Annotated in this window: 86 protein-coding genes and 1 pseudogene (2 of these 87 cut by a window edge); 28 read left to right on the forward strand and 59 right to left on the reverse strand. The window is 60.3% G+C overall.

Going from position 1 to position 115,343, the window contains the following annotated elements:
* The 7 genes and pseudogenes from DLM86_RS02405 to DLM86_RS31965 all read right to left on the reverse strand — a co-directional run.
* Positions 1-673 carry the beginning of a response regulator gene (locus tag DLM86_RS02405; RefSeq protein ID WP_110838352.1) on the reverse strand. The gene continues 965 nt to the left of window position 1, outside the view, so 673 of the gene's 1,638 nt are visible here — the first part of the coding sequence; its start codon is at positions 671-673; its stop codon lies beyond the left edge, outside the window.
* On the reverse strand, positions 648-2,477 hold the full coding sequence (locus DLM86_RS02410) for a cache domain-containing sensor histidine kinase (protein WP_158289285.1): 1,830 nt from the start codon (positions 2,475-2,477) through the stop codon (positions 648-650). Before DLM86_RS02410 ends, DLM86_RS02405 begins: the two co-directional genes overlap by 26 nt.
* 90 nt (positions 2,478-2,567) lie before the next feature.
* Positions 2,568-3,455, reverse strand: a complete 888-nt coding sequence (locus DLM86_RS02415) for a carbohydrate ABC transporter permease (RefSeq protein ID WP_110838354.1) — start codon at positions 3,453-3,455, stop codon at positions 2,568-2,570.
* 24 nt (positions 3,456-3,479) lie between these two features.
* Positions 3,480-4,427, reverse strand: a complete 948-nt coding sequence (locus tag DLM86_RS02420; RefSeq protein WP_110838355.1) for an ABC transporter permease — start codon at positions 4,425-4,427, stop codon at positions 3,480-3,482.
* A 91-nt stretch (positions 4,428-4,518) separates the two neighbouring features.
* Entirely contained in the window at positions 4,519-6,132 is a 1,614-nt protein-coding gene (locus tag DLM86_RS02425) for an extracellular solute-binding protein (RefSeq protein WP_110838356.1), read from the reverse strand.
* A 437-nt stretch (positions 6,133-6,569) separates the two neighbouring features.
* Positions 6,570-6,770, reverse strand: a pseudogene (locus DLM86_RS32630) (short-chain dehydrogenase); the annotation flags it as partial.
* Positions 6,724-7,008 (reverse strand): hypothetical protein, encoded by a 285-nt coding sequence (locus DLM86_RS31965; RefSeq protein ID WP_158289286.1) that lies wholly within the window; start codon positions 7,006-7,008, stop codon positions 6,724-6,726. The gene DLM86_RS31965 and the pseudogene DLM86_RS32630, both read right to left, overlap by 47 nt.
* A 160-nt stretch (positions 7,009-7,168) precedes the next feature.
* Here DLM86_RS31965 and DLM86_RS02435 point away from each other — a divergent pair, with 160 nt between their 5' ends.
* Together DLM86_RS02435 and DLM86_RS02440 are read left to right on the forward strand one after the other, a co-directional pair.
* Positions 7,169-14,692, forward strand: a complete 7,524-nt coding sequence (locus DLM86_RS02435) for a hemoblobin-interacting domain-containing protein (protein WP_158289287.1) — start codon at positions 7,169-7,171, stop codon at positions 14,690-14,692.
* 256 nt (positions 14,693-14,948) lie between these two features.
* The gene (locus DLM86_RS02440) at positions 14,949-15,302 is read left to right on the forward strand and encodes a carboxymuconolactone decarboxylase family protein (RefSeq protein WP_110838358.1); all 354 of its coding nucleotides are present in this window, start codon (positions 14,949-14,951) and stop codon (positions 15,300-15,302) included.
* Between the two features lie 96 nt (positions 15,303-15,398).
* Here DLM86_RS02440 and DLM86_RS02445 read toward each other — a convergent pair whose 3' ends face one another.
* From DLM86_RS02445 to DLM86_RS02520, 15 genes are all read right to left on the reverse strand, one after another.
* A complete protein-coding gene (locus DLM86_RS02445; protein ID WP_110838359.1) occupies positions 15,399-17,042 on the reverse strand; it encodes a GMC family oxidoreductase in 1,644 nt (547 codons plus the stop codon).
* A gap of 142 nt (positions 17,043-17,184) precedes the next feature.
* Complete coding sequence (locus DLM86_RS02450) at positions 17,185-17,601, reverse strand: DUF1259 domain-containing protein (RefSeq protein ID WP_110838360.1); 417 nt, start codon at positions 17,599-17,601, stop codon at positions 17,185-17,187.
* A 168-nt stretch (positions 17,602-17,769) separates the two neighbouring features.
* On the reverse strand, positions 17,770-18,366 hold the full coding sequence (locus DLM86_RS02455; RefSeq protein ID WP_110838361.1) for a TetR/AcrR family transcriptional regulator: 597 nt from the start codon (positions 18,364-18,366) through the stop codon (positions 17,770-17,772).
* A gap of 86 nt (positions 18,367-18,452) precedes the next feature.
* On the reverse strand, positions 18,453-19,274 hold the full coding sequence (locus tag DLM86_RS02460) for an SDR family NAD(P)-dependent oxidoreductase (RefSeq protein ID WP_110838622.1): 822 nt from the start codon (positions 19,272-19,274) through the stop codon (positions 18,453-18,455).
* 58 nt (positions 19,275-19,332) lie between these two features.
* Entirely contained in the window at positions 19,333-20,232 is a 900-nt protein-coding gene (locus DLM86_RS02465; protein ID WP_245954305.1) for an RNA polymerase sigma-70 factor, read from the reverse strand.
* Positions 20,219-21,526 (reverse strand): phytoene desaturase family protein, encoded by a 1,308-nt coding sequence (locus DLM86_RS02470; protein WP_110838363.1) that lies wholly within the window; start codon positions 21,524-21,526, stop codon positions 20,219-20,221. The genes DLM86_RS02465 and DLM86_RS02470 overlap by 14 nt, the downstream gene beginning before the upstream one ends.
* A gap of 77 nt (positions 21,527-21,603) precedes the next feature.
* A complete protein-coding gene (locus DLM86_RS02475) occupies positions 21,604-22,284 on the reverse strand; it encodes a DUF3995 domain-containing protein (protein WP_110838364.1) in 681 nt (226 codons plus the stop codon).
* Between the two features lie 13 nt (positions 22,285-22,297).
* Positions 22,298-22,675, reverse strand: coding sequence for a DUF6463 family protein (locus tag DLM86_RS02480; protein WP_110838365.1), 378 nt, complete (start codon positions 22,673-22,675; stop codon positions 22,298-22,300).
* 319 nt (positions 22,676-22,994) lie between these two features.
* Positions 22,995-23,534 (reverse strand): TetR/AcrR family transcriptional regulator, encoded by a 540-nt coding sequence (locus tag DLM86_RS02490; RefSeq protein WP_110838366.1) that lies wholly within the window; start codon positions 23,532-23,534, stop codon positions 22,995-22,997.
* Between the two features lie 158 nt (positions 23,535-23,692).
* A complete protein-coding gene (locus DLM86_RS02495) occupies positions 23,693-24,076 on the reverse strand; it encodes a LytTR family transcriptional regulator DNA-binding domain-containing protein (RefSeq protein WP_110838367.1) in 384 nt (127 codons plus the stop codon).
* A gap of 60 nt (positions 24,077-24,136) precedes the next feature.
* Positions 24,137-24,259, reverse strand: coding sequence for a cyclic lactone autoinducer peptide (locus DLM86_RS02500; RefSeq protein ID WP_110838368.1), 123 nt, complete (start codon positions 24,257-24,259; stop codon positions 24,137-24,139).
* Entirely contained in the window at positions 24,256-24,786 is a 531-nt protein-coding gene (locus DLM86_RS02505) for an accessory gene regulator B family protein (RefSeq protein ID WP_158289288.1), read from the reverse strand. The genes DLM86_RS02500 and DLM86_RS02505 overlap by 4 nt, the downstream gene beginning before the upstream one ends.
* Positions 24,767-25,432, reverse strand: a complete 666-nt coding sequence (locus DLM86_RS02510) for a hypothetical protein (protein ID WP_110838370.1) — start codon at positions 25,430-25,432, stop codon at positions 24,767-24,769. The genes DLM86_RS02505 and DLM86_RS02510 overlap by 20 nt, the downstream gene beginning before the upstream one ends.
* A gap of 276 nt (positions 25,433-25,708) precedes the next feature.
* Positions 25,709-27,064 (reverse strand): type I glutamate--ammonia ligase, encoded by a 1,356-nt coding sequence (glnA, locus tag DLM86_RS02515; protein ID WP_110838371.1) that lies wholly within the window; start codon positions 27,062-27,064, stop codon positions 25,709-25,711.
* Positions 27,061-28,239, reverse strand: a complete 1,179-nt coding sequence (locus DLM86_RS02520; RefSeq protein WP_110838372.1) for a KamA family radical SAM protein — start codon at positions 28,237-28,239, stop codon at positions 27,061-27,063. Before DLM86_RS02520 ends, glnA begins: the two co-directional genes overlap by 4 nt.
* Before the next feature lie 317 nt (positions 28,240-28,556).
* Between DLM86_RS02520 and DLM86_RS02525 the strand changes: the two genes are divergently transcribed.
* Positions 28,557-31,652, forward strand: a complete 3,096-nt coding sequence (locus tag DLM86_RS02525; protein WP_245954306.1) for an ATP-binding protein — start codon at positions 28,557-28,559, stop codon at positions 31,650-31,652.
* Positions 31,653-31,744: 92 nt separating this feature from the next.
* On the opposite strand, the gene DLM86_RS02530 is transcribed toward DLM86_RS02525, so the two are convergent.
* From DLM86_RS02530 to DLM86_RS02555, 6 genes are all read right to left on the reverse strand, one after another.
* Positions 31,745-32,260 carry a carboxypeptidase-like regulatory domain-containing protein gene (locus tag DLM86_RS02530; RefSeq protein ID WP_158289289.1) on the reverse strand — a complete coding sequence of 172 codons (516 nt, stop codon included), beginning with the start codon at positions 32,258-32,260 and terminating at the stop codon, positions 31,745-31,747.
* Positions 32,261-32,414: 154 nt separating this feature from the next.
* The gene (locus tag DLM86_RS02535) at positions 32,415-33,515 is read right to left on the reverse strand and encodes a GerAB/ArcD/ProY family transporter (protein WP_110838374.1); all 1,101 of its coding nucleotides are present in this window, start codon (positions 33,513-33,515) and stop codon (positions 32,415-32,417) included.
* Between the two features lie 50 nt (positions 33,516-33,565).
* A complete protein-coding gene (locus DLM86_RS02540; protein ID WP_110838375.1) occupies positions 33,566-33,790 on the reverse strand; it encodes a hypothetical protein in 225 nt (74 codons plus the stop codon).
* Entirely contained in the window at positions 33,787-35,019 is a 1,233-nt protein-coding gene (locus tag DLM86_RS02545; RefSeq protein ID WP_158289290.1) for a Ger(x)C family spore germination protein, read from the reverse strand. The genes DLM86_RS02540 and DLM86_RS02545 overlap by 4 nt, the downstream gene beginning before the upstream one ends.
* A complete protein-coding gene (locus DLM86_RS02550; protein ID WP_245954307.1) occupies positions 35,016-36,584 on the reverse strand; it encodes a spore germination protein in 1,569 nt (522 codons plus the stop codon). The genes DLM86_RS02545 and DLM86_RS02550 overlap by 4 nt, the downstream gene beginning before the upstream one ends.
* A 217-nt stretch (positions 36,585-36,801) precedes the next feature.
* Positions 36,802-38,697, reverse strand: a complete 1,896-nt coding sequence (locus DLM86_RS02555) for a PrkA family serine protein kinase (protein ID WP_110838377.1) — start codon at positions 38,695-38,697, stop codon at positions 36,802-36,804.
* Between the two features lie 249 nt (positions 38,698-38,946).
* Here DLM86_RS02555 and DLM86_RS02560 point away from each other — a divergent pair, with 249 nt between their 5' ends.
* Positions 38,947-39,681 carry a DUF2161 domain-containing phosphodiesterase gene (locus DLM86_RS02560; RefSeq protein ID WP_110838378.1) on the forward strand — a complete coding sequence of 245 codons (735 nt, stop codon included), beginning with the start codon at positions 38,947-38,949 and terminating at the stop codon, positions 39,679-39,681.
* A gap of 162 nt (positions 39,682-39,843) precedes the next feature.
* A complete protein-coding gene (locus DLM86_RS32635; protein WP_245954308.1) occupies positions 39,844-41,034 on the forward strand; it encodes a polysaccharide deacetylase family protein in 1,191 nt (396 codons plus the stop codon).
* A 292-nt stretch (positions 41,035-41,326) separates the two neighbouring features.
* Here DLM86_RS32635 and DLM86_RS02570 read toward each other — a convergent pair whose 3' ends face one another.
* From DLM86_RS02570 to DLM86_RS02595, 6 genes are all read right to left on the reverse strand, one after another.
* Positions 41,327-42,688 (reverse strand): ABC transporter substrate-binding protein, encoded by a 1,362-nt coding sequence (locus DLM86_RS02570; RefSeq protein ID WP_110838379.1) that lies wholly within the window; start codon positions 42,686-42,688, stop codon positions 41,327-41,329.
* A 22-nt stretch (positions 42,689-42,710) separates the two neighbouring features.
* Positions 42,711-43,553, reverse strand: coding sequence for a carbohydrate ABC transporter permease (locus DLM86_RS02575; RefSeq protein ID WP_110838380.1), 843 nt, complete (start codon positions 43,551-43,553; stop codon positions 42,711-42,713).
* 13 nt (positions 43,554-43,566) lie between these two features.
* Positions 43,567-44,454: a carbohydrate ABC transporter permease gene (locus DLM86_RS02580; protein ID WP_110838381.1), complete on the reverse strand. Its 888-nt coding sequence runs from the start codon at positions 44,452-44,454 to the stop codon at positions 43,567-43,569.
* A 132-nt stretch (positions 44,455-44,586) separates the two neighbouring features.
* A complete protein-coding gene (locus tag DLM86_RS02585; RefSeq protein WP_110838382.1) occupies positions 44,587-45,903 on the reverse strand; it encodes an ABC transporter substrate-binding protein in 1,317 nt (438 codons plus the stop codon).
* Positions 45,904-46,119: 216 nt separating this feature from the next.
* Positions 46,120-47,757, reverse strand: coding sequence for a response regulator transcription factor (locus tag DLM86_RS02590; protein WP_110838383.1), 1,638 nt, complete (start codon positions 47,755-47,757; stop codon positions 46,120-46,122).
* A gap of 113 nt (positions 47,758-47,870) precedes the next feature.
* Positions 47,871-49,604, reverse strand: a complete 1,734-nt coding sequence (locus DLM86_RS02595) for a cache domain-containing sensor histidine kinase (protein WP_110838384.1) — start codon at positions 49,602-49,604, stop codon at positions 47,871-47,873.
* A gap of 287 nt (positions 49,605-49,891) precedes the next feature.
* On the opposite strand from DLM86_RS02595, the gene DLM86_RS02600 reads away from it, so the two are divergent.
* The 4 genes from DLM86_RS02600 to DLM86_RS02615 all read left to right on the forward strand — a co-directional run bounded on the left by DLM86_RS02600 (position 49,892) and on the right by DLM86_RS02615 (position 53,779).
* Complete coding sequence (locus DLM86_RS02600) at positions 49,892-50,695, forward strand: AraC family transcriptional regulator (RefSeq protein WP_110838385.1); 804 nt, start codon at positions 49,892-49,894, stop codon at positions 50,693-50,695.
* A 105-nt stretch (positions 50,696-50,800) separates the two neighbouring features.
* Positions 50,801-51,775: an ABC transporter substrate-binding protein gene (locus tag DLM86_RS02605; RefSeq protein WP_110838386.1), complete on the forward strand. Its 975-nt coding sequence runs from the start codon at positions 50,801-50,803 to the stop codon at positions 51,773-51,775.
* 4 nt (positions 51,776-51,779) lie between these two features.
* The gene (locus DLM86_RS02610) at positions 51,780-52,802 is read left to right on the forward strand and encodes a FecCD family ABC transporter permease (protein WP_110838387.1); all 1,023 of its coding nucleotides are present in this window, start codon (positions 51,780-51,782) and stop codon (positions 52,800-52,802) included.
* A complete protein-coding gene (locus DLM86_RS02615; RefSeq protein WP_110838388.1) occupies positions 52,799-53,779 on the forward strand; it encodes a FecCD family ABC transporter permease in 981 nt (326 codons plus the stop codon). The genes DLM86_RS02610 and DLM86_RS02615 overlap by 4 nt, the downstream gene beginning before the upstream one ends.
* 48 nt (positions 53,780-53,827) lie before the next feature.
* Here the strand turns inward: DLM86_RS02615 and DLM86_RS02620 are convergent, their stop codons facing one another.
* Positions 53,828-54,781, reverse strand: a complete 954-nt coding sequence (locus DLM86_RS02620; RefSeq protein ID WP_110838389.1) for an NAD(P)/FAD-dependent oxidoreductase — start codon at positions 54,779-54,781, stop codon at positions 53,828-53,830.
* Between the two features lie 259 nt (positions 54,782-55,040).
* Here DLM86_RS02620 and DLM86_RS02625 point away from each other — a divergent pair, with 259 nt between their 5' ends.
* The 3 genes from DLM86_RS02625 to DLM86_RS02635 are packed head-to-tail and all read left to right on the forward strand — an operon-like array spanning position 55,041 to position 58,182.
* Positions 55,041-56,666: a helix-turn-helix domain-containing protein gene (locus DLM86_RS02625; protein ID WP_110838390.1), complete on the forward strand. Its 1,626-nt coding sequence runs from the start codon at positions 55,041-55,043 to the stop codon at positions 56,664-56,666.
* Between the two features lie 5 nt (positions 56,667-56,671).
* Positions 56,672-57,118 (forward strand): hypothetical protein, encoded by a 447-nt coding sequence (locus DLM86_RS02630; RefSeq protein WP_110838391.1) that lies wholly within the window; start codon positions 56,672-56,674, stop codon positions 57,116-57,118.
* Positions 57,115-58,182, forward strand: a complete 1,068-nt coding sequence (locus DLM86_RS02635) for a phosphodiester glycosidase family protein (protein ID WP_110838392.1) — start codon at positions 57,115-57,117, stop codon at positions 58,180-58,182. Before DLM86_RS02630 ends, DLM86_RS02635 begins: the two co-directional genes overlap by 4 nt.
* A gap of 286 nt (positions 58,183-58,468) precedes the next feature.
* Here DLM86_RS02635 and hisS read toward each other — a convergent pair whose 3' ends face one another.
* The 3 genes from hisS to trmL form a co-directional block, all read right to left on the reverse strand.
* Positions 58,469-59,818 carry a histidine--tRNA ligase gene (hisS, locus tag DLM86_RS02640; protein ID WP_110838393.1) on the reverse strand — a complete coding sequence of 450 codons (1,350 nt, stop codon included), beginning with the start codon at positions 59,816-59,818 and terminating at the stop codon, positions 58,469-58,471.
* Between the two features lie 360 nt (positions 59,819-60,178).
* Entirely contained in the window at positions 60,179-60,427 is a 249-nt protein-coding gene (locus tag DLM86_RS02645; protein ID WP_110838394.1) for an AbrB/MazE/SpoVT family DNA-binding domain-containing protein, read from the reverse strand.
* A gap of 155 nt (positions 60,428-60,582) precedes the next feature.
* Positions 60,583-61,047, reverse strand: coding sequence for a tRNA (uridine(34)/cytosine(34)/5-carboxymethylaminomethyluridine(34)-2'-O)-methyltransferase TrmL (gene trmL, locus DLM86_RS02650; protein ID WP_110838395.1), 465 nt, complete (start codon positions 61,045-61,047; stop codon positions 60,583-60,585).
* Between the two features lie 169 nt (positions 61,048-61,216).
* On the opposite strand from trmL, the gene DLM86_RS02655 reads away from it, so the two are divergent.
* The gene (locus DLM86_RS02655) at positions 61,217-61,930 is read left to right on the forward strand and encodes a response regulator transcription factor (RefSeq protein WP_110838396.1); all 714 of its coding nucleotides are present in this window, start codon (positions 61,217-61,219) and stop codon (positions 61,928-61,930) included.
* A 130-nt stretch (positions 61,931-62,060) separates the two neighbouring features.
* On the opposite strand, the gene DLM86_RS02660 is transcribed toward DLM86_RS02655, so the two are convergent.
* Positions 62,061-62,660: a TetR/AcrR family transcriptional regulator gene (locus tag DLM86_RS02660; RefSeq protein WP_110838397.1), complete on the reverse strand. Its 600-nt coding sequence runs from the start codon at positions 62,658-62,660 to the stop codon at positions 62,061-62,063.
* A gap of 72 nt (positions 62,661-62,732) precedes the next feature.
* Positions 62,733-64,244 (reverse strand): DHA2 family efflux MFS transporter permease subunit, encoded by a 1,512-nt coding sequence (locus DLM86_RS02665; protein ID WP_110838398.1) that lies wholly within the window; start codon positions 64,242-64,244, stop codon positions 62,733-62,735.
* 226 nt (positions 64,245-64,470) lie between these two features.
* On the opposite strand from DLM86_RS02665, the gene DLM86_RS02670 reads away from it, so the two are divergent.
* The 5 genes from DLM86_RS02670 to DLM86_RS02690 all read left to right on the forward strand — a co-directional run bounded on the left by DLM86_RS02670 (position 64,471) and on the right by DLM86_RS02690 (position 68,551).
* On the forward strand, positions 64,471-65,085 hold the full coding sequence (locus DLM86_RS02670) for a hypothetical protein (protein WP_110838399.1): 615 nt from the start codon (positions 64,471-64,473) through the stop codon (positions 65,083-65,085).
* A gap of 135 nt (positions 65,086-65,220) precedes the next feature.
* On the forward strand, positions 65,221-65,796 hold the full coding sequence (locus DLM86_RS02675) for an RNA polymerase sigma factor (protein WP_110838400.1): 576 nt from the start codon (positions 65,221-65,223) through the stop codon (positions 65,794-65,796).
* Entirely contained in the window at positions 65,768-66,598 is an 831-nt protein-coding gene (locus DLM86_RS02680; RefSeq protein WP_110838401.1) for a hypothetical protein, read from the forward strand. Before DLM86_RS02675 ends, DLM86_RS02680 begins: the two co-directional genes overlap by 29 nt.
* Entirely contained in the window at positions 66,579-67,463 is an 885-nt protein-coding gene (locus DLM86_RS02685) for an ABC transporter ATP-binding protein (protein ID WP_110838402.1), read from the forward strand. The genes DLM86_RS02680 and DLM86_RS02685 overlap by 20 nt, the downstream gene beginning before the upstream one ends.
* Positions 67,451-68,551 (forward strand): hypothetical protein, encoded by a 1,101-nt coding sequence (locus tag DLM86_RS02690; RefSeq protein WP_110838403.1) that lies wholly within the window; start codon positions 67,451-67,453, stop codon positions 68,549-68,551. Before DLM86_RS02685 ends, DLM86_RS02690 begins: the two co-directional genes overlap by 13 nt.
* Positions 68,552-68,597: 46 nt before the next feature.
* Here DLM86_RS02690 and DLM86_RS02695 read toward each other — a convergent pair whose 3' ends face one another.
* Positions 68,598-69,578, reverse strand: a complete 981-nt coding sequence (locus DLM86_RS02695) for an MraY family glycosyltransferase (RefSeq protein WP_110838404.1) — start codon at positions 69,576-69,578, stop codon at positions 68,598-68,600.
* 77 nt (positions 69,579-69,655) lie between these two features.
* Positions 69,656-70,462: a VanW family protein gene (locus DLM86_RS02700; RefSeq protein WP_110838405.1), complete on the reverse strand. Its 807-nt coding sequence runs from the start codon at positions 70,460-70,462 to the stop codon at positions 69,656-69,658.
* 199 nt (positions 70,463-70,661) lie between these two features.
* On the opposite strand from DLM86_RS02700, the gene DLM86_RS02705 reads away from it, so the two are divergent.
* Genes DLM86_RS02705 through DLM86_RS02720 form a run of 4 tightly spaced genes read left to right on the forward strand, consistent with a single transcriptional unit; the run spans position 70,662 to position 74,205 of the window.
* Positions 70,662-71,555 (forward strand): helix-turn-helix transcriptional regulator, encoded by an 894-nt coding sequence (locus DLM86_RS02705; protein ID WP_110838406.1) that lies wholly within the window; start codon positions 70,662-70,664, stop codon positions 71,553-71,555.
* A 19-nt stretch (positions 71,556-71,574) separates the two neighbouring features.
* The gene (locus DLM86_RS02710; RefSeq protein WP_110838407.1) at positions 71,575-72,396 is read left to right on the forward strand and encodes an SDR family oxidoreductase; all 822 of its coding nucleotides are present in this window, start codon (positions 71,575-71,577) and stop codon (positions 72,394-72,396) included.
* A 28-nt stretch (positions 72,397-72,424) separates the two neighbouring features.
* Positions 72,425-73,384 (forward strand): ATP-binding cassette domain-containing protein, encoded by a 960-nt coding sequence (locus DLM86_RS02715; protein WP_110838408.1) that lies wholly within the window; start codon positions 72,425-72,427, stop codon positions 73,382-73,384.
* Entirely contained in the window at positions 73,381-74,205 is an 825-nt protein-coding gene (locus DLM86_RS02720) for an ABC transporter permease (RefSeq protein WP_110838409.1), read from the forward strand. The genes DLM86_RS02715 and DLM86_RS02720 overlap by 4 nt, the downstream gene beginning before the upstream one ends.
* Positions 74,206-74,268: 63 nt before the next feature.
* Here the strand turns inward: DLM86_RS02720 and DLM86_RS02725 are convergent, their stop codons facing one another.
* Together DLM86_RS02725 and DLM86_RS02730 are read right to left on the reverse strand one after the other, a co-directional pair.
* On the reverse strand, positions 74,269-75,609 hold the full coding sequence (locus DLM86_RS02725) for a sensor histidine kinase (protein WP_110838410.1): 1,341 nt from the start codon (positions 75,607-75,609) through the stop codon (positions 74,269-74,271).
* The gene (locus DLM86_RS02730) at positions 75,606-76,292 is read right to left on the reverse strand and encodes a response regulator transcription factor (RefSeq protein WP_110838411.1); all 687 of its coding nucleotides are present in this window, start codon (positions 76,290-76,292) and stop codon (positions 75,606-75,608) included. The genes DLM86_RS02725 and DLM86_RS02730 overlap by 4 nt, the downstream gene beginning before the upstream one ends.
* 181 nt (positions 76,293-76,473) lie before the next feature.
* On the opposite strand from DLM86_RS02730, the gene DLM86_RS02735 reads away from it, so the two are divergent.
* Both DLM86_RS02735 and DLM86_RS02740 read left to right on the forward strand, forming a co-directional pair.
* Positions 76,474-76,878, forward strand: coding sequence for a DUF6223 family protein (locus DLM86_RS02735; RefSeq protein ID WP_110838412.1), 405 nt, complete (start codon positions 76,474-76,476; stop codon positions 76,876-76,878).
* 46 nt (positions 76,879-76,924) lie between these two features.
* On the forward strand, positions 76,925-77,308 hold the full coding sequence (locus tag DLM86_RS02740) for a VOC family protein (protein ID WP_110838413.1): 384 nt from the start codon (positions 76,925-76,927) through the stop codon (positions 77,306-77,308).
* 121 nt (positions 77,309-77,429) lie between these two features.
* Here DLM86_RS02740 and DLM86_RS02745 read toward each other — a convergent pair whose 3' ends face one another.
* Positions 77,430-84,296, reverse strand: coding sequence for a SpoIID/LytB domain-containing protein (locus tag DLM86_RS02745; protein WP_245954334.1), 6,867 nt, complete (start codon positions 84,294-84,296; stop codon positions 77,430-77,432).
* 315 nt (positions 84,297-84,611) lie between these two features.
* Here DLM86_RS02745 and DLM86_RS02750 point away from each other — a divergent pair, with 315 nt between their 5' ends.
* Complete coding sequence (locus tag DLM86_RS02750; protein WP_245954335.1) at positions 84,612-88,637, forward strand: S-layer homology domain-containing protein; 4,026 nt, start codon at positions 84,612-84,614, stop codon at positions 88,635-88,637.
* 69 nt (positions 88,638-88,706) lie between these two features.
* Here the strand turns inward: DLM86_RS02750 and DLM86_RS02755 are convergent, their stop codons facing one another.
* The 11 genes from DLM86_RS02755 to DLM86_RS02805 form a co-directional block, all read right to left on the reverse strand.
* The gene (locus tag DLM86_RS02755) at positions 88,707-89,480 is read right to left on the reverse strand and encodes a hypothetical protein (protein ID WP_110838416.1); all 774 of its coding nucleotides are present in this window, start codon (positions 89,478-89,480) and stop codon (positions 88,707-88,709) included.
* A gap of 219 nt (positions 89,481-89,699) precedes the next feature.
* Entirely contained in the window at positions 89,700-90,650 is a 951-nt protein-coding gene (locus tag DLM86_RS02760) for an N-acetylneuraminate lyase (RefSeq protein WP_245954309.1), read from the reverse strand.
* A 41-nt stretch (positions 90,651-90,691) separates the two neighbouring features.
* A complete protein-coding gene (locus DLM86_RS02765; protein WP_211326469.1) occupies positions 90,692-93,397 on the reverse strand; it encodes a sialidase family protein in 2,706 nt (901 codons plus the stop codon).
* Between the two features lie 42 nt (positions 93,398-93,439).
* On the reverse strand, positions 93,440-94,459 hold the full coding sequence (locus DLM86_RS02770) for a sialidase family protein (RefSeq protein WP_110838418.1): 1,020 nt from the start codon (positions 94,457-94,459) through the stop codon (positions 93,440-93,442).
* Positions 94,460-94,490: 31 nt separating this feature from the next.
* Entirely contained in the window at positions 94,491-95,375 is an 885-nt protein-coding gene (locus DLM86_RS02775) for a carbohydrate ABC transporter permease (RefSeq protein ID WP_110838419.1), read from the reverse strand.
* A gap of 13 nt (positions 95,376-95,388) precedes the next feature.
* Positions 95,389-96,351, reverse strand: coding sequence for an ABC transporter permease (locus DLM86_RS02780; RefSeq protein ID WP_245954310.1), 963 nt, complete (start codon positions 96,349-96,351; stop codon positions 95,389-95,391).
* A 116-nt stretch (positions 96,352-96,467) separates the two neighbouring features.
* Positions 96,468-97,997 (reverse strand): extracellular solute-binding protein, encoded by a 1,530-nt coding sequence (locus DLM86_RS02785; protein WP_110838420.1) that lies wholly within the window; start codon positions 97,995-97,997, stop codon positions 96,468-96,470.
* A 193-nt stretch (positions 97,998-98,190) separates the two neighbouring features.
* Complete coding sequence (locus tag DLM86_RS02790; protein ID WP_110838421.1) at positions 98,191-100,572, reverse strand: helix-turn-helix domain-containing protein; 2,382 nt, start codon at positions 100,570-100,572, stop codon at positions 98,191-98,193.
* Positions 100,573-100,671: 99 nt separating this feature from the next.
* A complete protein-coding gene (locus tag DLM86_RS02795; RefSeq protein ID WP_158289291.1) occupies positions 100,672-101,727 on the reverse strand; it encodes a GntR family transcriptional regulator in 1,056 nt (351 codons plus the stop codon).
* A gap of 177 nt (positions 101,728-101,904) precedes the next feature.
* Entirely contained in the window at positions 101,905-104,946 is a 3,042-nt protein-coding gene (locus DLM86_RS02800) for an Ig-like domain-containing protein (RefSeq protein WP_110838423.1), read from the reverse strand.
* A gap of 317 nt (positions 104,947-105,263) precedes the next feature.
* A complete protein-coding gene (locus tag DLM86_RS02805) occupies positions 105,264-106,694 on the reverse strand; it encodes an extracellular solute-binding protein (RefSeq protein ID WP_110838424.1) in 1,431 nt (476 codons plus the stop codon).
* Positions 106,695-106,930: 236 nt separating this feature from the next.
* Here DLM86_RS02805 and DLM86_RS02810 point away from each other — a divergent pair, with 236 nt between their 5' ends.
* Positions 106,931-108,187 carry a stalk domain-containing protein gene (locus DLM86_RS02810; protein ID WP_110838425.1) on the forward strand — a complete coding sequence of 419 codons (1,257 nt, stop codon included), beginning with the start codon at positions 106,931-106,933 and terminating at the stop codon, positions 108,185-108,187.
* Between the two features lie 173 nt (positions 108,188-108,360).
* Here DLM86_RS02810 and DLM86_RS02815 read toward each other — a convergent pair whose 3' ends face one another.
* Together DLM86_RS02815 and DLM86_RS02820 are read right to left on the reverse strand one after the other, a co-directional pair.
* Positions 108,361-108,954 carry a hypothetical protein gene (locus tag DLM86_RS02815; RefSeq protein WP_110838426.1) on the reverse strand — a complete coding sequence of 198 codons (594 nt, stop codon included), beginning with the start codon at positions 108,952-108,954 and terminating at the stop codon, positions 108,361-108,363.
* Between the two features lie 66 nt (positions 108,955-109,020).
* On the reverse strand, positions 109,021-109,503 hold the full coding sequence (locus DLM86_RS02820; protein ID WP_110838427.1) for a hypothetical protein: 483 nt from the start codon (positions 109,501-109,503) through the stop codon (positions 109,021-109,023).
* 175 nt (positions 109,504-109,678) lie between these two features.
* Between DLM86_RS02820 and DLM86_RS02825 the strand changes: the two genes are divergently transcribed.
* On the forward strand, positions 109,679-112,204 hold the full coding sequence (locus tag DLM86_RS02825) for a hypothetical protein (protein ID WP_110838428.1): 2,526 nt from the start codon (positions 109,679-109,681) through the stop codon (positions 112,202-112,204).
* Between the two features lie 158 nt (positions 112,205-112,362).
* On the opposite strand, the gene DLM86_RS02830 is transcribed toward DLM86_RS02825, so the two are convergent.
* Entirely contained in the window at positions 112,363-114,801 is a 2,439-nt protein-coding gene (locus DLM86_RS02830) for a hypothetical protein (RefSeq protein ID WP_110838429.1), read from the reverse strand.
* 197 nt (positions 114,802-114,998) lie between these two features.
* On the opposite strand from DLM86_RS02830, the gene DLM86_RS02835 reads away from it, so the two are divergent.
* Positions 114,999-115,343, forward strand: the 5' portion of a protein-coding gene (locus DLM86_RS02835; RefSeq protein ID WP_110838430.1) for a helix-turn-helix transcriptional regulator. The gene runs 561 nt beyond the window's last position; only the first 345 of its 906 coding nucleotides appear in the window; the start codon lies at positions 114,999-115,001; the stop codon falls past the right edge of the window.

Genomic DNA, 115,343 nt, shown 5'->3' on the forward strand with positions numbered 1-115,343 from the left:
GGAGGCAGGGCACCCGATCGAGCAGCTCCTCCGCCAGACCAAGCAGCGTAACTTGGAGCAGCGGCGCGTCATCGGCGGTGAACCGCTTCTCCCCCGGGGGCAGCGGATCGATATCGACGACAACGACCGTATACGCAGTCCGGTCCGGGAGCTCGATCATCAGTTCCCGGCTTCTCCGCTCCAACTCCCATCCCGCATACTTGCCGGCCATCCAGCTCTGGCAGAACAGATCCTGCAGACGGGGCAGATGTTCTGCCCATTTCCGCTGCATTCGCTCCTGATTGTACAGCGTCTCCAACTCGGTGCGAATCCTCTCCCGCGCCTCGAGCACGGCTTTCAGCACTTCGGGATTTCCAGCCGGCTTGAGCAAATATTTCACTACATTCAAGTCGATCGCCGACTGCGCGTATTTGAAGTCGTCGTGTCCGCTCAACACGACAATCTTGACAAGAGGGTCCTCCTGCGTAATGTGCCTGGCCAAGGACAATCCGTCCAGCTCCGCAATCTGGATATCGAGCAGCACGATATTCGGCTTCGTCCGCTCGAACAAACGCAAAGCATCAACGCCGTTGTCCGCCGTAGCGACGACATCAATGCCGTGCTCCTCCCACGGAATGTTGCGAGCGATGTTGTTCAAAAGCCGCAGCTCATCCTCCACGATCATCAGATTCATCCGCCGCACCTCCTATCGGTATCCAGAGAATGACCGATGTCCCCTCATTCTCTCTGCTATCGATCTCCAATTCCGCCCGATCGCCATAATACAGCTTCAGCCTCGCCTTCACGTTCCACAGCCCGTACAATTCCGTTCTCGGCTTCTGCTCTTGAAGCAGACCCTTCACCGCATGGATGGACAGCTTGCCAAGCTCCGACCGAATATACTCGAGTCTCTCGGGATCGAGTCCCTTGCCGTTATCCGCCACCTCCATCCGCAGCATATCGCCCTCCAGCCGAATATCGATTCGGACCTCGCCGCCCTTCGCCTTCTTCTCCAGTCCATGCAGGATGGCATTCTCCACAAGCGGCTGAAGCAGCAGCTTCAAGACGGGAATCGGCTTGCACGCCTCCTCGACATTCACTTGCACGGCCAGCTTGTCAACGAACCGCAGCTGCTGGACGCGCAAGTAATATTGCAGATGCTGGACGGTCTCTCCTACCGTAAACTCCTCCTGCCCCTTGCTCAGGCTGAGCCGGAAAAACTTCGACAAGTTCAGCGCCATCTCCCCGATCTCATCGGCGCCGTAATTCTCGGCCATACTGTACATCGTGTCGAGGGTATTATAGAGGAAGTGCGGATTAATTTGCGATTGAAGCACACGAAGCTCCGCCTTCAGGCGAAGCAGCTGCTGCTCGTATATATTTTCGATAAGATGCTTCTGCTCTTGCGCCATCTGGTTGAATGCGTTCATCAGGTAGCCGAACTCGTCCTCTCGTTTGCCCGGCAGGCTCGTATCCAGCTTCCCGACTCTCAGTTGCTTCATCCCGTGGGCGAGTGAAGAAAGCGGTGCGGCAATGCCACGATAGACGACCCACGAGATCATCAAGGTCAACAGGAAACTGACGCCGATGATCGCATAAGTGATCATCCGCAGCTTGTCCGACTCCGCATAGATCGCGTCCGCCGGCTTCACCATCACGATCGACCAGCCCGACTGCGGCGAACGGTATTGAACGACCAGCTCCTCCTTGCCCGTACGCTCCGACTTGCCCACTGTCATCATGCGCGAATCGTCCTCCCGCTCGGGCAGATCCTCAAGAGACGCCGTCCCCGCCAACACCCTTCCGTCCTCGGCAAGAAGATATGCCCTTTCTTCCGGACCGCTCACCAGCTTGCCTAGTTCCCGTGCTAAACGGGCTCTTCCGACCGTAATCATTACAACATGAGTCACCTTGACTCCAAAAGGATCAACCGGGCGAAGCAGCGTGACGCTGCCTGGATGGAACGCCGGGTCCAGCTGCTGGTAGCTATCGAACTCCCCTTCACGCGGGAGCAGTAGTATACTCTTGCCGCCTCTGCCCAACACTTCTAAATACCATCGCTGCTTCTGATATCCTTCCACCTGACGGCTTCCGTATTGGGAAGAAATCATCGTGTTCGAGAACGAGTGGTAGATAGCCAGCTGTGACAAATTTCCATTGGCCGCAGAGGTGCTCGACAGCTGATTGAGCACCTTCTGGAAATTTAGCGTCAATCTTTCGGTCAGCCGCGTGTCCTCAAGCTTAAGAAGATCTATGATATTATCATCGTCCGCGATCGACATGGACAGCATATCGATATTTTGCATCATCATATCGAATGAATCTACCGCGGAGGCGAGCGTAACGAGAATTTGCTCGTTCACCTTCACCTCCAGATTGCGCTGCGACCGGAAGCCGGCATAGACGCTGATGGCCACAAGCGGGATCAGAATGATGAGAAAATAACTCGTCAACCGCAGCTGCACCGATTGCTTGAAATTGCGGACTAGCCGTCTCATGTCCATTCCGACCTTTCGGGATCGTTTCACGTGCTGATTCTCACATTATCTACCATTCCCTGCCGCTTGAGTAGCAGTATTTGCGAGAATTTATCCCTTGATCGCCCCGATCAACATGCCTTTGATGAAGTATTTCTGCAGGAACGGATACGCAACCAGCACCGGCAGGATGGTCACGACAACCGTCGCCATCCTCACCGTCTCCGGCGGCAGCTGGGCCACCTGCATCGAATTGATCGACAGCTCCTGGCTGACGCTTGGCGTTTGGATCATATTGCGCAGCACGACCTGCATCGGGTACAGCTCCCGGTCCGTAATATAGATGATGCCCTTGAAATATTCGTTCCAGTAGCTGACGCCGTAGAACAGTCCGACCGTAGCCAGGATCGGCGCCGACAGCGGCAGCACGATCCGGATCAAGGTCGAGATGTCGCTGCAGCCGTCAACACGGGCCGCCTCCTCCACCTCCTGCGGGAGGCCTTCGAAATACGTCTTCATAATTAGAAAATTAAACGTCGACACGGCGCCAGGTATGATCAGCGCCCACATCGTATTGTAAATACCCAACTCCCGGACGACGAGATACAACGGAATAATACCGCCGCTAAACAGCATCGTAAACACGATGGCCATAAGAATCGCGCTGCGCCCCGGAACCGATTTCTTGGACAACGGATAGGCAAGCAGTGTGGTTACGGCTAAGCTCAACAACGTACCAATCACCGTCACCTTAATGGTAAGGAGCAAGGTATCCGGAATGCGTTCGCTTGAGAATATTTCTTGATAGGCCAGCAGCGTCATCTTGGCCGGCAGCACGATAAACCCTCCATTGCGCAAAACTTCGGTATACGGCGTCACCGACATGATAAAGACATAATACACCGGGAACAGCGTAGCAAGCGCGAACAGCGCCAATACCGTATAGTTCGCGGCGTCCGCCACGCGCTCTGATCTTGTTTTGTGAATGACGAAAGACATGATATGCACCTCCCATAAGCAGAATTACCAGATGCCCGAACCGCCGGCCTTCTTGGCGATCTTGTTCGCGGTCAGAACCAGGATCAGCGCAATGACCGACTTGAACACACCGGTTGCCGCCGTCAGCGTGAAATCGAGCTTCTCCAGCAGGTTGCGGAATACCCATGTATCGATAATATCGCCTACCTCGTAGACGGTTGCATTCAGATAAATATACACCTGATCGAATCCGGCATCCAGAATGTTGCCGACCCGGAGTATCAAGAGCAAGATGAACACTTCGCGGATGCCCGGCAGCGTTATGTGCCACAGCTGTCTCCAACGGCTTGCCCCGTCAACTACAGCCGCTTCGTACAGCTCGTGATTAATGGAAGCAAGAGCGGCCAGGTAGATAATCGCGCCGAACCCCGTGTTTTTCCAGAGGTCTGTGATAATCAGCAGCGACCGGAAGAAATCTTGATCCGCCATCAGATTCAGATCGCCCCAGCCCATATCCCGCACGAGACCGGTAATAAGTCCAGATCCAGGGGCCAGGAACGAGAACGTGAGCCCATATACGATCACCCACGATAAGAAGTACGGTCCGTACGTAACCGTCTGAACGAATCGCTTGAACCATTGTGAACGAATTTCATTCAGCATCAAGGCCAGCAGCACGTCCGGCAGCATGTTAAACAGAATCCGGTATACGCTGATGACCAGCGTGTTTTTCATGATTTTATAGAAATCCGGGTTGTTAAAAATGATCTTGAAGTTGTCGAAGCCGACCCACTCGCTCCCCCATACGCCCTTCATCAGATTGAAATCCTGGAATGCGACGAGTATGCCGATCATTGGCAAGTAATGAAACAGCAAATAATAAAGCAAACCCGGCGCCATCATCAAGTAAAACCAACGGCTTCGGTAGATGCTTCTCCATTTCAACCTACTATTCAGCTGGCTCGCCGTCTTGGCGGTCATTGTCGTCTGCATCTTTCTTCCTCCTCCAAAAAGCAGAAGGGAACCCGCCGGCCTACTATCGCCGCCGGTTCCCTTCATGACCACTTGACTTGTTGTCGAGCCGTTATTTGAAAGCGTTCAGCTTCGTACCCTTAATGACTTCGTTGAGCTGATCCGTGTAGTACTGGAAGATTTCCCGACCGCGGAACTTCGTCATCAGCTCCTCGCGGTATTGCGGCCACTTGGCCGCGCTCTTATCCTCGAAGATCATGAGGACGTGCAGGCGGTTCATCTCCTTGCGGAAATCTCCAATCGCAATACCTTGAGGCGGAACGAGATTAACCGGCGGAAGCGCATCATGCTTCGGATATGCGGAAATCGTCTTCAGGATCGCTGCGTCGCGGGCCGACACACGCGGATCGACCACTTCAAATCCGAGAACGGCCGGCTCTTCCGGTGTAAAGGCGCGGTAAATGCCCAGCCAGTTGCCTTGCTTCGTAATATCATTCTCGTAAGTGTCCGAAATCAGCTCGATCTTTTTACCGGACCGCTTGTAATGCTTGCCTTCTTGGCCGTAGTGCGTCAGCAGATAGCCCTCTTCGCCGGTAAGCCAGTTAAGCACTTCGATCGAACGTTTGATGTTGTCCGGCTTCTTCTCGGCGACGAGCTTGCCGGCGAGAATCGTGTCTGTCGGGACGCCGTTCTTCCAGATCGCCTTAGCTTCCGGGAACGGGTTGAACGGCTGCCAGTCGGCTTTTGGGTTGATCGCTTTCGATTTGCCTTGCACACTGCTGGCTACTCCCTCGAAAGCAGCCGTTTTGTCGCCGCTGAAGAAAATACCGGCCTTGCCTTGCGCAGCCTTATCCAGATGCGCGGGATATTTCTGGAGGAACCAGTCCGGATCGATGATACCTTCGTTGTTCATGTCGATGATGCCCTGAACGACCTTCTGTACGCCAAGATCGGTCCGGTTGTCGACGAACGAATTGTTTGCGATCTGGAAGTCGGCGACAAAGCCGTTAGCCATCCATTGCGGGAATTCGAAGTTAAGACCTGTTCCGCCTGCCGACGTTGTGAACCCGTACGTATCCTTCTTGCCGTTGCCGTCCGGGTCATCGTTCGTGAACTTGCGCATCACGTCCAGCATTTCGGCATAACTCTTCGGTTTCTGCAAGTTCAGCTTGTCAAGCCAATCCTGGCGAATATAGTAGGCGGCGTACCCGTTGCGGAAGAACGGCAGGAGCGCCCGGTTGAACTTGACGCCTTTCATCTGGAAGGAATCGAGCTCTTCCTCTTTCACCCACTTGTAGTAGTTCGGCATCGTCTCCTTCGAAATGTATGGCGTAAGGTCGGCGAGCAAGCCGTCGTTGGAATATTTCTGCGATTCCGCCCCGCCGGCTATGAAGATGTCGGGTACGTCGCCGCCCGCCAGCATGACGTTCAGCTTGTTGTTGTAGTCGTTGCCCAGGCTCATATATTCGATCTTCAGATCGACATTGAACTTCTCCTCAATTGCCTTCTTGACGAAGTCTTTGTCCGCAGAAGGCAGTGTCGCGTTGGCGAATTCCGACCCCAACGGCACCATCCAGCGCAGGCTGATCTTCGGCTGCGCCGATGCCGAAGGACTGCCGCTGCCTTCCGGCTTGTTTGACGATTCCGTCGTCTTGGAACCGCTGTCACTGCAAGCCGTCGTCATCGCGAACGAGGCGGCCAGCAGGAGAACCGTTGATTTTTTCATGTTGAACACCCTTTCTCTGTCTGCATCTTGATAATATGCGGGCGATGCTTGCAAGAGCGTGCACGTCCGCCCCCCTATTTTTGCTTGCCGTAAGCGTTCATTCCGCTAGCTTCGATTATCGCGGATGCTGGCAATTAATCATAGGGGAGTACTTTGACATTCGGGAAGCACTTTTTTGACTTTTGTGGCGGGTTAGAGGGATACCGGGCGAAGAATGCCGGGGGGCGGGGCAAGCTGCTGCGGGGCGATGGACAAGGCGTGCTGCGGAATAAACCGGAACGGCGAGGTCATAACGGATTACGGCGGCGTTTATGTGGAGCGGACGATCGTCCTGCCGGCCGCCGTAAAGCCGGATCGCATGGCGGCGGTATGGATCGGTGCGGACGGCCGCTTCCGCTTCGTACCCGCGGACGTATCGGGCGGCGCCGAATCGCCGGCAGTCGGCAGTGCTCCCGGTTGTATTCTTCCATGCCGTCCGTCATTTCGACGACCAGTCCGCCCGGATTGCGAATCAGGAGAGGCAGTGCGAAGCGGCTCGTGGTGAGGTGCGTGTCGACCGCGAGACGGAGCATGCGAAGCCCTTTGTCCAGATCATGCTCCCAGACGGGAACGTACCACTCCGTCAAATATTCCGAGCCGAGCTCCGGAGGCTGCAGCCGTGCCGGCGAATACGGACTGCACCGTTTTGTCGCGGTTAAAGTTTTGCCGTCTTTCGCAAAAACCTGACATGAAGCACTTTCTTTTCAGTTTGCTTCCAGTCGATTGCGCTAATCTATAAGTAATTTCAGTGGAAGCGACCCGGAAAGCGAGTGACAAGAAACGGATGATAAAACGTGGATTGGCTATATTGTTGGTGCCGGCGATCATCGTCTTCATTTGGGCTGCGGCCGCCGCCGCTAGCCCGACGGACAATTGGAGCGTCAGGCCGTCGCCGGCCGGCAGTCTTCTCATGGGAGTCGCATACGGAGACGGCCTATATGTGGCAGTCGGATCGGGCGGAACGATCCTGACATCCGGCCATGGAGCCGCCTGGACTTTGCAACATTCAAACACGAATGCGGATTTCAACGGCGTTGCCTTCGGAAACGGCACGTATGTGGCTGTCGGCAGCGCCGGCACGATCCTGACATCCGGTGACGGCATCCATTGGACGCCCCGCCCCTCGAATACGGAAAACTCGCTGAACGGCGTCGCCTACGGCAGCGGCGTTTTTACGGCTGTGGGGATGAACGGGACGATCTTGACTTCAGCCGACGGCGTGAGCTGGGTGAACCGATCAAGCGGCTCCGCGGATTTTTATTCAAGCGTTATTTACGCCAAAGGGCTGTTCCTGATAGCGGGCTTCATGCCCACACTGGTCAGCTCCGACGCCGGCAATACTTGGACGGCAAGCAACGGGAACTTTTTCAGCAGCATTGCATACGGCAACGGCATGTTCGTAGCGACCGGGTTTATGGGGTTTGCCACCTCCGGCGACGGGGTCCATTGGGAATCGCTTGGATGGAGCCCCAACGATCCGGTGAACGTCATCGTTTACGGCAACGGGACCTTTGTCGCGGCCGGGGGCAACGGCTCGGTGCTGACTTCAAGCGACGGCGCGAACTGGACCGGCCGTACGAGCGGAACCGCCGCTTCTCTGTTCGGCGCGGCCTATTACAACGGTACGTTTCTTGCGGTTGGCCAATCCGGAACGATTATTCGAGCGGCCGGCCATATCCTGAACTATGACGGCAACGGCGCCGCGGGCGGAAGCGCGCCGACGGACAGCGGCTCGTATGCCGACGGAGCGGCCGTCACGGTGCTCGGCAACCAAGGCAATCTGACGAAGCCGGGACTCGTATTCGCAGGCTGGAACACGGAGCCGGACGGGAGCGGAACGAGGTACGCCGAAGGCGATGCTTATCCCATCGGTTCCGCCGACGCGACGCTGTATGCGGAATGGGTGAGCGGCAATTCCTATCTCGCGGGCTTATCCGTGGACCGGGGACGGCTGTCTCCCGCATTTGCGCCTTCGACTATGAATTACGTCGTCCATGTTGGATATGCGGTGACGAGCTTGGAGCTGTCTCTCGCGACGAGCGAGCCGACCCAGACGGTGACGGTAACGGGAGCCGTGTACGATTCATCGACGGGGTCATACCGCGCTTCCGGCTTGCAGCCGGGGCCCAATCCGATTCGGATCGAAGTCGTCGCGCAAAGCGGGGCGTCGGTCGCGTACGAGGTCGTGATCGACCGCGCAGCCGTGCTGAGCGCCAACGCGGACTTGAGCGGCCTCTCCTTGTCGGTAGGCGCGATTCCCGACTTTGCGCCGGATCAAACGGAATATGTCGTCGATGTAGGAAACGAAGTGTCCGGTCTCGTCGTAAGCGCGACGGCCTCCGACGTCAATGCGGCCGTCAGCGTCAACGGCCAGCCGGAGGCCGTCGGCGAAGCGAGCGGGGAAGTCGCCCTGAACGTAGGCGATAACGCGGTCCGCATCGAAGTGACGGCACAGGACGGAACGAAGAAAACGTACACGATTACCGTGAGACGGGCGGCCAGCGGCAACGCGGACTTGAGCGGCTTGACGCTGTCGAGCGGCTTCCTGAATCCCGGCTTCCGGCCGGAAATATCCGACTACACGGCCATCGTGGCGAATGACGTATCCGGTCTGGCCGTAACGGCGACCTCCGCCGAACCCTCCGCGGAGCTGACCGTTAACGGAATACCGGTCCGTAGCGGTCAGGACAGCGAGATTATCCCGCTCCATGTCGGCTATAATACGATCGCGGTCAACGTAACGGCACCGGATCGTACCGTCCGGTCGTACCGGGTAACCGTGTTCCGCGACGCGATGCCGATGCTCGGGGAGTCGTGGCAAGCGATGGGCGACACGAGCGATTTTCCTGCCGACCCGACCGCAGGCGAGCCGTTCTTGTTTGTCGACAGGGGGACACCCTACGTTGCCTACCCGTCACAGGAGGACGACGATCGGATTGTCGTCAGGACCTTCGACGGACTGAACTGGGTGACGCTGGGCGAAACGGCAATGCCGGGCTTGACCGGCAATCCTTCGCTGCATGTCGATCGGGGAACGACCTATTTGGCTTATACGGCTTCGGACCAATCGCTGACCGTCAGCCAATACGACGGAACCGGCTGGATGCCGATCGGCGACGTGTTATGGGGGTCTTCTCCGTCCCTCGCCATGGACAACGGGATTCTCTACATCGCTTATTTGGATTTGGAAAACAAACTGACGGTAAAGCAATATGAACATGCAAGTTGGACTCCCGTCGGCGGCGCCGTCTCGTCGGGCCGGGCGAGCCGTCCGTCGTTGAATGTACAAGACGGAACGTTTTACTTGGCTTATTCGGACGTCGACAACGGCGAGAAGGTTGCGGTGAAGACGTTGGACGGCACGGACTGGGTGCCCGTCGGCACCGGGGCATTTCCGGACGGTTCCGGTCATTCCTTCACTTTGGACGCGGACCATGGGAGGCCGTACGTGGCCTTTTCCGATCCGGCAAGTCCGAATCATGCCGTCGTCATGACGCATGAAGGGGACAAGTGGACGCAGGTTGGGGCCGAGCTTTCGACGAGTTCCGTTGCGATGAGCGTCGTGGACGGAATCCCCTATGTCGCTTTGTCGGACCCGAGCCGTTCGGGCAGCGCCACGCTTTTCAAGTACGATGCATTCGAATGGACGCAGGTGGGCGAAGCCGGTTTTACGGAACCGTCCGCACAGAAGATGACGCTCGTTTTCTATAAGGGAACGCCTTATTTGGCCTACAGGGACGGAGCGGGCAAGCTCGGGGTGGAGAGCTTCGTCGCTCCCCCTCCGAGTCTCGATGCGGACATATCCGATCACGATCCCGAACATCCGATTGAGCTGACGTTCGAGGACGATGCAAATTGGCGAGAGTCGATCGTTTCCGTTCTGGACGGATCGACCCGGCTTGTCGAAGGGACCGACTACACGATCGGCAGCGGATCGATTACGTTTGCCCCCGGCAAGCTTGGAGCGGGCGAGCATGTCCTGACGATATCGGCGAGCGGGTATGCCAATGCGGTTGTCGGCCAAACGGTATTGGCTTTCCCTCCGGTTCTGGCGGCAGACGATACGGACAATGACGTCGCCAATCCGATCGCGATCTCGTTTCCACCCGATGCGGCTTGGCGCAGCGCGATCTTATCGGTTCAGGTAGGGGGAGTCGCGCTTCCCTTTACCGGGTATTTTCTGTTCGAGGACGACCGAATCCTGTTCTATGCAGGCACGTTGGCGGCAGGGGAACATATCGTTGCGGTGTCCGCCGCCGGGTATCGGGATGCCGTGGTCACCCAGTTTGTATACAAAGCCGCTCCGATCCTGTCCGCCGACGCGACGGACAACGACACGGCGCACCCGATTACGATTACGTTCGGCGACAACGCGGACTGGCGCGATGCCATCGCGGAGGTCAAGGCGGACTCGGTCGCGCTGGAGGAAGGAACCGACTATACGATCGGGGACGGGACGATAACGATCCGCGCGGGCAGGCTTGCGGCCGGCGATCACGTCATTGCGATTGCGGCGCCGGGATATTTCACGAGAGAGGTAAGCCAGTTCGTGTACGGGGTCCCTCCGGCTTGGAAGGCGAATGAAACGTACGACGTCGCCCGGCCGATTGCACTGGCGTTCGCGGACGATGCCGCTTGGCGCGATGCGATTACGGCGATTCGGGTGAGAAGGGCGCTCGGGGTGGAAGAGACGTCGCTTGTCGAAGGCGTCGATTACACGATCGGTGCCGGCGCCATTACGATCTTTGCCGGCAAGATTCCGTCGGGCGAGCATGTCGTTACGGTGACGGCATCCGGGTATTACGATGCGGAGGCAAGCTTGCTCGTCCTTGATTTCCCTCCGGTCTTGACGGCGGATACGACCGACAACGACATCGATCATCCGATCGTCGTGACGTTTCCGGACGATCTCCGATGGCGCGGCAGGATGGCGTCCGTAAAGGCCGGTGCGACCGTATTGGAAGAAGGAACCGATTATTTGGTCGAAGCCGGCACGATCACCTTTTATAAGGGCAAGCTTCCGGCCGGCGAACTTGTCATTACAGTAACGTCGTGGGGGTATTACGATGCCCGGCTGGACCAGATCGTATATGCATTTCCCCCGGCCTTGACGGCGGATGCGACGGACAACGACGCCGCGCATCCGATCACGCTGACGTTCGCGGACGATGCCGCATGGCGGGATGCGATCACGGCGGTTCGGGCAGGGGCGAAGACGCTCGCGGAAGGGACCGATTATACGATCGGCGAAGGCGCGATCACGTTCGGCGCGGGCGCGCTTCCGGCGGGCGAACATGCGATTGCGGTGTCGGCAGCGGGATATTACGATGCGGAAGCAAGCCAGTTCGTCTATGCGATCCCTCCGGCTTTGACGGCGGATACGACGGACAACGACGCCGCGCATCCGATTACGCTGTCGTTCGCGGACGACGCCGCATGGCGGGAGGCGATCGCGGCGGTTCGAGCAGGGACGAAGACGCTCGAAGAAGGAACCGATTATACGATCGGCGAAGGCGCGATTACGGTCGAGGCGGGCACGCTTCCGGCAGGCGAGTCTGTCCTGACGGTAGAGGCCGAAGGATACCGCGATGCGGTTGCGGGTCAGTTCGTCTATGCGGTCCCTCCGACTTTGACGCCGGATGTGACGGACAACGACGCCGCGCATCCGATTACGCTGTCGTTCGCGGACGATGCCGCATGGCGGGATGCGATCGCGGCGGTTCAAGCAGGGGCGAAGACGCTTGCGGAAGGAACCGATTATGCGATCGGCGAAGGCGCGATCACGTTCGGCGCGGGCACGCTTCCGGCTGGCGAGTCTGTCGTTACGGTAAAGGCTGATGGATACCGCGATGCGGTCGCGAGTCAGTTCGTCTATGCGATCCCTCCGCTCTTGGCGGCGGATGCGACGGACAACGACGCCGCGCATCCGATTACGCTGACGTTCGCGGACGATGCCGCATGGCGGAATGCGATCACGGCGGTTCGGGCAGGGGCGAAGACGCTCGCGGAAGGGACCGATTATACGATCGGCGAAGGCGCGATCACGTTCGGCGCGGGCGCGCTTCCGGCGGGCGAACATGCGATTGCGGTGTCGGCAGCGGGATATTACGATGCGGAAGCAAGCCAGTTCGTCTATGCGATCCCTCCGCACTTGACGGCGGATGCGACGGACAACGACGTTGCCCATCCGGTTACACTGTCGTTCGCGGACGATCCCGCATGGCGGGATGCGATCGCGGCGGTTCGAGCAGGGACGAAGACGCTCGAAGAAGGGACCGATTATACGATCGACGAAGGCGCGATCACGTTCGGCGCCGGCACGCTTCCGGCAGGCGAGTCTGTCCTGACGGTAGAGGCCGAAGGATACCGCGATGCGGTTGCGGGTCAGTTCGTCTATGCGATCCCTCCGGCTTTGACGGCGGATGTGACGGACAACGACGCCGCGCATCCGATTACGCTGTCGTTCGCGGACGATGCCGCATGGCGGGATGCGATCGCGGCGGTTCAAGCAGGGGCGAAGACGCTTGCGGAAGGAACCGATTATGCGATCGGCGAAGGCGCGATCACGTTCGGCGCGGGCACGCTTCCGGCTGGCGAGTCTGTCGTTACGGTAAAGGCTGATGGATACCGCGATGCGGTCGCGAGTCAGTTCGTCTATGCGATCCCTCCGCTCTTGGCGGCGGATGCGACGGACAACAACTTCGCGCATCCGATTACGCTGACGTTCGCGGACGATGCCGCATGGCGGGATGCGATCACGGTCGTGAAGATCGATTCGACCATATTCGCGGAAGGAACGGATTATACAATCCGTGAAGGAAGCCTCACGATCGCCGCTCGCAGGCTGACGCCGGGAACCCACACGGTTGCCGTCGTGGCGAACGGCTTTCTGGATGCGACGACGGTCCAACCGATCGGGCAATCGAATATTTCGAACTTGACCGGGTTGATTGTCAGTACGGGGGCGTTGAACGAGACATTCGATGCGAATACGCTCGACTACACGCAACGTGTCGCGCACGATATCGAAAGCTTGACTGTAACGCCGACGGCCGAAGATGCCGATGCCGTCATTACGGTGAACGGAACCCCCGTCGCCGGCGGCGAGGCCAGCGCGCCGATTGCGCTTGACGATGGCGAGAATACGGTTACGCTCGTCGTTACGGCGCCCGACGGCTCGACGAAGACCTACCGAATCCGGGTCACCCGGGCACCGAGCGGCAATGCGGAATTGGGCGGGTTGACGCTGTCCACGGGTACGTTGAATCCCGGCTTTGCCCCCGGGATCTTCCGCTACGAGGCCAACGTGGCGAATGGCGTAACCGGTCTTACCGTAACGGTAACCGCGTCGGATCGCGGCGCTACGATAACGATTGACGGCCGTCAGGCCGTTAGCGGGGTGCCGAGCGAACCTGTCGGTCTCGATGTGGGCAGGAACGAAATCATCATTGAAGTAACGGCCAAGGACGGCAGCAAAAATTCGTATACGATCATCGTAAATCGGGCATCCGGCAGCGGCGGCGTCGGGGGCTGGGGTGCCGTTCCGCCGGTTCCGAGCGGTCCGACGATCTCGCGCAACGGACGGTTGACGCTTTCAGCCGGGCAGCAGGGCGAAGTAAGCTTGGGGGACGAGATCAAGGTAACCATTCCGGCCGGGGCTTCGACCAAAGAACTGACCGTCTCGATCGACAAAGTGCCGAACTTCGGCGATCCTGTGACGGGAGAAGCCGTTTTGGCAAGCCAAGTCTACGAGATCTTGAAAAATTTCCCTGTGAACTTCGACAAGCCGGTACGGCTGTCCATTCGATTCGATCCGTCCGGTTTGAAGAGCAGCCAGAGGGCCGTCTTAAGCTATTTCGACGAAGCCGATGAACGATGGGTGGAAATCGGCGGTGTGGCGGACGGAACCTATATCGCGGCGGAAGTGAATCACTTTACGAAGTTTGCCTTGCTTGCCGTAGGGCCGTCGGACGACAAGCCGACGAATCCGTCCCCGGAATTCGCCGACGTTGCCGGCCATTGGGCGGAGGCCCGCATCGCGCAAGCCGCGCAAGCCGGCATCGTGTCGGGCTATCCGGACGGTTCGTTCAAGCCGAATGCCGCGGTGACGCGCGCGGAATTTACTGTCATGCTGGCAAGAGCATGGAAGCTCCAGGATGAAGCTCGCAGCTTGCCTTTCTCCGATTCGCAGCAGATCGGGGCGTGGGCAAGAGCATCCGTCGCACAAGCGGTGGCGAGCGGCATCATCGAAGGGTTTGACGACGGAAGCTTTCGTCCCGACGCGGAGATCACCCGGGCCGAGGTGGCCGTCATGATCGCAAAGGCGCTGAAGCTGCCGATCGACCCGAACGTCTCTACGTCCTTCGCGGATGATCAGGCGATCCCGACGTGGGCGAAGGGCGCGCTTGCCGCATTGGCGAAGAGGGGCGTCATGAACGGTAAAGGGGCGAACGAATTCGATCCGGCCGGCAAGGCAACGAGAGCGGAAGCCGTTACGGTTTTGCTGAATATGCAGGAGTAAGATCCAGGGACGTGCGCTGTTCGTACGTTTCAGACTGTCGAGCAAGTGTCGGCAGTCTGATTTTTTGTCGTTTCGTTTTATCACGACACCGCGTTAATATAATATAATATCTGGCCTTGTTCCCACCTTTGAACGACTGTCCAGAAAACCCAGAAATCTAGGCACGGCCCGTTCAAGACCGCGAGTAATTTTTATCCAAGGTGGAGACCTTATCTTTGTCGATACCGCAGTACATTCAGGAGGCGAGACGTTAGCGATGCAAGAACAGATGGAACGGAAGGTCCGGCTCTATAAAGACGAAATCGGCCATTGGAGCGAAACGATGCCGAACGTGGCGAACGCGTATCACGCGTTTACGGGAGAATGCTTCGAAGAAGGCGCGCTCGATGCGCGGACGAAGCAGCTCATCGCGCTCGGCATCGGAATGTTCGCGAACAACGAGGTGTGCACGTATTACCACGTCCGGGAGGCGCTGCACAAGGGTGCGTCGCCCGAGCAAGTGATGGAGACGGTAGCGGTCGCCGCGGCGATCGGCGGCGGGCACGTCTTGTCGCAAGGCGTCACCCGCGTCCAAAAGGCGCTGGACGGAGCGACGACGCTTCCGCAATAAACGCAGCAAGGAACCCGAAGCGCGTGCCGCTCCGGGTTTTTTGTCGGGATGAAGTCGATCCCGTATTCGTGCGCCCCATATATTCTCGATTAACCTTTACTCCTCTTCCGCTTGATCGAGTCGCCGGAACGACCTTGTCTTTTTACGGGCCTTCGTACCAAGCTTGATTTGACGCGCGATCGTTAGTCCGATGAGATAAGCCGGAGCCGACGTATTGCCGTCAACGGTGAAGGGAATGATCGAATCGTCCGCAACCACCAAGTCCTTTACGCCATGCACGTGTCCCCGGCGATCGACAACGCCGCCCCGGCTAAGCGGAGCCATGCGAAGCGAGCCTTGCTGATGGTGATTATGGTCGAAATTTTCCTTAATGAACGCCTCGAGCTCGGAGTCGTTATCGATCGTATCCAGTGAAGGCGAGAGAAGACGATACGCGGGATCGACGGATTCCAATTGTTCCGCAATTGGTTTGATATAGATCCTGTAAATCTTTTTTATCGCTTCCAGATCGCTAGGATCGTCTAAAAACCCTTCGTCCGCAAGAACGATTTGGAGCGGGTCATCGCTCTGAATGGTTATCGAGCCCCGGCTTTTGGGCTGCAAATAAAGAATCGCAATCGATAACGTGTCTTCCGAAGGGATACCGATCAGTTGGACCCCCCGGCGGTTCGGGTTGGCATCACCGGTCGGATCGGGCAGGAAAGCGCCGCCTGTGAATAAGGCGTTCGGGTCGGAGTTCGCCGGGGTATCGTTTTTATTGACGCTAAATACGGCGAAATTAAGCGTATGGTTACGGAGATGTTTACCCACGTTCGGATTGTCGAATAAAACCGGAATACCCGCCTTCCGGAGAAGCGAAGCGGGTCCGATGCCGGAAAGCATCAATAACTGGGCGCTATTGATGCCTGCGGACACAATGATTGTTTTGCGGCAGTAGGCGCGAACGCAATTTCCCTCCCTTAGAAATTCAACGCCGATAGCCCTTCTTTTCGAAAACAGAACGCGAAGTGCTGTAGATTTGTACAATACGCGCAGCTTACGACCGTTCACGCCGCGTCCGGCTGCATTCACAATATCGCCCGAGAGAAAGGCGGTGGACGAGCTTTCCCGACGACCGTTCGGTTGTTGGTACAGTTGCCAGCGGGTAAACGGGCCGAGTGGCGTATCGGGATCGTTATAGTCGACAATTTCTTGAAATCCCGTTGCCCGTTCTATGGCCGTAACCAGCTTTTCCGCCATAGCGGACGGGTTGACCGGCGCTTGCCGGATATCGATACGGCCATGAAAACCGCGAGCGTCCGGATTGCCGGTTATTCCGTTGTAGTTCTCCAGCTGCTTGAACCGGTTGATCGCGAGCTCCGGCGACCAGATCGGCCCCAGCAATCTTTCCCAATCTCTGAAAACGGCCGACGTCGGTCTTACATATTGTTCGGTATTAATAGAAGAACCGCCTCCGGAAAGGCGTCCCGTCGTCCATTCAAAGCTGCGATCGTCCACTTCCTTCTGGGGTACGCCTTCGCCTTGCCAGAAGTACTGCGGAAAAAAACGTTCCTCAAGCTCCAGTGCGAAGGAGGAGTCCTTGATCGGAGCATCGTTATTTTTATTTTCCCCTGCTTCCAGTACAAGAACGGATGCTTTGCGATCGTCTGACAGCGTTTTGGCGATGACAGCTCCGGCCGGACCGGTTCCGATCACGATGTAATCGAATACCCATTTCTCGTTCCCCTGCACATGATTCATCCCGATGATCTCCCTCGTTTCTTAATGTCTGTCTTGGGCTAATGTAGTGTATTGCTTTCGGGGATCGATGGTGTCGGGTTTTTACGTAAAGAAGAGCGAACCTCCCCTTGGAAGCCCGCTCCTGGAATGTTCTCGAATGGCCTTAACCCAAGAAGGCTATAGACCGCTTCGTTTTCCTTGCAAATGCGATGGGATTGTCGATGGACTCCCAGTGAATATACATTAATCGGGGATTGTCATTCAACCAGTGATTGTGAAGAGCCGTTACCTTGATGCCGTTTCTTTGAAGATTACGGATCAGCCGGTTCGCCTGATTCTGAAAAAGGGCGGTTTCGCCTAAACAAAGCGCTCGCCCCGACTTGTCAAGGGATTCGAACGAAAACAATTGGTACCGAACCAATGGCGAAGTCGTGCGTCTTCCCAAAATGGTCGCATTCAGTCTTCTGGCCCGGCTGACAAAACAAACGGGCCCCGGATCGATTTCATGCTCCCCGCCCAATATTCTCGAGAATTGGTTGCATAATCTGATAAATTGCGGACTTGCCTTCACATTTGCCATCGTTTACCTCCTCATGGTTTTGAAACATCGTATTATCGACCAGAGGAAGCGGGCTATGCGAATACCCAATATACCGGCACTTTTTTGTCACAGCTTGTGCTCACGACGCCGGATTCGATTCCGATTTCGATATCGCTGCCGCTCGGAAGTCGGTTGTTCGTTCTCGTGCTAGCTCCCGTCCCTGTGGAGAAACGCGGAGAGCATTTCCTCTTTCAACGGCTCCAAAGGGAAATCGTCCGGGTACGTGGCGTACATCAGCATCATGCCGTGAAGCGCGGTCGAGAAATGGAGCGATCGCATCTGGGGATCGGGGACACCCATCCGCCGGAATATATCGACCTGGAATTGAAATTGCCGGGCCATCTCGTCCTTGAGCGATTGGCTGGAGGCGGATACGACCTCGTCGTTCTCCGGGTGCGTTTGCAGATGCAAGTAAAACCGATAGACGCGCGGCCGCTGCTGTACGTTCCTCAGCGCATGGTCGGCGATATGCGCCAGCTGCTCGGCCGGGGTCGGCTTCCTCATCGCTTCCTCCATCACCCGTACGATTTCCTCGATTCGGCCCGCGATTAATTCCTTCAGGAGATCGGCTTTTCCCGCAAAATAGTTGTACATTAGACCTTTGGAAATGCCCGCACGCTTCGCCACATCCTCGATGGACGCCGCATGGTAGCCCTTCTCGATAAAGACCTCGATCGCCGCCGTTCGTATGTTTTCTTTCGCCTGCTGCCGGATTCGGTCATTTTCCTCGCGTGTTCGAGGCATAGGTGCGCCCTCCCCGATCTGATCATTTCGTTATCATCATGATAAGGAAGACTGAACGGCTAGTCAATCACTCGCAACAACCCTCTTTACCCCTTCTCTCGAAGATCGCGTATGTTCCTTATCTTCTCGACCCATGCCTTATCCAACAAACGGGGAAATAAACGATTGATACGCCAAGCCCACTTCACATTAGCCGGGAAGATGATGATATCTTGATTTTTCAAAACGCCGTTCAATATGGTGGCAACCGCCTTTTGGGTGTCCATTGCTTTTACCGGCAAGCTTGCGACCAGCTTTTCATTTTTAACGTTTGCTACTGTCATGTTCTTGTATATATTGGTTTGAACATGCCCTGGACATACGGTACTTACTTTCACGCCCAAATCCAACCCTTCATGACGCAGCGACAGCGAAAGGCCCATCACGGCATGCTTGCTTGCGCAATATGGCGTATTTCCCGGCTGCGGCATTAAGCCTGTTGCGGACGCGGTGTTGATGATATGACCGAAGCCCTGCTTCGCCATGACTTGATAAGCATATATCGATCCGTACAGAACGCCGTTAAAATTAATACCCATGACTTTCTCCCATTGCTCGAACGTCAAATCACGCACGTCACCGCCTATAGCGATTCCTGCATTGTTAAACATGTAGTCGATCCGACCATAGTTTGAAACCGTGTCTTCGATCAGCCTTTTCACTTCTTGTTCGCCGGATACATCGACCGCCCTATGGTCCGCTTTGCCGCCATTTTGTTTAATGGCGGCCGCAACATTCCTTGCGTTTCCCTCATGAATATCGGCAACAATCACAATGGCGCCTCGGTTGGCAAGTTCCTCGCAAAGAGCCCTTCCTATTCCCGCACCTCCGCCGGTAATAACGGCTACTTTTTCTTGAAAACGGTTCATGAACAAAGCCTCCATCGTGTGTAATTGCGCCATGTCTAACTTCGTTTATCGGCGAAAATCATATACGGTCGGTCGCAAAAAAACGCGTGAGACTGATGAGCTTATCGGGATTCAAAACGGCATAAATGTTCACAATCCGATTATGTTGAATATCAAAACAAATCGTAGCAAAGAGCTGCTTGCCTGCAAAAAATACCAATCCGGGCTGCGCATTTATTTCCCGAAGCGTATAAGAGAAATCGGCAGGGAACTCCGGCAAAATACCGATAAAGAAACGGGCGATTCGATCATGGCCGAACAGCGGACGCAAGGGGGCTCTCACTTTGCCTCCTCCATCCATATAGAGAATCGTGTCCGAAGTTAACGTTTCAAGCAGCTTTTTCATATCCCCATCCAAAAGGGCTTGTGCAAACGATTCGATCAGATGGGTCGTATTCCGCTGCATGCCCGCGTTCATTGGAGGAATGTCTCCCAAGCTCCTTTTGGCTCGACGGAAAATTTGCCTGCAGTTCGCACTGCTTTTGTCGACGATCTTCGCTATTTCCTCATATTCGTATTGAAGGACTTCTCGCAACAGGAATACGACCCGCTCGGTCCAGGAAAGCTGTTGAATCAGGAACAAGTATGCCATCGAAATGGTTTCTTTTCGTATATATCCTTCCAAAGGGTCGGTTTGTCCGTTACCCTCACTCATGATCGGTTCCGGAAGCCAAGGTCCGACGTATGCTTCCCGATGCCTGCTTTGCGCCCGCAATCGATCGATGCACCGGTTGCTTACACTTCTGAACAAATATGACTTCACATTCTTAACCAGATCGGATGGAACCTTTTCTATCGAAAGAAACGTTTCTTGAATGATATCTTCGGCATCCATCATACTGCCCATCATGCGATAAGCAAAAGAAAGGAGCGATGGTCTCAAACTTTTATAGAGCTCTTCCACCTCAACCGTATGCAAGCCCTCCTTTGTGGTTATAGTCTCGGAGGATCTCCTCGGAAGCCCGCCTTGCGCTGGCAAAAACGGCATCAACCAACACTTCCCCTTGACCCGTCCAATCTCCGGAAACATACAGTCCACGCACCTCCGGAACGGATGGACCATAGCGTCTGCCGATTCGATCCATGGAATCAAAGTCATGGGCGACCGTCATTTTCGGCAGGAACTGCCTTGCGACAAGTTCCTTTTGCCATCCCGGTTGTATGAAGTCCAAAGCCCGCTCCAATTGACTTTCGTCGTTTTGGGGATGATCCGAGCCAAAGCCAATATCCTTGCACACATGAATAATGGCGGAGCCATCCTCACTTGCATCGGAAATGACGGAAGGGGTACTAATAAAGATCGGTTGATCCAAGAAGAAGGTAAAATGGCGTTTTGGATCATCGGTGTAGGGCAGCCTGCGCAGAGCGACATCGAGACAAGCGGCATAGATCGGTTTCGCCCGATCCCGCCATTCCTTAAGCGATGTTTGCTCCGCGTTGGTAACGAGCTTGCAGGCTTCTCCCGGTCCTGCCGCGACAACGACATTGGGGACCTCCAACGTTTCGCCATCACTAAACCGGATTTGCCTTACTCTACCGTCATGCTCAATCGCGGATACGCCTTTTCGGTTCCATATTGTAACACCTGCGCGGATAGCCTCTTGCCGAAGACGTTCAACCAGTTGGCCCCAACCTTGATCTACATATAGGACTTGGTTCCCTTTAAATACAAGCTGCAATCTTCGGACTGCAGGAGCAGCCAAGAGGATTTCAGGGTAAGGTACAAACGTATTGGTTCTACAGACGGCGTAAATGAGGCGTCTGATCGTGGGATCGCGGATTTCTTTTTCCACCCATTCCCGAAAACTGATCGGTGGTAGAGCGTTTGTATCGATTTTGGCTAGTTTTCCCACAAATGAAACGATTTCCAGCTTGGCGGAAGCGGATAACAAGTTAGAGGTAACAATCGAGAAAGGATTTCCGGGTAAGGGGTAAAGCTTATCATTCCACACGATGCCGCCTTTTGCAGGCACAGTCGCTCCTTTAACCGGGATTCTCAGTTCGTTTAGTACCTCTTCGGCGGCCCCGCCTTTATAAAGCGCATGAAGACCCAAATTCAGCATGGCCCCATTCTTTTTTACCGTAGCGGAACGGCCGCCCAATTGATTTGCTCTTTCCGACAAAACTACGGATAAACCCGCTTTTGCCAAATAAATAGAGCTGGTTAGTCCGGAAAGCCCTCCGCCGATTACCGCTGCATCATAGTGTCTCATCCCTATCTCCTCCCTCTTTTTATGAATAAGACGATCGGGAGGGATGGAGTTGTGACAAACACCTCGGGACGGAACGCCTAGAAAAAGCTTAATTTATCGACAAAGTCAAACACGATGGCGGCTGTAAAAATCGCAGTAACGAGAATGGTAAATAACGAGAAAATCAGCGTGCCGCGTTTCAAAGCAGGAAGCGAAACGTCTCTCGCTTGTGCATAATGCGCTGCCGACAAGCCGGATAATACGCCCATGATGAAGAACCAGGGTTGGTAAACGAACAAGTCCCATAAGGCATCGATACGCAAATCCACTTCACCGGTAAATGTCGGCATTTTCAAGTCGATGAGGCCTGCCAAATAGAGGACTCTTGTAAGGATTCCGGCCGCTCCATGAGCGATTAAAAAGACAGAGCAGAGAAGGGTGGGGAATAACAGAAATCCTCGGCAGACCGTAGCTCCGCCGATCCATGGAATCCATAAAGGGACAGCCTTCCCCCAAGGTTTAACGAGTCCTAACAAGACGAAGCCGCACAACATAATCACGACACCCACGACATAGCTCGCTTTATAGATGCCGCCAGTGGTATCGACAATCGGGGCCGAAAGACCGATTGTTCCTCCCGCGGCCTGATAGAATCGGACAAAGACCGCATACAGGAGAGCCCAGACGCAACCCGCATAAGCCGCCCATCCTGACGTCTTTGTAAAGCGCACGTAGGCTTTCCAACCATTAGGCAACGACGAATCAAGATTGGGATCCATCCCTTAGCACCCTCTACTTTTGTTTTGGCGACCGATGAATGAATAAGAGCCACGCTTGAGGCAAGCCAAGCCAAAAACCCGAAGACGGCATCACGATAACTCCGATCAAGCAGATGGCCAATAGCATCCATCCGAGAGAAACAGGCGGGGCCATCCGTTTCTTTTTCATTAGCCAATCCACCGTGTGGCCAAGAGCAATCAACATGAAGCCGAGCATCAAGTACCAGAAAGCGGTAGAGCGATCCCATTGCCCGTTCCCCACCGTATCCCATAGACCCTCGGCAACCATCGGCCGCAGTTGCTCCATGAATCCGATTAGCCCCAAGACCGTATGAATCAGTCCGGTCAGCATAAGCGTCAGCCCGATCTGACGTTTGATTCCGCTCACCATCTATTCCTCATCCTCCCGATTTATTGAAATATTTTTCGTGCACATACTTGCCTTGCCGACGCCGCCCTTCCTCGTACAGATGATGATTCTCATGTCCACCCCCCTCTTTTAGTACGAATTCGTAGTAATTACAAAAAAAGAAGAACCCGGTTACAATCAGTCATCCTCGATCTTGATCTTAACCGGGCGGTTCTTCGTCCTGGAAAACGTTGAGGGCCTGGAACGAAAGTAGCGTCAATTGCTCTATTTCCTCCGGCGTAAATGCTGCCCCCAACTGGCTCGGCTTTCCCAAGTGATGATCGTCTTCTCGGTCCATGCCCTAGGCCAAAATATGGAACGCTTGCTGTAGTTCCCTGTAAAGTTTCACCAGATCTTGCTCCTTGACAGGCGGAAGGAGATGTTGACTTCCCACATGGAGACTGTAAAAGATAAGCGCCGCAGTACGAGCACGTTCACGGTCTTTGTAGAGAAGGAATATCATCTCTTCCAGATAATCGACCCGCCTCTGATCAATTCGCTGCTGGTAAGATTGCACGAATGGTTCTATTAACGCCCAAGCGCGCACAGCCACCTCCAATTTTTGGTCCCGGCGTATCGACTTCTCCATGACATATTCGAACTTATCAAGGGGTGAAAGCTGTTGTTCCGCGAACTCAATGGTCTTCAATGTCCTTTCATTTTCATACAGAGAAAGCAGACTTTCTTTATAGTCCTGCCAATTTTTAAAATGATGGTAAAATGCTCCTTTGGTTACCTTTAACCGTCCGGTGAGCGTTTCAATGGTGAGGGAGCCGGCCCCCTCTTCGGATAAAATTGTAAAACCTTCCTCCAGCCACTTTTGTTTCTTATTTGTTTCCATTCAAAGAACTCCCTCCAAAAATCCCCCTTCCGTTAGGATACCATACGGTATGGTATGTTTCAATATTTGGATATACTACCGACGGATCGTAACGCAAATGAACCCGGAGCGCTCCGCTTCGGGTTTGTTCGTTCGGATGGATCTCGGGCTCCCGCCCGCTAACGGGGCTCGTCCGGCTTCGATACGTTTTGCTCGATCCATCGCTGAATCTCGTGCTTGAGCTTGCTGTTCTCGCGATACGAGATTGTGGCATATTTGCTTTTATTTGTAACCGGGGCCTCAAAAAAAACGAGCGCCTGCTCGAAGTCGTAATGCTTGATTTTGTTCACGTTCACCAGGTTCGTCCGGTCCAGCTTGCGGAACCCGAAGCGCTCCATCACCTTCTCCATGTTCGAAAGAATCGGAAGCACCGGATAAAACTGCTCCTCCGCCGTATGAAGGATGACCGTCCGATCCCAGGACTGAATCGCCACGACGTCCTCGAAGTCGAGCTCGATCCATTCGGTATCGTTGTTCGGATCCCGCGTGACGATCATTTTCATAACGTTCCTCCATGTGAGAAGCGGGCCACCGGGCAGGAACTCCGGCAGCCCCGTGATGATTTACTTTCTTAATTCTTCAGGTACTTCGGGACGGTGGAGGCCGAATGGTGATGCCGTTTGTACGAAATAACGAGCAATTCCTTGCAACGTATTCGACAACATGCTTGCAATTGTGCGTTTCATAGACTCACCTCCTTTTTAAACGGGAAAATAAGTAACAATCCTTGAGCGAAGAAAAGGATGGCGAATGCCGATGACTGGATAAAAAAATTGCTTCCGACGATCACGATAGAAGCCATCTTCATTAAAGGGAAAAACTTTTCCGGCATACGTGCATAGCCCTTGATATTGGCGGGGGCAAGGATTGCAATGAGAAATAATCCGATTATAGTCAAAAGGATGATTAGATTTTTAGAGAGAACAAAGTGAGCCGGAGTAGCTGTAATCACAGTTGTTGCAATCATACAGAGAACGGGGGAACGAAAGTGGAACCCTCCTGAAAATGCTCGGAGAAGTGTAAAGGCACATATTGTTAGAGACGTCCAATAGAACGCATCCGTTACGAGTCCAATTGCTAGTGAAGCTGCAACAGGGATAGTAAAATTTATTACGATAATAAGAGCGTACTTCATAACAGCTACGCTCACCGTTCCCCTCGAATCTGCTTTTTTTATGGAAACGGCAACCTTTTCAGCCAATGCTTCTATCACCGGCATCATCCTTTTTCTGTGCTAAATACAACAGAAGTCCTAGTATAACAGACATAGCCATCAATAAAAATACAGGAACGCCCTTGCTAAACACTAGATAGTTTGAAAATGAAATAACGGCGTATCCGATCAAAATTAATACTAAAAGCCGAAAGTTAATCCCTTTTATGATGACGTTTGCATATTCGCTGAATGGAACAAAAATGTACCCGATACGATACCGGAACAGAAACCAAGCTAGTAAGCCGGTAGCCCCTACTGAAATACTTTGAGTTATATACGCATATAGAGTGTTTGGAATCATTTCGTCCAAGGATACGCCTATCGATTGCGCAATAAGATACAAAAGCAGCTGCAGAAATAAATATCCTAAATAACCGTAAACCGTCATCAAAGCTGCGTAGAAGTACTGAACCCGAAACATTTGCCACAAAAAGATAAATACGATCGGGGGCTGGAGAAAGGTTGCAAGTACCCGCAAATTCAATACATCAAATACAAAGTACGAGATCAACGCAAGAAGTACTGAGGAAAACAGCAATTGCCACTTATACCCCTTCAGCTCGAATCGGAACATCGCGAAGGTCAGGACGATCAACGCCAGCCACTCCAAAGCGGAGAACAAGAGAAACAAGAAAATAGTCATACGGCGCTTCTCCCAATTCGTGTCAATAGGACATCCTATTTATTACCATCATTATACTACCAAAATATTCAAATAGGGTAGACGAATTTTGGAAACGGTTCCGATTTTTTATCGAATATTCGTGAAGAAGCGGCCGACCTCCTATTTTTTGTCACAAGACGAAAAAGAACGGTCAAAACGACCGCCTCTCATTCGACATCGCTTACGCGACGAAAAGAACCCCGCAACCGAAAACGCCGCACCGGTCGTCCCGGTGCGGCGTACTTCCGTGTCATCCTAGTATCGCGCCAAGTAGCGCTCGATCTCCCAGCCGTGAACGGCCGCGGCGTACTCGTCGGCCTCCCGCCGCTTCGCGCTCGCGTACGTCTCGCACACGGCGTCGCCGAGCGTCTCGCGGACGAGCGGGTCGGCCATCATCGCCTCCACCGCCTCGTGCAAATCGCGCGGATAGCGGCCGATCCGCGCATCGCGCCGCTCGGTGTCGCTCATGTCGTGGATGTTGCCGACGACCTCGGCGGGCGGCTCGATCCGCGACGCGATCCCTTCGAGCCCCGCCCGCAGCATGACGGCGAGCACGAGGTACGGATTCGCCGCCGGATCGGGCGTGCGCAGCTCGACCCGCGTGCCGGCGCCCCGCGAGGACGGGACGCGGACGAGCGCGGACCGGTTGCTCGACGACCAGGCGATGTGCGTCGGCGCCTCGTAGCCCGGCAGCAGACGCTTGTACGAATTGACGATCGGATTGGCGATCGCCGCCATTCCTTGCGCGTGGCGCAGCAGGCCGCCGATGTACCGGCGGGCCGTCTCGCTCAGGCCGTCCGGCCGCGAAGCGTCGAAGAAGGCGTTGCTCCCGTCGCGGCGCTGCAGCGACTGGTTGCAATGCATCGCGTTGCCGTTCTGCCCGGCGAACGGCTTCGGCATGAACGACGCGTGCAAGCCGTGCCGATGCGCGACCTGCTTGACGATTTGCCGGAACGTCATCCATCGGTCGGCGGCGGTCATCGCGTCCCCGTACTTGAAGTCGATCTCGTGCTGGCCCGGCGCCACCTCGTGATGGGCCGCCTCCAGCCGGAAGCCTTGCCGCCGCAGCGCGGCGACGATGTCCAGCCGAGCCCGCTCGCCGCGATCCGACGGCCCTCCGTCGAAATATCCGGCCCGGTCGTGCACGACATGGATCGGCTCCCCCCGGTCGTCCGTCTCGAACAGAAAAAACTCTCCCTCGATGCCGACGTTCAGCGTATAGCCGAGCTTCTCCGCTTCCCGCAGCGCCCGCTTCAGAATCGTGCGCGAGCAGCACGCCGCGGGCTCGCCGTCGGCGTCCAGCACGTCGCAATACGCATAAGCGACGCCCCGCTCCTCCGGAACGGCAGGCTCGAACCGGATCGTCTCCGGGTCCGGCAGGAGGAGCAGCTCCGACCGCTCCACGCGGGCGAACCCGGGCACCGACGAGCCGTCGAACATCGTCTTCCCCGCCAGAGCCGAGTCGAATTCGTCGCGATGGACGTAGACCGTTTTGATCGCCCCGAACAGATCGGCGAATTGCAGCCCCAGCAGCTCGGCCCCCCGTTTCCCGAGCCGCTCCCGAACGTCTTCGAGCCGGCTTTTCGCGTCCGCGACGCCCGCGCCCGTCATTTCGACACCTTTTCCGCCCGCTTGCGGGGGACGTCGGGCAGCTCGTTGACGGAGACGACGGCGTCCGTCTTCTTGACCGGCTGGACCCAATAGTTTTCGTTGCCCGGCAAGTCGTCGAACCAGGCCGCGTCTTTGGGGCAGTCGAGCACCATGAATTTGCCGTATTTCCCTTCGCGGGATTGATGGTATTTCAAATACGCCTTGCCGTTCTCGATCGCGAGTATTTCCACTTTGCCCGACGTATGGCTCATCGACAGGCGGACCCGCTTGCCGAGACCGGACGTCTTCGCCTTCGCCTGCTCCACGATCCGGTATACCCGCTCGAGCGGCAGCACGAAATCGCGGTTGCCGGCCACGGGACGGTTGATGAAGAAATAGTACGGCGTGACGCCGGCCCAGGACAGACGGTCGAGCAGCTCGGCCAGCACGTCGGGGTCGTCGTTGATCCCTTTCAGGACGGGCGTCTGATTGACGACGATCGCGCCCGCTTCGTGCAGGGCGTCGAACGCCCGCTTCGCCTCGGGGGTTATTTCGCGCGGATGATTGATATGAGCCATGACGTAGATGCGCCGATCGGGCGTGGAATGTTCCCGGATCATGGCGAGCAGCTCCTCGTCCTCGTAGATGCGCATCGGATTGAAAACGGGCAATTTGGAGCCGAACCGGATAATTTTCACGTGCTCGATGGCGCGCAGCCGCTCCACGATCATGCGCAGCTTCGGCGTCGCCAGGATGAGCGAGTCGCCCCCGGTCAGCAGCACGTTGTTGATTTCCGGATGGGCGGCGATATACGTCAAGCCGGGCTCGACGTCGGACATCGCCTCCTTCACGTCGTTGCGGAACAGCCGCTTGCGGAAGCAGTAGCGGCAGTAGGCGCCGCACACCTCCGACACGATCAGGAGCGCCGTCGTCGCATACTTGTGCTGGCAGCCCGGCACGGCGTAGTTCGTGTCCTCGTCGGACGCGTCCCACCGGCCGTACTCCATCAGTTCCCCCTCGTTCGGAATGACCAGCTTTTTTATCGGATCGCCGGGATCGTCCCAGTCGATCAAGTTCAAATAATACTCGTTCACCCGAAACACGAATTTCTCCGTGATCGCTTTCAGGCGCCCTCTCTCCTTCTCCGGGATTTGCGTCAGCTTGTCGATGTCCGTGATGTACCTCGGCTGAGCCATTCGCATTCCTCCTTCAGTGGGGATGTCGGCGTCGATGACGACCTATTGGTTTAGTTTACCGTAATCGTCCCGATCGGAAAAACCGGCTCAGCCCCGGGAATGCCCCGGAATCGGCGCTCCCGGACGCTGAGGGGAGGTGACCCCGCGAATATGGCAATATCCTTCCATATCCTTCCGTATGCTATGGAAAAACCATTTTGAAAAAGAGGCGTCGTTATGGTATTGTATGCGCTTCCAATTGGTAATTGTTTTCTTTCTTCCGAAACGGATGAACATCGGGAAGGAGTTTGGTCGTCCGCCGAAGAATGAATACGGTCATGATGACAAAACGTAGAGCGTTTCTTACCGTACTTTTCTTTTTCGCCGCCTTGATCGTCGTCCGGCTCGTCTGGGTCGACTTGCTGGCTCCGCCTAACCACCCGCACGCCGTACGGGGCGTGCTCGACTTGCGCGGCTGGGATGTCAAATCCGGCCCCGCCATCACGTTGAACGGCGAATGGGAATTTTACCCCAACGCGTTGATTGGGCAAACCGAAGGCGCCCCCGCTCCGTCCGGAGACGGCTCCACCTTGATCCGGGTTCCGGGAAAGTGGAATCGCTCCATGAACCCGGAGCCGTCCGCTTACGGCTACGGCTCCTACCGCCTCCGCGTCCAGGTGGATGCGGACCCCGAAACGACCTACGGCATCCGGATGCCGATCGTGCGCTCGGCGTCCGAGCTGTACGTCAACGGACGTCTGGTCGCGAACCAAGGCGAACCGGCGGCCGACAAGGAGCGGTACACCGCCCGAAACGTCCCTTACTCCGCTTATTTCACCGCGGACTCCGGCGTCATCGAGATCGTCGTCCAGGTCGCCAACTACGATAACGGCAAACGGGGCGGCATTACGGAAACGGTCAAATTCGGCAACGCCGAAGCCGTTAACCGGGACGTGTGGGTATCCGTCATTTTGCAATTGATCGTCGTCGTCGTTCTGTCCATGCATGCCGTCTATGCCATCGTCCTGTATGCGCTCGGCGCCCGGCAGACGGCGTTGTTCGTCTTCTTTTCGCTGGTCGTCTGCGCGATGGTCATGACGTTGACGGACGACGACAAGCTGCTTATGGTATGGCTGCCGTTCATCGATTACGGCTGGTCGATCAAGCTGCAGCTGCTGTCGGTCGTGGGAGTAGGCGCGAATCTGCTGCTGTTCGCAAGGCATTTGATGCCCGAATACGCGCGCCTGCGCTGGTTCCGCTGGCTTCTGATCGGCTGCGCGGCCGAAGCCGCCTCCGTCGTGCTATTGCCGATCCGTATCACGCTGCAAGCGCTCATCGTCTACTTTGGCTCCCTGATTGTGATCACTCTCGTCTTTCTGGCGCTCACGCTGCGCATTGCGGTGACGAAGGATAAGGACGCCCTGTTTTTATCGCTCGGCTTGACCGCCGTATTCGCAAGCGTCTTGGGCGGGATGTATAAAGCGACTCTCGAAGCCGGGTACTACCCGGTCGATTTGGTCGTCGCGTTCGTCGCGTTCGCCACGTTCTGGTTCCGGCGCTACTTCCGCGCCTCCTCCGAAGCCCATAAGCTGGCCGAAGAGCTGCAAAGGGCGGACAAGCTGAAGGACGATTTCTTGGCCAATACGTCCCACGAGCTGCGCAACCCGCTTCACGGCATGATCAATATCGCGCAATCCGTTCTGGACAGCGGAATCCCGGACCCGAACCGGCACAAGGAAAGCATGGAGCTGCTCATTTCCGTCGGCAAACGGATGTCGTTTCTGTTGAACGACCTGCTCGATTTGAAGGTGCTGCAGGACGAGCGCATCCGTCTCCATACCGGAGCCGTCCGCGTTCAGTCCGTCGCGACCGGCGTCATCGACATGCTCCGGTTCATGACGGCGGGCAAGCCGATCCGCATCGTGCAATCGATTCCGGACGGCTTCCCCGCCGTCGTCGCCGACGAGAACCGGCTCGCGCAAATTTTGTTCAACCTGCTCCACAATGCGGTCAAATTTACGAATGAAGGGACCGTCGCGATCCGGGCCGAGCTGGAGGATGGACGGGCCGTCGTCGTCGTCGAGGATACGGGGATCGGGATGGACGCGGAGACGGCGCGAACCGCCTTCGTCCGCTACGGGCAAGGAGACACGGGTGCCGCGGGCGCCGGGGGGCTGGGACTGGGGCTCAGCATTTGCCAGCAGCTGGTGGAGCTGCACGGGGGCGAGCTGACGGCCGACTCCGTTCCGGGCAAAGGGTCGGCGTTCCGCTTTCCGCTGCCGTTGGCCGCCGAGGAAGACCGTCTCCGCGACGGGACTCCGCCGGTATGGCCGCCGTCCGCCGAGACGGCGGCCGCCGCGGTCGCCGCTCCCGCGGAACGTAAGGGCGGGCCCGATGCACCGGATGCGACGGAGCCGTCGGAAGCGCCCGATATGCCCGACGCGGATCGTCCCCGCGTTCTCGTCGTCGACGACGATCCGGTCAACCTGCACATTATCCGCCGCCTCCTGCCGCCGAACCGTTACCGGGTCACCACGGCGGGCGGCGCCCAGGAAGCGCTGGCGATGCTGGACGGACGGGAATGGGACTTGGTCGTCTCCGACGTCATGATGCCGCATATGTCCGGCTACGAATTGACCCGGGCCGTCCGGGAGAGATACGGCATGTCGGAGCTGCCGGTGCTGCTGCTGACCGCCCGCAATCGGCCGGAGGACATCGACGCCGGGTTCCGGTCGGGCGCCAACGACTACGTCACGAAGCCCGTGGACGCGAAGGAGCTGCGTGCCCGTGCGAAGGCGTTGACCGACTTGAAACGGTCCGTCCGGGAACGGCTTCGCATGGAGGCGGCATGGCTGCAGGCGCAAATCCAGCCGCACTTCCTGTTCAACACGCTCAATTCGATCGCGGCGCTCAGCCATATCGATCCCGATAAAATGCGCGCGCTGCTCGAAGTGTTCGGCCGGTACTTGCGGGCCAGCTTCGACTTCCGCAACGTGGATCGTCTCGTTCCCTTCCAGCACGAGCTCAATCTGGTCCGCTCGTACGTCTACATCGAGAAGGAACGGTTCGGAAACCGGCTCCAAGTCGTATGGGAAGCCGACGAAGACCTATTCCTGCAAGTCCCGCCCCTCTCGATCCAGCCGCTCGTCGAAAACGCGATCCGGCACGGCATCCTGCGGCGCAATCGGGGAGGGACCGTCCATATCCGGGTCACTCCAAACGACGGCTATGCGGAAATATCCGTAAGGGACGACGGCGTAGGGATCGGCGAGGAAAAGCTGGCGACGCTGCTCGACAAGCGTACCGGCGGCGGCCGCTTAGGTGTCGGCCTGCCGAACATCGACCGGCGCTTGAAGCAGCTGTATGGCAGAGGGCTGCACATTCGCAGCGTTCCCGATCAAGGTACTGTCGTCAAGTTTACCGTAACCACATAGCAGCCCGGACGGACGGTGTCCTAAATCGAACCGCCCCGAGGAGACGTTCGTTTCCGTCTCCCGGGGCGGTTCGGGCTTTCAACCTTCCGATCTCATTCCTCTTCCTCGTCGAGCAAAATAACGTCGAGCACGGTCAGCTTGCCCGATTCGATGACGATCTCGCGGGCTAACGGCTGCTTGCCTTCCAGCGAGAAGCGGACGACGTACGTGCCCGGCGCCAGGTCCGCTACGTCGTAGCGCCCCCTCCGGTTCGTGATGACCATCCGCAGCATCGTCCGAGACGGGTCGAGCACGCGTACCATGACGTTGAACAGCGGGTTGCGGCGCTGGTCCCGTACGGTTCCGGTCAGCGCGCCCGGCGCCGGATCGAGCCGGAACGTCTCGACGACCGATTGCCCCGCGGCGTCGAGACGCCGGACGATGCCGGCCGAGCCGAACGTCGGAGCCGACACCGTCACGGTTACGGCCGCGCCCCGCGGCAAGCCGACGATGCGGTAAAAGCCGACTCCGTCCGAAACCGCCGTCGCGATCGGCGTATGGTTCGCATCGAGCACCTGCACGACCGCCCCGGCGACCGGATTCCGGTTGTCCGTATGGGTGGGACTCATCCACATCCTAGGAGCAGGGAGACAATCCTGACAGGTATAGCCGCCATCGGCAATTTGTCCCGAAACGACGGACGAGAACGCCAAGAAGCCCACGCAGGAGGCGAGAGCGGAGACGAACGGCGCATCCGGGCGCGGGAGCGGCGGTATTTCCCGATCAGCCCGCCCGCTTCCCTTCCCGTTTTTTCCGGAGAAGAGCGATCACGAGCAGCAGCACGGGGATGAGCAGGCGCACGGTCAGCGCGTAAAAAGCGAAAGAAGTCCCCAAAAAACGGGACAGCGTCTGAAAATCCGGAGCAACCCAGACGCTCAGCACGATCAGCAGAAGGCCGATCGGAAACACGAGCGTCTTGTACTCGTCCAGCCCGAGCCATTGGGCGGTCCCGATTACGACGACATAGTAGTGCATGGCGATCTGGACGAAGACGCCCAAAATCCAAATCGCCATCACGAACGTCTCGACATGCTCGATAAAACCGGCCAAGCTGATTTGCCGCACCGCAATCATCAACGGATAAGTGAGATCGGCCGTTATTTCCCCGAACAAAAACAGAGCGGTCAAATTCGAAACGATCATCGTCAGCATCACCGCAACGACCGAAATTATCCCCCACTTCCTTCCTTTGTCCTTGTCCTTTATAAACGGATACAAGAAGAAAAGAGCGAAAAAGGAGGAAAACCAGTCCATCGGCGAAGCGGCTCCTTTGACGACAGGCCCGATTCCCCGTTCAAGAACGGGCAGCACATGCTCCGGCTTCATTTGCGGCAGCAACAAAGCCGCGACGGCCAAAATCATCGCCACCAAAAGCGTCATAAACGTTTCGGAGCACCTGCCCACCACCTCCAGGCCGGATCGAACCGCAACCGCGCAGACGAAAACGGTACAAGCGATAATGACGACCATCGGCGTCCTTAGATAAAAATTGCCGACGACAAATTCGCCGTACTGCCTGACGACAACACCGCCGAGATGCAAATAAAAAAACAGGAAAACGAAGCCGAGCGCTTTTCCCGGAATGCGCCCGACAATATCGATGCTGTATTCCATCACCGTCTTGTTCGGATATAAGGCTTCCAGCCGACCGGCGATAAGCACGAGAAACAAGCCGACCGGCGAAGCGATGAGCGGCACCAGCCATAAATCTTGTTCGGCGTGCTTCGCCGTAATGGCCGGAAGAAGCACGACTCCGGTCACGATCGGCATCGCGTAAAGCATCATCGCCATTTGAAATGCCGATATTTTCCCTCGTTCGATCATAGCGGCGATCCCCTCTCTTCACGATCGTCGATGCCTTCCGTCGGTTCGACTCATTCCAACGTTTTCCCGAGCGCGGCGAAAATCGAATCGATCAGTTGGGTAGGTCCAGGGAGCTTCGGATCGAAAGCAAGCCATACCCCCAGCCCCCAGCCCAGCGCCGTCATCGCCGCAAACGCCGCTCGTTGTTTGGGCGGCATCCGGGACCATCGCGGCCAGTCCCACAAAAAGACGGCGGCGGCAAGAAGCGTTATCCCCCACATCGCTCCAAGCTTCATTCGGCTTGCACCTCGTCGTTCGGTCGGACCGCTCCGGAGGATGAAAGCCCGTGTCTTTCGATTTTGACCTTCACGACGGCAGTCGCTTGGACGTGCGGAAACTGCTCGTCCCAGCGGTCCTTGACCTTGTTCCATTCCTTCGGATAACGGCGATGGAACGCTTGCGAGAAGCCGAGAACGTCGGCATTCATTTTTTGCAGCTTCTCGATCGCGCCCGTCATTCTCCTTTCGATCTGGTCGTTGAAGTCTTGTTCCAGACGGCCGGCCAACAACGGGTTGCCGAAATCGACGTTTGTCGTGTTTTGCAGGATATCGCCCTGCGCCTCGCTTTCGACGGTAATCGCCCACTTGCCGTCTTCGATGCGCGGAACCAGCTTCGTCCGGCTTCGGACGAGCCTGACGGTCACGTCGCCCCGCTCCGTTCTCGTCGGCGTTACGGTTACGGTCGCCAGCTCGATCTCGTCTCTGACCCACATCGCTCCGCGCATCGTCGCGACGTCGATATAGCCGATCAGCTTATCGTTCTTCAATACGCCCGCCCCCGTCATGAAAGGAATTTTGCCCGAATCGCCCGCTTTTTCTTCGGATTGCGACAACTGTACGAGCGGGAGAATGGCTCCCCTTGCGCTGCCGGCCAACATTCGGGTCAGATTGATGATGCTGACTTGAACTCCCAGATGAATATCGGCCAGCTTCCCCATCGTCTGAGCCGTATTCCCTTCCAGCGGGACCGGCAGCGTCAGCAATGGCTTGGCCTTGCCCTTCACGATGAAAACGTCCGCCTTGTCCCTGATTTCCGGACTCCGCAGGAGAAAGTCCATATGCTCGCGGAGCCCTTTCGATGCGACCGCTTCGCCGATGACAAACACTTCGCCGTGTCCCCAAAAAATTTGCCGCGGCAGCTTCTCCTGCAGCTTGGACATGGCATCCGCCATCGTGGAGCCGACCGCGGACCGGACGACGAACGCTCCCGCTCCTCCGCCGCTCCCTCCGCTCATTTGCCCGACCTGCCCTCCGCCTCCCGCGGTTCGGGGGTTATAGACTTGAACGGACAGCTCGATGTTTTGTTCGTCCGCCTGATCGATCGCCGCCGCCATCACGACCGCCAATTCGTTGACCTCCCGGCTGTCCCAGCAGCCGGCCAGCAGCACGGCCGCCGCCAACAGGACGGCGATCGGCGCCGTCGCCGCCCTTTTCGACGAAAGCGAAACCTCGCTCACGCGCGTCACATCCGTTCCTCTCCTTTCGGCGGTTCCGGCTTTTGACCCGCCGGCAGCCGTCTTTTGTTTCTTTTGACGTACAGGCTCGGTCTGGATCGCATCATCCAATGCGGGGCCCGAATCAGCACGTCCTTCAGTTCGCTGCCGCTCAACGGCGCGACCGGGGACAAGTACGGGACGCCGAACGAGCGCAGCGAGCATAAATGGACGTAGATCAGAATAAATCCGAGCGTCAAGCCGAGCAAGCCGAGAAAACCCGAGAGCAGCATGATCGGAAACCGGAGCATCCGCAACGCGATTCCGCCCGAGTACTGCGGGAGGAGAAACGAGGCGATTCCCGTAATCGCGACGACCATGACCATCGGCGAAGAGACGAGTCCCGCCGCCGTCGCCGCCTGGCCGATTACGAGCGCTCCGACGATGCTGACGGCAGCGCCCACCTGCTTCGGCAGCCGAACGCCCGCCTCGCGCAAACCTTCGAACGTAATCTCCATAAGCATCGCTTCCGCCAATGCGGGGAACGGAATCTCCTCGCGGGATCGCACAAGCGTGAGCAGCAGGCGGGACGGAATCATCTCCTGATGGAACGTGACGACGGCAACGTATAGGGAAGGGGCTAGCAGCGCGACGAGCACGAAGAAATATCGCAGCCAACGGATGACGGAACCGATCAAGAAGCGCTGGTAATAATCCTCCGGCGACTGCAGGATCGTGGTAAACGTTGTCGGCGCGATCAGCACGAACGGACTTCCGTCGACCATGACGAGCACGCGCCCTTCGAGCAGAGCGGCGGTGGCCACGTCGGGCCGTTCCGTCGTCGACAGCTGCGGAAACGGGGAAAACGGATTGTCCTCGATCAGCTCCTCGATATAATTGCTTTCCAAAATGCCGTCGATCTCGATCCGTTCGATCCGTGCGGAGACTTCCGCGATCAAGGCCGGTTCGGCGATTCCATCGACATAAGCGAGCGCCACCTTCGTTTGCGTATAAGCTCCGATTTGAATCGTTTTCAATTTAAGCCGGTAGCTTTTTATTCTTCTACGGAGCATGGACGTGTTGACCCGTATCGTTTCCGTAAAGCCTTCGCGGGGACCGCGCACAACCGATTCCGCCATCGGTTCCTCGACGCTCCGCTTCTCCCACTTGGCCAGCCCGAATGCCGTCCCCGCGTCGCTATGATCGACTAGAACGACAGGGCTGCCGTCGAAAATTTGGCTATTCAGCTCCGCCATCGTTCGAACCCCGGACGTCTGCGCGACGCTGGCCGTTTCGTCGACGGGGACGGTCCGGCCCTTATCCCCGTTCTTGTCCGCGTCCGCCGCATCCGTTCTCATTAACGGCGCCAATATATGCTGGTCGATGAGCCCGGTATCGGACAACCCTTCGATATAAACAAGCACGGCATCGGTAACGCCGCCGATGCGGAACCGACGGATGACGATGTCCGAGCAGTCTTGATAGAGAGCGTCCAACATGGCCAAGTTGAGTTCCAATCGCTCCGATATTCGATACTTCTCCGGATCGGGAGCCGACGTATCGAGCTCGGGCTTTTCACGTTCGGACGTTTGTGTCATCGCTTATCCCTGTACCTGCCCTTATTTCGGATTGTGCCCCTATTTTTGGCAACGACACCGGAATTTATCCTTGGCTTTGGCGCATCGCCGCCTTCGGCCGCAAGAAAAAGGCCAACCGGGCATCTCCGGTTGACCGAGGACGAAAAAGCCCCCGCAGTCGGCGGAGGCGAAGACGCTAACGGGACGTCGGGCGCGGGCCGCCTGCGCCCGGCGGACGTTACCGGTTCAGCAGGCTGCCGACGTAGCGCAGCATTTCGTTGGCGCAGACGGGGCAGTAGCCGTGCTCGTCGATGAGCCGTTTCGTCACCTCGTTGATTTTTTTCAGCTGGTTCTCGTCCGGCGTTTTCGTCGACGTCGTAATTTTGACGATATCTTTCAGATCCGAGAACAGCTTCTTCTCGATCGCTTCGCGCAGCCGTTCGTGGCTGTTGTAGTCGAACTTTTTCCCTTTGCGCGAATAGGTCGACATGCGGATGAGAATTTCTTCGCGGAACGACTTCTTCGCGTTTTCGGAAATGCCGATCTGCTCCTCGATCGACCGCATCAGCCTTTCGTCCGGATCAAGCTCCTCTCCCGTCAACGGGTCGCGGATCTTTTGCCAGTTGCAGTACGCTTCGACGTTGTCGAGGTAATTGTCGAACAGCGTCTTCGCCGACTCCTCGTACGAGTAGACGAACGCCTTCTGGATTTCCTTCTTCGCCAGCTCGTCGTATTCCTTGCGAGCGATCCCTATGTAGTTCAGGTATCGCTCGCGCTCCTCCTTCGTAATCGACGGATGCTGATCGAGCCCGTCCTTGATCGCCCGCAGCACGTCGAGCGCATTGATGCACTGCAAATCTTGGCGGATCAGGGCGCTCGAAATCCGGTTGATGATATACCGCGGATCGACGCCGGACATGCCCTCCTCGGCGTATTCGCTCTGCATCTCCTTCAGATCGGCGTCCTTGAAGCCCTCAATCGATTCGCCGTCGTACATTTTCATTTTTTTCAGCAGGTCCATGCCCTGCTTCTTCGTTTCCTTCAGGCGGGTCAGAATCGAGAAGATGGCCGCGGTTTTCAGCGCGTGGGGCGCGATATGAATATGCTTCATGTCGCTTTGGCCGATCAGCTTCGCGTAAATTTTTTCTTCCTCGGACACTTTCAGGTTGTACGGGACCGGCATGACGATCATCCGCGATTGGAGCGCTTCGTTCTTCTTGTTGGCGATGAACGACTTGTACTCCGATTCGTTCGTATGGGCCACGATCAATTCGTCCGCAGAGATGAGCGCGAAGCGGCCCGCCTTGAAGTTGCCTTCCTGCGTAAGCGACAGCAGGTTCCATAGAAACTTCTCGTCGCATTTCAGCATTTCCTGGAACTCCATAAGCCCGCGGTTCGCCTTGTTCAGCTCGCCGTCGAACCGGTAGGCGCGCGGGTCCGACTCCGAGCCGAATTCCGTAATGGTGGAAAAATCGATGCTTCCGGTCAAGTCGGCGATATCCTGCGACTTCGGATCGGACGGGCTGAACGTACCGATGCCGACCCGCTCTTCCTCGGACAGCAGCACGCGCTCGACGAGCACGTCTTCGATTTTGCCGCCGTACTCGGTTTTCACCCGCATCTGGCACGCGGGGCACAGACTCCCCTCGATCCGGACGCCGAGCGCCTTCTCGACCTCGGGGCGCAGCTCCGTCGGTACGAGATGAAGCGGCTCCTCGTGCATCGGGCAGCCCTTGATCCCGTACAGCGCCCCCTCGTCCGAGCGCGAATACCGCTCCAGCCCCCGCTTGAGCATCGTTACGATGGTCGACTTGCCGCCGCTGACCGGCCCCATCAGCAGCAGGATCCGCTTGCGCACGTCGAGACGTCTCGCGGCGGAATGGAAATATTCTTCGACCAGCTTCTCGAGCGTCCGGTCCAGCCCGAACATATCCTGCTCGAAAAACCGGTATCGGCGCTGCCCGTTCTCCTCCGTGATGCCGTGCCATGCGATCATATCGTACACACGCGCATGCGCGGTCTTGGCTACGCTCGGATTTTGCCTGACGATTTCGACATATTCGGCGAATGTACCGGTCCAGGACGCTTTTTCCTGTTCCTGGCGGTGCTCCGTAATTCGTTTGAAAATATCCATGGTAACCTCCTTTCATCTGCACGCGTCAAGACGGTTCCCTTCCGAAGGTCGACTTAGGATTTCATGCGCCTGCTTAGCGACTTTGAAGCGTATTACATCCATATGCGCCAGCCGAATATTAATTGCCGGAAAATTTTAGCCGGAACGTCCGCGAAGCCGTTGAAAATCCGTTGAAAGCGGGCGATTCAAGACCGCGGAGAGCCGCATATGGTATAATACTGTCAATTAACCTCACAAGGAGAAAAGTACGTGGCGATCCGCACCGAAACCGAATTGTACGAACCCGTCAAAAGGTATATGGAGGCGCTCGGCTACGAGGTGCGCGGCGAGGTGCACCATTGCGATTTGGTGGCGGTGCGCGGCGACGAGCCGCCCGTCATCGTCGAGCTGAAGCGGACGTTCAACCTGCCGCTGCTCGTGCAGGGGCTGGACCGGCTGTCCCAATCGGACAACGTATACGTCGCCGTCGAGATGCCGGAGACCGGACGGGCGCCCCATCAGCTGAAATGGTCGGACTTGTCCCGCCTGTGCCGCCGTCTCGGCCTCGGCCTCATGACCGTCCGATTCTACAAGAGGCGCAAGCCGGCCGTGGACGTCGTCTGCGACCCGGTGCCGTACGCACCCAAGCCGAGCAAGCTGAAGTCGACCCGGCTGCTCCACGAGTTCCGCGAGCGGAGCGGCGACTACAACGTAGGCGGCAGCACGCGGCGCAAGCTCGTCACCGCTTACCGGGAGAAGGCGCTGGAGCTGGCGGTCCAGCTGAAGCTGCACGGCAGCCTGTCTCCCCGCAAGCTGCGCGAGCTGACCGGCAACGCGAAGGCGGCGGATTTGCTGCAAAAAAACTATTACCGCTGGTTCGAGAGAGCCGAGCGCGGCATTTATCGGCTTACGCCGCTTGGCGAGCAGGCGTTGGAGCAATACAGCCACGTCTGGCAGGGGAAGCGATCCTCGGATCGTCCCGCCGGCGCGCGGGATTCGGGCTGACCGCCGGCCGGGCGGCGGGGGACGCCGCGCGTGTCCGCTCCATCCCGCAAAGACCGCCGCCGATTGCAGGATTAGCAGGAATGTTTGGACCGGAATCGGGATACGAATAATAGTAGATTCCAAACGATGGAAAATCGGTTCCGAATGCGGGGGTATGGGTCCATGAACGTTCGCCATGGCGCGACCGGTCGATTGCGTTTGCGGGGATGCGCCGCCCCGCTGCTCGCCGTCCTGGTGGCGATTGTAGGCGCGGGATGCGCGGAAGGCCGCCCGGAGAGCCTGCTCCGGGTACAGACGGCGGAGCAGATCGCGGCGCGGGAGCGAAGCGCGGCGGCGGAGGAAGGGCCTGCGGCTCCGGCCGCGGGAACGGCTTCATCCGCGGCCGCGGATGATAGCGGTTACAAGCGGGAGGCGACCGCGAGCGATTCGGGCGTGCCGGCGGCGGACAAGCCGGCCGGCTCCGGCGGGACGGCGCCCGCGAGCGCGGAGCCGGCTGCGGCAGGCGGCGACGGTGCGCCAGCGGGGCGCGCGGCGGCGGCTGGCGGCGGCGGGGCGCCAGCGGGGAGCGCGGCGGCGGCAGGCGGCGACGGGGCGCCAGCGGGGGCCGGGAGCGCGCCGGTGGCCGCGCCCGCCGCCGAGCCGGCCGCGCAAGCGGCGGCGGCCGACACGGGGGCGAGGCGTCCGCCGAAGAAGCCGGCCTTTTCGATCCCCGTCCTCAACTACCACAGCATCGGCGTCGAGCCGGACAACAACGCCGTTCTCGACCCGAAGAAGCTGGAGGAGCAGATGGCGTACTTGGCCGACAACGGCTATACGACGCTGACGCTCGGACAGTTCGTCGACATCTGGGACGGCAAGGCGGAGGCGCCGGACAAGGCGGTGCTGCTGACGTTCGACGACGGCTACGCGGACAATTATACGGAAGCAATGCCGATTCTCGCCAAGCACGGGTTCCGCGCGACGATGTTCGTCTCCCCGGGCATGGTCGGCCAGGACGGCTATTACGCCGACTGGGATCAAATCCGCGCCATGCGCGACGCAGGCTGGGACATCCAGCCGCACGGCATGACGCATCCGTATTTGCACAAGCTGCCGGCGGAGGAGCAGCGCAAGGAGATCGCCGGCTCGATCGAGGCGCTGAAGCGGGAGACCGGCATCGACGCCGTCGCGTTCTGCTATCCGTACGGCATGCGCAACAAAGAAACGCTCAAGCTGCTCGCCGAGTACGGCGTCCGGTTCGCGTTCACGATCGATCAGGGAAAAACCGAGCCGTCCCAGCAGCCGCTTCAGCTCAAACGGCTGTTCGTCGGCGGCAAGGACAGCTTGCAGACGTTCGTCAAGAAGCTGCAATAGCCGGCTTCATTGGATTTTATCCAATGAAGCAGAGTCGCGGAGACGGCTCAGCGTCTCGCCATTGGATGTTGTCCAACCGATTTCGCCGAATCGGCCGAAAAGGGCCGATCGAAGCCGATTTCATTGGACAATATCCAATGAGGCGCGTTCTCCTCGCCCGGGCCGCGCTCATCTGTTGGATCCAATCCAACAGGACGAGCCGGCGCCGGCCGCCGATCGGCTGTCCGCAGCCCGAAGCCCCGTCTTCGCGCAAAAATAAGGACGTCCACCCCCCAACGGGGAACGGACGTCCTTATTTGCGTCGACGGTGCTCCGTCATCCGCTTCTCCATCTGCAGGATCGCCGCTTCCGGCGAGCTCGCGTTCTTGATCGCCTTGAACGCCTCGAACTCCGCGATTTCCCGCAAGTCGCGGAAATCGTCGGAGAAGTAGACCGGCTTCGCCTCCTCCGCCAAACGGACGAAAAACCGCCGCGTCCGCTGTCCGGCGAAAAACGGCTGCGGCTCGTCGTACATCGGATCGTCGTACGCCTCCTTGAGCGCCGGGAACAAGTACGCGCGGCGGAACATGTTGTTCACCGTCTCGGCTTCGCCGAGCATGTAGTCGATGAACGCCCACGCCGCGCGCTTGTTCGTCGACAGCCGCGACACGCCGAGGTACGAGCCGCCGGCCTCCGCCGCCCGGGAGCCGCCCGGCCGCCACGCCGGCATTTTCGCCACGCCCCACAGGCCCGAGCTGTCCGGCGCGACCTCCTGCAGCGTCCCGCCCATCCAGACGGCCTCCAGGACGGTGGCGACGTAGCCCTTTTGCAGCGCCTCGTTGTACGGACGCGTCCCCGGCTCCGCGCTGAGCGTAATGCCGGAGTCGTTCATCTCGATCAGCTTCTTGAGCGCCGACAGCGCGAGCGGGCTGTTGATCGTCACCCGGTTGGCCTTGTCGAGATAAAGCGTTCCTTCCTGCGACAGCATATATTCGAACATCGTCGTTATGCCGACGCCCGATTCGAGCGGCAGCGCATTCATGTACGCGCCGGTTTTTTCCTTGATGATTTTGCCGACCCGCAAATAATCGTCCCATGTCGCCAGCAGCTCGGAGACGCCGTCCGGATCGGACGGAAAGCCCGCCCGCTCGAACACGTCCCGCCGATAAAACAGCCCGACCGGTCCCGAATCCCACGGCATCGCGTAATACTTCCCGTCGCGGGTCACGTCGGGCCATTTCGTGTCGACGATTTTGCGCCGGTTCGGCCGGATCATTGAGGTCAAGTCGTGCAGCGCCCCGATCTCGATATATTGCCCGACGTACGGCTCGGGAATCGCGGCGACGTCCGGGGCACCCGTATTCGACGCGTTGGCGAGCAAAAACCGCTTGTACGCGTCGTCGTTCGACAGCATGACCGTGTGCACCCGGACGTTCGGGTATTTGCGGAGGAAGCCGTCGATTTCCGGCATCATTGCCTTCATGGCGTGCTCCCACGCCCAGACGGTAATATCGCCGCCGATATCGCCGGCGTCGCCCGCTTCCGTCCGGTCGCCCCGCTCCGCGGAAGGGCCGGGATTCGCGGAACGATCGCCGCCCGCCCACGCGGCGAACACGATGACGAGCGCGAGCGCCGCCGTCGCCAGCACGGCCGTTCTCCGTTTGATCCGCGACATGCGATCCCTCCCGTTGCCGAGGTTATTTCGATCCGGTCAAAGCGATCCCTTGAATGAACGAACGTTGGAAGATGAGGAAAATGACGAGCATCGGCCAAACCGCAAGCAGCGTGCCGGCCATCAGGACCGGATAGTTCGTCGTATGCTCCCCGCGCAGCAGCGACAATCCGACGGACAGCGGCAGCTTGTCGGGGGAATTATTGACGATCATCGGCCACAGGAAGTCGTTCCATGACCACAGTATGACAAAGATGGCGAGCGCGATCAAGCCGTTCTTGGCGAGCGGCAGCATGATCTGCCAGTAGATGCGGAAATGGTTGCAGCCGTCGATCTTGGCCGCCTCCTCGAGCTCCTTCGGCAAGCTCATGAAAAACTGCCGCAGCAAAAACGTCCCGAACGCGCTGAACAACCCGGGCACGATAAGCGCCGTCAACGAGTTGAGCCAGCCGAAATGCTTCATGAGCATATATTGCGGGATAATGAACACCTGCCCCGGCACCATCAGGACGGACAGCGCCATGACGAACAAGACGTTGCGGCCGGGAAAATCGATCCGGGCGAACGCGTAGGCGGCCATCGAGCAGAGCAGCAGCTGGCCGGCCGTCTTGGCGACCGTCGTCACGATCGTGTTGAAATAAAACGTCATGAACGGCAGCAGCGCCGTCGCGTCGTGAAAGTTTTTCCATTGCGGATTTTTCGGGAACAGCACCGGCGGTACTTGAGTCGACTCGCCCATCGTCATGAAGGCGGTCAGCACCATCCAGACGAAGGGCACGAGCATCGCGAGCGCCCCCAAGCCGAGCGCGACATGGACAAGCGCATGGCCGGAACCTCTGCGGCGGTTCGTTCGAATTTCGGCGTTCATGGGGAAGCCTCCTTCATTCGTAATGGACCCATTTGCGCTGCATGCGCATTTGCACGACCGTGACGGTCAGGATGATGGCGAACAGCACGGTCGCCACCGTCGCGGCGTATCCTTTTTCCGACATCAGAAACGCGTATTTATAGAACAAATAGACGACCGTCTGCGTCGCTTCGATGCCGATCTCGCCCACCATCATGTAGATGACGTCGAACAGCTGGAACGCGGAAATGAGCGACATGACCGATACGAAGAAAATCGTCGGCGTGAGCAGCGGCAGCGTAATGCGGAAAAACTGCGTGGCCGTGCCGGCCCCGTCGATTTCGGCCGCCTCGTAATATTGCGCGCCGATCCCCTGCAGCCCGGACAGGAACAGGATGATGTTGTTGCCGAGGCTGCTCCAGATGATGACGAGCACGACCGAATAAAGCGCGATGTCCGGGTCGGTCAGCCACCCCGGTCCCTTGATGCCGATCAGGCTGAGCAAGTAGTTGATGAGCCCGTAGTCGGCGTTGTACAGCCACCGCCATACCATCGCGACCGCCGCCGGCATCGTGATGACCGGCAGGAAGTAGATGACGCGATACAGCGTCTGGCCGCGGATTTTACGGTTGAGCAGCACCGCGAACAGGATGGCGACGGCGATGCCCGGCGGCACGGTCAGCAGCACGTACAGCACCGTATTGCGCAGCGCCTTGTAAAATTGAACGTCCCGGAACAGCGCCCTGTAATTGTCCAGCCCGGTCCACGTATAGTTGCCGAAGCTGCCCCAATCGGTAAACGTGTAATAGACCGTCTGGATGACCGGCCAGACGTAAAAGAGCGCCAGCCCGAGCACGACGGGCGCCACCATGACGTATCCCCACACCAGATCCTGCACGGCATAACGGCCGATTTTGCGCATGGACCCTCCTCCTCGTTAGGTTGCTAAGCGTTCGTCCGGCGAATCCGCCCGTTCGCGGGCGCAGCGCCGGCCACCGCCGTTTTCCAAAAAAGGCCCTGTCTGCACAGGGCCTTTCCCGCGAGGCGCTTCGGACTACTTCTCCTGCGCCAAAAACTCGTTCATCTTCGTCGCGACCTGCTTGGCGGCGTCCTCGATTTTCAGCTCGCCGGTCCACGCCTTCTTGAAATATTCGGTTTCGAGGTTGTTCCACTTCGACGTATCCTTCGATACCGGATACGGCTTCGAGTACGACAGCATGTCGATGTACACCTGCAGGTTGAACTGCGGGGTCGACTTCACCCACGTCGTCTGCGTGCCGTTGAACGCCGGGATGACGGTGCCCGTCTTGGCCAAAATTTCGGCCGCTTCCTTCGAGCCGAGGAAGCTGACGAACGTCCACGCCTCCTTCGGATTTTTCGTCTTCGCCGAAATGACGTTGGCGAGCCCGTGAATGACGACGCCCTGCTGCTTCTGCTTCGGCAGCGCCGCCACGTCGACTTTATCCTTCGTAAATTCGTTCTTCGCGAATTCGATCGCGTTCCATGAGCCGGCCCACAGCATCGCCACCTTGCCCGATTCGAACAGCTTGATCGGCGTCGTGTCGGTCATCTGCGCGAGCGTCGGCGACACTTTATGGACATGGATCAGGTCGGTCCAGAACTTGAGCCCCGCGATCGCCTCCGGACTGTCGTAGCCGGACTTCTTCTTGTCGTCGGAGATGACGCCGCCGCCCGCTTGGATAATCGTGTTGTAGTACGCCTCCTGCGAGTTCATGTCGGCGGCGATGCCCCACACGCCTTTGCCCGGGTTGGTCAGCTTTTTCGCCGCCTCGACGACCGCGTTCCAGTCCCAATTGCCGTCCGGGTATTTCACGCCGGCTTCGTCGAACATTTTTTTGTTGTACCACATGCCGACCGTGTCGAAATCTTTCGGGATGCCGTACAGCTTCCCGCCGACCGTGTACAGGTTGACGAGCGATTCCGGGTAATTTTTCAGATCGAGTCCGCTCGCCTTCACCTGGTCGCCGATCGCCATGAGCATGCCGTTGGAGGCGTATTTCACGATGTTCGGGCCGTTCATCCAGAGAACGTCCGGCAGCGTCCCGCCGATCGCGGCGGTCTCCATCTTCTGCCAATATTCTTTGCCGCTCGGGGTCAGCTCGATTTTCACGTCGATGTTCGGCTGCTTTTCCTTGAACTTCTTGATGATCTCCTCCATCGCCGGCACTTGGTTTTTGTCCCACAGCGCGTACGACAGCGTCACCTGCTTGGCGGGCGCCTCCGTTTTCGCGGGAGCGGAATCGGCGGGCTTCGCCCCTCCCGACGACGGGTTTGCGCCGCCGGATCCTCCCGAACATCCTGCCGCGGCGAGCGCGAATGCGGCCATGACGGCCATGCTCCGTTTTTTCATCGCGTGTCCCCCTTACGAAATATGATCCTGCATACGTTTATGATAGCGCTTTCCACCTCCGGATTCCCATGACCTGGATTCGCCGGTTCGTTCACATCGTTCGGCAGTATCGCGCCTGTCCGGATGAGGCGCGTTCGTGTCGCCGTCGCGGAGGTGGATTCGATTCGGCTCGATGTGGACTTTTTTCCGCGGGCATCGGGCGGGCATCCGCCACCCTCAGACGCCGTTCCGCTTCGGCTGCACGGCGCGGGTCCGGTATTCGGACGGCGCCAGCTCCGTATGGTTTTTGAACACCCGGCCGAAGTAGCGGAAGTCGGCGAAGCCGACCCGTTCGGCGATTTCCGTCATCGTCATATTCGTTTGCAGCATAAGCATTTTCGCCCGCTCGACGCGGATCTCGTTCAAATACCGGGTGAAGTTGCGGCCGGTTTCGGCCTTGAACAGCTCGGACAAGTACGTCTTGTTCACGTAGAAATGTTTCGCCGTCTGCTCGAGCGTAATTTTGTCCGCATATTGCTCGTTCAAGTAGGCGACGATGTCGCGGACGAGCTTCCGCCCGCTCTTCTCGTGCTTGCTCCGGAGAAACGCGATATAGTCGCCGCAGTACGCCGACAGGCGGCGCCTCGTCCGGTCCCGGTTCCAGCCGGCGTCGAACGACTCCTCGTCGAACGGCGGGAAGCGGCCCGCCTCGCCGCTCTCCAGCACGATCAGGTTGACGGCGGACACCGCCTTCGCCAAGCACGCCCGCGCCGCCTGCGGCGTGCACCGGTCCTCGCTCAGCATGGCGAACGCCTCGTCGACGGCCGCCGCCGTCTCCTCCTCCTTCGCGTAGGGGAGCGAGGCGGCGAGCCGCTTCCGCAGCGTCGCCGCGAACCGGTGCGACAGCGCCTCGTCCTCCTCCGGCGGCCGCTGCGGCCCGGGCTCCCCCGCGAAGACGATCCGCTCCGCCTCCGGCCGGAACACGCACCGGGCGGCCGCCCGCTTGGCCGCCTTGTAGGCGGCGATGAGCCGGTCGGCGGACTGCTCCGGCTCGCTTACGCCGAACCGGACGCCGAGCTTCAGGAACGTCTCCGCGCCGGCCGCGATGCGCATCAGCTTCGCGCTTACCCGCTCCTCGAACCGGCGGGCCGGCTCTTCCGCCCCCCGGTCGAAGACGAGGACGAACTCGTCCGGCTCCAGCTTGAAGAAGTCGAAGTCGCGCTCCTCCGCGGCGATTTCGCCGAGCATGTTGACGACGGAATAGCCGACGAGCAGCTTGCCGTCCGAGCCGTAGCGCGGCAGCGCCTCCCGCATGTTCAGCTCCATGACCGCGACCCCGTACCGGTCGAACGACGTCCGGACCGAGATCGATTTCGCCGTTTCGACGATTTCCCACGCCATATACATATGGGACAAAATGTCGCGAAAAAATCCTTCGATCTTGTACCGCTCCCCCGACGGGACGTGCGGCTGCATCCGCTTGTCCGCGCTGCGGCTGCCGATCATCTCCTGGATGACCCGGCCGATGCAGGCGGTCATATCCTCCGGCCGCACGGTCATCTTCAGCACGTAGTCGGACGCGCCGAGCATGAACGCCTCCTTCACGTACTCGAATTCATCGATGCAGCTGAGGACGATGAACCGGCAGTCCGGATTGCGCTCCTTCGCCCGCTTGATCAGCTCGATGCCGTCCATGACCGGCATTTTGATGTCCGTGACGATCAGGTCGGGCCGCCACTCGTCCCAGCGGTCGAGCACCTCTTGGCCGTGGAACGCCTCCTCGACGCGCGTCGCGTTCAGCGCGCCCCAGTCGACCGAATGCTTGATGCCGTAGCGGACGATCGCTTCGTCGTCGACGATGACGATAGTGAACATAACATCCCCCCAAAAAGTGACGTGATCCTCCGCTGCCTATTCCGATTCCTTTCCGGGGACCCCGAAACCTTTCCCCCAAAAAGTGACGTGATCCTTCCGTACCCGGCTTGCGCCTAATCCGCCTGCTTGTCCGGCCCGCCCGTTCCGGGGAACGACTTGGGCAGACGAAGCGTCACGACGGTGCCCTCGCCCTTCGCGCTGCGCATCGACAGTCCGTACCGCTCGCCGAAAAACAGCTTGATCCGCTTGTCCACGTTCGTCAGGCCGACCCGCTCCCGCGCCCCCGACGGTCCGTGGAGGTCGACATCGTCCGTGCCGACGCCGTCGTCGGAGACGGTGACGACGACTTCGTGATCCGTCTCCTTCGCCGCGACGCGGATGCGCCCCGGGCCGTTCTTCGGCAGCATGCCGTGGAAGATCGCGTTTTCGACGATCGGCTGGATCGTCAGCTTCGCGATCGGCCGGTCGTACACCGCCTCGTCGATGTCGTACTCGACCTCGAACTTGCCGCCGTGCACGAGCGATTGGATATGGACGTACTGCTTCAGGTAGCCCGTCTCCTCCCAGATCGTCACGATCGGCTGGTCGAGCCGGAAGGCGCCTACGAGAATTTCGTTCATCGACGTAATCATGTCGAACACCGGCTCGCTTCGCCCCATCCGGGCCAGCCAGCGAACATGGTTCAACGTATTATATATGAAGTGCGGGTTGATCTGCGACTGCAGCGCCCGCAGCTCCGCCTTCCGCTGCCGCTCGCGCTCGAGCTCGATATGGTCGAGCGAATCCTGCAAGCGGCGGATCATCCGGTTGAAGCTGGCGACGAGGAAGCCGACCTCGTCCTTCCATTCCTTCTTCGTCCGGTACGGGACGAGCGCCTCGTTGCTCACCGTGCGCATGAACAGCGACAGCCGGACGATCGGGCGCAAAAACCGGTACGACAGCAGAAAGCCGAACCCGATCGAGACGACAAGCATGACGAAGCTGATCAGGGCGAGCGTGCTGCGGATCGCCGATACGTCCTTGAGCAGCGCCTTCTCCGGGATGACGGCCGCGATCGTCAGCGGGGCGTCGCGGTCGCCGCCGGCGCGGATGTACAGGTGGCCGTCGTCGGCCGACCGGCTCGCCGCTTGCGCGTCGAGCGACCCGAGCTTCTCCGCGAAAGGAGCGGCGCCGGAATCGGAGCTGTAGACGAGCCGCAAATTCCGGTCGAGAATGAGGATGCGCTCGTCATACTTCTGCACGTCCTTCTCGACGATTTTGGCGATCCGGTCGGCGCGCACCGTGACGATCACTTCGCCCTCCACTTGATTGCGCTGCATGTTTTTCACCTTCCGCCCGACGAACAGCACCTCCTCGCCGGACCGCGCCGTATTCAGAATGAAGTCCGGCGTGCCGACCGGAGAGACGACCAGCTCGCCGTCGCTCGCCTTGATCCGCTGGAAAATGTCCGATTGAAGCAGCTTCTCGTGGTCGATCGACGACGTTCCCGCCACCTGCAAATAATTGTTGACGACGAATACGTCGCTGATGAAATCGCGCCCGGTCATGAACGTATCGAACGAGGCGCGCATCTCGTACCGGCTCACGTTGTCCGCGAGTCTCGCCGTCAAATCTTGGTCGAAAAATTGCGAAATCGTCAAATAATCGATATCCTGCATGTAAAAATCGAGCTCGTTGTTCATCGACCGGATATAATCCTGGGCGTAGTACATCGTATTTTTTTTGATCAGCGAGCCGGTCAGCGCACTTCCCGCCAGCGTCACGAACAGCAGAATGATACCGTTTGCAACAAAAAAATAAAGCGCCAGCCGCACCGCCATATTGCGGCTCGGCAGCCATTTCCCCATCGGCCCCCACCCCAGTCGCCGCGGCCTTTCGCATCGTAAGCGCTTGCCGCGTCATGCCCTTATTGTAACGGCAAAACGGCGCCCCCCGCCAGAGGGACGCCATGGAAACGGCCCGAGCCATGCGCTCGCGGGCCAAATATCCGCGCCGCCGACAACCCCGGTGCGCTTGCCCCGCGACAGACGCCGCCGCGTTCTTCCATCCGCTCCCCGCTTGTAATATGACTGGGCCTGTGTCAAACTTATTCGTGATTCCATACGGCCCTCATCATAAGAAAGGGATGGCGTTCATGTATTTCAAGCAGCTTCTCGCGGCAATCCCGCTGTTCGAGCGGATCGAATTGCGCCGGGATTCCGGTACCGTCGATTGTCCGGCGAACGTGTACGCGTTGATCGCGGTACGGAGCGGCCATATTACGATCGCTCCCCCGGACCGCGAGCCGGTCGTTTGCGTGCAAGGCTATGCGTGCCACCCCGACTTCGGCCCGTACACGATCCAGATCCCGAAAACGAAACAAGCCGAATACGCCGTCGTCTATTATCGCATGGCCGCGGAATGCGGCGATTGGACGCTGACGGGGCCGCTTGCGACGATGAGCGAGGTTAAAATCCGCTATATGCTGGACGAGCTGATCCGCACGACCGAAGACGACCACTCGGGCTCCGAGGATGAACAGGCGGCCCGGCAATTTCGGATGCGCATGATGTTGGAGCGAATGTTATACATTTTCCTGTACGAATCCCGGATGAGGCAGGCGGACAAATCGTCGGTCGAATCGATCGGCGAGACGCTCTCTTACATGAACGAGCATTACATGCTGAAGCTGACGCTGCCGATGATGGCCCGGCGTGCCGGCATGAGCGAAGGACACTACACCGTGCTGTTCAAAAAGCTGACCGGCACTACGATGACAGCCTATTTGCGCCGGCTGCGCATCGAGAAAGCGATGGAGATATTCCGGCAAACCGCGCTGCCGGCCAAAGAGATCGCGCAAACGGTCGGATTTTCCGACTACTTCCATTTCAGCCGCGTCTTCAAGCAAGAAACGGGGCGGTCGCCGAGCGAATTCCAGAAGAGCTTATCGGAAATCTAAAAATATAACATGCCGAATCTAAAAATTGGACATGTTCCCCGCAAACGGATGAAGCTACAATACTACTGATTGATAATAATAATCATTTTCAGGGGGAACATGTACATGCAGCATCGATGGAACCGCGCACTCGGCTTGTTTTTATTCCTCGTCTTGGCGATAAATCTTACCGCTTGCAGCCCGTCCGCGGGAGGCTCTTCCGAATCCGTAAAAGGCGGTGGACCCGCTCCGGCACAAGCTCCGGCCCCGGGTGGCGGCGGCATAACGGTACAGGACGCGCAAGGCACCTTGGAGCTCCCGAAGAAGCCGGAACGCATCGTCGCGATGGAGTTCAGTTTCACCGACATGCTCGTCACGCTCGGCGTCGTACCGGTCGGTGTCGCCGACGACGGCAGTCCGGAGCTGTTTATGGATTCGGTCAAAAGCCGGCTGGCGACCTACACCTCCGTCGGCTCCCGCTACGAGCCGAACATCGAGCTGATCAGCTCGCTGAAGCCCGATCTCATCATCGTCGACATCAACAAGCATAAAAACGCGCTCAAACCATTGAAGGCGATCGCCCCGGTTCTCGTACTCGACGATTTTCAGGCCGATTACGACCAGATGCTCCGCAATTACGGCATTGTGGCGAAGGCGGTCGGCAAAGAAGAGGAAGCGAAAAAACGTCTCGCCGAGCACGAAACGATCATGAACGAAGCGAAGCAAAAAATAAGCAAGACGAAGCTGACCGTTTTGCCGGCCGTCGTCAACCCGAAAGGTTTTTACGCCCATTCCGACCATTCCTACTCCGGTTCGCTGCTGGCCAAGCTCGGCTTCACCGACCCGGTCAAGCACGAGACGGCTTATCCGCAGCTGACGCTGGAGCAGCTCGTCGAAACGAATCCGCAGGTGCTGTTCCTGATGCCGACCGAGAAGGAAACGATCGTGAATCAATGGCAGTCGAATCCGCTGTGGAACAAAATCGACGCCGTCGCGGCCAAAAAAGTGTTTACCGTGGAGCGGCGCGACTGGTCGCTATCCCGCGGACTGCTCGGCTCGGAGAAGATGGCGGCCGATATCGTGAAAGTGTTGGGAGAGTAACCGAATGGGAACTATCGTCCGACAGGAGAGGCGGAGCCGGGCGCCGTTTCCGCTCCTCCCGATCGGCTTATCGGCAGCGCTATTGGCGTTCGGGCTCGTGTGCAGCTTGAAATGGGGACAGGCGCCCGTCTCTTGGCGCACGCTGTACGAGGCGCTAACGTATCAGGGCACCGGCAAAGCTCATCTGTATATCCAAACGCTCCGTCTGCCCCGCGCGCTGACGGCCTGCATCGTCGGGACGATGCTCGCGCTATCCGGACTGCTGGCGCAGCTGGCGACGAAAAATCCGCTCGCTTCCCCGCACATTTTCGGCATCAACGCCGGGGCGTCGCTTGCCGTCGTCATCGGACTCGTCGTCTCGGACCGCTTCTCGGCGACGGCATCGACGTTGTTCGCCTTCGTCGGAGCGGCGGCAGGCGCCCTCCTGATCGGGTCGCTCGCCCGCGGCGGAAGCCGGCAGCACGTTCGGCTGGCGCTCGCGGGCATTACGATTCATTTCCTGCTGTCGTCCTTGACCGAAGGGATCGTTATTTTGAATCAGCATTCGACGGATAGCGTGTTGTTTTGGCTGGTCGGCTCGGTCAGTCAGGCGGAATGGCTAGAAGTGCGGACGATTTTGCCGTTTTTCGCGGGAAGCCTGCTCGTCTTCGCCTTCATGCTGCCCTCGTTCCGGCTGCTGCTCGTCGAGGACGAGCTTGCGGCCGGGCTGGGTCAGCGGGTCGCCGTCGTCCGAGCCGTCAGCGTGCTGCTCGTGGTCGTCATGGCCGGATCGGCGGTGGCGATCTGCGGACCGATCGGCTTCGTCTGCCTGATCGTCCCTCATATCGCCCGCATGCTCGTCGGCGGCAGCTTGTACGTTCTCGCTCCGCTGACCGCGCTTCTCGGAGGCGTCATGCTCGTGTATGCCGACTTCGCCAGCCGGTTTATCGCCTTCCCGTTCGAATCGCCGGTCGGGATCGTGACGTCGGCTCTAGGCGCGCCGTTCTTCGTCTATTTGGCCCGCCGAAAAGGCGGTGCGGGGCGATGAAGAAGGCGCTTACGCTGCCCGTCGCATTCGTCGCGATGATCGTTTTGGCCGTGCTGTCCGTTCGAGCGGGAGCCGTTTCCGTTTCGTTCCGCGACATCGGCGCGATTATGCTGCAACAGGACAGCCCGTTTCAGTTTATCGTCGTTCACGTTCGGCTGCCGCGGGTCGTCGTCGCCATTTTGGCCGGGTCCGGACTGGCCGTCGGGGGCGTCATCCTGCAAAGCCTGGTGCGAAACCCGCTGGCCAGTCCGGACGTGATCGGCATGACGAAAGGCGCCGGCTTCGCAGCCGCCGCCGTCATCTACTTGTTCCCCGGCTCTCCGGGCTATGTGCTGCCCGCCGCCGCATTCGCCGGGGCGCTCGGTGCGTTCGGCCTGCTGGCGCTGCTCAGCCGAAGGCTCTCCCTAAGCCCGGCCGCACTGGCGCTCGTCGGCATCGCCGTCGGAGCCGTATTCCAGGCCGGCATCCAATATCTAATCGTCCGCCATCCGGCCGATCTCAATATGGCGCTGCTATGGCTTTCCGGAAGCTTGTGGGGACGCGGCTGGGCGGATGCGCTTTCGCTTCTGCCGTGGCTCGCCGTTCTGCTGCCCGTCGCTTGGCTGAACAGTGCGAAGCTGGACATTTTCCGGCTCGGGGACGAGACGGGCGCCTCGCTCGGAATCGGCGTCGTACGCCAGCGGTTCTGGCTCATGCTGCTCGCCGTCGCATTGGCCGGCATCTCCGTATCCGCGGTCGGCGCAATCGGCTTCGTCGGCCTGCTCGCTCCGCATATCGCCCGCAGCTTGGTCGGCGGCCGCCACCGGCTGCTTATGCCGCTCGCTTTGCTCATCGGAGCCGATCTGATGCTGCTCGGCGACGGGATCGGCCGAATCGTCGCGATTCCGCGCGAAGTGCCGGTCGGTATTATGGCGGCCGTCATCGGCGCCCCTTACTTCGTCTATTTGCTGCGCAAGGAACGCCGCCTGGGCCGTTGACCCGCACGCACGCGGAAAAGCCCCGAAGCGGCCATCGGAAAAGAGCCGTTACACGCCGCTTCCGGCCGCAGTCGGCCTCGCTTCCGCCGGGGCTTCTTCGCCCATCCGCAGCAGCGCCTTGTGCATCCAGATCGCCGCCTGAATCCCTTCGCCCATCGCGATCGCCACCTGCTCCGAATGGACGCCGACATCGCCGGCCGCCCACAAGTTCGGCACGGTCGTCATCTTCGTCCGCGCGTCGGTCATGATATGACCGTTCTCGTGGCGCTCCGCGCCGAGCTGGCCGGCCAGCCCGGACCGCACCTCATTGCCGCCGAAGGCGATAAAGCCGCGATCCGCCCAAATGTCGCCGCCGCCGGCCAGCTTCACGCCCTGAAACTCGCCGTCGTTCGATTCGAGCACGTCCGCGATCGCCTCGTTGACGACGACGATGTCGCGCTCGCGCAGCTTCTTCGCCAAATCCGGACGGATCGGCTGCCGTTCGTGGTTGACGAAGACGAGGTCGGCCGTCATCGCCGACAAGACCATCGCCATTCCCGCCCCGGTGTCCCCCGAGCCCATCACGATCGTCTTCCGGTTGCGCACCTCGTGTCCGTCGCAATCCGGGCAGACGTACACCGTTTTCCCGAGACACGGCACGAGACCCGGCAAATCGGGGAACCGGTCGACGATGCCGGTCGCGAGCAGCACCGTCTTCGCCTCGTATGCGCCGCCGTCGCGGCCGACCAGCTCGAACGTGTCGCCGCGTCGCGATGCGCTCACGATCTCGTCCTTCACGAATCGGACGCCCGTCCGCTCCGCGTGCGTCCGGCCGAGCCGGCGCAGCTCGTCGCCGGAAATGCCGTCCGGCCATCCGAGCACGTTATGATACGAACGGCACAGCGTGGAGCGCCCGTCCGCCTTGTCCGCGACGAGCGCCGAATGGCCGTAACGGCCGATTTGAATGGCGGCTTGCAAGCCGGCGATGCCGCCGCCCACGATCAAGCAATCGTAAACCGTCATGATGTCCCTCCTTTTCACCGGCGCCTCGATTCGACTATCTTCGCTAGTTTTGTCTCCTCGCCCGAAACTCATTCCGCCGTCACCTCCCTCATTCTGGCATTTTTCTTATAGAATTGGTAAAATGGTAGAAATGCGTCGAATCGCTTTCGACATACGCCCCCAATGGCGGTTCCCATTGTCGAACTTGTATGATAAAATGACAACGCCGTCTAACCCGCCCTGATTGGAATTCCAAATCAAGTAAAGGACGGAGCCCATCATGATCGCTTTAATCGCTGTTCATGAACGGCGGCTGCGCAAAAAAATACGGTCTTCGGCGGATTGGGCCGAAGCCGGCTTCGAAGACGTCATCGAAGCGGAGAACGAGCCGGCCGCGCTCGCCGCCATGCGCAAGCACAAACCGGAGCTGCTTATCGCCGACTGGGGCTTGTTCGGGGACGAAAGTCCCGAATCGCTCGGCCGGCTGCAAGCCGTCGTTCCGTCGTGCAAAACGATCGTCGTCACCGATTCCCGGGACAAAAGCCGGCTGCGCGAAGCGGTGAAATGGGGCGTAAGCGACCTATTGCTGCTGCCGTTCGACCGCAAGCAGCTGAACGAATCGGTGCGGAACGCCGCCGAGCTATGGAAGCGCGACGAACGAAGCCGCGTCCGCGACCGGGACCGGACCGTCGAGGTCGACCGGATGAAGCGGCTGTACCGGGACAAGCTGCTGTCGGACCTGCTGTCCGATGCGTCCCGGAACGATACCGTCACGTCCGCGCTCGCCCGCGAATTTCCCGAGCTTCACGAAGCCCGGTCGTACCGGATCGCCATTCTCAGTCTCGATACGATAAGTCTTTCGGTGCGCGATAAATTCGCCTTCCAGACGGACTTGTTGTTTTTTTCTTTATTAAACGTTTGCGGCGACTTTTTGCAGGTTGACAGCGCCGGCATCGCCTTCCGTCCTTGGAACAGCGACCGCGAGCTCGTGCTGCTGCTGACGAACCGGCCGGAGAACGCCGTGCCGCTCCTGTCCGCGATGCACAAGGCGATCGAGCGGCAGCTCGAAACCCGGATCGACATCGGCATCGGCACGACGGTCCGCTCGACGGAGCAGCTCCCGCAATCTTACAAGGAAGCGGCGCAGGCGCTGCGCAAGCGCAATCTGCTCGAGGAAGGCGGATGGATTCACCAATACGACGGCAGCGAGAAGCCGACGGCGGACAAGCTGCATTTCGCCGACTTCGAGGAGGACGTCCGGCTCGCCGTCCGAAGCGGCAAGCCGGAACGAATCCGGGCCGCCGTCAGCTCGTGGATTCAGGCGGTCCGGAAGCTGGACCGGATTACGGTCGACCAGGTCGAGCTGTGGCGTCACGAATACAACGTCGTCAAGGAACGGTGGCAGCAGTTTTTTTTCCAGGACGGGACGACGCCGAGCTTGCAGCTGCCTTCGGAGAAAAGCGCCTTCCTCGTCCCGATGGACGACCGGGGCAAGCTGTCGATCACGCTCTGGCAGACCGAATTGACGGAGAGCCTGCTGCGGCTCGCCAAGCGTCTGGAAGACCGCCCCTCCTCCCGAGGCGGCGTGGCGATGAGCGAGGTGGAGTCGTATTTGCGCCACAACTATCATCGCGATTTGACGCTGCAGGATATCGCCGACCGGTTTTATTTGAGCCGCGAGCATATTTCTAGAAAATTTAAGCAACATTTCGGCGAAAATTTCGTCGATACATTATGTCGAATCCGGTTGGACAAGGCGTGCGCGCTGCTGTCGAACCCGCAGCTGAAAATCGCCGAGGTCGCCCAGCTTGTCGGCTACCAGGACGAAAAATATTTCAGCAAAGTGTTCAAGAAGCGCAAAGGCTTGTCGCCGAACGCTTTTCGGAAATTGTCGAAATTGAGGTGAACCGCATGAGTACGCCGATCGAAGCGAACGCCAACCCGCCCGTCGCCTCCGCACGAAGCGCCAAGTCGGCCAAATCCGTCAAAACGTCGAAAAAATCGTACTTGATCTTCTTCTTCAGCTGGTTTCTATTGATCGCCACCGGCGTGTTGGGCACGATGCTGTATACGGAGCATTTGAAAACCCGGCTGAGCGAGCAGCTGGCGAGCCAAACCGAGGCGCAGCTGCAGGCGATGCAGGCGCAATACCAGCAGCAGCTCGACCAGCTGAAGGCGAGCGTCACGACCGACATCGCCAACCTGCAGACGAAGGTCGACTCGTTCAACGAGCTGCTCGCCTTCACGAAGGACAGCGCCAATACGAAAACCGACAACAGCAACCAGCTGTACACCCAGCTCGCGGAAGTGAAGAAGAAGCTGGACGAATTGAAGCAAAACCTGGATGTGTTGAAATGACGGTACGCGAAATCAACCGGTTTTTCCTTCTGGCGTGCGCCCCGTTCATCGGGCTGTTCCTTTGGCTCGCCGCGGCCGGCTTCACGTTGGACATGCCGGCCGTCGACTTCGTGCCGAAGCTGGAGCCGTTCGCCGTCTCCGAGCAGGCGAAGCCGGTCGAGCAAGGGCTCGAGCAGGCGAAGGCGAACGCTGCCGCCACCCGGAGCACGGTGGAGAAGTTTTACCAGCTGTACGAGCAAAGCTCGAAGGATATGGCGTCGATGCTGGCGCAAGCGACCGCCCAAGCGGCCCGCCCGGCGCAAATATTCGACAACCGGATCGCCGCCGTGCTCGGCAAGCCGACCCGGACCGTGTCCTCGGCCAACATCGATATGCGCCTGTACCAGTTCTCGGACCCGAACTACAAAGGCTACGCGCTGAAAGTCGATTTGAAGTCGGACAAAGCGATGAAGATGGTGCTCGGCAAAGACAAGGTCGGCGGCTCCGAGACGACGCTCGCCGCGGCGAACCGGTACGGCGCGATCGCCGGAATCAACGCCGGCGGGTTCGCCGACGGGGACGACGGCAAGCGGTATCCGCTCAGCACGACGGTGCTCGGCGGGAAGTACGTTTACGGCTTCGAGCCGTCGTTCGAAAACTTGGCGTTCGTCGGGCTCAGTACCGACCGCAAGCTGATCGGCGGCAAATTTTCGCGGCAGGAGGATCTGGACAAGCTGAAGCCGTCCTTCGGCGCGACGTTCGTCCCGATTCTGCTCAAGGGCGGCGTCAAGCAGCAAATTCCGTCGCAATGGCTCAACTCGCCGCGCCGCGCGCCGCGTACCGTCGTCGGCAACTTCGGCAACGACCAGCTCATCTTCCTCGTCGCGGACGGCTACGACGAGCGCGGAGGCTCGGGCGCCACGCTGCCCGAGATGCAGGACAAGCTGTCCGCCATGCGCGTCGTCGACGCGTACAACTTGGACGGCGGCGGCTCCTCGTCTCTCGTCTTCGAGGGCAAGACGATCAACCATCCTTCGGACGGCCGGCTCCGCCCGCTGCCGACGCACTTTTTGTTTTTCAAGTAACGAGCCCGCGTCATATTTTGTTCACATATTCGTCCGTTTTCTTTTTCCGGCCTTTTGGGTATAATAGCCTTAGTTTGTTTCGGAATCCTACTGGAGGTGCACCTCGACATGTCCATTTTCGCTTCTAGCACGTTCTGGCTTGTCATGGTCGTATTTACGCTTTTCGTCACTGCGATCTGCACGGCTTCTTATAACGAAGATAAAACCAAAGGGCTGTAATACGCCATCATCGACGAGCGGCCGCTCGTTCCGTACTTCGCGTACGGGACGGAGCGGCTTTTGGCGTTTATCGGGGGTCTGTGGGTCTATCGAAGCCCTCTTCGTTCAAGCTTCCTTTCGTCGCCCGTTCGACCCGATACAGCGCGCATTCGGCGGAAACGTCCGTCTCTTCGCCCGTCGTCAAATCCTTCAGCCGGACGCGGCCGGCCGCCGCCTCGTCCTCGCCGACGATGACGACGAACCGGACGCCCTGGGCGGACGCCGCGGCGAGGGCGCGCTTCAGCTTCCGGCCCGCGCTTTCGATGCCCGCACGCACGCCGGCGCTGCGGAACAGCGCCGCCGCCCGCAGCGTGTCGGCCAACGTATCGCCGAGCGGGACGAACCGGACGGCGGGACGCTCGTCCCGGGTGCCCCGTTCGCGGTACAGCTCGAGAATGGCGTCCAAGCCGAATGAGAGCCCGACCGCGGGAACGGCCCCTTCCCCGTCCGCGGCCAGCGTGCCGATCATCGCGTCGTACCGCCCTCCGCTCGCGACGCTGGAACGGAGCGAGCCGTCGGCCGCGAACCATTCATAGACGGTCCCGGTATAGAACGACAGCCCTCGCGATAAGAACGGATCGAACGCGCATACTTCGTCCAGTCCGACGGCATCGATCAGTTTCTCCAGCCGCCGCACCTCCCGCGTTCCCGGCGTATCCGCCAGCCCGTATCGCCGCACGAGGCTCTCGAAGTCCGCCGCTCCGCCGTTCCCGTTCCCGTAGGCGCTCTCGATCCAAGCGGCGATACGCCCGATCGTCTCGCCCGCCAGCCCGATGCCGCCAAGCTCGGCCGCCACGTCGTCCGCGCCGATCTTGTCCAGCTTATCCAGCGCCAGCATGACGGCCGGCGCGTCCGCTTCATCCACGCCGAGGCGCGACAGCAGCTCGCCGAGAAACCGGCGGTTGTTCCACCGGCAGACGGCGCCGATGCCGAGCTCGCGGAAGGCGCCGGCCGCCAGCAGCATCAGCTCCGCTTCCGCCTCGGGCCCTTCGACGCCGGCCACGTCCGCGTCGCACTGGGTAAACTCGCGCAGCCGCCCGCGCTTCACCGGCCCGTCCCGGAACACTTTGCCGATCTCGTACCGGCGGTACGGCCTCGGCAAGCCGGGGGTCGCGGCGACGACTTTGGCGAACGGCACGGTCAGGTCGTACCGCAAGCCGAGCTGACGGCCGCCCTGGTCCGACAGGACGTACATCTCCTTTACGATCTCTTCGCCTCCCGCGTACTTGGACGTAAGCAGCGTCCGCTCGTTCAGGACGGGCGTCTCCATCGGCTCGAAGTCGTACAGCGCGAACTGCCTCTCCAGCACGCCGCGGATCCGGTTGCGCAGCCGTTGCTCCTCGCCCCGGTAATCGGTCGTTCCTTTTACGTTTCCCATGTGCAGCGCTCCTTTTCGAATCGAATAGAAAATAAAAAACGCGCCGGACCTCTTGGTCCCGCGCGCTTCGTATGCCGCAGGGAGGCCAACGCGAACAGCGCCAGCCCGCCCCGATGTTTTCGAAAGGCGTGCTAACGCTTCGTGCGATGATGAAGTTGTGCGAACGGACCGAATCGACTCACGGCGTCCGCCTCCTTCTTCTGCGTAATTGGTGTTTATTATAGCCGACTTGAATCCGCCGCGCAACCGGACTTTCCTATGCAAAAGAAAAAAACATTGCCGGCCGACACGCCTGCAATGCTTCGGTTGAAAACGTCCCGATCGGTTCCCGCGAGCCTTGCAACCGCATGCGTGAAGCGGTTACAATCGCACCTGCGTCATCTCTCTCAAGCAATTCGTGCAAATATGCTTCTCTCTGTACTCCGTTACCCCGTTCATGTCTCCGCAAAACACGCATTTGGGGCGATACCGCTCCAGCAAGATATGATCGCCGGATACCAGAATTTCCACGGGGTCCCCTTCGTTCATCCGGTATCGCTTGCGCAGCGATTTGGGCAGGACGATGCGGCCCAGTTGGTCCACCTTCCGTACGACGCCTGCAGGTCTCATCTCGACTCACCTCGCTTTTTTCCATGAAAGTAGCCGGTTTCCACGCATATGTTCCACTTCCAACATTATGAATTCGCCGGATTTCTACAAATTCCTGCAAGGAAAAAAGCGTTTTCGTCAACTCGACCGCGTAATGTTGGCGTTGCGGCTTCCCTTTATGTCAGCCCCAGGAAGCCGTTCTGGCGAAGCCCCTCGAACAGGACGATCGCCGCCGAATTGGACAGGTTGAGCGATCGGACCGCGTCCGTCATCGGCATCCGGATGCACGTCTCCCGGTTGGCCTCGATGAGTTCCGGCGGCAGCCCTTTCGTTTCTTTGCCGAATACGAACACGTCGCCGTCCTCGTAGCGGAATTCCGTATAAAGCCGCTGCGCCTTCGTCGTCGCGAAGAAAAACCGGCGGTCCGCCAAGGCGGCGCGCAGCTCCCCGAACGAATCGTAATAGTTCACGTCGACCGAATGCCAATAATCGAGCCCGGCCCGCTTGAGCGTCTTGTCGTCCGTGCGGAAGCCGAGCGGGCGGACGAGATGGAGCGGCGTACCGGTAGCGGCGCACGTGCGGGCGATATTGCCGGTGTTGGCGGGAATTTCGGGTTCGACCAGTACGATATGGAAAGACACGTTAAACGTTCACCTCGCTGATGTTGTAGCGCCTCGTCTTGTCTTGCACGTTACCCATTATACATGAACCGGGACGAAAATTTTAACATCCAGTTTACGAAACATTAATCTTGTCATGATCTACGGAGGCGATAATAGGACCATATGATTCGCAGGAAGGGAGACGACGATGAACAAGAAGAAAATTTTGGTCGTAGACGACGAACCTTCGATCTCCATGCTCATCGATTTCAACCTCAAATTGGTCGGTTACGACGTACAGTGCGTATACGACGGGGAAGCCGTCTTTGATGTCATTCCGCAATTTCGTCCCGATTTGATCGTGCTCGACCTGATGCTCCCGAAGCTGGACGGCATCCAGGTATGCAAGCGGCTGCGCGAGCAGAACAATCTCGTGCCGATCATCATGCTGACGGCGCTGCAGGATTTGTCGGACAAAATCGCCGGGCTCGACAACGGCGCGGACGATTATATGACGAAGCCGTTCAGCCCGCAGGAGCTCATCTCGCGCATCCAGGCGATTATGCGCCGCACGGGCGCCCTGCCGACGGCCGAGCCGGAATCGATGCAAATCGGCCCGATCCGCATTTTGCCCGAACAGCGCGAAGTGACGCTGAACGGCGAATCGATCGAGCTGACGCCGAAGGAGTTCGAGCTGCTCTTGTTTTTGTGCAAGCACCGCGGCAAAGTGCTGAGCCGCCAGCAGCTGCTGCACGGCGTATGGGACTATCACTTCATCGGCGACACGCGCATCGTCGACGTCCATATCAGCCATCTGCGCGACAAAATCGAGAAAAACGCCCGCAATCCGGAATATATCGTTACGATCCGCAACGTCGGCTACAAGCTGACCGAGCCGGTCGTGAAGGAATCGCTGGCGTAAACGCGGCATCGTCCGGCCGATTATCCGGCCGGAGGGCGATAAACGGGAAAGCCGGGGGCTCTTACGGGAGTCCCCCGGCTTGTTCGCGTTCGGAGCGCGTTCCCGGGCGAAGCCGCCCCGGCGAATGCCGTTACAGCCGGAAGCTGCTCTCGAGATGCTCCAGCGCCTCGTCGATCGTATCGATATAATCGGCTTCCGGATGCTCGGAGCAGAACAGATGCGACGAGATGACCGTTCCGGTAATGGCGCCGGCGTAGGTCAGCACCGACAAGTCGCTGCCGCTTCGCCCGAGCCGGCCGCCGATCAACTCGGCGAGCATGCCGACGGACTGCGTCGTATTGTTCAGCATCGCCGCCCGCAGCTCGGGATACGCCATCGTGAGCGACATCCGCTCCCGGATCGCGCGCCGTTCCTCGTCCGGGATGAGCGCGGCGCTCGTCTTGATCGCCTCGCGGAACGCCCGGATCGGGGTCAGCTCCGGCGGCTGGGCCCGGAACGCTTCGATCAGCATCGGGTCGAAATCGTCCTCCGTGACGAGCGCTTCCTTCGTCGGGAAATACCGGAATAGTGTGCTCGGCGATACGTCGGACGCGTCGGCGATCTGCTCGATCGTCGTCTCGTGGTAGCCCTGCTCGCGGAACAGCCGCAGCGCGTTTTGCTGAATCGTCGATTTCGTCTTTGCTTTTTTTCGTTCGCGAAGCCCGGGCTTCGTTCGGTCGTCTGCGGTCACATGCCACGCCTCCCGCTCGCTATGACTGGTGGTTGTATCCAGTGTACCGTATTTCCCGGGCTTCGGACAACGTTACAGGCCGATCTCCTTCGATGCGCCGGCAGCGGAGGAACCGTTCGGCAAAAACGCCAGCGCCAGCAGCATGCCGACGACGGCGATCCCCCCGCATATCCACAGCATCATCCCCATCCCGTGCACGAACGACTCCCGGACGGAGGCGAGCAGCGGCTCCGCCGCCGCCCGCCGCGCGACGGCCAGACCGGCGGCGGCGCTTTGGCGGACCGTCTGCGCGATCGATTCGGGCAGCCCGGTTACGTCCACGCTCCCGCGATAGCTCGCGTTCAACGCGGCGCCGAGCAGCGCCACCCCGAACGAGCCTCCGACCTGGCGCATCGCCATGATAAGAGCCGAGCCGACGCCGCTTCGCTCCGCGGACAGCTCGCCCAGCGCGGCGTCCATCGTGGTCGGCATCGCCAAGCCGAGGCCGATGCCGGCCGCCGTCATCCAGAGAGCGGCGAAGCCGTAGCCGCTGTCCGTCCCCGTCGCGGCTCCCGCCGCCAGCGCGGCCGCCAGCGCGAGAAAGCCGGTCGCGGCGACGAGCTTGGCCCCCATCTTCGGAATTAGGCCGTCCGCCGATTTCGCCCCGACGATCAGCCCGCCGATCAGCGGCAGCAGCCGCAGTCCGGTGCCGAGTGCATCGGCCCCCTGCACCGCTTGAAAATATTGCGGCATCGCGAACAGCAAGCCGAAAATCGCGAACGATACCGTCGTCGCGAGGATCGTCCCCCACGTAAACCGGGCCGAACGAAACAGCGACAGATCGACCAGACCATGGGCGGTCCGGCGCTGCCAAAGGACAAATACGGCGAGCACCGCTACACCCGCCGCCATCGAGGCGAGCGCGGCCGTATCGGACCAGCCGCGCTCGCCGGCGCGGATGACGCCGTACGTGACGGCGACGAGACCGAGGCTCGACGTCAGCACGCCGAAGACGTCCATGCGCGAACGGGCTTGGCTGCGGGATTCCGGCATGAGCGCGCCTACGGCGACGATCGCAATCGCGATGAGGGGCACGTTGATCAGGAATACCGCCCCCCACTCGTAATGCTTCAGCAGCCAGCCGCCGGCGATCGGGCCGAGCGGGATGCCGAGCATGTTCGCCGAAGCCCATACCATCATCGCCTTCGTCCGCTCCGCCCCTTCGAACAGGACGGGGAGAATGGACATCGAGAGCGGGATGAGGAACGCCGCCCCGAGCCCGAGGAAGGCGCGCATCGCGATCAGCATATCGGGCGTGCCGGAATAGGCGCATGCGGCCGAAGCCGCACCGAACAGGGCGAGGGCGACGAGCAGCAGCCTCTTGCGGCCGAACCGGTCGCCCAGCATGCCGGCCGGGAGCAGAACGGCGGCCAGCACGAGATTGTACGAGTCGACGATCCATTGCAGCTCGCTCGTCGAGGCGGCCAATTCGGTCGCCAGCGTCGGCAGCGCCACGTTCAAAATCGTCATGTCGAGCCCGACCGCGAGCAGGCCGAAGCTGAGGGCGCCGAGCACCCACCATTTGCGCGTATCGTTCGTACGCATCGAGCATTCCACCTTTCGAACCGTTAAACGGTCAATATAGTGGAAGTTTATATAAAATGAAAGTAACTGTCAAGTTATATTGAATGTCATAATTTATCGTGAAAACGTACCGATAGATTTCCTCCGATCCGTCGGACGGTTGTAGTACACTAAGAAAAACGTCTCCCGACAGCAGGTTAAACCCGACCTGCCGGGAGAACCCATCCCTTGCAAGGAGTGAAGCCGAATGGCATGGAGCGAGCTGCGCAGAATACCGAATGCCTACAATGACGAAATCCGGCAAATCGACGAGACGATGATTTCGCTTCTCGTCGAACGGAGAACGAAAACCGGGGGAAAACGGTTTTTCCCCGAGCCCGACGTACTGGAGCAATGGAGCGAGCGGTTCGGATTGGACGCCGCGCAGCTCGGCCTGCTGCTCCATCTTTGGAACGAAGGCGCCCGTCCGGCCGTCCCGTCCGACAAGGGGGCGCTGCTCGGCGTGCTGCCCCTCATGAAGAAAACGTGCGCCGACGGCTGCGAGTACGTGCTCACCCACGCCATGCAGTTCGAGCACGTCAGTGTCGTCGAGCTCGATATCGCGATCGACCGGACGGGGACGGACGCGGAGCGGCTGCATTTGAAGCCGCAGCTCCAGCTCGTCGTACTCGGCGATCGCGAATACTCCGTCTCGCGGCAAGGCGCGCGCGGAGGCGGGGGAACGGCGCACCTGACGTTCCGCGTCTCGCCTCCCCTGCCCGACCCGATCGGGGACGTCCGTTTCACGCTCGTGCCGATGGCGATGCAGCTTCATTCGGAGCCGAAGGAGCTGGTGCTGGACAAGCAGGTCGACTTCGGCTGAGCTTGTTCCGCCCCTGCCGCCACGACCGTCCCGACCTTGCGCCGGGGCGGTCGTTTCCGTTTGGTAACCGAAAAGAATAAGTCGGTTTCAATCTTTTTCCGTCCGATTTCGTCTTAAAGAATCGAGGTGGTCCACATGCCCGACGATCGGGAGCTGATCGAAGAAATCGCGAACGGGAGCCAAGCCGCGATGGAGGTGTTGACGAGACGGCATTACAAGTCGGTTTACGCGTTCGTGTACCGCAAAGTCGGAGACAAGGAAACCGCGTACGATTTGACCCAAGACATCTTTATCAAAGTCATCCGGAGCATCGGGTCGTATTCGGGCAAAGGAAGCTTCCGAAGCTGGCTGTTCTCGATCGCCGTCAACCATTGCCGCGACTACTGGGGAAGCGCGGACTACAGGCAAGCCGCCCGCCGATCCGAGCTGCTTCCCGACACCTTGGAGAGCGAGCAGAAAAGCGTCCCTTACATTTTCGAACGGAAAGAGACGAGAGAACGCATCGTATCGGCCGTGAACAGCCTGCCCGAGCGCCAGAGGGAGGCGCTGATCCTGAAATATTTCCACCAGATGAAAATCAAAGACATCGCCGAAGCGACCGGAGCCGGCGTGCCGACCGTGAAATCGAGGCTGAAGCAGGGACTCGAGAAAATCGCCAAGCTGTGGGAGAAAGGTGAGGAAGATGAGCAGCGAAAAACGAAGAAGCGTTAGGGCCTATTACGATCCGGATGCCGATCGGGAGCTGGACGAGCTCCTCCGGAGGTCGGAGGATGCGCTGGACGAATACGACGTGGAGTATCCGGACGAAGCCGATATGATGCGGACGATCGACGCGCTTCGGCCGTACGTCCCGGCCAAGGAAAGCTTGCGCCAAAGCGCCGCCTCCTCTCCCCTGTCCTCCTTGTGGAAGCGGGCTTTGCACGAAATGGCGTACATGAGCGCGGCGTTTTGGGTCCCGAACGCGCTGCTGTTCCTCATCGGACTCGCCGCCGTCTTCGCAGCCGAACTCAATCCGTACGCGGTCATGCTGCTGCTGGCGCCGATTCCGACCGTTAGCGGCTTATGGGAAGTATGGAAAAGCGGTTATAAAGGGATGGCCGAGCTCGAGATGTCGTTCAAGTACAGCTTACAGGAAATCGTCCTGGCGAAAATGATCGGAATCGGCGCGTTCAATCTGGCGATGAACATCGTGCTAACGTGCGGATTTACTTTCATCGTGCCCGGCGTTTGGTTGTGGAAATTGATTTTGTACTGGATTACGCCGTTCGCGGTCATCGCAGCCGTCTCCTTCACGGCCGCGAGCCGGTTCCGGCGCGGATATGCGGTGACGGCGGGGCTGTCGGCTTGGGTCGCGACGGGCGGTCTGCTCGGGCAAACCCGCTTCGTCGAACGGCTCGAAAGCGTTCCTCCGGCCGTCTATGCGGCGATCGCCCTTCTGGCCGCAATCGTGCTCGCCGTCCAGATCAACCGCATGTACAAAGGGGGTGTCGCTTATGAGGTTGACTATCGATAACGTGTCCAAAACGTTCGGAAGCCGCCGCGCCTTGATCGGCATCGATTCGGAAATGACGCCGGGCGTATACGGCATATTGGGGGCGAACGGCTCCGGGAAAACGACGCTGATGCGCATCTTGGCCGGCGTCATGAAGCCGAGCTCGGGCTGCGTGCGGCTCGACGGCCAGCCGATCGACCGGCTGAACGAGCGATACCGGGAGCGGATCGGCTATTTGCCGCAGCATGCGGGCCTGTACGACGGCTTCTCCGCCGAGAAATTTCTGAGCTATATCGCCGCCCTCAAAGGGCTGTCGAAAGCGGAGACGCCGCGAAAGGTCGACGAAGCGCTCGAGCTCGTCGGACTGCGCGATTACCGCAAGCAAAAGGTCGGCTCCTTCTCCGGAGGCATGAAGCGGCGCGTCGGCATCGCGCAGGCGCTGCTGAACGACCCGGACATCCTGATCGTGGACGAGCCGACGGCGGGGCTCGACCCGAAGGAACGAATCCGGTTCCGCAACCTGCTCTCCCGAATATCCGACGACCGGATCGTCCTGCTGTCCACGCATATCGTATCCGATATCGAGCTGATCGCCAATGAAATCGTCGTCCTGAAGGAAGGCCGTCTGCTGGCGAAGGAGACGCCGCTTCAATTGCTGCGAAGCTTGGAACGCCGCGTATGGTCGGCCGTCGTCGACGAGCCGGACATGATCCGGCTCCAATCCGGGTACAAGGTCGGATCGATCGTCCGCGTCGAGAACCGGTTCCGACTGAGGCTGATCGGCGATTCGAAGCCTCACGAAGCCGCCGTTCCCGAGACGCCGAGCTTGGAGGATTTGTACTTGTCTATATTCGACGAGGAGGGCGACGCATCGTGCGGCTGCTGACCTACGAATTGTACAAAACGTTCCGGCCGGCCGTCGTGCTCGTCTCGTTGGCCGTCCTGCTGACCATGTCCGCTTTCGCCCTGGGTTACCCGTTTTCGGCCGAATCCGAGAAACGGGCGTACGACGAATGGGGAGGGCCGCTGACCGAGGAAAAAGTCCGAAAGGCGGGTGACGAGGCCGCCGAACTGTTGCGAAAGCGCGGGCGGGACGACGAGAGCGTTCTCTCCGAGAGCGAGCTTCTCCGGTTAAGCGTATACCGGCACATCGCGCTGGCGCAATCGCTCGAACGCGACACCGCGGACCGGCTCCGCGAGCTCGAGGTCGATACCGGCAAGGCGGCCGGCCTGGAGAAACGCATGCGGGAACGAATCGGACCGCCATCGATCGCCTACCATACGGGTCCGGCCCAGACGGTCGGCTTCGTCGAATTCGGCTCGTACGTCGTCCTCGGGGCGATGGTGCTGATCGGATTGGCTCCGATGTATACGAGGGAGTACGCCTCCGGCGTCGATCATTATTTGTTAAGCTCGAAAAAAGGCAGGGGAGCCGCGGTTTGGGCCAAGCTGGGCGCTTCGCTGCTGTACACGGCCATCGTCGTCGCCGTATGGGAAGCGTTCAACGTCGTCTGGAACGTTGTCCGGCACGGCCGTGAAGGCTGGGATACGCCGATCCAGCTGCTGATGCAGCATAGCGAGGTGCCGTATGCCGATTCGCCGTACGCGCTCACGCTGCTTCAATACCATTTCATTCAGCTGGCGGTTCATTTGGCGGGAGCGATCGGCTTCTCGATCTTCGTCGTGCTCGTCTCCTCCGTCTGCCGAAGCTCGCTGGTTTCGTTCGTCGTCAGCGGTGCCGTGTTCGCCGTGCCGATCTTTCTGGAGCATGCGCCATGGTTCGCCGCGATCAAGCCGTTCACGTATTCCTCGATGCTGCGGGTCCAATTTTTATTCGACGGCTTCAAAGCGGTCCCCCTGTTCGGGTATCCGGTGCTGTACCCCGTCTTCGCCGTAATTCTGATCATCGTCACGACCTTGCTGTGCGTCGCGGCGCTTTTCCGGATCATGAAGCAGAAGGAAGCGGCCGCGTAATTCGCGCTCATGCAAAAAAAAGCCGCGTTTCCGCGGCTTTTCCCCTTTACACGTTCAATAAAAGCAAAATGATCGACATCATGCTGAAGCAGACGTTGACGAGCCATAAAAACGCGACGACCTGCTTCGGCTTCATGCCCGTGGACAGCAGCCGGTAATGCGCCTGGCTGGCGTCGGCCTGATAAATCGGCTTGCCTTGGCGGAGCCGGCGGAAGACGACGAACAGGTTGTCGAAGATCGGCACGCCGAGCGCCAGGATCGGGATGAACAGCGACAGGACGGTCGCCTGCTTGAACGCTCCGTCGAGCGCGATTACGCCGAGGATGAAGCCGAAAAATGTCGCGCCCGCATCGCCCATGAACACTTTGGCCGGCGCCTTGTTGTAGCGCAAGTAACCGATCGCGATCGCGACGACGATGATCGCCATCATGGCCGAGCCGGACTGGCCCTTCGCCATGGCGACGATGAACAGCGTGCCCGCGGATATCGCGGACAGTCCCCCGGCAAGCCCGTCCATGCCGTCGGAGAAGTTGATGACGGTCGTGACGCCGAATATCCACGTGACGGTCAGCACCAGCTGCAGCCACTCCGGCAAAATCACTTCCTGCCCCGTAAACGGATTGGAAAAGCCGTAAAACACGATGCCCGATTTGTACACGATATAAGCGGCGGCCACTTGGACGACGAATTTGGGCAGCGCCGGAAATTCTTTGCGGTGCGTCTTGTACCAGTCGTCGACGGTGCCGATGGCGAGCACGAGGAACGAGCCGGCCAAAATCGCCGCGGTCTGGGCGAGGTCCTCGCGGACGAACAGCAGAAACGAAACGACGAAGCCGATGAAGATCGCGATGCCGGCCGTCAGCGGGATCGGCTCGCGATGAATTTTGCGCTCGCTGTCCTCGCGGGGCTTGTCCACGAAGCCGATGCGGAAGGCGAGCTTCCGAAGCGGCGGGATGAGCGCGTAGACGATGACGAAAGCGACGATAAACGACAGGACGTACTGGATACGGTTCCCCTCCCGAATCATAACGCCATTTCGTTTCATGACGTTAACGGTTTACAGCGTCAATTCCAAGTATAGCAAACGAAAGCGGTTCCGGCCAATCAATCGCCGGGCTCCCGCAGAAGCGGATCGTACATCATGATCGCGCGGTTTTCCGTCACGTACTCGTCCGCCACGCATTCTCCCGCCGCATTGTACGCCTTGCGGCCTATCGTATTGTGGCGTACGTATTTCCCCCACGGCTCGAGCGTAATCGCATGGTCCTTCTCGTATATCTCGTATCGGTACGGGGGCGCGATATCCGTCCGCCATTCCCCGCTCAAGTGCGTTTCGTCGAGCACGAGCCGCAGCTGATACGGCCGATCCGTCGGATTATGGATCTGCAAATCGATATAATTAAAGGAGCACGTCGCTCCGCTGCCGAACGGCTGCGTCCGCGACGCGTCCGGGAACACGTCGTAGCTGTGGCGATGCCGTTCGACGACGCGAAGCGGCGTATGGAGCGTCATCCAATAGATGAGGTTGGACAGCTGACACAGCCCTCCTCCGACGCCGGACCGGAACGTGCCGTAGAACAGCACCATCCCTTCGAGATAGCCTTTCCGGCGCGTCGGCTTGCCGATCAGCCTCCAGTACGAGAACGTCTCGCCCGGGCGGACGACGATGCCGTCGAGCCGCTTCAACGCGATGGACAGGTTGTGCGCTTTGTTGCGCTGCATCCACATGTCGACGTCGCGCAGCCGCCGGTAGATGGGGGTGCTGTGGCGAAACACGACGCAGGGCAGCGGAACGCTCTCCCGCACGGAGGCGTAGCTCCGCGCGCTGCGCCACCATTCGGCGTACCGCCGCAGCCGGTAATATCGCGCGCCGAGCCATATGCGCAAGGGCGATCTCGGTATCGGCTTCATCGGACATCCCTCCGGCTATTCCGCTTCGGAAAACGGAATGCGAATCCTCTATTGGTGGTAGACGACGAAGCGCCCGCGCGGGTTCAAGCCGGCAACGGAGAACCCTCTTTTTTTAATCCCATTCTAATCCTGACAACCAAGATGTCATAATCGATGCACTATACTTTCGAATAGACGGAGAAAGGCGAGGGACGACAAGATGAGACTCGATCGCATGCTCGGCATTACGATGGAATTGCTGACGAACAAGCGGGTAACGGCCGCACAGCTGGCGGCCCGGTTCGAGGTTTCCGTGCGCACAATCTACCGGGACGTGGAGCTGATCAATCAAGCCGGCATTCCCGTCGCGTCGTTTGCGGGCGCGGACGGCGGCTTCGAGCTGATGGACGGTTTCTTCTTGACCAAGCAGCATTTCTCCGTCGAGGACTTCTCGGTCATCTACCATTTGCTGAAGAGCATGGATGGAGCCGCCGGAGGCGCCTTCGCCGCGGTAAGGCGCAAGCTCGGCAGCCTGCATCCGGCTCTGACGAATGGAGGAAGCGCCGAAACCGTTTTATTCGATTTAAGCACGACGGAGAGCGAGAAGGCGGTCGTGCAGCCGCTCTGCGAAGCGATCCGACAAACGAACCCGATTGCCTTCTCCTATACGAGCGCTAACGGCACGGTTTCGCACAGGCAAGTGGAGCCTCTCCGCCTTTACTGGGGGCGCGGAGCCTGGTATTTGGAGGGGTACTGTCTGACGCGCCACGCGAAGCGGTTGTTTCGCCTATCCCGCATGGCGGAGCTTCAAGTATCCGGGGAAACGTTTCGGCCGAGGGAGGCGTTCGACGAGCCCCCTCAAGAACAGCCGCAGGGGACGCCGCTTCATCTGCGCTTCGACCGGAACGCCCAACCCCGGGTGTTCGAGCAGTTTCCGGGCGAATGCGTCGATCAGGGCACCCACATCGACGTGCACACGATTTTTTATCAAAAAGAGTACGCGCTCTCCGTCGTGTTAAGCTACGGGGCGAAGGTGGAGATCGTGTCTCCCGAAGAGCTGAAGGGCGATTTATTGCAAACGATAGCCGACATTCAACAACGTTATCGAACATGACGAACGGAGGAAGCGTATCATGACCATTTTGGTAACAGGAGCCACGGGAACGGTCGGACGGCACGTCGCGGAGCAGCTCGTTCGAAGAGGACTCCCGACGAGGGCGCTGTCGCGCAATCCGGCGCAAGCGAGACTGCCGGAGGGGCTCGACGTCGCGGCGGGCAATTTGAATGTGCCGGAAACGATTCGAGACGCTTTGCAAGGAGTGACGTCGCTGTATTTGATCTTGTCCAGCGATAACGCGAACGCCGACTTGCAAACCGATCTCAAAATCGTCGAAATGGCCGAGGAGGCCGGCGTGCGGCGTATCGTCGCCTTGCTGGACTATGAAGGAAACCCTATCGAGCAAGCTTTGAAGCAGAGCGGCTTGGAGTGGACGCTGCTCAAGCCCGTCGAATTCATGGCCAACGCGCTGGCGGATTGGCGGGAATCGATCCGGACGGAGGGCGTCGTCCGCGAGCCGTTCGGTCATGCGTTGAGCGCCCGGGTGCACGAAGCGGATATCGCCGCCGTCGCCGTCGAGGCGCTGACGGGAGACGGCCATCACGGCCAAAGCTACTATATCACGGGGCCGGAGGCTCTATCCCGCGTGGACGCCGTCAACATGATTGCCGAAGCAATCGGCAAGGAGATCCGGTTCGAGGAATGGACGGAGGAGCAGGCCAGGAGCCGGTGGAAGGAGCAGGGGTACGGCGAGGCCGATATCGAGTTTTTCGTCGCAATGGGGAAAAACCCTCCCGAGATCGGCTACTCGGTGCTGCCTACCGTGGAGCGAGTGACCGGCAGGCCGGCCAAAACGTTCGCCGAATGGGCGGCGGAGCATAAACGCGACTTTATGTAAATCTCGCCCCGAAAGGAGGAGGCCGCACATGTCTTATGCGATCGAAGCGAGGGACCTCCGAAAGTCCTTCGGCGGCGTCGAGGCGGCGAAAGGAATTCGTCTGCAGGTCGAACAGGGCGAGCTGTTCGCCCTGCTCGGGCCGAACGGCGCCGGGAAAACGACGACCGTCCATATGCTCTCCACGCTCCTGAAGCCGGACGGAGGAACCGCACGGGTAGCCGGCTACGACGTCGTGAAGGAAGCGCGGGACGTCCGGAAGCGAATCAGCGTCACCGGGCAGTTCGCCGCCCTGGACGATCGATTGACGGGCTTGGACAATTTGTTCCTTATCGGCAGACTGTACGGCTATTCCAAAAAAGAAGCGCGATCGTTAGCCGAGGAGCTCATCGCATCGTTCGGGCTGGAGGAGGCCGGGCACCGCGCCGTCGACACTTATTCCGGGGGCATGCGGCGGCGGCTGGATATCGCCGCGAGCGTCGTCCATCGGCCCGAGCTGCTGTTCTTGGACGAGCCTACGACGGGACTGGATCCCGAAAGCCGCATGCAGGTATGGGAGACGGTCCGGCTGCTCTTGAAGCTCGGCACGACGGTGGTGTTAACGACCCAATACTTGGAGGAGGCCGATCGGCTCGCCGACCGGGTCGCCGTCCTGCATCGCGGAACTGTCATTGCCGAAGGGACGCCCGATCAACTGAAAGCTTCCATCGGAAGCAAAACGCTGTCGATCCGGCTGACCGAGCTTCGCGACGGCGAACAAGAAACGATCGACAGGCTGCTGGCGAACGAATACCAACTGACCGCCTGCCCGGATGCCGATCCGCTCGTCTATAAAATACCCGCCCCGGAAGCCGATATGGCCGTTCATATCCTTCATAAGCTGGTCGAGCACGGCGTCCCGGTCGGCCGGTTTTCGCTCGACGAGCCGACTCTTGACGAGGCGTTCCTCGCCTTAATCCGCTCGGGGCGGCGAGAGGAGGACGCTACATGAACGCGGGCCGTCAACACCAAACGGAAGCCATATTGCGGGGAAGATCCGCACCCGGAAGCCCGAGCGCTTGGAGCGCGACGACGGCGTTCCTCTGGAGATCGCTTCGGCACGCGAAAAGTCAATCGTTCGATTTCGTCCTGGAAGTCGTCGTCTCCCCCGTCCTGATGCTGCTGATTTTTACCGTTTTGTTCGGCGGGGCCGTCGCCGGGTCGACGGAAGCGTACATTCCCTATTTGCTGCCGGGCGTGCTCGTATTGACGGTCGTACCCATGACCGTCTATAGCGGCACCTCGATTTGTTCGGATATCGCCAAAGGGGTGTACAATCGGTTTCGAACGATGCCGTTCTGGCAGCCCGCCTCCGTGCTCGGCCTTGTCGTCGCGGACGGATTGCGGTACGTCGTCGCCTTGCTGGCGGCTTTCGGCGCGGGGCTGCTGCTGGGCTTTCGTCCGGAAGGCGGCATGGCGGGAGCCGTTTTGTCGATGCTGTTTATCGTCCTGTTCGCCTTCAGCGCGAGCTGGATCTTTTCCGCGATCGGCGTCATGGCCGCCCGCCCCGAGACGGTATCGGGATCGAGCATGATCGTCGTGTACCCGCTCCTGTTCGCCAGCAATATTCTGGTCGATTCGGCCACCATGCCGCCATGGATCGGACGGATCGTCGATTGGAATCCGGTCAGCGTGGCGGTGTCCGCGGCGAGAGGCTTGATGGCCGGAACGGCGAGCGCTTCCGTCGTAGCGGCGGGCATCGGCGTCTGCTTGCTGTTCGTCGCCGTTTTCGCCCCGCTCACATTTTACTTGTACTTGACCAAAAAGCAATAAAACCAAGGGGATGTTCGTGTCGAACGTCTGCGACACAGCATCCCCTTGACCGCTTCCGATGGATCAATCGCAAGGCAGTTGCACCGTAAACCGGGTGCCGCGACCAACCTCGCTTTGTACCGAAATGAAGCCTTGATGCGCCTCGACAAATTCTTTTGCAATCGCAAGCCCCAAACCCATGCCGCCCGTATGACGGGAACGCGATTCTTCAACGCGATAAAAACGGTCGAACAGGAAGGGGAGTTGCTCCGCCGGGATACCGACTCCGGTATCCTCAATATCGACGACCGCCAATCGCGACCCGTCCCGGGACCGATCCGTCATCCGGATCGAAATGCTTCCCCCGGACGGGGTATACCGCACGGCATTGGTCAACACATTATAAAATACTTGCGTAATCCGGTTCGGATCGACGAACGCCATCGTTTTTTGAGCGGGATACGACCGAACGATGCCGATCTTTCGTTCATCCGCTTCCGGCTTTACCCTATCGATAATCCGATCCAGCAAGGGGACCAGATCGGTCGGGGATCGGTCCAACCGCAATTTGCCCGCCTCGGCCAGCGTTAGCTGGTGGAGATCGTCGACAAGCATGGATAAACGGATCACTTCATCCTGTATAGGCAGCAAGGTTTCCGGAGGAACGTCCCGCCCCCCCTCCTGTATGACCTCCAGCTTGCATTGAATATTGGAAAGCGGCGTCCTAAGCTCATGCGCCACATCGGCCGTCAAATTTTTGCGTACTTCTTCCGCTCGCAATAACTGCTGCGCCATATGATTGAGCGTTTCGGTCACTTTCCCGAATTCATCTCTTGTTGTCACGGGAATGCGAATGCGAAGGTCTCCCGCCGCTATTTTTTGTATGGCGGGGATGAGGCGGTTCAGGGGCTGCGTTAACCTCCTGGTTAACCATACGCCGAGAAGCAGTGCAACGATTCCGGTCAAGATCGGTACCCTGAAACTCGAGGTGCGCATGGAGTCCAGAATATGCGTCTTAATCAAGTAACCTTCGGTCGTTTCCCACCTATCGGCATAAACCGTGCCGACCGTCTTTCCGTTTACAAGGACCGTATTCCGTTTCCCCTGCCCGATCAACGACCCGGGGTCGCCCGATCCCGTATAGAACAAGAGGCTGCCATCGGGAGACAATAGAGCGATCTCGCGTTGATCCGGACTCCGCTGCTCCAGCTCGTCCGACAGCTTCATGTCCTCTATGCCTTCCCAGGAGTTGTCATGCTCTTTATAGTAGCTTTCAAACGGCCATGTCGTTTTTTCTTTGAAGTAATCTTCAAACCGGTTTTTTAAGTATCCGTGGGTCGCCCCGAAGTAACCGAGCGTGACGAAAAGAACCAGGACCGCCATCGCTCCGAACAGCTTATCTCCGATGCACCACCGCACGTTCATAGCTTGTCACCGAATCGATAACCGAATCCGAACACGGTTTGAATATAGGTCGGAACCGCCGGATCGCTCTCGATCTTTTTCCGCAAATTGCTGATATGGGAATCGATCGTGCGCTCGTAGTTGATGAAATCGTTTTCCATGACCGATTTCATCAGCTGAAGCCGGCTGAATACAATACCGGGTTTGGCGGCCAACGTCATCAATAATTTGTATTCCGTCGGCGTAAGAACAATTTCCGCGCCATCCTTCAAAACTTGGCATTTCGATTCGATAAGCGTCAAGTCTCCCCTTACCATCGTCTGAATTTCTTCGGATTTCCCCTGAATGCGGCGCAATACGGAACGGATTCTGGCCGCCAGCTCTCTCAAGCTATAAGGCTTTGTCATGTAATCGTCGGCCCCGATTTCCAGCCCGATAATTTTGTCCGTTTCCTCCGTTTTGGCCGTCAGCATGATGATTCCGTAAGACCCCATGGACCGAAGTTCGCGGCAAACGTCAAGGCCGCTCATTCCCGGAAGCATCCAGTCCAGCACGACCAAAGCCGGACGCTCCGTCCGTGCTGCAGTCAGCGCTTCCAAGCCCGTCGTGGCGCACACGATCCGGAACCCTTCATTTTGCAAATAGGAAGCCGTCGCCTCGAGCATTTTCACTTCATCGTCTACCAGAAGTAAAGTTGTTTCCATCCGAATCTCGCTTCTTTCCGCCGTTTTTTACTCGTATTATAGCTTAATTTTTATGCAAAAAAGCAATCGCCATGAAAAAAGGATACGATCTCCACAAGTCCTTGACACGGGCTTGATAAACTACGTTTAGCGCACGGGAGGAACGCCTCTCATTCCCATCATTTAGAGGAGGAACAGACCTATGAACATGAAGCTCGTTTCATTCGCAATCCTTTGTACACTTCTGCTTGTGCCGACGATTGCCTTTGCCGAAGCGACCGACGGTACTGTCGGATACGGATTTACCCCAGGGCGACTCAGAGCCATTGCGGCCGCGGTGGTGGGGCTGATCAGCGTGGTCGTCGGCGGGCTGTCGCTGGCCCGCTCCGCCGGTCGTTGGGGTGCCGGAAGCGGGCGAGCCGGCGCCTTCGCCGCCGCGGGACTGGGGCTGATCGGCATCGTCCTCGCCGGGCTGCATCTGGCCAACTCCACCGGCGGTTTCGGCACCGGCAACGGACGGGCCGGGGCCATCGTGGCCATCGTGCTGGGAATGATCGGCATGATCGTCGCCGGGTTCGCCGTGCTCCGCTCCCGCCGCACCGGCTGACTTGGATTTTGAAACCGGGGAATGGAAACGGTAAGGAGGAGAAAAAATGGCCCCTGTTCGGGTACGTTACATCGTCGACGATGTTGATGCGACTATCGCATTTTATACACGGTATCTTGACTTCATGGTCACGGCACATCCCGCACCCGGCTTTGCCGTTTTGCAGCGGGGCGGCTTGAATCTTCTCGTGAATGCCAAAAACGGTCCGGGCGGCGCGGTTCAAGCCATGCCGGACGGGCGAAAGCCGGAGCCCGGCGGCTGGAATCGAATTCAAATCGAGGTCGATGACCTTGGCGGTTTAGTCGATACCTTGCGTCGAGCCGGGTTACGTTTCCGCAATGATATGGTCGCAGGTTTTGGCGGCAAGCAGATCTTACTGGAGGACCCTTCGGGTAATCCTATCGAGCTCTTCGAGCCGCCGGGTACATGAACCTTGTTTCGTTCGAAGGGAGGGTTGCTGCCACCATTCGATAACGCAAAGGGTATACGAAAAAGCTCTTTCGAACCGGAGTTCGAAAGAGCTTTTCGTTTGCCGCGGACGATAGCCGCGCTTATTTCCGGACCGGAATGACGACGGCGACGCTCCATGCCGTCTTCGTGCCGTATTGCGCCCGGACCGTGACGACGCCCGCCTTGTGCGCGCGGAGCGTGCCCGACGCGTCGACCGACGCGACGGACGGGTCGCTGCTCGTATACGTCACGCCTTCCGTCGGCTGCCGGACGGTGCCGTCCCAATAACGCGCCGTTACGGACAGCTGGGCCGTCTCGCCCGCCTTCAACGGCTTCACCGGCGGCATGGTCAGCACGAGAATCGACGACGTCACCTGAACGTCGGCGGATGCCGAGAAGCCGTTCCACGCGGCGGTGACGGTCGTCCCTCCCCGATCGAGCGCCGTCACGACGCCGTTCAAGTCGACCGTGGCGACGGACGGCTTCGAGCTCGCGAACGCGACGCCCGATCCGGCCGGCAGCGGGACGGTGCCGCCGTCCGAGTAAACCGCCCGTACGACCGTAGCCGTCCGGTCGCCCTCCTTCATCGGTGCGATCGGATCGATCCGGATGCCGACGAGCTTCGGGCTCACCTGCAGCTCGTAGCTCGCCCGCTGCCCTTGATAAGCGGCCGCAATCTCCGTCGTGCCCGGCTGAAGCGCCGTCACGACGCCGTTCCCGTCGACGGAGGCGACCTGCGGGTTCGAGCTCGTGTAGACCGCGCCGTACGTCACCCGCGTAACCGTACCGTCGGCGTATACCGCGTTCAGCACCGACGCTTTCGTCTCCCCGACGATCATCGGAGCCAGGCCGTCCAGCCGCAAGCCGGTAAACGGCGGATCGATCCGGACGTCGAACGTCGCCGTCCGTCCTTGATACGTCGCGCTAATCGTCGCCGTGCCGTAGCCGCTCGCCGTCACGAGGCCGGACCCCGAGACGCCGGCCGCTTGCGGATTGCCGCTTGTGAACGTGACGCCCGCCGTTATTTTGCCGCTGCTGCCGTCCGAGTAGAGCGCCGTAACCGTCGCCTGCTTCGACTCGCCCGGCTTCATCGCCGCGGCCAAGCCGTCGATACGGATGCCGGTCAGCTCGAGCTTCGGTCCGTTGATCGGCACCAGCGACATGCCGTTGTAATACGCGTCGAGAATCCGGTCGAAGCTCCAGCCTTTGCCGCCGAGCATCGACGCGCCGTATTGGCTCATCCCGACGCCGTGGCCGTTGCCTCCGCCGTAGAACGTCACGCCGGTAACGGCGCCGCTCGCGTCCTTCGCCAAGTCGAACGTGAAGAACGCGGAGTACAGAATGCTCGGGTTGCGAAGCGTCCCCGCCGGATCGTAATCCGTCGAGCCGCCCTTCGCCCGGTAAGCGAGCACGTCGGCCCCGCCGGTGTACGTCTTGCTCGGACGGATCGTGAAGCGGATGTTGTACTCCTTGACGATCTTGTACGTGCCGGTCGTGCCTTCGACGACCAGCTCCGTAATATTGCCGCCTTGCCCACGGCCCGCCACGTACATGTTCTTCAGCGTTCCGATGCCCGCCGCCGGAATCGGCTTGCTGACGAAGCCGCCGTCGTCCGCGCGGGTCAGGATGAACAGCGGATCGGCGGCATACCGGCCCGCCAAGTTCGCATTGATCGTCTTCTCCAGCTCCGCCCGGCTGAGCGATACTTTCCAGCGGAAGTACAGCGATTCGGAATCGTAGCCGGTATGCGACAGCGTCTTGTAAAATGCGTTCAGCTGCGCTTCGTCGTGCGTATCGAGCTGAAGCAGCTTCGACGGATCGGCCGGATCGTACGTATAGCTGCGCCCCGTCAAATACGGCACCGGCGTGCCCGGGAACGCATTCGTTCCGCTGTCCGCCCATACCTCGTGCTTCGAAGCCCCGAAGCCGCCCGACGTCGAGTAAAATCTCGCGTCGACGAGCCCGCCTCCGCTGCGCATGATGAGACCGGACGTTTCGTTGACCGCCTGCGTCGTCAAGTCGAATTCGGCCTGGTTGTTGTACACTTGGCTGAGCGTGCTGTCGTCGATATGGAAGCCTTTGTCGGCGAACCGGCTGCTTTCGTAGTCGGTGAGCGCGTACGTGCGCGCCGCGACCGCCTGCGCCTTCAGCGCCTCCAGTCCGAACGACACCGGCATTTCGCTCGGCACGACCTGGTACAAGTATTGCTCCATCCCGACTTCGTTCACGACGCGAAGCTTGTCGCGGGAAGGCGACAGCGTCAGCTCGAGCGTCCCCCGGTACTGAGGCTTGCCGTGAGCCCGGGTAATCGACGCGATCTGGACGAGCCCCGCTTCGGCCGCCGCCGCTGCGTAGAGCCGGTTCGCGGTCCGGTACAGCTCCGCGCCGCCGGACGTCACTTTCAGTTGTCCCGCTTCCGGCGTCAGCACGACCGGCGTATCGGCCGGGACGTCGAACGTGCGGCCTGCGATTTTGTCGGTCAGCCGGATACCGGAAACCGACCGGAGCTCGACCGACGGATGATCGATCTGCGTCATGTCGGCGATGTTGCTGATGTCTTTGCGGATGCCGACGCGCATGCCGTCGACCGGCGTCTCGCCGTCGATCAGCAGCTTGTACACTTGGCCCGCCTTGTTCCGGTATGCGGATACGTTGGTCGCCCCGACCATGACGTCGCCGAGCGTCGCCTGCCGCGTAACGCCGTTCGCCGTTTGGAAGACGACGAGTCCCGGAGACAGCGGCAGCGAGCCGGTCAGCTCCGGCTCGATCGTGCGGGCGGCCGTGTCCTTGGCCATGATTTTCTCGCGGATGGACGGCGCTTCATACGGCGCCACTTGCAGCGCAACCGACGCGGACTTGCCGCCGTAAACCGCCTTGACGACCGTCTGCCCTTCGCCGAGCGCCGTCACGATGCCGCCCGCGGAGACGACCGCGACGTTCGCATCCTCCGTCGAATACGCCACGCCGCTCGAGATCGGCACGCGGGTGCCGTCGATCAGCACGTAGCTGGTCGTCGCCTGCAGCGCGTCGCCTACGCTCATCGGCGTCAAGCCGGACAGCTCCAGCTCCTCGCCGGCGGGCGCGTCGACGACTTGGATCGTCGTTTGCGCTTCCCGATTGCCGGCCTTCACCGTAATCGCCGCCGTGCCGGCCGCCTTCGCCTTTACGACGCCTTGACCGTCGACCTCGGCTACCGCCGGATCGCTCGACACCCATTCCGTCTTGAACGGCGCGCCGACCGGAAGCGTGATCGGCTCGTTCGTGCTCGTCATGAACTTGCCGTCCGCGACGAGCGCCGCTTGCCCGCCGATGCCAAGCTTCGCCGGAGCGTTCCGGAACGAAATCGATTCGAGCAGCGGGACGACGTCCCACTCGACCGACGCATCGTCGATGCGGACGTTCAAATAATGATAGAAGCCGCCCTTCTCCGCCGGAATGTGCGTATATTTGCCGCCTCCGCCGGAGATGACGTAGTCGACGCCCTGGACTTTCTTATGCAAGTACGCGTGCAGGTCGCCGCTGAACACGACCACGTTCGTATCCGGGTGCGAGCTCTTGAAGCCGCCGAGCAGGTCGTAAAATTTTTGCGCTTCGACGGGATCGTTGAACCCGTGCCCGGTTTTGAAATCTTCGCCCTCCGCGCTGATCTCGTCCGGCGGCACGTGCATGAAGACGAACACGTTGCGCTGCTCCGTCGATTCGAGCACTTGGGCGAGCCACGGCCATTGCGAGGCGTCCGAGCCGGTAATCGTGTTGTTCGCCGAGTCGAGGCCGATGATCCGGGTATTGCCGTAGTCGTACAGATAAGTCGGCTCGCCGAACGTCCGCTGGTAGTTGAGGCGGGAGCCGGTGCCGGAAATTTCGTGGTTGCCGATGCTGACCACGTAAGGCGCGTCGAACAGGTTCATGTTCTGCACCGCCGTCGCGTAGTTCGCCGCCGTATCGTTCTCCACGATGTCGCCGGTGTAGCCGATCAGCTCCGACGATTCGGCGTTGATCCGGTTGATCTGCTCCCGGAGCAGGATGTCCGCCGCCGTCTGGCCTTGGCCGGCCGTGTAATAGCCGCCGTCGCCGATGACGCTCATCTGGAACTTGTTCGGATCGGCCGGCTGGCCGAGCGGCGCGCCGACCGTGAAGCTCCATGCGATCGAAGCGGCGTTGCCCGCCTTGTCCGCGGCGGTCGCCTTCACCGCGTGCGTTGAATTCGGCTGCAGCTTGGCGGGAGCCGTGTAGTACAGCGTGCCGCTCGCCTCGTCGTACTCGTGCGGCACGACCGCTCCGTCCAGCTCGAGCGCCAGCTTCGTCGGATCGACGCCGGTGTAGCCGTCGGTCGCCTTCACCGCCAGCCGCGGCTGCTCGGTGCGCGTCGTGATGCCGTCCATCGGCGCGATCACGGCCAGCGACGGCGCTTCCGTATCCGGTCCCGTATAGACGGTGAAGCTCCATGCCGCATTCGGCACGGCCGGGTTGCCCGCCTTGTCGGAGGCGTCGACCGCGACCGCGTACGTTCCGTCCGCGAGGGCGGCCGCCGGCGTGTAGGAGACTTTGCCGCTCGCGGCATCGTAGAGATGCGGTACGACCGTCCCGTTCAGCTTCATGACGATCAAGCCCGGATCGACGCCTTGTCCTTCGTCGGCGACGCGCAGGGAAATTTCCGGCCGATTCGTATACACCTTCGCGTTCGGAGCGGGAGCGAGGCCCGAGAACGCCGGTCCTTCGAGATCTTCCCCGATATCGCTGTACACCGCCCGCAGCTGGTCGAAATAAACCGCTCCGGCGTTTTTGTTCGCGTTGCTCGTCTCGACGACGTATACTTGCGTCAGCCGGAGCGGAAGCGCCATTCCCGTCGGGATGTCGGCGGTTACGTACTTCCAGCCCGTCCAGTTCAATTCTCCGGTGCCGGTAAAATCGATCGGCTTCTTCGTCCCGGTTCCGTCCTGCACTTGGCCGCGCAGCCAATGCTTATTGCCGTCCCCGTACACCCAGACGCCGATCTTCGTCGGGTAATCCTCGATCGGCTTGCCGGCCGCGCCGGCGGCGTCCTTGAAGTTCATATAGGCGGCGGACGTCCCGATCGTCCCCGTGAAATCGTACGACAGCTTCGCCGCGTGCGTGCCGTACCGGACCGGGTTCGGACGGCTCGTCAAGTCGAGCTTGACCGAGTTCGCTCTCGCCGAAGAAACCGCGATGTCCGACAGCTCCTCGAAATCTTCCAGCACGATCGGCGGCTTGCCGACGTTCACGGACGCCTCCGCCTGAACGTTTCCGTACGATGCTTTCACTTTGCCTGCCACCACCTGATTCGTTGCGGTCAGCACGCCCGCAGCGGACAACGTGCCGATGCCGCCTTCCGCGCTCCACGTCAGCCGCTCCGGCGATACGATCAGCTCGCGGCCCTCCGCGTCGAACGCGCGGGCGACGAACGTCTGCGTCGCACCCGGGTTGACGACCGCCGGGCTCGGCGACAGCGTCAGCCGGGCGACCGCCGTCACGACGTCGACCGCCACTTGCGCCGATACGGTGCCGGAGCGAACCGTCACGCTGCCGGTACCCGGCGCGGCGGCCGCGGCGAACGTCCCGTCGCCCGCGATCGTCCCGATCGCCGCATCCGCCTGCCAGACGAGCGAGGCGGCGTCGACCGGGACGCCGTTATACGAGGCGTCCTGCCCTTTCGCGCCGAATCGGACCGTGCTGCCCGCGACGACGCGGATCGGGCCTTTCGGCTGCGGCACGAGCGTCGCCAGCTCCGTCACCGGCGCGGTCGACACGACGGCGAGCGAGTTCGAATTGGCGCGCTCGTAGCCGTCCGACGGCGAATTGACGACGGAAATTTCCGTATCCCCGGGGAGGCGGACCGCATACGTCGTCGAGCCGCCGCCGTCGACGTTGATCGCCTTCTCCATGCCGAGCTCCTCCAAGTAACGCGCCCCTTCGGACAGCGTTACCCCGTCGCTGTATGTCGGCTGACGGCCGTCGAACGTCAGCACATACAGCTTGCCGGCCTTCGCCGCGACGAACGTGCGCGGATGGCGGTCGTTGTCCGCCAGCGCCTCCGGCGTCGCCGCGCCGTTCTCGACGAGCATGACGCCGCCCGACACCGCTTGGACGGCGTCGTTCAGCCCTTTGTCGAAGCCGAGGCGGAACGTCAGCGTGCGCCCGACCGCCGCGTTCGCGCGCAGCCAGTCGGCGTCCGCTCCCGCTGCGGACAGAACGAGCTTGCCCGGCGGAATCGCGCTGTTGCCCGCCTCCGCGACCGATTCGACCACGGCCTCGATCGGACGATCGAGCTCGAGCTTCGCCCCCGCGGCGGGCGCGAGCACAAGCTCGACGCCGCCCGCCGCCGATTTCGTCGTGGCGCTGAACTTGTCCGAGTACAGCACCATTTGCCCGGAGGCGGCACGCACCCGGTTAACGCCGGCGAGCGGCTTCGTCGCGCCGCCGGCCGCGGTCACCGTGCCGGAGAACGCGATGCTTTTCTCGATCGCGAACGTTCCGTCCGCCTTGACGGACAATGCCGAACGCGTCGTCGGCGGAGCGGTGATCAGCTCGCCGTTCGTCACTTGCAGCCCGACCGGAATGCCGGCATAGGCGGGATCGGTATTGTAAAAGTCCATATTGAACGCGCCTACGACCCGGTGCCCGTCGCGGTCGATTTGCTTCGCCTGGTTGCGAACCGTATCGAGCGCCACGACCTTGCCTTTCGGCGACGTCGTCTCGAGCCGGATGACCGGATTCGCCGGGTCGATCTCCAGCATGTTCACTTCTTCGACATGCCCTCCGCCCGCAAGCGTCATCGACGTATGGCGGACGCCGGGCGCCACGACGAAACCGTCCTGCCGGACGACCGTGAAGCCCGACGGCTCCGACGCCGCGTACGCCGGCGTTCCGAAAGCGGCGAGACAGCTCCCCGCCAGCAGCGCGACGGCAAGGGCGGCGTGAACGTTTTTGCGGACCGCAGCCATGGTCACTTTCAATTCAAATCCCTCCTCGTTTGTTTATGAATCCGTTTACATTCTGATGCGGACGATTGTGCGGCGTCCGGCGCGAAGTACGGGGCACCTCCTTTCGACAACTGAAACAAAATTTCATCAATTACTCATAAAAAAGTTTATATTGTTTCCAAAAACTTGTACATAGCGAACGGTGTCTTTATTTGTTGAACGATGAAACGTTTTGGTAAAAACGATCGGGGAATTAACGAAAGTAAATATCGGATCGACATTCGATTTGCTACAATCGGATCTTGAAACGAAGAAGCGCAAAGGAGGAACCCGCATTTGAAAGTGGGCAGAGCCATCGTGATGACGCTTGCGGCCGCCGCTATCGCAGGTTCGTTCGGTCCGATCGCGAAGCGGGCGGAGGCGGCTGCACCGCTGAAGGTGAAGACGGTCAACGACGTCTTGGAGCTTCGGGTCGACGGCAATCGGATCGTCTATGCGGATAACGTATCGACGGGCACCCGTAACGTTTACGTCTACGACTTGACCCGTTCGGAGGAGCGGCTGATCGCGGGCCCCTCGGCGGCCGATAGGCCGGTTCTGTCGGGAAACCGGGTCGTCTGGACGGAGCATTCGCTGATGTGGACCGCCGATCTGAGCGAGCCGAGTCCGACGCCGCGCCGCCTGACCGATCGGACGGTAAGCTCGGAATTTTTTCCCGATATCGACGGAACGAAGGTGGTTTACTGGAACTTTACGGGCCCCGAAAAGGAAATGCGCTTGTACGATTTGGCCTCTTCGACGGACACCCTGATAGCGGAAAACACCAACGGCATGCCGAAAATAGACGGCGACCGCGTCGCGTGGATCGCCTCCGTCACCGGCGGTGCCGCGATCTATCTGTACGACGCAACGGCTCAAACCGTCGTGCCGATCGTGACGAATTCGTCGAATATGCGAAATCTCGAACTATCCGGCGATCGGATCGTTTGGGAGGACGAACGCAACGGCAACCCGGACATTTATATGTACGATTTGTCCTCGCATACCGAAACCAGGATCACGAACAACGCCTCGATCCAGCAAAAGCCGTCCATATTCGGCGACAAGATCGTGTGGGAAGACCGGCGGGGAGGCAACCCGGACGTCTATATGTACGACCTGACGGCCCGGAAGGAATACAGGCTGATCGCGACCAACGCCAGCGAGATGATTCCGTTTATCGACGGGGATAAGATCGTTTGGCTCGACTACCGGTACTTGACCAGCGATATTTACGCGTATACGTATCGCCCGCCGATTGCGGCGGACGGCTCCATCGCCACGAACGAGGATACGCCGTACAGCGGAACGCTCTCCGCCGCCGACCCCGACGGCGATAGTTTGACGTACCAGATCTCGTCGAACGGCGCAAAGGGAACGGCCGTCATCACGAATCCGGCGACGGGGGCATTCACGTACACGCCGTCCCCGGACATGAACGGCACCGACTCGTTTACGTTTACGGCAAAAGACGGCATCGCCGAGTCGAATGCCGCCGTCGTCTCCGTCACGATTCATCCGGTCCAGGACGCCCCGACGATTACGGACGTGCCGGACCAGACGATCGACGAGGACGGCGCGACCGCCGCTCTGCCGATTACGATCGGGGACGCGGAGTCCGACGCCGCCGCGTTGACGCTGACGGCCGCTTCGAGCAACCCGGCGCTCGTTCCGCCCGGCGGCATCGTGCTCGGCGGGTCCGGCGCTTCTCGGACCGTCAAGGTGACGCCCGCGGCCAACGCCTCCGGCACCGCGACGATCACGCTGACCGTGAGCGACGGGACGCTGACCGCGACGGACTCGTTCGTCGTTACGGTTAATCCCGTCAACGACCCGCCGACGATTTCCAACGTCGCCGATCTGACGATCGACGAGGACGGCGCGACCGCCTCGATCCCGTTCACCGTCGGTGACGTCGACGACGATCCGGACTCCTTGACTATCGCGATCGAATCCGATCAGGCCGAGTTGCTCCCCGTAACCGGCATCGTCTACGGCGGCAGCGGCCCGGATCGAACGTTGAAGCTGACTCCGGCGATCGGCCGGTCCGGGAGCGCCCGGGTTACCGTCCGCGTCGGCGACGGCAAGTCGGAGGCGGCCGCCTCGTTCGTCTTGACCGTAACGGCCGCGCCGAGACCGGTCGCCGTCACGTCCTCCGTTTACGGCGGCAGTTTCGGAGCCGGCCGGACTGTTCCGATCGAAGTCGAGTTCAGCGAAGCCGTCGATGTGGCGGGCGTTCCTTTATTGAAGCTGGAAACCGGCGAAACGGACCGCTACGCGATTTACGATACCGGAAGCGGCACCGAGACGCTAACCTTCGTCTATACGGTCGTGCCGGGCGACGACTCGATGCGCCTTGACTATGCCGGGGCGGACGCCTTGGAGCGAAACGGCGGCTCGATCGCCGGGACCGAACGGCACGATGCGGCCAAGCTCACGCTTCCCTCGCCGGGCTCGGCCGGATCGCTCGGAGCCGGGAGCTCGATCGTCATCGATACGACGCCTCCGGAAGCGCCGACGTTCGATGCCGACGTAACGGGCCCGACGAATCAAAGCGTGACGGTCACCGTGTACTACCCGGCCGACGCAGTGCTTCGGCAGTACCGCTTCGATACCGATCCCGAGGGCGTATACCGGTCCGGCGGCGCGACCGTCACCGAGACCGTTTACGGCAACGTCGCACTCTTCGCCAGGGCCCGGGACGAGGCCGGCAATTGGAGTGCGGAAGCCGGTTACCGGGTCGGCAACATCGATCTGGATTCGCCCTTACCGCCGGTCATTACCGCCTTCCCGACGACAGTAACGAACGGGACGGTGACGCTGTCGGTTTATTATCCGGCCGATGCGGCGACCCGGCTGTACAAAGTCGGATCGACCGGACCGTACCAAGATTATGCCGGACCGGTTGTCCTGACGGAGAACGATACGTTGTTCGCCGTAGGAGCGGATGCCGCCGGCAATCGGAGCGGGGAGGTCAGCCTCACCGTCGGGAACATCGACCGCCTGCCGCCGCGCGGCACGATCGCGATCAACGGCGGAGCGGCCGCAACCGCCGATCCCCGCGTATCGGTCGCCGCCGCCGCGACGGACGAAGGAGTCGCGGGCTTGGATGCGATCCGTTTGTCCGAGGACGGCGTCCACTGGGGCGATTGGGAGGCGCTCCGGCCGGCGAGGGAGATGACGTTATCCGCCGGCGACGGCACGCGGACGGTATACGCGCAATTCCGGGATGCCGCCGGCAACGTAAGCGGGCCGGCTTCCGCCTCCATCCTGCTGGATACCCGAGCGATGAACGATTTATCCGCGCTCGTCCTGACCGGCGCGGACCTTCGCCCCGGCTTCCACCGCATGCAGACGGCGTATACGGCGGAAACGCCCTACGACGTCCCGACCGTAACGGTCTCCGCAGCGGCGGCAAGCGACTTGGCCCGGATCGCGATCCAGGGGCGGCAAGCGGAAAACGGCGAAGCCAGGACGATCGCCTTGACGGAAGGAAGCAACGAAATTCGCTTGGACGTGTCGAGCGAGTATGCGGAGCCCAAAACGTATCGGATCACGATTATCCGCAATGCGAAGCCCGAACCCGCCCCCGAACCCGATCCCGAATCCGCTCCCGAATCCGATCCTTCAGACGGAATCGGATCGGAAAACGGCACGCCGGCCGGCGGTTCTTCGGGCGCGTCGCCCGGATTACCCGGCACCGGAGCCGGCAGCAATCCTCCGTCCGTGCCGGGAGGCTCCGCCGGCGTTCCGGAAAGCCCGGCCGAACCGGAAAAAGCGGCGTACGCCCAAGGCTACGAGGACGGCACGTTCCGGCCGGACCGGCCGCTTACCCGGGCGGAAGGAGCCGCCATGCTGGCCCGCCTTCTCGGCGAAAACGATGCGGCGGCCCCGCCGGCCGTCTTCACGGATACGTCCGGACATTGGGCGCGGCCGTTCATCGAGCGGCTCGTCCGGGAACGGATCACCGACGGTTACGAGGACGGCACGTTCCGGCCCGATCGGCCGTTGACGAGGGCCGAGCTCGTGGCAATCCTCGTCAAGTACCGGAAATGGCCGCTGGCGGAAGCCGCCCAAACCTTCGGTGACCTGAACGGGCATTGGGCCGCCCCTTACGTGGCGACCGCCCGGCAAGCCGGACTCGTGGACGGCTACGGGGACGGTACGTTCCGGCCGGATTCGGCTATCACCCGCGCGGAGATGGTCGTCATCCTGAACCGGATGCTCGGCCGCAAGCCGATGCCGGCAAGCCAATCCGCCTGGACGGACGTGTCCGCCGACCACTGGGCGGCCGGCGACATCGCATCCGCCTCGCAGCCCGCCCCCTGATACGCTCGATACGAAAACCGCGGTACCGGATCGACCGGCACCGCGGTTTTCGCCATTCGAAGGACGTTTCTAGATGATAATTTGGAAAGCTTCCACATTACATCCCATACCTTTAACAATGAGTACGTTTTTTTCTTCATCGCTGCCCAGTACTTTAAAGGTCACTTCGGCCGGACGTTTTAGGCTTATATAATATGTTCCCGGCGGCACTTCTTCGCCATCCGATCCGGTATGATCCCAGCTGGCTGCCGCGCTAAATCCGAAATTGCTCGGAATGACTCCGGAAAGCGGCGGCAGCGGGCGGCTGTACACGACTTGGCCTGACTCATCTTTAACTTCAAAAGTTAACTCTATCGGTTCTACCGTAATATCGTCCGGCATCAGGTTATGGACTCGAAATGTAAAATGGTACGTATCGGTCGTGCTGTCGGCGTTCCGGGTTTGACTAGGCATGATGTAGAACGGGAAGTGGTTCGGCCTGCAAATGTCTTGGCTCTTGGGGAACACCGTTTCCGTCGGTTCCAGCGTCCATTGAATCGGAGCTGCCCCCTGAATAATATCGATCTTGTGCACGCCGGTTTCGTCCGACGGAGGCACGTATTCGACCGTCGCCCCCATGTTCTCCGCAAACGTACGAAGCGGAACGTAAGCCTTGTCGTTGTAGTTGAGAATGCCGTCTTCGCCCGTCCCGTCGATTGTTCGGCTTCCATTTCCATCATGAATCGTAACCGTACTCGGAAACAGCACTCCATAGACCGCACGCGAAGGGACTCCCGCCGTTAAGACCAGGAGCGCAAGGCAGCTAAGAAACCCGGACATCCATTTTTTCACTTTTTTACACATCCTTTCTTCCCCCTCATTATGACGAATAAGAACGCGATTTGGGTGCAGAAAGAACGTCTTCCCTATCTTAAAAAACGCCCGGCCAACGCAAAAAAAGCCGGGAATGAACGGAAGGGCGGGCTCCGTTATCCCCGGGCAAAAAAGTAAATCTCAAAAGCCCCTTAGCTTGAACGGGCATAATACGGACTTCCGCAATCCGCTTTCGCCCCCGTCCCCCCGTCAAGCCGGGGAGCGTTCCTCCCGGCCGGCGGCGCTGCGCCGCAGCGTGCCGCTCTGCGCATAGAACGCCTCGATCGCCCGGCGCTCCTCCGGCGTGAATTGCGTCAACGGCCGGCGCACGGTCGGAGTCGCGATGACGCCTTGCAAATAGAGCACAAGCTTCTCGTAAGGGATGACGTCATAGCGCAGCATGTGCGCGATGACCGCGTTCGCTTCCGTCTGCGCCTCGCGAACGGACGACCAGTCCCCTCCCGCCATGTCGCGGTAAAAACTCGCGAACAAATCCGGCATCATGTTGAACGTGCTGCCGATCGCCCCGTCCGCCCCCATCAGGCCGCCTCCGGCGAACACTTCGTCGTGGCCGTTCCAGATCAGGAAATCGTCGCCGCAGCGCGCCCGGATTTGCTGCAGCTCGAACAGGTTGAGCGAGGTAAACTTGACGCCGATGCAGGAAGGGCGGCTTGCCATATCCTCGTAAAAATCGAGCGAAAGCTGCACCCCCGTCGCCCCCGGGAAATGGTACACGATCATCGGAAGCGGCGTCGCGGCCATGATCGTCTCGTAATGGTCGCGAATTTGCTTCATCGACGCCTTGTAGTAGAACGGGACGACCGCGGAAACCGCGTCGGCGCCCGCCCGTTCCGCGTGCCGCGCCAGCCGGACGCTGTCCGACGTGCCGATGCACCCCACGTGAGCGACGATCGCGGCCTGCTCGCCCGCCGCCTCCTCGACGACCGTCTCGAGCACGCCCATTCGCTCCTCGACTGTCAGAAGAAACGCCTCTCCCGTGCTGCCGCCCACATAAAAGCGGCGAATGCCGCGATCGAGCTGGTGCCGGACGAGCCGGCGGAGCGACTCCGCATCGACCGTCCCCCGTTCGTCCATCGGCGTCAGCAGCGCCGTCATCATGCCTTTGAATTTCTCGTTATGCCGCGATGTTGTCATGGTCATCCATCCCTCTCCCGGCTCGAATCCGGTCTTGGTCTATATCCTCACTCCGAACGGTCGTGCGGGACGGCGACAATCGCCGTGCCGACCGCTTGAAGTCCCGCGTTGTCGGTCGCTTCGTACACGATCTCGTACGTGCGCCCCGCTCCGTTCCCCGCCCGCTCGGCGCGAAGCCGGAATTCCCGGTCGTCCGTGCCGTACGCCGCGTCCGACACCGCCGTCTCGTCCGGCTCGCTCCCCGCGATCGAGACGAGCTTGACGGACGCCACGCCGGAGGCGCCGTCCTCCGCCTCGACGGCCATCGCGACCGGCACGAGCTTCCCGTTCGGCGGCCACAGCACCGCGCGGTCGGGCACGACGCGAATGGCCGGCGCCGTTTTGTCGATGCGCACCGTCACGGTACGAACCGGCTCCGCGTTGCCCGCCCGGTCGACGCTCCGGTAGTCGATCGCGGTCGCTCCCTCTGCGGCGACCGCAATCGGGCCCTCGTACGCCGTCCACGCTCCGCCGTTCAGCCGGTACTCCGTCCGGGCGACGCCGGACCGGTCGTCCGTGGCGGACAACGCGACCGTGACGTCGCCGACGTACCAGCCGTTCGCCCCTCCCGGCTCGTCGGGGGTGACGGCCGCCTCCGTAGCCGGAGGCACCGCATCGCCGCCACCCTCATACAGCTTCAGCGATTCCCCCGCGGTCAACGCGTTCCGGTACAGCCGAAAATCGTCCATATAGCCGTACCAATCGCGATTCCCGACCGTCCCTTTGTCGAACCCGACGAGCGGAGGCAATGCCGCGTTCGTCACGTTCATCTGTGCCCCGTCGTAGCGGACCGAGGTTGCCGCCAGCCTGCCGTTCACGTAAATTTTGTTGACCGACCCGTCGCGGACCGCCGCCAGGTGCGTCCAGACGCCCGCTTTGACGAGCCCGGCCGGCGTGGCCACGCCTACCTCGCTTCCGGACGGCAGCCCGGACATGTTCATGCGGACCGCGCCGTTTTTCTCGACGGCGAACCACCATTGCGGCAGCCCTCTCCCCGCTTGGCCGTACCAATACACGATGTGCCGCTGCTGGACGAGCGCCTCGGGCTTCACCCAGACCGAGAGCGAGAAATCGCCGGCGCCGGGGTGCAAATCCTCCTCGTTCGCGATCTCCACGGACGCCCGCTGCCCGTTCAAATACAACGCCGCTCCCGCCAGGCCGGCACCGGCCCGGATTTCCGCTCCCGCGCCGAGCAGCCCCGCATGTCCGCCGCCGGTCAAATCCGGCACGGCGCCGTCCGCTCCCGCCGCTTCGAAAGTCCAATGCAGCTTCAGCTCCGGCCGCTCCCGCGTCCGGTCGAGCCGGATCGCGTACGTACGGACGCGCGGCCCGAGCTTCGCCTGCACCGAGATCGCGTCCAAGCCGCCGAGCGCGACGGTCGTCGCCGTACCGGCCGGCGCCGGCTTTCCGTTTACCGCGACGACCGTTTCACCGCGCGCCGTCACCGACGTAACCGTCAGCTCCTCGACGTCGCGGTACAGCTCGAGACGGTATTCCCCGATGTCGCCCCGGAATACGGGTGATAGCTCGCCCTCGGAGAAGACGAGGTCGTCCAGGTCCGGCTCGACGGTCGACATCCATTCGAGATTGAACGAGGCGAACATGATTTTGTCGTATGCGGTGTACATTCCCCCTTCGAACAGCAGGCCGACGTTCCCGTCGGGCAGGACGGTCAGGGACGAATAAGCCGCGTTTCCCCGGTAAGCCGTCTTCGACACCGTCCACGTCCGGCCGTCGTCGTAGCTGATCCGCACCGTCATCGTCGTCCGCTTGCCGGTTTCGGCCGGGTTCGCGAACAGCAGCATCCGGTCGCCGGCCGCGTTGTCGGCGGGCTTGTAGCGGACGATGCTCGCTTCGCAAATCGGGTCGATCAGCACCGGATCGTACGCGATCGGCGACCAGGTCGCCCCCTGATCGGCGCTCGTGACGACGGCGCGCCGTTTCAGCTCCTGGTTTTTCGACAACCGGTCGTTGCGCATGAGCGTGCCGTCGGTCAGCTCGACGACGGTCGCCTCGTTCAGCCCGTCGGGCAGCCGACCGCTCTCGTACCACGTCGCGCCATGATCGTCGCTTTGGATGTTGCGGCCGATCGCCGGAATGACGAGCCGGCCTTTCGCCGGGCCGTGCCTCAGCTGGATGCCGATGCCCGGTCCCGTGGCGTCCCATCGCGTATCCGGCCGCTGCACCTCCGCGAACCGGTTCGCCGGAGCGGACCATGTCGCGCCGTCGTCATCGCTGTACGCGCTCCAGACGGTACGGACGCCGCGGCTCGTCCCGTTGTTGATCTCCTCGATCGTGTCGTCGCCGTAATTGTGGGTCAGAAACAGCCAGACGCGCCCCGTCTCCTCGTCCTGCACCGCCGTCGGATTGCCGCACGTATCGGTCCCCATGTCGCAGACGACCTGCATCGGCTGCCACGTGCGTCCTCCGTCGAAGCTCCGCTTCAGCACCGTATCGATATCGCCCGTGTCGGAGGCGCTGTTCCGGCGCCCTTCGGCGAACGCCAGCACCGTTCCCGAGCGGGTCGTCAAGACGGACGGAATGCGAAACGTATGGTAGCCTTCCGTCCCCGCCACGTACAGATCGGTCGATTCGTAAACCGGCTCCGCCCCTGCCGACGCCGACGCTTCGGCCAAGCGATCTCCCCCCGTCCACGATAATGGCGCCGCGACCAGCGCAAGCAGCGCCGCGGCAAGCAGCCTTCGTTTGCCCACTCGCCTCATGCCCCTTTCTTTCCCGCCGCAGCGGTTGATCCGTTAACGTCCATCGACGTACCGGGCCAGCGTCATCCGTTCGTACGGACGCTCCTCCCCGCATTCGTACAGGCATAGGATGGAGCCGTCCTTCGCCACCGCCAAATCCGAATACGCCGCCGGCCCTTCGTGCAGCACCCGCTGCACGGTCCAGCTCCGGCCGCCGTCCGCGCTCGCCCGGACAGTCAGCCGCTCCCGCTTCTCCGAGGCGGGGTTGGCGAACAGCAAGCCTCCCCGCCCGTCCTCGATGACGCTGCCCTGGCAAACCGGTTCGACGAGCGCCTCGTCCAGCTCGATGGGCGACCACGTCAAGCCGCCGTCCAAGCTCCTCGACACGGCTCGGCGGTTGCGCCCGTGGTAGCTGCGCATGTTCAGGTACACCGTGCCGTCCGGCAGCTCGGCGAGCGCGCATTCGTTCGTATAAGCGCCGACGATGCCGCCGATCCGCCACGTTCCGCCGTGATCGTCGCTGTAAATGACGTGCGCCGTATACGGGCCCGACGTCCCCGTCTCCGGGTCCAATACCGCATGGTTGCACGGCACGATCAGCCGGCCGCTTCGCAGCTGCGCCGCGTGGCACGGTCCGGTCGCGTACCACGTCCACCCCGGCCGCTTCACGTCCGCCGTGATGTCCCGCGGCGCCGTCCACGTCAAGCCGTCGTCGTCGCTGCGCATGACGAGCACGTCCCGGGATTTCGTTCCCGCCAAAATGTCCTTCTCGTGGCCGTCCTCCGCGTTGCGGCACAAAAGCAGCCAAATCGTCCCCGTCTCCCGGTCTTGGACGGCGCACGGGTTGCCGATCGTATTCGCGCCGTCGTCGGCGATCCGGGTCCACGGCCCCCAAGTCGCGCCGTGGTCCGCGCTGCGGCGCAAGACGATGTCGATGTCGCCGGCGTCGCCGGCCCCGTTGCGGCGCGCCTCGCAGAAGGCGAGCACCGTCCCCTCGCGGGTGACGAGCAGCGACGGGATGCGGTACGTGTGGTACCCGTGCTCCCCGGCCGCAAATAAGTCCTGTTTCGTCATCACGATTTCCTAACTCCCCTTCCGTTCGCGGTCACCCCTTGACGGAGCCGACCATCATGCCTTTGACGAAATATTTTTGAATAAACGGGTACACGCACAAAATCGGCAGCGTGCTGACGATAATGACCGCCGACTTCAAAGCGGCCGCCGGCGGAGGGTCGCGGATATACTCCACCTGCGTCTCGTCGTGGATCAGACCGGTCAGCAAAATGTTGCGCATGACGACCTGGATCGGCAGCTTGCTCTGGTCGTTGATGTAGATGGATGCGCCGAACCAGTCGTTCCAATGATGGACCGCGTAGAACAGACCGATCGTGGCGATCGCCGGCATCGACAGCGGGACGACGATTTTCCGCAGGATGACCGCGGGGGACGCGCCGTCGATAATCGCCGACTCCTCCAGCTCCTCCGGCAGCGTCATGAAAAAGTTGCGCATGATGAACAAGTTCCACGCGCTGATCAATCCCGGCACGATCAGCACCCACAGCGTATCCTTCAGACCGAGCTTGTCGATGAGCATGTAGTTCGGGATGAGGCCGCCGTGGAAAATCATCGTCAGAAAAACGATCAGCACGAGCCCGTTCCGGCCCGGCAGCGCGCGGCGGGACAGCCCGTATGCGAGCGTCGCGGTAAACAGCAGATTGAGAAACGTGCCGACGACGACCCGGAATAGCGTCACCTTGTAGGCGTTGTAGATGATCATGCCGCGGTTCAGCAGCATTTCGTAGGCGCCGAAGTCGATCTTCTCCGGCACGAGCACGAACGCCCCCCGCCGCATCGATTCCTCCGCGCTCAGAAACGAAGTGGAGAACACCGCCAGAAACGGGATCAGGAACAGAAGCGACAGCACCGTCAGCAGCGCGGCGTTGAAGACGTCGAACGTCCGCTCGCCTGCGGTAGGTTTCCACGCGCTCATCGTTGACCCCCTTCTACCAGATTCCCGTCTGGTTCATTTTTTTGGCGATGTAGTTGGCGCCCAGAATGAGCAGCATGGCGAGCACGTTTTTGAACAGGCCGACCGCCGTCGCGAACGAGTAGTTGAGCTGCGTCAGCCCTTCGCGGTACACGTACGTGTCGATGATGTCCGCCACTTCGTAGACGGCCGGCGAGTAGAGCAGCAGCACCTTCTCGAAGCCGGCGTTCAGCAGGCCGCCGATCGACAGGATGAGCATGATGACGAGCACCGGCGTAATGCCCGGCAGCGTAATGTGCCAAGCCTGCCGCACGCGTCCGGCTCCGTCCATCCGGGCCGCCTCGTACAAGCCGGGATCGATTCCCGTCATCGCCGCCAAGTACAGGATGCTGCCCCAGCCGATCGACTGCCAGACGTGGGAGATGACGAGCACGCCGCGGAAGTAGGCGGGATCGCCGAGGAAATGGATCGGTTCTCCGCCGAAGCGGACGATGATCGCGTTGATCAGCCCTCCGTCGGTCGACAGCACCATCATCGCCAGCCCGGCCACGACGACGGTCGAGATGAAGTGGGGCAAATACGAGATCGTCTGAACGATCCGCTTGAACGCGACGCGGCGCACTTCGTTCAGCAGCAGCGCGAGCAGCACGGACGCCGGGAAGCTGAAGAACAGCTTGTAGAAGCTGATCAGCAGCGTATTGCGCATGACGTTCCAGAAGTAATACGAATTCCAAAATCGGACGAAATGCTTGAACCCGACCCATTCGTTCGTAAAAATCGCACCGACGCCCTCGAACGGCGAAATGTCCTTGAACGCGATCAGGACGCCGAACATCGGGATGTAGTCGAAGACGACGAAGTAGAGCATGCCGGGCAATATCAGCGCGTAATAAAACCGGTTCAGCTTGACGGCCGCAAGCCATCTCCGCTTCGCGGCGCGGCGGGCCGGGACGGGTTCGGTCAAGGCAGCGTCGGACACGTTCGGTCGCTCCTCCTTTCGCAGGCCGGGTGCGCGGACGGACGGCGGATCCCGGGCGGCTTGACGCCGTCGCGGCCCGCCGCCGTCATCCTCCCGGCGGCAATCGTGTCAGCCCGCTACTTTTTCAGCGCATGGTATTGGCGCGTATATTCCGCGATCCATTTGTCGAGCCCCGCCTTGTACAGCTGGTCGATATACTTGTCGAATTCGGCGATCGGCCGCGCCCCCGTCACGAACTTGACCAGCTCCTCGCTCCGCAGCCGGTCGAGATCGCCGAGCGTCGGGATGTTTTCCTTCAGCGCGTTTTTGTCGTACATGATTTTGGCGTCCATCGGCATTTTCGCCACGCTCAAGTTCAGCGCTTCCTTCGTCAAATAGTCGGCGTGCATTTTTTTGACCGGATCCTGGAACGCGTACTTCAGCTCCGTCGCCGTACCGAGCGATACCATGTACTCGCCCGCGTACGTAATGTCCTTGCTCGTCATCTCGATCTCGAACTTGCTGTCGCCGATATATTTCCAGTTCGTGCCGAACGCGGCCGTCAGCGAGTTGGTCGGGATGTCCTGGTATTGGTGGTTGATGAACTTCATGACCGCATCCGGATGCTTCGCCTTCTTCGTGATGACCATGGACGTCGTGCTGGACGGGGACGCCGTCATCAGCTTGCCCTTCGGTCCTTGGATGCCGCGGATGATTTCGTAGTTCGCGTCGGCCGGAAGGTTCGGCTTGATCTGCGGAAACAGCAGCGTAATGCGCGAATACCACATCGACGACGTGCCGACCCGGTTCGTCTTGAGCAGCTCGAGCGGATCGAACTTGGCGAACGCCTCTTTGTAGATGTAGCCTTTCTGGTACCAATCGGCCATTTTGGCGACGAACTCCTTGAACCCCGGAGCGAGCTCGGCCGGCTTCACCTTTCCGTCGGCCGGATCGACCCAATTGCTGTTGCCGTTGTCGAGGTAGCCGCCCATGAAGGCGTTTTTGATCCCGTTCAGGTCGGTCATCATCGGAATGGTGTCGTCTTTGCCGTTGCCGTCCGGGTCTTTTTCCTTGAACGCCTTCAGCACGGCCTCCAGCTCGTCGACCGTCTTCGGCATCGCAAGGCCGAGCTTCTTCAGCCAATCGGAGCGGACCCAGATCGGGTAATGGACGGCGGGCTCGCCGCGCGGAATGCCCCATATGTTCCCGTTCTTGTCGGTCATGTACTCCCACGCCTCGGCGGGCCACGCTTTCTTCACGTCCTGCCCGTATTTGTCCAGCAAGTCGTTGAGCGGAATAATCGCCCCTTTGGACGCATACTGGTCCCAGTTGCCCTGGAACGTGTCGATTTCGTCGCCGGAGCCGAGAAGCAGGTTCAGCTTTTCGGCCTCGGAGCCTTTCGGCGGCACGATGGCGATCGGCTCGATGCCGAGCTTCTCCATGTACATCTTTTTCATCTCTTCGAGCTTTTCCGGCACGCTGCCCTCCGGCTTTTGGTTCAGCGCCCCCGTATTTTGGTAGATGTAAATTTTGGGCGGCGCCTTGCTTTCGTTCCCCTTCGCTTCGTTCGTCGTCCCCGGAGCCCCCGAGCCGGAGCCGGAGCATGCCGCGAGCGCGACCGCGGCCAGCGCGGCGACGGCAGCCGCGCCGGCAACTTTGTTGGCCATACGTGTTCCTCCCTCGATTGGCGAAATGACGAGGCGGCTTTCGGCGCCTCGATGCAGCCCCTACGTTAGCACGGGATGAAAGCGTTTTAAATCATAAGGATTTTACATTCGTACTGCGATTTCTATTTGTCAAAAATGAAGCATGCTTGCATCGGCCCGAGTTCCGCCGGAGAGCGGCGGGAAGCGGGACGTCTCAGGAGCCGTACAACTTTTTATACTCGCCCGGCGTGACGCCCATCGATTCCTTGAACACCTTGATGAAATAGTAGGAGCTGTTGTAGCCGACCCGCCTGCCGATCTCGTTGATTTTCAGGCCGGTTTCGGCGAGCAGCAGCTCCTTGCTCCGCTCGATGCGCACCCGCTTCAAGTAGTCGACGAACGGCTGCCCGGTCATCTGCTTGAACAGCCGGCTAATATAGGCCGGGTTCAAATTGAGCCGCTCCGCGACCGAATTCAGCGACAAATCTTGGCCGTAGTCGCGTTCGATCATGTCGATCACCTTCGCGATATGCTGGTTGCCCTTGGCGCTCATCTCTCCTTCGAAATAGGCGGTCGTCAAAATGATGAGCCGGCGGAACCACCGCCCGATTTTGTCCATCGAATCGAGATCGAGCAGCTCGCGGTACGGATTCGAGCCGTCGCCGAGGACGGCGCGCACGTCCGCTCCGAGCTGGTGGTAGCCGAGGATGATCGCGGTCAGAAGCTGGACGAACAGCGGCTGAATCCGGTTATAGTGCAGCTTGCCCTTGTACGCGTCGATCTCGGCGACGAACGCGTCGAACGCCTGCAGCGCTTCGTCCGTTCTCGCCGTCTTCAGAAAGCCGAGCAGCGCCTCCTCCTTGAGCGCCGGGTAGCGGAAATCGCTCGCCTCGTCGAGCCGGATGTCGTCGATCGAGATGACGTGCCCGCTGCCGTACAGCATCCGGTATTTCAGCGCCTCCAAGGCGTCTTCGTACGCCTGGGGCAAATCGGCGATCGTAGGGCAAATCCGGCCGATCCCCATCGTCCACGCGCCGCCCGATTCGCGGTTCACGTCGTCTAGCAGCCGTTGGGCGAGCCGGAACAGCTGCTGGCGGTCGATGCCGCCGCAGCCGATCACCACCGCGATCGTCTCCCTCCCGGCGTCGATCGCGGCGTACGGCATGTCGAGCGCCTCGCATTGGCGGATCGCCTCCATCGCGAGAAGCTTGGACAGCCCGCCCGTGCGGCGGTCCGCATCCGTTTCGCGAGGGGCGCCGGATTCCGCCGCCAGCGCCAATACGGCGAGATGGCGCGAATCGAGCCGCACGCCCAAGTACGCCATCGTTTCCTCGATGTCCCCGACCGTCATCGAATGCCGGTGCAGCAGCGAAAGCTTGAACTGCTCCCGGTGAAACGGCAAGCTTTCGGCCAGCTTCTCCTTGTAGTAGTCCCGCTCGTCCATCGTCGATTGCACGAAACGGCCGATCGTGCCGATCTCGTCGCCCGTCTCCCCCCGGCGGTCGGATTCGGCCGTTTTCCCGACGCCCGCCAGCGCCTTGAGCCGCGATATCGGGCGGTACAGCGTTCGGGACGACAAGTAGGCGAACGCGATCGACAGCGCGAACACGACGATCGCGGATAGGACGATCGTACGCTTGATCGAAGCGGTCCCCTTAGTAAGCGCTTTCATATCCGATACGTTGAAAAACGTCCAGCCGAGCGTCGCGGAAGCGGAATGGCTGATCCGCTTTTGCCCGCCGCCGACCTCGGCCGCATACGTGCCGGTTTTGCCGATCGCCCCTTCGACGTCCGGCAGGAGCTCGCCGATCGGCCTGTGCAAATGGCTGCCGTCGCCGTGGAACAAAAGGCGCCCCGCCGAAGACGCCACGTAAATGTCGTCCCCGTCGTTCAGCTTGTTGACGATTTCGGCGTACATTTTGGAGGCGTCTAGGTTGACGATGAGCGCGTCGCCGCTCTTTTGCAGCTTGTAGACGACGGTCAGCAAGCTTTTTTCGCCGCCCCGGTACGGCTTCGCCATCCGCGTATCCATGACGACCGGATTCGGCGCCGGGTCGTTCAGCGCCTCCCGCCAGCCCGTATCGTAAAAATCGTCCGGCGCAAACTGCCGGTAGACGCCGTCCTGCTCCGCGGCGATGACGAGACGCTTGGCGCCGTCGTAAAAAAAGATCGATTCCACGAACTCGTTGGACAGCTTGAACGATATCATCGTCTGGAACGCATTCGTCTTCGTCGCCAAGTAACTGTAGAGGGTAGCCAGATCCTCCTTCGGAATTTCCCCTTGGATGCTTTCGTAGTACAAGCCGTTCGGGAAATGCTCGAAATCTTGTACGGCCTGACTGAGCGCCAGCTGCCTCGCGTTCTCGCGAATCCGGTTCAGCACGATCTCGACGGCGTTGATCGTCTGGTGCAAATATTGCAGCTTCACCGTCCCCGTCTCCTTCTCGAGCGTGTGCGACACTTTGGAGTAGGCGACGATATTGGACAGCAGGTTCGGAATGACGGCGATCAGCGCCGTCGCCGTAATGAGCTTCATGAAAAACGTACGCCGCCCGATCCGGGCCCACCGGGCGAACGTCCCTTTGCTTTTCCACATGCAAATAGCCTCCTTTCCGTTTGCGCGCAAGCTCGGCCGCGCAGCGGACCTCCGACGCGAGCCCTCCCGCACCTTGCCGGTCCGACCCCTTCCTTTGCTTTAAGTCGCGGCGGAGCTTCCGCGAACGATCAGCTCGGGCTGCAGCACGACCGTCCGGCTCCCGTCGAGCGCTCCGTCGAGCAGCAGCCGGGCCGCCTGCGCCCCCATTTCGTACGTCGGGAATTTGACCGAGGTGAGCGGCACGGGCATCGTGTCGCAAATGTTCGTATTGTCGCAGCCGACGACGCGGATGTCCTTGCCGACCGAAAGCCCCGCCTCCCGCGCGGCGTCGCAAGCCCCTTTGGCGATCCCGTCGTTGAAGCAGAACAGGCCGTCCGGCTTCTCCGCACCGCGCAGCATCCGCAGCGCGCTTTCATATCCTTCCCCCGCCGGCTCGAACGTCGGCTCGAACGCCACCCATTCCCCGCGCACCGGGACGTTCGCTTCCGCCAACGCGCACACGAAGCCTTGGTACCGTTCCGAGGAAGCCGAGTAAACCGGGCGCGATATGTAACCGATCCGTTCGCAGCCGTTCGCGAGCAAATGCTTCGCGGCGATATACCCGGCGTAAAAGTTGTTGGAGATGACCCGGGGCGCCTGGATGCCCTCCAGCATCCGGTGGCAGAAGACGAACGGAACGCCCGCCGCCTGCAGCTCGTAAAAAGGCGACATGTCGACCGTACCGGTAATGGCCGGCACGACGACGATGCCGTCCACGCCGGTATCGATCAGCTTGCGCAGATGGCGCGTCTGCTTGGGGTAATCGTTGTCGGTATGGCAGACGATCAGATTGACGTCGCCCTCGCTCGCCACGTCGCTTACGCCGCGCAGGATGCCGGGGTAAATATAGTGCAGGATGTCGGGGATGAGCAGTCCCCACGTACGCCCCGCCGCGCCGCTCCCTTGGTTCAGACCGGCCGCATCGGACACGTAGGTGCCGCTGCCGTCGCGTGCGTACAGCACGCCTTCCCCGATCAGCTCCGATACCGCCCGCTCGATCGTCGTCCGGGCCGCTTGATACGTTTCGGACAAAACCGTCCGCGACGGAAGCCGGTCGTGCGGCTTCAGGGAGGCGATATGCTCGAGCAGCATCCGCTTGACCTGTATGTAACGCAAAGAACCGATACTCATGGTAACCACCGCCGTCCTTAAATCTGTATGACAGACTGTAACCAGTCATACTAATTATCATAGCGCAACGGTCCAATTTGTTCCATATCGAATTTGGAAAAGGCAAAACCCCCTCGAACGTTTGTTTCGTTCGAAGGGGTTTTGCCTTTGAGGAATGGACGCTTACTCGCGACGCCCCGGAATGACGACGACGACGCTCCAAGCGTTCCTGCCTCCATATTCGGCGCGAACGGTCGTCACGCCCTTGCGATGGGCTTGGACGAGTCCGGTCGCATCGACGGTCGCGACCGACGGATCGTCGCTCGTATACGAGACGCCGTCCATCGGCGTTCGGGTCGACCCGTCCCGGTAGCGGACCGTTACCGAAGCCCGCTCCTCCCCGCCTTCGCGGATCGGATGGACCGGTTGGAGGTGCAGGAACAAAATCGACGTCGTCACCTTCACGGTCGCGGTCGCCGACATGCCGTTCCACGTCGCTTCAATCGTCGTTTCGCCTTGTCCGCGTGCCGTAACCGATCCGTCCGGGCCGACCGTCGCCACACTCGGATCGGCGCTCGCATACGCGACTCCCGCCGTCAGCGGATGCTTCGTGCCGTCCGAGTAGACCGCCTGCACGACAGCGGTCGTCCGGTCGCCTTCCTTCATCGGCGCGAACGGCGCCAGCTCGATGCCGGTCACCGTCGCCGGCGAGAACCGGACCGTATACGTTTGCCGTCCGGCGCCGAAGGCCGACTCGACTTGGACGGCCGCCTCGCCGGGCACGTACGTCGCCTGCCTAACGGTTACCGCCGATTTCGCCGATTGCGGCACGGCGGCGACGGTCGGAGGCGTCGTCGTGCCGTACGGTACCGGCACGTCATATTCGAGGACGTCCGGCGAGAAGCCGGCAAGCGGGACGCCGTCGAGGCTCAGCTCCTTCAACCGGCTGCCGTCGACGGAGACGACCGCAAGCTTCTCCGATTCGGCGACGCGGCCGTCCGGAAACGTCACCTTCACCCATACGTTAGCCGTCCCGTGCCCGGTGCCCGTCATCGTACCGTCCTGTCCGACGGAGACGACGTCCGGCCGGTCGGAGACGTATTCGAGCGTCAGCGACGATACGTTGCGCGTCCGCCGCCCCTTTTCCAGAAGCGCTTCGGGGTACAGTGCCGCCCTCTGGCCCTTCTCGAGTTCCACGGACGACGCCGTCAGCTCGATACCGCCCGTATAGCCGGCCGTCAGCCCCGGATCGGCGTATTGGATCAGATGCGTGCCGCGAAGGAAGTAGAAACGGCCGAAATCGTCCTGCGCCAGCCCCGTCCGGGCGTCGCCGTTCAATACGGTCAGCTGCTTCGTCGACGCGTCGATCCGGAAGAACGAATGGGCGCTGTTCAACAGCCCGTACACGTTCCCGTCCGTGCCGATCGACAGCTCGGCGTTGCGCCATTCACGGCCGCCGGCGTAAGGGAACTTTTGCTCCCGGTACGTCACGGTGCGCGTCTGCGGATCGAAGACGAACAGCGTTCCGTTAGCGAAGCCCCACACGTAGCCGTCGGGACCGACAAGCAAGCCGGATATCGCCGTTGCGCCGGGCACCGGCACCGTCTCGTACGTTTTGGCGCGGGAGGCGACGTCGAAGACGAACAGCTTCGCCTCCGTCTCCGGCGGAGGATCCTGGCTGCCGAGGCCGCCGTATATCGTCGTGCCCCCGTACAGGCTTCCGTCCTTGTACGCAAGCGACAGCACCGATTGGTTCGGCACGACGTTTTTGAACGTTTGCGTCTGTCCCGACGCCGTGTCGTACAGCGAAAGCGCCCCTTCGACCGAGCCGTACGCGGCGACCGTGCCGATCGCGATCAGCTTCTCGCGCTCCAGACCGAGCACGGCGTAAGGGCGCTCCTGGCCGTCGGCGACGAGGCTTGTCAGCTTCGCCGCTTTGCGAGCAACCGGATCGAATTCGTACAGCTGCGCCTCCGGATAGACACCCGCGTACACCTTATCGCCGAGCGTGCCGAAGCCTTCCACCTGGCTCAGTCCCGGCGTCTTGATCGTCATACCCGTCACCGGGTTGTAGGAAGAGATGCCGCCGCCCGTCAAGTAGCCGCCGACATGGACGGTGCCGTCGGGGCCGTTGACGACCGCGTTCAACGTTTTCGGCGCGCCGGGCAGGGCGAGGCGGACGTTTTTCAGCTTCCCCGTCTCGAGGCTATACTTGAAAAAGCCGCCGCCGTTGCCGGCGAGGCCGACGAGCGAGTAGCCGGGGAGCTCGGGATCTTTCAGCTGCGCGAATCCGTACGATACGCCGGTGCTGGATGCTTTGACCCCGAGCCCTTTTGCCGTATTCGTATCCAGATCGTACTCCATCAGCTCGGCGTTGTACGTGTAATACACCTTGTTCGCGATCGGCGACTTGCCCGACGGGGAACGCGAGATCATCGGCACTTCGGCCAAAACCGCGTTCGTCGCCGTATCGATCGCGAGCATCGTCTTCGCTTTCTCCTTGCGGACGAACAACGTATGGCCGGCGAGATTCATATCGTACAGGAACGGCTCCCCGGCGCGATGCTCGGGCGGCAGTACGCTGCGCTTGCTCCCGGTCGCGAGGTCGTACTCGATCAGGTAGCCGTGCGACCCGGTGCCCGCATACAGCACGTTCCGGTCCGGCTCGTAAGCGAGGCCGCGGACGTACAGCTCGCCCTCCTGCATGACGCCGAAATCGGTGAAGGCGTTCGTCGACGGATCGTACTCGAACACTTTGCCGTTCGGGTACGTACCCCCGTACATTTTGCCGTTCGGGCCGGGAATGAGGCCGTAGACGTAGCCGCCGCCGACCGCCCGGCCGACATTGACGAGCGTCTCCGTCGCCGGCTCGAACCGGTACAACAGGCCGTTGCCGTACGTGCCGATGTAAACGTTTCCAAACGTGTCCACAGCTTGGGACCATGAGCCGCCCGCGTTCGGCAGCTCCATCGTCCGGATCACCTTCTCCTCGTCGATATCGACGGTGACGAAGATGGCCGGGTCCGCCTGCACGACCGTATACATGACGTTGCGGCCGTTCTCGACGCCGAACGCCGACGTCATGACGGTGACGACGCCGGTGATCGGCGTGCCCAGATCGGTTACGATCGCCCCTCCTTCCTGAGCGCCGGCGCTCCGGACGAAGCCGGGCGTGCCGAACAGCAGCGCGATTGCGACGACAAGCGTCAGCCAACGGGATTTCAACACAATCACTCCTCTATGGGAAAGATAGGTAAAATACCGGTATATATACCGGTATACAAAACGTACTACCGGGGCCTTGCTCCGTCAATGCGACGAAAGTCCCGTAGCTTGCCGGAAAACGGGCCGATTAGGCAGAAGTTTGTCGAAGTCGGGATTTTTCCAGTACGGGAGGGCGATTGGCACGGCATTGCCTAAAATAGCGTACGTTCGTAAGCTATTCGGCACGGGCGGCGGGATTTCGGGGCAATAAGGTCCGATTCGTACGGTATTCCGCTCAACGAGGCCGAAGGGCGGGGGGTATCCCCCCCGCCCCTCCTCTACTTCGCGCCACGAACGCCCGGCTCTTCTCGGGCGAGCAGCGGCTCGATCCGCCTGCACGCCTCGCCCGGGCTTTCCAGGTTGGACCACAGCAATACGAGCTCGCGCTGCAGCATATCGATCTTGTCTTGGGCGACGCCCAGCTCGTTCAGCGAGCGCGCATGCGGCACGACGTCCCGGAACGCGCCGTAATGCTTCGGGTGGACGTCGGGGTTCCACAGCGACTCGTCCTCCGCCACCGAAGCGCGTGCCGGCAGCGTACAGCCCTCGCGCTTGATGACGGCTTGAGCCTCCCGGCCGAGCATGAATTCGGCGAACGTTCTCGCCAGCTTCTCCTGATCGGTGCCGCTTCGGATCGCGAGCCCTCCGCCGATGAGCGTCGTCCCCTTCGTCCGGTTGCCCGGCACGACCGGCAGCACGTCCCAGTTCATGCCGTTATGCCGAAACTCGCTCATGAAATAATAGGTGCTGAGCACGACGGCCACCTTGTTGCGGATGAACAAATCTTCCACGAGCCGCGTGCTGCCGTGAATCGAGATCGGCGACACTTGATGCTTGTACATCAGGTCGAGGCAAAACTGGAACGCCTCCTCCGTCCGCTCCCCCGCAAACGACGGCGTCGACCCGTCCTCCTCGTAGAAGGCGCCGCCGTTCTGCAGCAAAAACGAAGACCACCGGTTGCCCGATATGGAAAACCCGAAGCCGTATTGCTGCTTGTTCCCCTGCTCGTCGGCGAGCGTATACCGCTGCGCCAGCGCAAGCAAGTCGTCCCAATCGTCCAGCCGCACCGAAGCGGGATCGGGAATCAGCTCCGTATTGTAGCAGTACACGACCGGCGAAAACACGAGCGGCACCGCCTTCAACCGCGCTCCTTCCGTAAACATGCGCAGCACGCCCGGGTAGACGTCCTCCGCTCCGTCCCATTCGTCCGGGGCGCTCGACAGCAGCGCGTCCAGCTTGCCCGCCTGACCGATCTGACGCAAATGAAACTCCGACACGAGCACCACGTCCGGCGCTTGCTCGCCCTCGAACGAATGCAGCACGCTCGCCACGTAATTCGCCGTCGGAAGAACGGCCAGCTCGACCTTCACGTGGGGATACGCTTGCTCGAACAGCCGGATCGTCTTATGCAAAATCGGGATTTCGTACGACTCGGAGAAACAGGCGACCTTCAGCGGCCGCTTCTCGTACTTGCGCTCCGGCTGGCGCACCCGGTTGCCCTTGCCGGGCATTTTCTCGATCAGACCGTCCGCCTCGAGCTCGGCCAGCACCCGGCGAACCGATGTCCGGCTCAAATTGTACCGTTCGCCGAGCGTCACTTCCGACAGCAAAAATTCGCCCGGGCGAATGGCGCCGCTTAAAATTTCGCCTCTTATTTCGTTGCGGAATAATGCGTATCGTCCCTCGAATTCGTTACGTTTCTTCAGCAAAGCGACCGCTCCTACGCCTTCGATTGTTTCCCTTCAGTATACCATGGGAGACTAGGCTTGGAAACGCGGTGCGGAGTCGGCCGACCGGGCGATCCCGGCGGAGAAAAGGCGACCCGTGTCGCCCACTCGTGACGAGCCGACTACTTTTATCCGTCCAAGGTTCCTGTTTTTCCCCGAAGCCTTCATAGTATGATTGTTCATTGTTGGCAAAATTCCGATACGGATGGAGGATCACGATGAACGGAACTCAAATTGGCTGCAAAATTCTCGTCAGTTCGCTCGCGATCGCGTTGACGATCGGCACGGCCGCCCGCGGCGCATCGGCTGCGGATACCGCCTTCATCAACCGGATGGCCGAGCAGTATGCGGCTTTCGAGCAAAAGCATCGGGAGCAGTACGACGGCTACCTCAAAAACGAAAAAAAGATGTACGATACGTACCGCAATCAGATGCTGTCGGTCTACAACGAGCTGCTGCGGCTCGCCCGCGCGGATCTGGACGAAATGACGGCCCTTCTGGATAACGACATCCGGCAGCTGAAGCTAAGCTACAAGGAAAACAGCGACGCCTTCCGCACTTACGCGCGAATGGCGGACAAAGACCGGGCCGGAGAGCCGATGGATCTGTACGAGGACACGATGGACCCGGACAACGCCGGGAGCCCGATGGACGTGTTCGAGGATAGTCTCGATCCCGATTCGGCAGGCGAAGCGATGGATCTGTATGCGGACGAGATCGATCCCGATTCGGCAGGCAGCGCACTCGATGCGTACGAGGACGACGTCGATCCCGACTCGGCGGGCGGCATCATGGACCGCTTCGAGGACGAATCGTCGGTCGACTCGGCAGGCAGCGTCATGGATCGTTACGAGGACGGGGATATAACGAAGAACGAAGCCGAGCGGCGGATGGCCGAAGCGTTGGCCAAAGCGGAAGCGGATATGAGCAAGCGGATCGGCGATACCCGCCAAGCCGTCCAAAACCGCAAAAACAGCTCGCTGCAAGCGATTCGCGACGCCTGGCTGAACGCCAAAAACGCGATCGTCCGCCAGCGCGAGAAGACGATCGCCGATCTGTCCGCGGCCCGCGAGAAGCTGACTGGAACGGGCATCTCGTTCAAACCGCTCGTACCGGACAACTGGATTACGGTTATCGTGAACGGAGACTACATGATTTTCGAGCAGCCCCCGGTTATCGTGAGCGGCAACACGCTCGTCCCGATGCGCGCCATTTTCGAAAAGCTCGGTGCCGAGGTGTCTTGGGACCCCGACCGTCAAGCGGTCACGGCCAAGAAGGAAGGAACGACCGTCTGGCTGCAGATCGACAACAGTATCGCCAAAGTCGGAAATCGGGATCAATCGCTGGAGGTTTCCCCCCGCATCATGAACGGATCGACGATGGTGCCGCTGCGGTTCGTCGGCGAAGCGCTCGGGGCGGACGTGAAATGGGACGACAGCCTCAAAACGGTTACGATCGCGTCCGCTTCGCAGTAAAGGACGCGCTTTGGCTAGCGACATCAAAACGGGACTTGATGCATGACTTGCATCTGTCCCGTTTTTCCATTCCAACGCATAACCGATGTATAAGTCATCTCCCTTGCGGGACGCTAAAGCTTATACGAAAATAGAAATCCAACGCCGGCGTTGGATCTCCAACCCTTGAACCCCTAGGAAAACGTTTGTCGGATATTCGTAAGCTGCTCATCCATCGTATGCAGCGTCTCGGCGATCCGGACTTGCTGGTTGATCCGATCCAGCAGTGCGGCGGTTTCCGACAGTTGATTTTCCAGCTCTCGAACCAAGTCGTGTTCGAGCTTGTTCTCGGACCGCTCCAATTGCTGCAGCATTCCGTCGATCGTGATGGGCCGACTATCGGGAGCGGGTTTGGGCGTAGGAATAATGGCGATAACGGGTTCCGCGGTGGGCGATCGCACGGCAGATGCGGTAAACCCTAACGCTTCATGCTTGGCCTCTGCTTGCTTCTTATCCTTCGAGGCCATGTACGGATTGGCCGTGACCGCCGCCGCTTCCTTTTGGGGCGGTTGCGCCGGCCGGACCGGCGGTGCGACCCTGCTTCCGATTTCTATAGGATGCCGTTCTTCCGCGGCCTCCATTCCGAAACGGTGATCGTTCGCGGCGGGCTTCAGAGCCGAAGCCTGCGTACCGTTATCGAAATCTTGATCGATCGTTCGGGTGATACTCCTCCAAGCGATCATCCCCAACACGACGATCGCAACCAGAATCAAACCGGTAATGATCACGGGAACACCCCTTTCGTTCGGATGATAAAAAGAGGGTTACGTATAACGCAACCCGTCATGTCTCGGTTATTGTTGAATGGAGCTGGTCGTCGTATTGAACTGGTTTTGCATGCCTTGCTTATTCGTCGACGAATATTGTTGGCTGATTTGCTCCGTTTGTTGTTGCGACTGTTGAACAAGCTGCTGCATTTGATTCAGCATTTGGAACGATTGTACGGTTTGGTTCGCCTGCGCCAACGTTTGGGCAGCTTGTTGAATCGATTGCTGCAGCTGATTCATCGCCTGTTTTTGCTGGCTTTGAATTTGGCGGCTGAACTGGTTCATTTGGTCGACGAGGTGGCTGATTTGCTGCTGGTTTTGGGAAGAGCCGGTGAAGCTGCTTTGCTGAGGCTGAACCCCGGACAGAATTTTTTGCATTTCTTTCAGTTGGTTTTCCAAGGGGGACAGCTCGTTGGCGATTTCGACCTTGACGGAATCGGCAATTTCTTCCGCAATCGCCGATTGCGTAACCGTAACGGCTTTAGTCGCTTCTTCTTTTTTCAATGTCATGGCAGTGAATTCTCCTTTAAGGAAGTGTATTGGACAACGGAACTAGTTTGTCCGGGCCATGGGGATGTATGCTTGGGTGTTCTTGTAAGACCGTACGACTTCCCACAACTTTTCCGGCCGCTCATCGTCTATTCCTTTGCTAATGATTTCCTTTCGATCGAACGGAGGAATCGGAATGAGGAGATGGAACCGGAAAGTTTGGCTCGTTGGCGGGTGCGTGACGGGGATTGCGTTCTGTGCGGCATTGGCGCTTCAATCGCTTCCCGCTTCGGAGAACGGCGGAACGGAAAGGACACGGACGGAGCAAGCGGAGGACGGCGAAGCGGCTCGCCCCGTCGCGAACGAAGCGGTCTGGGAGGAGGCGCTCCTCTGGAGCGAGGCATCCGGCGCATTTTCTTCCCACGCCGACACCCCCGTGGTCGTGCTGCGGACGGATGACCTAATGCTCTTCGTCCGAAACGGCGAGCTTCGGTATGCCCGCAAAGGGGCCGATCAAGGCGTGCTGATGCATTTTCCCGAAAAGCTGCAAGTAACACGATGGCCGGGAGACCGCGGCCTGCTGCTCGGAGGAACGCCCGAAGCCGCTCCGGCGGCGGGTCAAACGCTCATCCACTCGTGGACCTATATTCCTCTCCCTCTGGAAAAAGAGAACCCGGCGGCATCCGTTCGGACGATGGGTCCGACCGATTTTGCGCCTGCCGAGGCGGTCCGGGTCCGTGCGATCGAAAACCCGCTGCGGCTCTTGATTCAAACCCGGTCGTCGGGCGAACGGAACGAGTACATGCTGACACCCGGCTCGGACACGGTACGCTATGTGAGCTCCATCCTCCCTCCGGAACGGGACCTCCCCGATCGGATTGTTCCGCAAACGCACGATGACCGGATTACCCCGCTTGTTCCCGACCGATCGATTTCTGGGCCGGCGCAGCCGATTTATAGCTTCCGCAGCGAAGACGGAACGTTGCTGTATCAAACCGAGCCTTCCGAGAGCGCGGCGTTCTATCCAGGCCTCGCTTACGATTCCTCCGTTAGAGTAGCGGCGGAAAAGGCGGGCGAGGAACGGTTCGCCGTGCTGTTGAAATCCGATGCCGGTGCGACGTATATGGCCTCTCCCGGAGAGTCTTGGCTGTACCCTTGGCATGCGGAGCTGAGTACCCCGGGCTGGGTGGCGCTCAACAAACATTCGCTGTACCGTCTGACCGAATCCCGGCTCGAAACGGCAGCCTACCGATTCGTTCGCGGAGGAGCGGAGCTCCATATGTCCGCTTTGCCGCTGGAGGATCTGACGTATGTAGGGCGAACGGGCACCCGGCTCGAATTCGCCGGGACGAAGGACGGGGGCGGCGTTTTCCTGTCGCTCCACGACTTGTCCAACCTGCAAACACCCGAGCCCCGGACGGCGGACTTGTCCATTCGCGCCCAATTGGACGGCGTGCCGATCCCGTCGGAACCGGCGGCCCCCGCTCCGTACTTCGAAGAACGCCGTGTCCCCTTCTCCAAATTCGATCCCGATCGATGGCCCTCCACCCTGCCCGCCGGCTTGACGGAGGAACTCGACAAGCTTAGAGATATGGGAAGCGGCGACGCCATGAGCAGCACGACCTTTTACGAGCATAGCGGCACTTGGTACGTGCTGGAGTACGACCGGCTATCCCGCTTCGTTCCGGAGCGCGAGCCGTTGAAGCGGCTCGAATTCGTCGCGAGACTCCCGGTCGGCGTATCCTGCTCCGTCAGCAACTACAGCGTCTGCAGAACCGCGGAACGTTTCCTGCAGGCGTCCGGTCATTGGTTTGTGGCGGATACGTACAAGGATCGTCTCTTGAAGCTGAACGACCGTTTCGAAATCGTCGGCGAAACGAATGTGCCGCTCCCCACTTCCGTCTTACTTGACGAGGGCGGCGGGTTATCGGTCGAGGCGCTTGACGGGACGTACCGGTTCGACCTCGAGCTCCGTCTCGACGGCAAGCGGGAGCGCGGCTTCACCGCCGTACCGGCCGGTTCGGACACCGTCGCCTCCCTGTTCCCCTCCGCGTACTGGGAAGACGCGAGCACCGGGCTTCTCTGGTACTACGAGTCCGGCTATCTGCATCAATATCGCAGCGATACGAAAACGGTGCGCTCTACTTATGCGGGCCATCTGGAAAATGCGCGCGGGGCGTTTCGAATCGTGCCCTACCGCGATCGCGTGCTCGCCTTCTCGGATCATCTCCTGCTGCAGTTTCGCCGGGCGGACGGCCGTTTCCTTCGTGCGTTCCGCTTCGACCGCGCGGAGCCCGACGGCATTTACGATACTTCTCCCACGGGCGAAAACAGCTTCGTCCTCGATCAACAGAAAAGCCGCTTGTACTTGGTGCAGGGGTACCGCATTTTGGACATCGACCTCGAATCGGGAACGGTTCGGGAGCTGTTCCGCCAAGACCACGCCGAGTTGGGCCGGATCGTGCTCGATCGGGACCGCCTGCTGTTCACCCTGCAGCCCGGCGGAAGATGGGCCGGGATGCAGCATGACGACCCCGGCCTCGCGAACGAATTGATCCGTCTGGACCTCGGTACCGGACGCACCGCACGTTACGGCATTCCCGATTCCTATTATTCCGGCCGTATAAGCGGCGACGGCTTGATCTTGAGCCTGTTCGAGCCGGCCGGATCCGGACGCGCGCCGGAGCTGCGCATACCGCTCGACCGACTGGAGCTGCGGTAACGCCGGGATACCTGCTGAAAAAAATCGGAATGCCGGCGAACCGAAATGTCCCCTGCTCCATCTAATGCCAAAAGCTGCCGTCCATCTGGATCGGCAGCTTTCGGTCTTCGTTCGCAACGTCGGCAATATCGTCCGCGCGGCTTACCGAATAAGCCGTTTCAAGGCACGAGCCGGTACAGCTCCGTTCCGACTACATAGTACAAATGCCCGTAATCGTCCTCGGCCAAAAACTTGCCCCCGTCGTCCCGGATCGTCTCGATACGGCGGCCGGCCGGGTCGAAGCGGAAGACGTACCGGCCTCCGACCGTCCCGTACAGCCTCCCGTCGGCCGCTTCCAGCAGCGTCGCGTCGCGCCAGACGAACCGCTCGCCGTACTTGACGTCGGGGAACGCTTCCTCGAAATGGACGAACGTCCGCGACTGCGGGTCGAAGCCGAACAGGTATCCCTCGGCCATCCCCCACAGCAGGCCGCCGGTCGCCCAAGCGAGCGCGGTTACCGCCTTCAAGCCCGGCACCGGCAGCGAAAGGACGGCGAATTCCCGCGTCGCGGAGTCGAACCGGAGCAGCTTCGCCTCCGTCTCGCTCGGCTCGATGCCGATGCCGCCCCAAATCGACGAGCCCGCGTAGACGATGCCGTCCCGGCACGCGAGCGCGATCAGGCTCTGGTTCGGCACCGCATGCCGGTAAAAGTCGAACGTACCGCTCGCCGGGTCGTACACGGTCAAGGCGCCGCCCAGCTTGCCGTAGCCGGATACCGTCCCGACGTACAGCTTCCCTCCGTCGGCCGCCATCCCGAACGGCCGGTCCTGCTCCTCATCCTTCAGCGCGAACAGCAGACGGGGGTTGTCTCCTCCCCGGTCCGCCGTCCACGGCTTCCCGGGATCGTATTCGTACAGCCGCGCGCCCGGGTATACGCCGAAATACAGCTTGCCGTCCAGCTCGGCCATGTTCTCCGACTGCATCACCCCGCGCCGCTGCACCGTCTCGTCGTCCCGCATCGGCGTGTAGACGCCGTGGCCGCCGACAAGAAAGCCGCTCGTGTACAGGCGAGAATCGGGACCGTGCACGATGCTGACCAGGTTGGCCGGCGCTTCCGGGAACGACAGCTCCAACGAAGCGAGCTTGCCGGTTGCGGCGTTATACTTCGTCAGCCGCGTCCTTCCGTTCGCCGATCCGATCCCGACAAGCGTATACCCGGGGAAATTCGTCTGATCGTCCAGACGGACGACGAACTGGTCGAGCGTCATCGCGTCGGCGACGCCCGTCGGCTCGGAGCGCCGGGCCGCCACGTCGTAGCGCCACAGTCCCCCGCTGCCGCCGTAGTAGACGCCGCCGTCGTATTCCGGGGAGACGCCGAGCGAATGAACGCCGTCGATCGTCGCCTCCACGGCAGGAAGGCCGCTCTCGTCGCCCTCCAAGCCGCAGACGTACGTCCGGCAGCTCGGGGTCGCCCGGACGAACAATTTGCCGGCCGCCACGTTGACGTCGTAGACGAACTGCTCGCCGCGCAGCTCCTCCGCCAGCCAATCGGTCACCGCGCCCGTCCGCGCATCGAGCCGCTTCAAGGACGCGTGCGAGCCGATGCCGGCATACACCGCGCCCCGCTCCGCGTCGAACGCGACGTCGCGCACGTAGCTCTCCCCCGGCTGCAGCGGAGCCGGCCCGAGCTGCGCGAACCCTTCGTCCGGCGAGTAGCGGAACAGCATGGCGCCCGGGTACGTGCCGCCGTAGATTTCGCTGCCGGCGCCGGCCGCCAAGCCGTAGACGAACATTTCGCCCTCGCGCGGCTTGCCGACCACGGTTATGTCCGGCTCGCCCGGCACGTACCGGTACAGCAGGCCGTTCTCGTACGAGCCGGCATAGACGGAGCCGTCGTTGGCCGCGACGGCCGACCAGCCGCCCGCCGCGCCCGGCAGCTCCCAGACGCCGACGGTCGAGCCGTCGTTCGGGTCGATCGCGACGAGCCGGGCGCAGCAGCCGGCGGAGCCGTCGGCCACCGCATAGACGGTGGCGCGGCCCGCCGCATCCCGGCCGACCGCGGCGGCGTGGATCGTCGCGTTCGTCACCTGCGCGCCGAGCGCCGTATGCTTGGCCGTGACGCGGACGTCGCCGAACCGGACGTCGCCGCCGGCCGGCAGCGGGTCCGCGCGGAGGACGACGGCGAGCGCGGCCGTCCCCTCGGGCGCCGTCGCAGCCGCGGCGATCGTCCGCCAGCCGCCGTCGGCCATGCCGGCGCCCGCACGCATCGGCGGCACAGCGGCCGCCTCCGCCGCGAGCGGCCGGCCCGCGCCGTCGTAGAAGCGCAGCGCCACGGCGCCGCCGGTATCGCGCTCCGGCCTGCACGCCGCGTAGGCGTAGTACGTCCGGCCCGGACCCGCAGGCACGCGAGCGCTCTCGGCGAACGTGCCGGCACCGCCGCCGGTCGCCGCTTCGTCCGCCGCGAGCCGCAGCGCCCGGCCGGCCGGCGCTCCCGCCTCCGCCTCCGCGCCGACGACGGTCGCGCTCTTTTCCCCGCCCGGTACGGTCCAGCCGGTCAACCCTTCCTCGAATCTTGCGTTCGGGACGATCGTATCTCCCGCCGCCGCTGCATGCCGCATGGCGCAACTCCTCCTTCGCGCTAACGCCCCTAGCTTGCCATCGGAGCGCCGCTTCAACTTGGTACTCCCGTTTCTTGCCGTCATATGATACAATACAGACAAGTTATATACCTGATTAAACGTTTTGTCAACGACGATCGCAGGCCGGTATTCGACGATTGCCCATTCCGCTTTCCAATGAAGAGGAGGGAATTCGATTGGCCCTGTTTCCCCAGTATCAGGACGCCACCGCCGACGACCGATTTTTGGTCGGCCAGCAAAAGGGACGGCTCCCGTTCTACATTTCGTGCCACCAGCCCCGTTCCCATTACCCGATGCACTATCACGACTTCGCCGAGCTGTCCTTCGTCGTCGAAGGCAGCGGCTCCGAATCGATCAACGGCGTCGCGCACCCTATGCGCTGCGGCACGATGTCGCTCCTGCTGCCTCACCACATCCACGAGATCCGCAGCGATCCGGGCGCCCCGCTCAAGCTGTACAGCTGCATGTTCGACATCGGCATTTTGTCCGGCAGCGCGTACGAATCGCATATCGCCCGATGG

The organism is Paenibacillus flagellatus (genome assembly GCF_003217775.1).
Taxonomy (GTDB): domain Bacteria; phylum Bacillota; class Bacilli; order Paenibacillales; family NBRC-103111; genus Paenibacillus_AB; species Paenibacillus_AB flagellatus.

Coding starts and splice junctions, on each gene's coding strand:
- DLM86_RS02460 (WP_110838622.1), bottom strand. CDS start 19,274: ATGAACCGTTTTCAAGAAAAAGTAGCCGTTATTACCGGCGGAGGTGCG.
- DLM86_RS02700 (WP_110838405.1), bottom strand. CDS start 70,462: ATGAAGCCGATACCGAGATCGCCCTTGCGCATATGGCTCGGCGCGCGA.
- DLM86_RS02615 (WP_110838388.1), top strand. CDS start 52,799: ATGAAGAAGGCGCTTACGCTGCCCGTCGCATTCGTCGCGATGATCGTT.
- DLM86_RS02760 (WP_245954309.1), bottom strand. CDS start 90,650: ATGACCATGACAACATCGCGGCATAACGAGAAATTCAAAGGCATGATG.
- DLM86_RS02500 (WP_110838368.1), bottom strand. CDS start 24,259: ATGAAACGCACAATTGCAAGCATGTTGTCGAATACGTTGCAAGGAATT.
- DLM86_RS02740 (WP_110838413.1), top strand. CDS start 76,925: ATGGCCCCTGTTCGGGTACGTTACATCGTCGACGATGTTGATGCGACT.
- DLM86_RS02770 (WP_110838418.1), bottom strand. CDS start 94,459: ATGACGAAACAGGACTTATTTGCGGCCGGGGAGCACGGGTACCACACG.
- DLM86_RS02645 (WP_110838394.1), bottom strand. CDS start 60,427: ATGAGACCTGCAGGCGTCGTACGGAAGGTGGACCAACTGGGCCGCATC.
- DLM86_RS02630 (WP_110838391.1), top strand. CDS start 56,672: ATGAGTACGCCGATCGAAGCGAACGCCAACCCGCCCGTCGCCTCCGCA.
- DLM86_RS02525 (WP_245954306.1), top strand. CDS start 28,557: ATGATGACAAAACGTAGAGCGTTTCTTACCGTACTTTTCTTTTTCGCC.
- DLM86_RS02625 (WP_110838390.1), top strand. CDS start 55,041: ATGATCGCTTTAATCGCTGTTCATGAACGGCGGCTGCGCAAAAAAATA.
- DLM86_RS02575 (WP_110838380.1), bottom strand. CDS start 43,553: ATGAACGCCGAAATTCGAACGAACCGCCGCAGAGGTTCCGGCCATGCG.
- DLM86_RS02830 (WP_110838429.1), bottom strand. CDS start 114,801: ATGCGGCATGCAGCGGCGGCGGGAGATACGATCGTCCCGAACGCAAGA.
- DLM86_RS02425 (WP_110838356.1), bottom strand. CDS start 6,132: ATGAAAAAATCAACGGTTCTCCTGCTGGCCGCCTCGTTCGCGATGACG.
- DLM86_RS02605 (WP_110838386.1), top strand. CDS start 50,801: ATGCAGCATCGATGGAACCGCGCACTCGGCTTGTTTTTATTCCTCGTC.
- DLM86_RS02710 (WP_110838407.1), top strand. CDS start 71,575: ATGACCATTTTGGTAACAGGAGCCACGGGAACGGTCGGACGGCACGTC.
- DLM86_RS02490 (WP_110838366.1), bottom strand. CDS start 23,534: ATGGAAACAAATAAGAAACAAAAGTGGCTGGAGGAAGGTTTTACAATT.
- DLM86_RS02670 (WP_110838399.1), top strand. CDS start 64,471: ATGGCATGGAGCGAGCTGCGCAGAATACCGAATGCCTACAATGACGAA.
- DLM86_RS02580 (WP_110838381.1), bottom strand. CDS start 44,454: ATGCGCAAAATCGGCCGTTATGCCGTGCAGGATCTGGTGTGGGGATAC.
- DLM86_RS02680 (WP_110838401.1), top strand. CDS start 65,768: ATGAGCAGCGAAAAACGAAGAAGCGTTAGGGCCTATTACGATCCGGAT.
- DLM86_RS02445 (WP_110838359.1), bottom strand. CDS start 17,042: ATGAATCATGTGCAGGGGAACGAGAAATGGGTATTCGATTACATCGTG.
- DLM86_RS02735 (WP_110838412.1), top strand. CDS start 76,474: ATGAACATGAAGCTCGTTTCATTCGCAATCCTTTGTACACTTCTGCTT.
- DLM86_RS02610 (WP_110838387.1), top strand. CDS start 51,780: ATGGGAACTATCGTCCGACAGGAGAGGCGGAGCCGGGCGCCGTTTCCG.
- DLM86_RS02790 (WP_110838421.1), bottom strand. CDS start 100,572: ATGTGGAAAAGCAAAGGGACGTTCGCCCGGTGGGCCCGGATCGGGCGG.
- DLM86_RS02540 (WP_110838375.1), bottom strand. CDS start 33,790: ATGAAGCTTGGAGCGATGTGGGGGATAACGCTTCTTGCCGCCGCCGTC.
- DLM86_RS02655 (WP_110838396.1), top strand. CDS start 61,217: ATGAACAAGAAGAAAATTTTGGTCGTAGACGACGAACCTTCGATCTCC.
- DLM86_RS02410 (WP_158289285.1), bottom strand. CDS start 2,477: ATGAGACGGCTAGTCCGCAATTTCAAGCAATCGGTGCAGCTGCGGTTG.
- DLM86_RS02665 (WP_110838398.1), bottom strand. CDS start 64,244: ATGCGTACGAACGATACGCGCAAATGGTGGGTGCTCGGCGCCCTCAGC.
- DLM86_RS02470 (WP_110838363.1), bottom strand. CDS start 21,526: ATGAGACACTATGATGCAGCGGTAATCGGCGGAGGGCTTTCCGGACTA.
- DLM86_RS02495 (WP_110838367.1), bottom strand. CDS start 24,076: ATGAAAATGATCGTCACGCGGGATCCGAACAACGATACCGAATGGATC.
- DLM86_RS02685 (WP_110838402.1), top strand. CDS start 66,579: ATGAGGTTGACTATCGATAACGTGTCCAAAACGTTCGGAAGCCGCCGC.
- DLM86_RS02510 (WP_110838370.1), bottom strand. CDS start 25,432: ATGACTATTTTCTTGTTTCTCTTGTTCTCCGCTTTGGAGTGGCTGGCG.
- hisS (WP_110838393.1), bottom strand. CDS start 59,818: ATGGGAAACGTAAAAGGAACGACCGATTACCGGGGCGAGGAGCAACGG.
- DLM86_RS02705 (WP_110838406.1), top strand. CDS start 70,662: ATGAGACTCGATCGCATGCTCGGCATTACGATGGAATTGCTGACGAAC.
- DLM86_RS02530 (WP_158289289.1), bottom strand. CDS start 32,260: ATGAGTCCCACCCATACGGACAACCGGAATCCGGTCGCCGGGGCGGTC.
- DLM86_RS02720 (WP_110838409.1), top strand. CDS start 73,381: ATGAACGCGGGCCGTCAACACCAAACGGAAGCCATATTGCGGGGAAGA.
- DLM86_RS02620 (WP_110838389.1), bottom strand. CDS start 54,781: ATGACGGTTTACGATTGCTTGATCGTGGGCGGCGGCATCGCCGGCTTG.
- DLM86_RS02820 (WP_110838427.1), bottom strand. CDS start 109,503: ATGACATTGAAAAAAGAAGAAGCGACTAAAGCCGTTACGGTTACGCAA.
- DLM86_RS02810 (WP_110838425.1), top strand. CDS start 106,931: ATGAACGGAACTCAAATTGGCTGCAAAATTCTCGTCAGTTCGCTCGCG.
- DLM86_RS02420 (WP_110838355.1), bottom strand. CDS start 4,427: ATGCAGACGACAATGACCGCCAAGACGGCGAGCCAGCTGAATAGTAGG.
- DLM86_RS02695 (WP_110838404.1), bottom strand. CDS start 69,578: ATGATTCGGGAGGGGAACCGTATCCAGTACGTCCTGTCGTTTATCGTC.
- DLM86_RS02590 (WP_110838383.1), bottom strand. CDS start 47,757: ATGTTCACTATCGTCATCGTCGACGACGAAGCGATCGTCCGCTACGGC.
- DLM86_RS02520 (WP_110838372.1), bottom strand. CDS start 28,239: ATGGCTCAGCCGAGGTACATCACGGACATCGACAAGCTGACGCAAATC.
- DLM86_RS02585 (WP_110838382.1), bottom strand. CDS start 45,903: ATGAAAAAACGGAGCATGGCCGTCATGGCCGCATTCGCGCTCGCCGCG.
- DLM86_RS02730 (WP_110838411.1), bottom strand. CDS start 76,292: ATGGAAACAACTTTACTTCTGGTAGACGATGAAGTGAAAATGCTCGAG.
- DLM86_RS02825 (WP_110838428.1), top strand. CDS start 109,679: ATGAGGAGATGGAACCGGAAAGTTTGGCTCGTTGGCGGGTGCGTGACG.
- DLM86_RS02715 (WP_110838408.1), top strand. CDS start 72,425: ATGTCTTATGCGATCGAAGCGAGGGACCTCCGAAAGTCCTTCGGCGGC.
- DLM86_RS02570 (WP_110838379.1), bottom strand. CDS start 42,688: ATGTCGCGGATCAAACGGAGAACGGCCGTGCTGGCGACGGCGGCGCTC.
- DLM86_RS02675 (WP_110838400.1), top strand. CDS start 65,221: ATGCCCGACGATCGGGAGCTGATCGAAGAAATCGCGAACGGGAGCCAA.
- DLM86_RS02785 (WP_110838420.1), bottom strand. CDS start 97,997: ATGGCCAACAAAGTTGCCGGCGCGGCTGCCGTCGCCGCGCTGGCCGCG.
- DLM86_RS02600 (WP_110838385.1), top strand. CDS start 49,892: ATGTATTTCAAGCAGCTTCTCGCGGCAATCCCGCTGTTCGAGCGGATC.
- DLM86_RS02555 (WP_110838377.1), bottom strand. CDS start 38,697: ATGGATATTTTCAAACGAATTACGGAGCACCGCCAGGAACAGGAAAAA.
- DLM86_RS02755 (WP_110838416.1), bottom strand. CDS start 89,480: ATGTGTAAAAAAGTGAAAAAATGGATGTCCGGGTTTCTTAGCTGCCTT.
- DLM86_RS02595 (WP_110838384.1), bottom strand. CDS start 49,604: ATGGGGAAATGGCTGCCGAGCCGCAATATGGCGGTGCGGCTGGCGCTT.
- DLM86_RS02725 (WP_110838410.1), bottom strand. CDS start 75,609: ATGAACGTGCGGTGGTGCATCGGAGATAAGCTGTTCGGAGCGATGGCG.
- DLM86_RS02550 (WP_245954307.1), bottom strand. CDS start 36,584: ATGACACAAACGTCCGAACGTGAAAAGCCCGAGCTCGATACGTCGGCT.
- DLM86_RS32635 (WP_245954308.1), top strand. CDS start 39,844: ATGAACGTTCGCCATGGCGCGACCGGTCGATTGCGTTTGCGGGGATGC.
- DLM86_RS02775 (WP_110838419.1), bottom strand. CDS start 95,375: ATGAGCGCGTGGAAACCTACCGCAGGCGAGCGGACGTTCGACGTCTTC.
- DLM86_RS02635 (WP_110838392.1), top strand. CDS start 57,115: ATGACGGTACGCGAAATCAACCGGTTTTTCCTTCTGGCGTGCGCCCCG.
- DLM86_RS02480 (WP_110838365.1), bottom strand. CDS start 22,675: ATGGTGAGCGGAATCAAACGTCAGATCGGGCTGACGCTTATGCTGACC.
- DLM86_RS02475 (WP_110838364.1), bottom strand. CDS start 22,284: ATGGATCCCAATCTTGATTCGTCGTTGCCTAATGGTTGGAAAGCCTAC.
- DLM86_RS02415 (WP_110838354.1), bottom strand. CDS start 3,455: ATGTCTTTCGTCATTCACAAAACAAGATCAGAGCGCGTGGCGGACGCC.
- DLM86_RS02450 (WP_110838360.1), bottom strand. CDS start 17,601: ATGGCAAATGTGAAGGCAAGTCCGCAATTTATCAGATTATGCAACCAA.
- glnA (WP_110838371.1), bottom strand. CDS start 27,064: ATGACGGGCGCGGGCGTCGCGGACGCGAAAAGCCGGCTCGAAGACGTT.
- DLM86_RS02440 (WP_110838358.1), top strand. CDS start 14,949: ATGCAAGAACAGATGGAACGGAAGGTCCGGCTCTATAAAGACGAAATC.
- DLM86_RS02455 (WP_110838361.1), bottom strand. CDS start 18,366: ATGCCTCGAACACGCGAGGAAAATGACCGAATCCGGCAGCAGGCGAAA.
- DLM86_RS02535 (WP_110838374.1), bottom strand. CDS start 33,515: ATGATCGAACGAGGGAAAATATCGGCATTTCAAATGGCGATGATGCTT.
- DLM86_RS31965 (WP_158289286.1), bottom strand. CDS start 7,008: ATGAAGACGATGATCGCCGGCACCAACAATATAGCCAATCCACGTTTT.